89 protein-coding genes and 2 pseudogenes (2 of these 91 running past the window's edge) are annotated in these 115,343 nt (G+C 71.9%); 43 read left to right on the plus strand and 48 right to left on the minus strand.

Features of this window, described 5'->3' with window-relative positions; all coding sequences use genetic code 11:
- A protein-coding gene (locus IE217_RS13265; RefSeq protein WP_190178031.1) for an amino acid adenylation domain-containing protein crosses the window boundary here: on the plus strand, positions 1-1,248 show its 3' portion. Its footprint begins 711 nt before the window's first position; the window shows 1,248 of its 1,959 coding nt (coding positions 712-1,959); its start codon lies beyond the left edge, outside the window; it ends in the stop codon at positions 1,246-1,248.
- Positions 1,249-1,325: 77 nt separating this feature from the next.
- Here the strand turns inward: IE217_RS13265 and IE217_RS13270 are convergent, their stop codons facing one another.
- Positions 1,326-2,567 carry a cytochrome P450 gene (locus tag IE217_RS13270; RefSeq protein WP_190178032.1) on the minus strand — a complete coding sequence of 414 codons (1,242 nt, stop codon included), beginning with the start codon at positions 2,565-2,567 and terminating at the stop codon, positions 1,326-1,328.
- Between the two features lie 207 nt (positions 2,568-2,774).
- Here IE217_RS13270 and IE217_RS13275 point away from each other — a divergent pair, with 207 nt between their 5' ends.
- The 4 genes from IE217_RS13275 (at position 2,775) to IE217_RS13290 (ending at position 6,348) form a co-directional block, all read left to right on the plus strand.
- The gene (locus IE217_RS13275) at positions 2,775-3,563 is read left to right on the plus strand and encodes a thioesterase II family protein (protein WP_229865258.1); all 789 of its coding nucleotides are present in this window, start codon (positions 2,775-2,777) and stop codon (positions 3,561-3,563) included.
- Positions 3,560-4,318 (plus strand): SDR family NAD(P)-dependent oxidoreductase, encoded by a 759-nt coding sequence (locus IE217_RS13280; protein ID WP_190178033.1) that lies wholly within the window; start codon positions 3,560-3,562, stop codon positions 4,316-4,318. Before IE217_RS13275 ends, IE217_RS13280 begins: the two co-directional genes overlap by 4 nt.
- Positions 4,319-4,381: 63 nt before the next feature.
- Positions 4,382-5,632, plus strand: a complete 1,251-nt coding sequence (locus IE217_RS13285) for a pyridoxal phosphate-dependent aminotransferase (protein ID WP_229865259.1) — start codon at positions 4,382-4,384, stop codon at positions 5,630-5,632.
- Positions 5,629-6,348, plus strand: coding sequence for a tryptophan 2,3-dioxygenase family protein (locus IE217_RS13290; RefSeq protein ID WP_190178035.1), 720 nt, complete (start codon positions 5,629-5,631; stop codon positions 6,346-6,348). Before IE217_RS13285 ends, IE217_RS13290 begins: the two co-directional genes overlap by 4 nt.
- A gap of 78 nt (positions 6,349-6,426) precedes the next feature.
- Here IE217_RS13290 and IE217_RS13295 read toward each other — a convergent pair whose 3' ends face one another.
- A complete protein-coding gene (locus IE217_RS13295; RefSeq protein ID WP_229865260.1) occupies positions 6,427-6,936 on the minus strand; it encodes a helix-turn-helix domain-containing protein in 510 nt (169 codons plus the stop codon).
- A 362-nt stretch (positions 6,937-7,298) separates the two neighbouring features.
- Between IE217_RS13295 and IE217_RS13300 the strand changes: the two genes are divergently transcribed.
- The gene (locus tag IE217_RS13300; RefSeq protein ID WP_190178036.1) at positions 7,299-8,495 is read left to right on the plus strand and encodes an FAD-dependent oxidoreductase; all 1,197 of its coding nucleotides are present in this window, start codon (positions 7,299-7,301) and stop codon (positions 8,493-8,495) included.
- A gap of 75 nt (positions 8,496-8,570) precedes the next feature.
- On the opposite strand, the gene IE217_RS13305 is transcribed toward IE217_RS13300, so the two are convergent.
- Both IE217_RS13305 and IE217_RS13310 read right to left on the minus strand, forming a co-directional pair.
- A complete protein-coding gene (locus IE217_RS13305; RefSeq protein ID WP_229865261.1) occupies positions 8,571-8,951 on the minus strand; it encodes a VOC family protein in 381 nt (126 codons plus the stop codon).
- A 129-nt stretch (positions 8,952-9,080) separates the two neighbouring features.
- On the minus strand, positions 9,081-9,683 hold the full coding sequence (locus IE217_RS13310) for a DUF2269 domain-containing protein (RefSeq protein WP_190178037.1): 603 nt from the start codon (positions 9,681-9,683) through the stop codon (positions 9,081-9,083).
- A gap of 250 nt (positions 9,684-9,933) precedes the next feature.
- Between IE217_RS13310 and IE217_RS13315 the strand changes: the two genes are divergently transcribed.
- Positions 9,934-10,665, plus strand: a complete 732-nt coding sequence (locus IE217_RS13315; protein WP_190178038.1) for a hypothetical protein — start codon at positions 9,934-9,936, stop codon at positions 10,663-10,665.
- On the opposite strand, the gene IE217_RS35095 is transcribed toward IE217_RS13315, so the two are convergent.
- The 3 genes from IE217_RS35095 to IE217_RS13325 form a co-directional block, all read right to left on the minus strand.
- Entirely contained in the window at positions 10,631-10,765 is a 135-nt protein-coding gene (locus IE217_RS35095; RefSeq protein ID WP_268249144.1) for a hypothetical protein, read from the minus strand. The two genes, IE217_RS13315 and IE217_RS35095, sit on opposite strands and share 35 nt — an antisense overlap.
- Positions 10,766-10,821: 56 nt before the next feature.
- Positions 10,822-12,882 carry a restriction endonuclease gene (locus tag IE217_RS13320; protein WP_190178209.1) on the minus strand — a complete coding sequence of 687 codons (2,061 nt, stop codon included), beginning with the start codon at positions 12,880-12,882 and terminating at the stop codon, positions 10,822-10,824.
- A 110-nt stretch (positions 12,883-12,992) separates the two neighbouring features.
- Positions 12,993-13,583, minus strand: a complete 591-nt coding sequence (locus IE217_RS13325) for a TetR/AcrR family transcriptional regulator (RefSeq protein WP_190178039.1) — start codon at positions 13,581-13,583, stop codon at positions 12,993-12,995.
- Between the two features lie 114 nt (positions 13,584-13,697).
- On the opposite strand from IE217_RS13325, the gene IE217_RS13330 reads away from it, so the two are divergent.
- Together IE217_RS13330 and IE217_RS13335 are read left to right on the plus strand one after the other, a co-directional pair.
- Positions 13,698-15,167 carry an MFS transporter gene (locus IE217_RS13330; RefSeq protein ID WP_229865263.1) on the plus strand — a complete coding sequence of 490 codons (1,470 nt, stop codon included), beginning with the start codon at positions 13,698-13,700 and terminating at the stop codon, positions 15,165-15,167.
- Between the two features lie 61 nt (positions 15,168-15,228).
- Positions 15,229-15,819 (plus strand): dihydrofolate reductase family protein, encoded by a 591-nt coding sequence (locus tag IE217_RS13335; protein WP_190178041.1) that lies wholly within the window; start codon positions 15,229-15,231, stop codon positions 15,817-15,819.
- Here IE217_RS13335 and IE217_RS35580 read toward each other — a convergent pair.
- Positions 15,804-15,929, minus strand: a complete 126-nt coding sequence (locus IE217_RS35580; protein WP_229865264.1) for a DUF397 domain-containing protein — start codon at positions 15,927-15,929, stop codon at positions 15,804-15,806. The genes IE217_RS13335 and IE217_RS35580 overlap by 16 nt on opposite strands.
- On the opposite strand from IE217_RS35580, the pseudogene IE217_RS13340 reads away from it, so the two are divergent.
- Positions 15,904-16,212 (plus strand): annotated as a pseudogene (locus IE217_RS13340) (ATP-binding protein); the annotation flags it as partial. The gene IE217_RS35580 and the pseudogene IE217_RS13340 sit on opposite strands and share 26 nt — an antisense overlap.
- 41 nt (positions 16,213-16,253) lie before the next feature.
- Positions 16,254-16,904 (plus strand): phosphatase PAP2 family protein, encoded by a 651-nt coding sequence (locus IE217_RS13345; RefSeq protein WP_229865265.1) that lies wholly within the window; start codon positions 16,254-16,256, stop codon positions 16,902-16,904.
- Between the two features lie 12 nt (positions 16,905-16,916).
- On the opposite strand, the gene IE217_RS13350 is transcribed toward IE217_RS13345, so the two are convergent.
- The 21 genes from IE217_RS13350 to IE217_RS13450 all read right to left on the minus strand — a co-directional run bounded on the left by IE217_RS13350 (position 16,917) and on the right by IE217_RS13450 (position 44,626).
- Positions 16,917-18,269 carry a glutamate-1-semialdehyde 2,1-aminomutase gene (locus tag IE217_RS13350; protein ID WP_190178043.1) on the minus strand — a complete coding sequence of 451 codons (1,353 nt, stop codon included), beginning with the start codon at positions 18,267-18,269 and terminating at the stop codon, positions 16,917-16,919.
- On the minus strand, positions 18,266-18,829 hold the full coding sequence (locus IE217_RS13355; RefSeq protein WP_190178044.1) for a dTDP-4-dehydrorhamnose 3,5-epimerase family protein: 564 nt from the start codon (positions 18,827-18,829) through the stop codon (positions 18,266-18,268). The genes IE217_RS13350 and IE217_RS13355 overlap by 4 nt, the downstream gene beginning before the upstream one ends.
- The gene (locus tag IE217_RS13360; protein ID WP_190178045.1) at positions 18,826-20,118 is read right to left on the minus strand and encodes a polysaccharide pyruvyl transferase family protein; all 1,293 of its coding nucleotides are present in this window, start codon (positions 20,116-20,118) and stop codon (positions 18,826-18,828) included. Before IE217_RS13360 ends, IE217_RS13355 begins: the two co-directional genes overlap by 4 nt.
- Positions 20,115-21,062 (minus strand): glycosyltransferase family 2 protein, encoded by a 948-nt coding sequence (locus tag IE217_RS13365; protein WP_190178046.1) that lies wholly within the window; start codon positions 21,060-21,062, stop codon positions 20,115-20,117. Before IE217_RS13365 ends, IE217_RS13360 begins: the two co-directional genes overlap by 4 nt.
- A complete protein-coding gene (locus IE217_RS13370) occupies positions 21,059-22,384 on the minus strand; it encodes an MATE family efflux transporter (RefSeq protein ID WP_190178047.1) in 1,326 nt (441 codons plus the stop codon). Before IE217_RS13370 ends, IE217_RS13365 begins: the two co-directional genes overlap by 4 nt.
- A gap of 5 nt (positions 22,385-22,389) precedes the next feature.
- A complete protein-coding gene (locus IE217_RS13375; protein WP_190178211.1) occupies positions 22,390-23,682 on the minus strand; it encodes a DUF4910 domain-containing protein in 1,293 nt (430 codons plus the stop codon).
- 17 nt (positions 23,683-23,699) lie between these two features.
- Complete coding sequence (locus tag IE217_RS13380; protein ID WP_190178048.1) at positions 23,700-24,725, minus strand: NAD-dependent epimerase/dehydratase family protein; 1,026 nt, start codon at positions 24,723-24,725, stop codon at positions 23,700-23,702.
- A 3-nt stretch (positions 24,726-24,728) separates the two neighbouring features.
- Positions 24,729-25,376: a PIG-L deacetylase family protein gene (locus IE217_RS13385; RefSeq protein ID WP_190178049.1), complete on the minus strand. Its 648-nt coding sequence runs from the start codon at positions 25,374-25,376 to the stop codon at positions 24,729-24,731.
- A complete protein-coding gene (locus tag IE217_RS13390) occupies positions 25,373-26,167 on the minus strand; it encodes a sugar phosphate nucleotidyltransferase (RefSeq protein WP_190178050.1) in 795 nt (264 codons plus the stop codon). Before IE217_RS13390 ends, IE217_RS13385 begins: the two co-directional genes overlap by 4 nt.
- Positions 26,164-27,399, minus strand: coding sequence for a class I SAM-dependent methyltransferase (locus IE217_RS13395; protein WP_190178051.1), 1,236 nt, complete (start codon positions 27,397-27,399; stop codon positions 26,164-26,166). The genes IE217_RS13390 and IE217_RS13395 overlap by 4 nt, the downstream gene beginning before the upstream one ends.
- Positions 27,396-28,637: a glycosyltransferase gene (locus IE217_RS13400; RefSeq protein ID WP_190178212.1), complete on the minus strand. Its 1,242-nt coding sequence runs from the start codon at positions 28,635-28,637 to the stop codon at positions 27,396-27,398. Before IE217_RS13400 ends, IE217_RS13395 begins: the two co-directional genes overlap by 4 nt.
- Positions 28,638-28,639: 2 nt before the next feature.
- Complete coding sequence (locus IE217_RS13405) at positions 28,640-29,911, minus strand: O-antigen ligase domain-containing protein (protein ID WP_190178213.1); 1,272 nt, start codon at positions 29,909-29,911, stop codon at positions 28,640-28,642.
- A 1-nt stretch (position 29,912) separates the two neighbouring features.
- Positions 29,913-31,445: a right-handed parallel beta-helix repeat-containing protein gene (locus IE217_RS13410; protein WP_190178052.1), complete on the minus strand. Its 1,533-nt coding sequence runs from the start codon at positions 31,443-31,445 to the stop codon at positions 29,913-29,915.
- Positions 31,446-31,461: 16 nt separating this feature from the next.
- Complete coding sequence (locus tag IE217_RS13415) at positions 31,462-33,426, minus strand: heparinase II/III family protein (RefSeq protein ID WP_190178053.1); 1,965 nt, start codon at positions 33,424-33,426, stop codon at positions 31,462-31,464.
- Positions 33,423-35,615, minus strand: a complete 2,193-nt coding sequence (locus tag IE217_RS13420; RefSeq protein ID WP_190178054.1) for a bi-domain-containing oxidoreductase — start codon at positions 35,613-35,615, stop codon at positions 33,423-33,425. Before IE217_RS13420 ends, IE217_RS13415 begins: the two co-directional genes overlap by 4 nt.
- Before the next feature lie 30 nt (positions 35,616-35,645).
- Entirely contained in the window at positions 35,646-37,580 is a 1,935-nt protein-coding gene (gene asnB / locus IE217_RS13425) for an asparagine synthase (glutamine-hydrolyzing) (protein ID WP_190178055.1), read from the minus strand.
- 3 nt (positions 37,581-37,583) lie between these two features.
- Complete coding sequence (locus IE217_RS13430) at positions 37,584-39,119, minus strand: Wzz/FepE/Etk N-terminal domain-containing protein (protein ID WP_190178056.1); 1,536 nt, start codon at positions 39,117-39,119, stop codon at positions 37,584-37,586.
- Positions 39,116-40,513 (minus strand): Wzz/FepE/Etk N-terminal domain-containing protein, encoded by a 1,398-nt coding sequence (locus tag IE217_RS13435; protein WP_190178057.1) that lies wholly within the window; start codon positions 40,511-40,513, stop codon positions 39,116-39,118. The genes IE217_RS13430 and IE217_RS13435 overlap by 4 nt, the downstream gene beginning before the upstream one ends.
- Positions 40,503-41,774 carry a glycosyltransferase family 4 protein gene (locus IE217_RS13440; protein WP_190178058.1) on the minus strand — a complete coding sequence of 424 codons (1,272 nt, stop codon included), beginning with the start codon at positions 41,772-41,774 and terminating at the stop codon, positions 40,503-40,505. Before IE217_RS13440 ends, IE217_RS13435 begins: the two co-directional genes overlap by 11 nt.
- Positions 41,764-43,080 carry a nucleotide sugar dehydrogenase gene (locus tag IE217_RS13445; protein ID WP_190178059.1) on the minus strand — a complete coding sequence of 439 codons (1,317 nt, stop codon included), beginning with the start codon at positions 43,078-43,080 and terminating at the stop codon, positions 41,764-41,766. The genes IE217_RS13440 and IE217_RS13445 overlap by 11 nt, the downstream gene beginning before the upstream one ends.
- Before the next feature lie 70 nt (positions 43,081-43,150).
- Entirely contained in the window at positions 43,151-44,626 is a 1,476-nt protein-coding gene (locus IE217_RS13450) for a sugar transferase (protein ID WP_190178060.1), read from the minus strand.
- A 794-nt stretch (positions 44,627-45,420) separates the two neighbouring features.
- Between IE217_RS13450 and xynA the strand changes: the two genes are divergently transcribed.
- Both xynA and IE217_RS13460 read left to right on the plus strand, forming a co-directional pair.
- Positions 45,421-46,428, plus strand: coding sequence for an endo-1,4-beta-xylanase XynA (gene xynA, locus IE217_RS13455; RefSeq protein ID WP_190178061.1), 1,008 nt, complete (start codon positions 45,421-45,423; stop codon positions 46,426-46,428).
- A gap of 31 nt (positions 46,429-46,459) precedes the next feature.
- A pseudogene (locus IE217_RS13460) lies at positions 46,460-47,146 on the plus strand (polysaccharide deacetylase family protein); the annotation flags it as partial.
- Positions 47,147-47,271: 125 nt separating this feature from the next.
- Here the strand turns inward: IE217_RS13460 and IE217_RS13465 are convergent.
- The 3 genes from IE217_RS13465 to IE217_RS13475 all read right to left on the minus strand — a co-directional run bounded on the left by IE217_RS13465 (position 47,272) and on the right by IE217_RS13475 (position 54,818).
- Positions 47,272-50,115, minus strand: a complete 2,844-nt coding sequence (locus IE217_RS13465) for an ATP-binding protein (RefSeq protein WP_190178063.1) — start codon at positions 50,113-50,115, stop codon at positions 47,272-47,274.
- A 200-nt stretch (positions 50,116-50,315) separates the two neighbouring features.
- Complete coding sequence (locus tag IE217_RS13470; protein WP_190178064.1) at positions 50,316-52,172, minus strand: M1 family aminopeptidase; 1,857 nt, start codon at positions 52,170-52,172, stop codon at positions 50,316-50,318.
- A 129-nt stretch (positions 52,173-52,301) separates the two neighbouring features.
- Positions 52,302-54,818, minus strand: coding sequence for a M4 family metallopeptidase (locus tag IE217_RS13475; protein WP_190178065.1), 2,517 nt, complete (start codon positions 54,816-54,818; stop codon positions 52,302-52,304).
- Positions 54,819-55,170: 352 nt separating this feature from the next.
- Between IE217_RS13475 and IE217_RS13480 the strand changes: the two genes are divergently transcribed.
- The 4 genes from IE217_RS13480 (at position 55,171) to IE217_RS13495 (ending at position 57,940) form a co-directional block, all read left to right on the plus strand.
- Entirely contained in the window at positions 55,171-55,560 is a 390-nt protein-coding gene (locus tag IE217_RS13480; RefSeq protein ID WP_190178066.1) for a cell division protein SepF, read from the plus strand.
- 106 nt (positions 55,561-55,666) lie between these two features.
- Positions 55,667-56,896 (plus strand): AAA family ATPase, encoded by a 1,230-nt coding sequence (locus tag IE217_RS13485; protein WP_229865267.1) that lies wholly within the window; start codon positions 55,667-55,669, stop codon positions 56,894-56,896.
- Positions 56,897-56,966: 70 nt separating this feature from the next.
- Complete coding sequence (locus IE217_RS13490) at positions 56,967-57,302, plus strand: nucleotide pyrophosphohydrolase (protein ID WP_229865295.1); 336 nt, start codon at positions 56,967-56,969, stop codon at positions 57,300-57,302.
- 170 nt (positions 57,303-57,472) lie between these two features.
- The gene (locus IE217_RS13495; RefSeq protein ID WP_190178068.1) at positions 57,473-57,940 is read left to right on the plus strand and encodes a DUF6099 family protein; all 468 of its coding nucleotides are present in this window, start codon (positions 57,473-57,475) and stop codon (positions 57,938-57,940) included.
- Here IE217_RS13495 and IE217_RS13500 read toward each other — a convergent pair.
- Entirely contained in the window at positions 57,917-58,474 is a 558-nt protein-coding gene (locus IE217_RS13500; protein ID WP_229865268.1) for an NUDIX hydrolase, read from the minus strand. The genes IE217_RS13495 and IE217_RS13500 overlap by 24 nt on opposite strands.
- Before the next feature lie 227 nt (positions 58,475-58,701).
- On the opposite strand from IE217_RS13500, the gene IE217_RS13505 reads away from it, so the two are divergent.
- The 5 genes from IE217_RS13505 to IE217_RS13525 all read left to right on the plus strand — a co-directional run bounded on the left by IE217_RS13505 (position 58,702) and on the right by IE217_RS13525 (position 67,023).
- Positions 58,702-60,258: a 3' terminal RNA ribose 2'-O-methyltransferase Hen1 gene (locus IE217_RS13505; RefSeq protein ID WP_190178069.1), complete on the plus strand. Its 1,557-nt coding sequence runs from the start codon at positions 58,702-58,704 to the stop codon at positions 60,256-60,258.
- A complete protein-coding gene (locus IE217_RS13510; protein ID WP_190178070.1) occupies positions 60,255-62,810 on the plus strand; it encodes a polynucleotide kinase-phosphatase in 2,556 nt (851 codons plus the stop codon). The genes IE217_RS13505 and IE217_RS13510 overlap by 4 nt, the downstream gene beginning before the upstream one ends.
- A gap of 155 nt (positions 62,811-62,965) precedes the next feature.
- The gene (locus IE217_RS13515; RefSeq protein WP_190178071.1) at positions 62,966-64,195 is read left to right on the plus strand and encodes an arginine deiminase; all 1,230 of its coding nucleotides are present in this window, start codon (positions 62,966-62,968) and stop codon (positions 64,193-64,195) included.
- 156 nt (positions 64,196-64,351) lie between these two features.
- The gene (gene argF, locus IE217_RS13520; RefSeq protein ID WP_190178072.1) at positions 64,352-65,359 is read left to right on the plus strand and encodes an ornithine carbamoyltransferase; all 1,008 of its coding nucleotides are present in this window, start codon (positions 64,352-64,354) and stop codon (positions 65,357-65,359) included.
- A 116-nt stretch (positions 65,360-65,475) separates the two neighbouring features.
- Positions 65,476-67,023, plus strand: a complete 1,548-nt coding sequence (locus tag IE217_RS13525; protein WP_229865270.1) for an amino acid permease — start codon at positions 65,476-65,478, stop codon at positions 67,021-67,023.
- Here IE217_RS13525 and IE217_RS13530 read toward each other — a convergent pair.
- Positions 66,983-67,456: an ATP-binding protein gene (locus IE217_RS13530; protein WP_190178073.1), complete on the minus strand. Its 474-nt coding sequence runs from the start codon at positions 67,454-67,456 to the stop codon at positions 66,983-66,985. The two genes, IE217_RS13525 and IE217_RS13530, sit on opposite strands and share 41 nt — an antisense overlap.
- 355 nt (positions 67,457-67,811) lie before the next feature.
- Here IE217_RS13530 and IE217_RS13535 point away from each other — a divergent pair, with 355 nt between their 5' ends.
- The gene (locus IE217_RS13535) at positions 67,812-68,639 is read left to right on the plus strand and encodes an enoyl-CoA hydratase family protein (protein WP_190178074.1); all 828 of its coding nucleotides are present in this window, start codon (positions 67,812-67,814) and stop codon (positions 68,637-68,639) included.
- 7 nt (positions 68,640-68,646) lie between these two features.
- Positions 68,647-70,914 carry a bifunctional salicylyl-CoA 5-hydroxylase/oxidoreductase gene (locus IE217_RS13540; protein ID WP_190178075.1) on the plus strand — a complete coding sequence of 756 codons (2,268 nt, stop codon included), beginning with the start codon at positions 68,647-68,649 and terminating at the stop codon, positions 70,912-70,914.
- A 46-nt stretch (positions 70,915-70,960) separates the two neighbouring features.
- Here the strand turns inward: IE217_RS13540 and IE217_RS13545 are convergent, their stop codons facing one another.
- Both IE217_RS13545 and IE217_RS13550 read right to left on the minus strand, forming a co-directional pair.
- Positions 70,961-71,782, minus strand: coding sequence for a PaaX family transcriptional regulator (locus tag IE217_RS13545; protein ID WP_190178076.1), 822 nt, complete (start codon positions 71,780-71,782; stop codon positions 70,961-70,963).
- Between the two features lie 15 nt (positions 71,783-71,797).
- Positions 71,798-73,468 carry an AMP-binding protein gene (locus IE217_RS13550; protein WP_190178215.1) on the minus strand — a complete coding sequence of 557 codons (1,671 nt, stop codon included), beginning with the start codon at positions 73,466-73,468 and terminating at the stop codon, positions 71,798-71,800.
- Between the two features lie 149 nt (positions 73,469-73,617).
- On the opposite strand from IE217_RS13550, the gene IE217_RS13555 reads away from it, so the two are divergent.
- Positions 73,618-74,754 (plus strand): acyl-CoA dehydrogenase family protein, encoded by a 1,137-nt coding sequence (locus IE217_RS13555; protein WP_190178077.1) that lies wholly within the window; start codon positions 73,618-73,620, stop codon positions 74,752-74,754.
- A gap of 38 nt (positions 74,755-74,792) precedes the next feature.
- Complete coding sequence (locus tag IE217_RS13560; protein ID WP_190178078.1) at positions 74,793-75,191, plus strand: RidA family protein; 399 nt, start codon at positions 74,793-74,795, stop codon at positions 75,189-75,191.
- Between the two features lie 11 nt (positions 75,192-75,202).
- On the opposite strand, the gene IE217_RS13565 is transcribed toward IE217_RS13560, so the two are convergent.
- Positions 75,203-76,390, minus strand: coding sequence for a glycosyltransferase family 2 protein (locus tag IE217_RS13565; RefSeq protein ID WP_229865296.1), 1,188 nt, complete (start codon positions 76,388-76,390; stop codon positions 75,203-75,205).
- Between the two features lie 2 nt (positions 76,391-76,392).
- Positions 76,393-77,526 carry a polysaccharide biosynthesis protein gene (locus IE217_RS13570; RefSeq protein ID WP_190178080.1) on the minus strand — a complete coding sequence of 378 codons (1,134 nt, stop codon included), beginning with the start codon at positions 77,524-77,526 and terminating at the stop codon, positions 76,393-76,395.
- Positions 77,527-78,145: 619 nt separating this feature from the next.
- On the opposite strand from IE217_RS13570, the gene IE217_RS13575 reads away from it, so the two are divergent.
- Positions 78,146-78,583, plus strand: a complete 438-nt coding sequence (locus IE217_RS13575; protein ID WP_190178081.1) for a DUF6299 family protein — start codon at positions 78,146-78,148, stop codon at positions 78,581-78,583.
- A gap of 57 nt (positions 78,584-78,640) precedes the next feature.
- Here IE217_RS13575 and IE217_RS13580 read toward each other — a convergent pair whose 3' ends face one another.
- The gene (locus tag IE217_RS13580) at positions 78,641-79,108 is read right to left on the minus strand and encodes a hypothetical protein (protein ID WP_229865272.1); all 468 of its coding nucleotides are present in this window, start codon (positions 79,106-79,108) and stop codon (positions 78,641-78,643) included.
- 193 nt (positions 79,109-79,301) lie between these two features.
- Between IE217_RS13580 and IE217_RS13585 the strand changes: the two genes are divergently transcribed.
- On the plus strand, positions 79,302-80,318 hold the full coding sequence (locus IE217_RS13585) for an AraC-like ligand-binding domain-containing protein (RefSeq protein WP_229865273.1): 1,017 nt from the start codon (positions 79,302-79,304) through the stop codon (positions 80,316-80,318).
- 46 nt (positions 80,319-80,364) lie between these two features.
- On the opposite strand, the gene IE217_RS13590 is transcribed toward IE217_RS13585, so the two are convergent.
- Both IE217_RS13590 and IE217_RS13595 read right to left on the minus strand, forming a co-directional pair.
- Entirely contained in the window at positions 80,365-80,556 is a 192-nt protein-coding gene (locus tag IE217_RS13590; protein WP_190178083.1) for a DUF397 domain-containing protein, read from the minus strand.
- On the minus strand, positions 80,553-81,446 hold the full coding sequence (locus tag IE217_RS13595; RefSeq protein ID WP_190178084.1) for a helix-turn-helix domain-containing protein: 894 nt from the start codon (positions 81,444-81,446) through the stop codon (positions 80,553-80,555). Before IE217_RS13595 ends, IE217_RS13590 begins: the two co-directional genes overlap by 4 nt.
- A gap of 208 nt (positions 81,447-81,654) precedes the next feature.
- Between IE217_RS13595 and IE217_RS13600 the strand changes: the two genes are divergently transcribed.
- Positions 81,655-82,095 carry an ATP-binding protein gene (locus IE217_RS13600; protein WP_190178085.1) on the plus strand — a complete coding sequence of 147 codons (441 nt, stop codon included), beginning with the start codon at positions 81,655-81,657 and terminating at the stop codon, positions 82,093-82,095.
- A 397-nt stretch (positions 82,096-82,492) separates the two neighbouring features.
- Here IE217_RS13600 and IE217_RS13605 read toward each other — a convergent pair whose 3' ends face one another.
- Both IE217_RS13605 and IE217_RS13610 read right to left on the minus strand, forming a co-directional pair.
- Entirely contained in the window at positions 82,493-83,230 is a 738-nt protein-coding gene (locus IE217_RS13605) for an SIR2 family NAD-dependent protein deacylase (RefSeq protein ID WP_190178086.1), read from the minus strand.
- Positions 83,231-83,510: 280 nt separating this feature from the next.
- Positions 83,511-85,040, minus strand: a complete 1,530-nt coding sequence (locus tag IE217_RS13610) for a helix-turn-helix domain-containing protein (protein WP_190178087.1) — start codon at positions 85,038-85,040, stop codon at positions 83,511-83,513.
- Positions 85,041-85,547: 507 nt separating this feature from the next.
- Here IE217_RS13610 and acnA point away from each other — a divergent pair.
- Both acnA and IE217_RS13620 read left to right on the plus strand, forming a co-directional pair.
- Positions 85,548-88,271 (plus strand): aconitate hydratase AcnA, encoded by a 2,724-nt coding sequence (gene acnA / locus IE217_RS13615; protein WP_308432725.1) that lies wholly within the window; start codon positions 85,548-85,550, stop codon positions 88,269-88,271.
- A 283-nt stretch (positions 88,272-88,554) separates the two neighbouring features.
- A complete protein-coding gene (locus IE217_RS13620; RefSeq protein ID WP_268249145.1) occupies positions 88,555-88,752 on the plus strand; it encodes a DUF397 domain-containing protein in 198 nt (65 codons plus the stop codon).
- A gap of 264 nt (positions 88,753-89,016) precedes the next feature.
- Here IE217_RS13620 and IE217_RS13625 read toward each other — a convergent pair whose 3' ends face one another.
- Both IE217_RS13625 and IE217_RS13630 read right to left on the minus strand, forming a co-directional pair.
- A complete protein-coding gene (locus tag IE217_RS13625; protein ID WP_190178090.1) occupies positions 89,017-89,469 on the minus strand; it encodes a hypothetical protein in 453 nt (150 codons plus the stop codon).
- A gap of 44 nt (positions 89,470-89,513) precedes the next feature.
- Positions 89,514-90,374, minus strand: coding sequence for a helix-turn-helix domain-containing protein (locus IE217_RS13630; protein ID WP_190178091.1), 861 nt, complete (start codon positions 90,372-90,374; stop codon positions 89,514-89,516).
- An 878-nt stretch (positions 90,375-91,252) separates the two neighbouring features.
- Between IE217_RS13630 and IE217_RS13635 the strand changes: the two genes are divergently transcribed.
- Positions 91,253-94,540 carry a GH92 family glycosyl hydrolase gene (locus IE217_RS13635; RefSeq protein ID WP_190178092.1) on the plus strand — a complete coding sequence of 1,096 codons (3,288 nt, stop codon included), beginning with the start codon at positions 91,253-91,255 and terminating at the stop codon, positions 94,538-94,540.
- A 95-nt stretch (positions 94,541-94,635) separates the two neighbouring features.
- On the opposite strand, the gene IE217_RS13640 is transcribed toward IE217_RS13635, so the two are convergent.
- On the minus strand, positions 94,636-98,439 hold the full coding sequence (locus tag IE217_RS13640) for a GH92 family glycosyl hydrolase (RefSeq protein ID WP_229865275.1): 3,804 nt from the start codon (positions 98,437-98,439) through the stop codon (positions 94,636-94,638).
- Positions 98,440-98,904: 465 nt separating this feature from the next.
- Here IE217_RS13640 and ngcE point away from each other — a divergent pair, with 465 nt between their 5' ends.
- From ngcE to IE217_RS13685, 9 genes are all read left to right on the plus strand, one after another.
- Positions 98,905-100,368 (plus strand): N-acetylglucosamine/diacetylchitobiose ABC transporter substrate-binding protein, encoded by a 1,464-nt coding sequence (ngcE, locus tag IE217_RS13645; RefSeq protein WP_190178093.1) that lies wholly within the window; start codon positions 98,905-98,907, stop codon positions 100,366-100,368.
- A gap of 117 nt (positions 100,369-100,485) precedes the next feature.
- Complete coding sequence (locus tag IE217_RS13650; RefSeq protein ID WP_190178094.1) at positions 100,486-101,421, plus strand: carbohydrate ABC transporter permease; 936 nt, start codon at positions 100,486-100,488, stop codon at positions 101,419-101,421.
- A gap of 15 nt (positions 101,422-101,436) precedes the next feature.
- Complete coding sequence (locus tag IE217_RS13655) at positions 101,437-102,372, plus strand: carbohydrate ABC transporter permease (RefSeq protein ID WP_190178095.1); 936 nt, start codon at positions 101,437-101,439, stop codon at positions 102,370-102,372.
- A gap of 222 nt (positions 102,373-102,594) precedes the next feature.
- The gene (locus IE217_RS13660; RefSeq protein WP_190178096.1) at positions 102,595-103,794 is read left to right on the plus strand and encodes an ROK family transcriptional regulator; all 1,200 of its coding nucleotides are present in this window, start codon (positions 102,595-102,597) and stop codon (positions 103,792-103,794) included.
- A gap of 134 nt (positions 103,795-103,928) precedes the next feature.
- Positions 103,929-105,032, plus strand: coding sequence for a substrate-binding domain-containing protein (locus tag IE217_RS13665; RefSeq protein ID WP_190178097.1), 1,104 nt, complete (start codon positions 103,929-103,931; stop codon positions 105,030-105,032).
- Positions 105,033-105,231: 199 nt separating this feature from the next.
- Entirely contained in the window at positions 105,232-106,023 is a 792-nt protein-coding gene (locus tag IE217_RS13670) for an ATP-binding cassette domain-containing protein (RefSeq protein WP_189705111.1), read from the plus strand.
- Positions 106,020-107,312, plus strand: coding sequence for a sugar ABC transporter permease (locus IE217_RS13675; RefSeq protein ID WP_190178098.1), 1,293 nt, complete (start codon positions 106,020-106,022; stop codon positions 107,310-107,312). Before IE217_RS13670 ends, IE217_RS13675 begins: the two co-directional genes overlap by 4 nt.
- Before the next feature lie 285 nt (positions 107,313-107,597).
- Entirely contained in the window at positions 107,598-109,526 is a 1,929-nt protein-coding gene (gene dxs, locus IE217_RS13680) for a 1-deoxy-D-xylulose-5-phosphate synthase (protein WP_190178099.1), read from the plus strand.
- 179 nt (positions 109,527-109,705) lie between these two features.
- Positions 109,706-111,220: an amino acid permease gene (locus IE217_RS13685; protein WP_190178100.1), complete on the plus strand. Its 1,515-nt coding sequence runs from the start codon at positions 109,706-109,708 to the stop codon at positions 111,218-111,220.
- A 33-nt stretch (positions 111,221-111,253) separates the two neighbouring features.
- On the opposite strand, the gene IE217_RS13690 is transcribed toward IE217_RS13685, so the two are convergent.
- Both IE217_RS13690 and IE217_RS13695 read right to left on the minus strand, forming a co-directional pair.
- Positions 111,254-111,628, minus strand: coding sequence for a PIN domain-containing protein (locus tag IE217_RS13690; protein ID WP_190178101.1), 375 nt, complete (start codon positions 111,626-111,628; stop codon positions 111,254-111,256).
- Between the two features lie 41 nt (positions 111,629-111,669).
- Positions 111,670-112,632, minus strand: coding sequence for a hypothetical protein (locus IE217_RS13695; protein ID WP_229865276.1), 963 nt, complete (start codon positions 112,630-112,632; stop codon positions 111,670-111,672).
- Positions 112,633-112,652: 20 nt separating this feature from the next.
- Between IE217_RS13695 and IE217_RS13700 the strand changes: the two genes are divergently transcribed.
- Together IE217_RS13700 and IE217_RS13705 are read left to right on the plus strand one after the other, a co-directional pair.
- Positions 112,653-113,870 (plus strand): CapA family protein, encoded by a 1,218-nt coding sequence (locus tag IE217_RS13700; RefSeq protein ID WP_229865277.1) that lies wholly within the window; start codon positions 112,653-112,655, stop codon positions 113,868-113,870.
- 318 nt (positions 113,871-114,188) lie between these two features.
- Positions 114,189-115,343, plus strand: partial view of a HAMP domain-containing protein gene (locus IE217_RS13705; protein ID WP_190178102.1) — the 5' portion only. The gene runs 1,092 nt beyond the window's last position; only the first 1,155 of its 2,247 coding nucleotides appear in the window; it begins with the start codon at positions 114,189-114,191; its stop codon lies beyond the right edge, outside the window.

A 115,343-nucleotide genomic window follows, 5' to 3' on the forward strand; every position in this document is an offset into this window, starting at 1 on the left:
CCGCACGCGGGCATGGCGGCGCTCGCCGAGGCGCAGCGGCACTGGATCGGGCCCGGACCCGGCGACCGGGTGCTGCAGTGGGCCTCGTTCAACTTCGACGCCGGCTTCTGGGACCTGACGCTGGCCCTGCTGTCGGGCGCCACCCTGGTGCTCACCGACGACCGCGCGGTGCTGCCCGGCGAGGAACTGCGCCGCACCCTGATCGGCCGGCGGATCAGCCACGCGGTGCTGCCCCCGGTCGCGCTGACCGCCACCGACCCGGACGGCGTCCTGCCCGGCGGGGTGGTCCTCTCCACCGGTGACTCCTGCACCCAGGCGCTGGTGGCCAGGTGGGCGCCCGGAAGGCGCATGTTCAACGGGTACGGGCCCACCGAGATGACCGTGGGAGTGACCATGGCGGGCCCGGTGCGGCCGGGCGAGCCGGTCAGCATCGGCCAGCCGTGGCCGGGCAACGAGGTCCGGGTGCTCGACGTCGACCTCGAGCCCTGTCAGCCCGGCGAGGACGGAGAGCTCTACCTGGTCGGCGAGGGCGAGGCCCTCGGCTACCTGGGCCGGCCCGCCCTGACCGCGGAGCGCTTCGTCGCGGACCCGTACGGCCCACCCGGAAGCCGGATGTACCGCTCCGGCGACCTCGGCCACCGGGACAAGGACGGCACGCTCTACTTCACGGGCCGCGCCGACCGCCAGGTCAAGCTGCGCGGCTTCCGGGTCGAACTGGGCGAGGTCGAGGCGGCGTTGGAGTCCTGCGAGGGGGTCCGGCTCGCCGCGGTGGTCGTGGCCGGCGAGGTGGACTCGGCGCACCTCGTCGCCTTCGTGGTGCCCGGGGCGGACCCGGCCGACGACCTCGCGGGGGACCTGCGCGGGCGGCTCGCGGCGCGGCTGCCCGCGCACATGGTGCCCTCCCGCGTCGAGGTGCTGGTCTCCCTGCCGATGACCAGCAACGGGAAGATCGACCGGCGTGAGCTGGAGCGGCGGGCGGCCGTGACCGCCGCCACGCCACCCGCCGGGCCGGCCCCCACCGTCGACCCCTCCGACCCGGTGGCCGCGCTGTGCGCGCTGACCGCCCGGGTACTCGGGGTGGCCGCGGTCGGGCCGGACGACAACTTCTTCGACCGGGGCGGACATTCGGTCCTCGCGGTGCGCCTCGCCAAGGCCGTACGGGACGAGTGGGGGATGACCCTGCCGGTGCGGGCCGTCTTCGAGCGGTCCACCATGGCGGAGCTGGCCGGGCTGCTGACCGCGGACTGAACCAGCACGGAGCAGGGCTGAGGAAGGCGCGGCTTGCGTTCCGCGCGGGGGACGCCTGGAGGGGAGGCGGTCGCGGCTCAGTCGAGCCGCATCCGCAGGGCGCTGTGGCCGAACAGGAAGGTGGAGTAGACTCGCGGTGGTTCCGCCAGGATCTCGATCCGCTTCACCCGGCGCACCAGCGAGTCCAGTACGGCGGACAGTTCCAGTCGGCCGAGGAACGCGCCCAGGCAGAAGTGAGGGCCGTGCCCGAGGGCGAGGTGGGGGTTGTGCTCCCGGCCGACGTCGAAGGTGCGGGGCCGCGCGAAGACCTCGGGGTCGTTGTTGGCCGAGGTGTTCCACAGGGTGACGATGTCGCCCGCCGACACCTCGGCGTCCCCGATCCGCAGGTCGCAGGTGGCCGTACGGGCGAAGTGCATGGCCGGGGTCACCCAGCGCAGGACCTCCTCCACCGCCGGCCGCACCGCCACCTCACCGGTGCGCAGCCGGTGCCACTGCTCCTCGTGGGTGCCCAGGGCGTGCAGGGCCCCGATCGTGGTCACCCGCGTGGACTCGTCGCCCCCGAGGATCAGGCTGTAGCAGTTGAGGGCGAGATCGTCCTCCGCCATGGGCTCGCCCTCCACCCGGGCACCGGCGAGCATGCTGATCACGTCCTCGCCGGGGCGGCGCCGACGCTCGCGGACCACGTCGACGAAGTACGACAGGATCTCGTTGCGGGCCTCCAGCGCGTCGAAGGGGTCGTCCTCGGCGCTCTCGGACGACAGCGCGCGCTTGTTCCAGCCCAGCAGCGAGGGCCGGTCGGCGACGGGCAGCTCCAGCAGGTCGCACACGGTGTTGAGCGGCAGGTGCTCGGCGATGTCCCGGGCGGCGTCGGCCTCGCCCGTGCCGACCACGGCGGCCACCAGGGCGTCGGCCCGCTGCCGCACCGCCTGTTCGACGTGCCCCAGCACCCGTGGCGAGAAGGCACGCAGCATCGCCTGGCGCAGCTCGCGGTGGCGGGGCCGGTCCATCACCGCCAGCATCCGCCCGCCGGCCGAGTCGCCGCCGCTCAGCAGGACCTCCAGCACTGTTCCCCGGGCCGAGCTCAGCCGGGCCGCGTCCTTGTAACAGGCCTGGACGTCACGGTGCCGGGCCACCGCCCAGAACCCGGGGCGGCCGTCCGCGGGGGGATGCCAGCGCACCGGATCAGCGCGCCGCATCCGGTCCCAGTACGCGTACGGGTCGTGCTCGACGAACGCCGCCGGGTCGGTGAGGTCGAGAGCCGCACCGGAGGCGTCGTCGTCCGGGCCGTCGCCGACGGCGCCGCTGGGGGAGGAGAACACCGGGAGACTCCTTTCGGCCCGGGCACCGGGCCTGCGCCAAGGGCCCGGCGTGGCCACCGGGCCGCTACGGGCCGCTCGTTTTCCGGTCCCGATCCTGGCCCTTCGCCCCCGCGCCCCAGGCGGCGCTGAATGAATGATGAAGGTTTCCGCGGCGGCCTTGGGCGTGCGTGCGATTCTCACAACCGACGCAGCGAAGGGGGATCGGCCATGGGCGTGCACCGCGGATCCGTGCGCACGGTGGCGCACACGGAACGCCCCGGGCTCCGGCTGCTCGGGCTGCCGCACTCCGGCGGCCGCGCGGAGAACTTCGCCGGCTGGCGGGCCGCGCTCCCCGCCGCGTTTCCCGCGACCGCCGTCGAGCTGTGCGCCGCGCAGTACCCCGGGCACGGCGACCGGCTGGCGGAGCCGCCGCAGGAGGCCGTCGGCGCGATCGCCGAGGAGATCGTCGCCGACCTGACCCGGCTGCCACCGGCGGACCTGCTGCTCTTCGGCCACAGCTTCGGCTCGGCCGTCGCCTGCGAGGTGGCCCGCCGGTGCCCCGGAGCGGGCCTCGACGTCGTCCTTCTCGCCGTGTCCGGCGCCTGGGCCCCCGGGGACCCGGCCCGGACTCCTCGCGACGAACACCTGCTGCCCGACGAGGAGTTGTGGAAGCGCCTCGTCGCCCTCGGGGGCATCGACCCCGACATCGCGTCGCAGACCGAGCTGCGCGACCTGCTGCTCCCCGCGATGCGGGCGGACATCGCCACGCACGAGCGCTACCTCGCCTGCCAGGACCCGGTACGGCTCCACTGCGACGTCCACGTGTGCATCGCCCGGGGGGATCCCCTCGTGCCGCTCCGGGCCGGCCGCCACTGGGCCCGGCTCACCACCGGGAACACGAGCCTCGACATCGGACACGGAGGCCACTTCCACGTCTTCGACGACCCCGCTCCGCTGCTGGAGAACCTGGCGCGGCGGATTCCCGTTCACACGAAGAGGAGGCGGTTCGGCGCATGACGAGTCCCTGGGCAGGTCTGAAGCTGGTCGTCACCGGCGGCGGTTCGGGTATCGGCGCCGCCGTGGTCACGCGCGCGGCCGGGCTGGGCGCCGACGTCCTGGCGGTCGGCCGACGGGCCGGCCGGCTCGCGGAGGTGGCGGCGAAGGCACGGGCCGTAGGCGCGGGCACCGTGGTGCCGTACGCCGTGGACGTCACCGCCCTCGGTGCCGCCACGCGGATCGCGGAACGCGCCGGGGAGGTGCTCGGCGGCGTCGACGCCCTGGTCAACAACGCCGGGCACGCGGTCTTCGACCGCCTGGAGGACGCCGCCGAGGCGGACCTGCGCGAGATGATCGACACCAACCTGGTGGCTCCCGCCCTGCTGATCCGGGCGCTGCTGCCCCTGCTGCGCGCACGTCAGGGCTGTGTGGTCAACGTGTCCTCCGTCGGCGGCGTTCTCGCGATGCCGAACCGGTCGTTCTACGGGGCCAGCAAGGCCGCCCTGAACTCCCTGACCAGGTCGCTCGCCGTGGAACTGGCGCCCGAGGTCCGGGTGAACGCGGTGCTGCCCGGCCCGGTCGACACGGGCCTGTGGGACGTGGCGGCGGGCGAGGACGCGGACACCCTGCGCGAGAACATCGTCGCCGGCACCCCCCTGGGGCGTTTCGGCCTGGCGCCGGAGGTGGCGGCCTGGGTGTGCCACCTCGTCGACCCCGAGACCTCGTCCTGGGTCACCGGATCGCTGGTGTCCGTGGACGGCGGGCGCACGGCCTGAGCCACAGCCAGCAGCACCACCCGGCCTGCCCGATCCGGCCGGTCCTGCCCTCAGCGGAAAGGCATGAATCAGATGACGCAGACGGCTTCACCGTGGTTCGCCCCTGCCTCGGCGATCCCCTCCTCCTGGCTGTACGAGTCCTTCCGGATCGCCAACGAGCGCGAGCGGGAGCACCCCGGCCAGATCAAGCTGCACGTGGGCGAGCCCGCCTTCGGCCCACCGGACTCCGTCGCCAAGGAGTTCGCCGCCGCCGTCCAGGAGGGCCGGGCCCGCTACATAGACGTACAGGGGCTCCCGGAGCTTCGTGAGCGTCTCGCGGACAAGCTCGACACCGTCAACCGCGTCGACACCGAGCCCGCCCGGCTCTTCGTCACCCCCGGGTCCTGTCAGGGGCTCAGCGCCCTGATGCGCTGCCTCGCCGGCTCGGGCGCGGAGATCCTGATGCCGGAGATCCACTGGCCCGTTCACCTGCAACAGGCCCTCCTGGCCGGATTCCGTCCGGTGTTCTACAAGCTCGACGAGCACTTCGCGCCCGACCCCGAGTCGATCCGGCGGGCGGCCGGCCCCGCGACCCGGGTGCTGCTGCTCAACACCCCCGCCAATCCCACCGGCGCGGTCTCCGGCCTCCCGCTGCAGCAGACCCTGTACGAGATCGCCGACGAGCGGGGCTGGCAGATCATCAGCGACGAGGCCTACGAGGACTTCGCGTTCTCCGGCCCCCACCTGTCCATCGCCGCCCTGGAGCGCGACCGCCCCGCGTCGCAGCGCATCGTCAACAGCGTCTTCACCTTCTCCAAGGGGCCGGCGATGACCGGCTACCGGCTCGGCTACGTCGCGGTGTCGCGGCCGGAGACGGCCGCCGCCATGCGCAGCGTTCAGGAATCCTGCATCATTGCGCCCAACGCGCCCGTCCAGTACGCCGGACTGGCCGCCCTGGACGCCTCGGCAGCCCTCGCCCACAACCACGACTTCGTACGCGGGAACCGGGACGCCGCGCTCCCTTCGCTGGTCGACGAGGGGCTGCTGCCCGCCCTGCCCGGCGGCGGCTGGTACGCGATGGCCGACATCTCGTGCACCGGTATGACCGGCGAGGAGTTCAGCGCCGAACTCATGCTCCGTCACGACGTCGTGGTGGTCCCCGGCAGCGGGTTCTCCGCACGGCCGGAATTCGCCGCGGACGGCACGATGCGACCGCTGAAGCCCGGCGGCGTCGCGTCCGGCCTGGTCCGGATCGCGTTCTGCGTCGAGCGGGAGCAGCTCGTCACCGGAGTGGAACTTCTGGTCGCGCTCGTCCGTGAAAAGAGGCAGCGGTGACGCCCATCGAGGTGACCTACGCCTCCTACCTGAAGCTCGACGAACTGCTGGCCCTCCAGCAGCCGCGCACCCCCGACGGCGACGCGGACCTCGCCACACTGCTCTCCGAACAGTTCTTCATCGTCAGCCACCAGACCTGCGAGCTGTGGCTGAAACAGATCCTGGGCGACCTCGCCGCCGTGGAGGGCCACTTCCTGACGATGACCACCGCGGACCTGGAGCGGTCCGTCGACCTGCTCTACCGCTCCAGCGAGCTGCTGCGCCTGCTGCACGAGCAGCTCATGGCGCTCGAACGACTGCCGTTGGAGGACTTCGCCCAGTTCCGGCAGTACCTCGGCACGGCCAGCGGAGCCCAGTCCAGCCAGTCCCACCGGCTGGAACGGGTACTCGGCAGTGCCAGCCGGTCCGGCTCCCTGTTCCTCGCCTTCCGTTCCGGGCTGGAGCGGATCGGCGCCGACCTGGAGGAGATCGTCGCGGCGGGTGTCGAGGCGGGCTCGTTCCACCGGGTCGTCGAGGCGATGCTCAGGGTCGGCAACGGCTACTTCCAGTGGAAGATCGGGCACGTGGGCCTGGTCATGAAGATGCTCGGGGAACAGCCCGGTACCGCCGGCACCTCGGGGGCCGCGCACCTCATGGGCCGCGCCACGATGCCGTTCACCGAACTCCACGAGCTGCGCGGCAAAGTGCACGAGCGCGGGCGCCGGCAGGCGGGCTGACCGCGGCGGGCCGGGCCCCGGAACGCGCGGCGCGCGCGTTCCGGTGCCGGCCGGATCAGGTGGTGGCTGCCGGCCGGATCAGGTGGCGGCCTCCAGGATGTAACCCCGCCCCCACACGGTGCGCAGGCTCAGCCGGACGCCGTCCAGCCGCTGACGCAGCCGCATGATGTGCAGGTCCACCGCGTTGCTGGTGACCGTCTCGTTCCTGGTCCGGCCCAGGGCGTCCTTCAGCGTGTCCCGCCGGACGAGATGGCCGAAGTCGGCCAGGAAACACCGCATCATCTCGCTCTGTGCCTCGGACATGGGCACCGACTGCCCGCCGTAGTAGAGGACCCCGGTGGGATCCAGCGCGGGCACGAAGTCGGTTCCGGTGCGCCGCTGAAGCGTGTGGACGCGAGCCGCCAGGTCGAGGCGGTCGACCGGCGGGCGCACCCAGTCCTCGATGGGGGAAATATCGCTCGGCGGTGCTGTCTGGCCCTCCAGGACCAGCAGGCACGGCAGTCCCGCCTCGCGCAACTGGTCGCGTTCGTGGCTCTGCACCGGCCAGCGAAGGAACCTTACTTCCTTCTGGTGAGTGAGCGTGGCCATGGCCCTGTCCCCGTTCTCCCGTGACGAGTGACAACTCGTGGCCGAGGACCGGCGGCGTCGCCGGGCATGCGTGCGTGAGGTTGTGCTGGCTGGCTTCGACGCCGGACTTCCGCGTGACTTCGTCACCGGCCCCCGTGGGTCCGATCCTGCCGTGTCTCGATTCCAGGCCGATGCCGGGTGGATTCCGCCTCGGCGGGGACTGGATTCCGGCCCGGAGCGTGAGGCGCGCTCGACCGGGGCGGACGGCGGGGACGCCGAAAGAACCACGACACGTTCGCGTGGGACCGCCCGGTGATCGGCAGTCATGCCGGGGCGGCACCGGCCGCCTCGACCACTGACCACGGTCACGATCAGGAGCCACCATGACGAACGAGAAGACCCCTCCGATCCGCCGCGTCGCCGTCGTCGGCGCCGGCATCACCGGATCACTGCTGTCCCTGTGCCTGGCCAGACTGGGTTTCGAGGTGAACCTGTACGAGGCCTACGTACGCCGGGCGCAGGACGTCGGCTCGTTCCTCAACCTCGCCCCGAACGGGCGCGCCGTCCTGGAGCGTCTGGGGCTGGCCGACCGGATCCTCGAACAGGGCGTAGTGGCGACGTCCATCGACTTCACCAACCACAGGGGCCGGCAACTCGCCCGGAACCCGGAACGCACCACCAACATCATGCGCGGCGAACTCAGCGGCGCCCTGCGCGAGGCGGCCACCGACAACGGGGTGAAACTGCAGACCGGCAAGCGCCTCGTCGCCCTGGACGACGACGGCGACGGCCACCGGCGCATCGGCTTCGAGGACGGCACGCACGCCGAGGCCGACATCGTGCTGGGCTGCGACGGCGTGAACTCCGCCGTGCGCCGCCTGCTGCTCCCCGACGCGCCCCGGCCCGCCTACACCGAGGTGGTCGGCTCAGGGGGCAGGTCGGAGATCGGCGCCGCGGAACTGCCCGTGGACGGCCGGTTCCACATGGTCTTCGGCCTGCGCGGGTTCTTCGGGTACCAGGTGGTGTCGCCCGGTGTCGTGTGGTGGTTCGAGAACCACCAGGAGACCCGTGAACGCACCTTCGCCGAACTCGCCGAAATCGACGACGCGCGGTGGGTGGCCGGGCTGGCCGACCGGCACCGCCCCGACCCCGCCGTGATCCGGCGCATCCTGAACGCCTCCGCCGGACCGGTCGGCCGGTGGCCGGTCCACGAGGTGCCGCCCCTGGACACCTGGCACCGGGGGAGCGCCGCGGTGCTGGGGGACGCCGCGCACGCGGTGGCCCCGCACCTGGGGGCCGGAGCCGCGCTCGGCATGGAGGACGCCTACGAACTCGCCCTGGCGCTGCACGAACACCCGCGCGCGCCGCGGGCGTTCGCCGCGTTCGAGGAGTCCCGTCGGGACCGGGTCGCCGCGATGGCGAAGCAGGCCCGGCAGACGGGGGCGGTGATGACCCCGGACCGGTGGATCACCCGCGTGATACGCGACCTGATGCTGCCGATGGCCATCAAGCAAGGGGTGCGCAAGGGCACCGAGGCCTATTCCTACCGGCCTTCGCCGTGGCCCTTGCCGGTCGTCTGAGACCCCGCGGATCTCGGGACCTTCCGCCGGCCGGCTCCTCGCGGGGCGCGACCCCGCGAGGAGCCGGCCGGTGTCTCAGCGCAGGGGACCGGTGACGATCCACAGGTGGCCGAACGGGTCGCGCAGGCGTCCCTCCCGCTTGCCGTACGGCCGGTTCTCCACCGGTACGACGACGGTGCCGCCTCCGGCGACCATCCGTTCGGCGACCGCGTCCTGGTCCTGGAACTCCGCCTCCAGGAGCACCGGGGAGCCGCCGACGTCGTCGGGCGAGAGCCAGCCCCACTCGGACACGGCGGGGGACAGGGAGAGCGGGGAACCTCCGATCTGCAGGACGACGACCATCACGCGGCCGCTGTCGTCCTGGGCGCGGAAGACCTCCTTGGCTCCCATGGCCTCCTGGTAGTAGGTCGCGGCGGTGTCGGGGTCCGGGACGATCAACCGTGGCGTCAGACTCATGTGTTGACCCTATCCGCCCCTGTGGAGACCCGACGGGATTCGACGCGAACAGTTCACGCCACGTCCTGCGCCGGCGTACCCCTGTTGAACACGACGTGTCGGCTGGTCGAAGCGACACCGCTGTCCGCCTCAATCCCGGGAGACGGGCCGCCGGCCCCAGGGTTTGTAGACGGACAGGATGACGTTGGCGAGATACAACAGGAAGGCGACCGCCGGGACGATCACCATGTTGTAGCGGACGAATCCCAGATCCATGGCTGAGACGGGGCCCACCGGATGCCGGGCGACCGCGGCCGCCGCGTCGTGCAGTCTGGCGGTGAGGGCGAAGACCGAGGCCGCCGTCGCCGCCAGGGTCAGCCAGAACTTGGCGCTGACCCAGTAGTACCGAAACAGCCCCCACGACGTGCCGAAGGCCAGCACCACACCGCTGACCAAGGTGAGCAGGCTCAGCGGGAGGATCAGAACGTCACCCAGCATCTCCATCGCCCGGTAAGCCGTCCGCACGGTGTCGGCATCGTCCGTCACCAGTGCCGTCGCGCCCAGGGTGAGCAGGCAGAGCATCAGGGCCAGCCAGCTGACGGAGACGACCACATGCACGACGACCGCGCCCTTGTGGACCCGGTGAGGCAGCCGGCGGCCGGAATGCCGTCGCGTGCCGTCGCCGACGGGCGTCGTCACCGGCCACCATCCGGCGGAGAGGGGCATCAGAACCTCAATCAGGTCGTCGGGCACAGGTACCGGGCCAGGCTCTCCTGCCCGGCCGCCCGAGGCGTCCGCCCGCGGAAGTAACTCCCGCTGCGCCCAGGCGAGTACGGCCGGCGGTCCGAGCAGTGCAGCGGATGGGCTCGTACGTCACCAGGAGTACGCACACGGCCTTCCCGCGCGGGACGTCCGACGGCGTCCGCTCTGTGATCGTGAGGACACCGGGGCCGGAACTCCCCCGCTCCGTAGCCACCGACGTTCCTCGGGAGGAATCGCCTCCGTGACCACCGCCACGTTCGTCCGAACCAGCGCCCGCCGCCGTGACGTCGGCGCTCTGTCCGGCGTGCTGTACGCCCTGTTCTTCGTGGCCAGTCTCGTCGCCATCGCGACGCTGGGCCCGTCCGGCACCGTGACGCCGTACTCCAGCGACGCCGAAGTGCAGGCGTACCGGCTGAAGGACGCGGCGACGCTGGAGGATCTCTTCCGTCTGCTGGGCCTGCTCCAGGGGTTGTCGGCCCTCGCCCTGCTGGCCTTCGTCCCCTGGCTGACCGCGTTCGTCCGCAGGTACGGCAGCGACACCCGGGCCGACGCCGTCCGCGTGCTGGCCACCGTCGCCGGAACTCTGCTCCTGCTCTCGGCCGGTAGCAGCTGGGTCCTGGCCCAGATCGGCTCCAGGGCGCAGCTGTCCACGTATCGGGCCGTCTCGGATCTGTCCTTCATCACCGGGGCGGCCCCGGCCATGGCCACGCTCGGGGTGGCGGTCTTCCTGGTCGCCGCGACGGGACGCGCCGGCCACGCCCTGCCCGCCTGGATCGCCTGGAGCGGCATGGTGATCGGGGCGGCCGGCGTGCTGTCGATGAGCTCGCTCGTCGCCGAGGCCGGCTCGGTGTTCATCCCGCTCGGTCGCTTCCTCGGCTTCGCCTGGTTCGCCGCACTCAGCGTATTGCTGTGGAGGCGCGGCGGCCGAACGGAAGACCTCACCGGCTCCAGCACGACATCACGTGACCACTGACACGGACGAAGCGACGCACCTGCTCGACGCCGGCCGTGCCCAGCTCGGTGCCGTCGCCCGCGAGCAGGTCCTCCAGCCGCGAACGGGTGGCAGGGGTCATCAAACCGGGTTCGTGAACCCGTCCGGGGTGCCACGGCACGCGGACTCAAGGGCGGCCTACTCCACCTCGATGCCGTAGTCCTTGACGAGTTCCTCCAGGCCGCCCGTGTAGCCCTTGCCGCCGAGGACGAAGTCCCAGTCCCCGTTCGCCCTGCGGCGGAACGAGCCGAGTACCAAGGCGGTCTCGCGGGGTCGGCCGTCGGAGACCTCGAGTCTTCCGAGTTCGGTCATCCCGGGGTCGAGAAGCCGGATGCACGCGTCCGTGAAGCCCGAGAGGTCGGCGTCCGGGTCGACCTCCGGGTCGATGGCGGCCACGAGGACGAACCGGTCGGCCTCGTCCGGCAACGCGTCGAAGGAGACCCGGATCGCGGCCTTGTCGGGTGCGGTGGCGGGAAGGGCCCGCACGGTGCCGTCCGGCGTCTGCGGGTTGTTGAAGAAGACGAAGTGGTCGTCACTGAGGACCCGGTTCCCACGGCAGACGAGAGCGCACACGTCCAAGGCGACACTTCCGGTCCACGACATGCCCAGGACGTTGTAGTCGTCGGGCAGTCGAGTGTCCGGTACCGTCGGCGCCGGCTGAGCCGCGGATCGACGGGAACCGTCGCCCAGGCGTCCCCGCAGCCCATGACGATGCAGCAGGTCGACGAGTTCGGCTCCCGGGATCAGTTCCAGCGGCTTGCCGTTGGCGAAGGTGTGGGAGCCAGGGCCGAACCGTGACGTCGTCACGAGGACGCCCTTGTTGGCGCCGGCGTCCTGCACGGTCCCGTACAAGTCCCGCACAGCGGTGGGCGGCACCGTGTTGCGGTAGCGCTTCACCTGCACGACGATCTTGCCACCCCGGATCGGTGCCGGATCAAGAGCGTCGACGTCCACCCCGCCGTCGTTCGAGCGCTGGGTGGTGACCGCCTGCATCCCCATCGCCCGGAAGAGATCGGCAACGAGGTTCTCGAAGGCGATCGGATCCATCTCGTACAGGTCGGGATCCTCGTCGCTGCCATGCGTGACCACACGGTTCCCGACGTCCTGCGGCCGGCGACTCGGCCGCACCGGCGTGAGCTGGTCGGGACGGGCCGAGAGTTGCCCGCGCAGCGCGTCGGCCAGGCAGCTGCAGGCGTCCACCTGTGCCAAGTGCAGGTCGCGGAACACCGAGTGCGGGGCCATGACGGTTGCCAGGTAGATGCGGCCCGGCCGGCCCGTCGTGGGGTCATGCCCGTCCACGAACCCGTTCAAGGTCACCGACTCGAGCGCGCCCGGTTCATCCGCGGCGAAGAGTTCGTGCAGGACGAGCAGCATGCATTGCGCGAGAACCTCCCGGTAAAGAGCCCGGCGCTGAGTTACTGGCCGGGGACTCTCCTTGTGCTGGTCCGCCGCGTACATGTACCGAACGGATTTGGCCTCGGGGACGACGCTGCAAGAGGGCAGCTCCCAGTCCAGCACCAGCTGTCCCGCTGCCGAGTCGTAGGCCGCTGCCACCTGACGCGGGAAACCTTCCGGCCACGCGGTCGAGGCGTAGAGAGCGGCGGAGAAGTACTCGACCACGGCGTCGGGATCGCGGCGCCTGACTCCCTCGGTCAGCTCGGCGACGCCGGCGTTGTGTCGCCGTACCTCGGCCAGCTGGGCATCGGCCCACTGCTGGTACTCCCGCCGGTACGACGCCAACTGCTGCTGCCGCTGCGCCTCCGCCACCTGGGCCGCGTGCCAGTCCTGCTCGAAGCGTGCCCGGGCTTCGACCTGCGCCTGTGCTCGGCGACCGGCCGTCCATCCGCTCTGCGCCTGGTAATGGTCGAAGTTCGGCATGGGCACGGGCTGCGCCAGTGGTCCTGGGGCGAACGGCTGGACCTCTTCAGGACGCATGAGGGAGGAAGCCCTGAAAGCCGGGGCCTGACAACCCGACGCGAGGAGACCTTGCAGCGACGCAACCTGTGCGTCCAGTTCTTCAGTGCGACGTAGTGCCTCTGCCTGCATGTACTCGCGGTGACTCTGGGCAGCTCGCCGTTGGTGGGCGCGCGCTTGCTGCGCTTCCTGTCTCCGTCGCCTGGCGTCGGCCTCCACTTGGCGCTGCTGCTGCCTCTGCATCTCAGCCCAGACGCCGACCAAGCCATTAGAACGACGGCTCATGCGTTGCATGCCCTCCCCGAGGCGCTCTGGTTGTCCCCACAACCAGTTGTAACGGAACGACTCTATCCAGCGAGGACCGTCTCGCACATCCGTCCGCGAGCGGAACCTGCTCAGTCGCCTTCGGAGGCCGATGTCCACAGCAGTCGGTCGACCAGGCCGTCGATGTAGTCCGGGGTGAGGGGGACCATGCCGAACAGGACGCGGATGTACATCGGGGCCAGGATGTGGTCCAGCACGTCGGACGCGTCGAGTGCGGGCTCACCGCGGTCCCGGGCGCGGTCGAGCATGGACTGCAGTTGCCGGGTGCGTTCGGCGCGGAGGGAGGCGCCGGCCTCCAGGCCCCGCTGACCGCTGCCCGACAGGGCGACGGCCAGGTGCAGCACCGCCGGACCGTCGGGTCCGGTGATCTCGCGGGCCACTTGGGCCGCGTACGTGCGCAGGTCGCCGGCGAGGCTCCCGGTGTCGGGCATCGGCGACTGCGCGTTGAGGCGGGTGAGCGCCACGTCGGTGAGCAGGTTCTCCAGGCTGCCCCACCGGCGGTAGACGCTGCTGTCGGCCACGCCTGCGCGGGCCGCGACGTCGCCGACGGTGAAGTTGCCGTAACCGCGCTCACTGATCAGGCCGGTGACCGCCTGGTGCACCTGCGCGCCGACGCGCGCGCTGCGCCCGCCGGGCCGCCGGGCTGGCTGTCGCTCGTTCATGCCCCCCACCTTAACGCAGTTACCACTTGCGTTTGTGAGTCGACCCTCCCTATAGTCACCTAACGCAGTCGACGACTGCTTTAGTGCGCCTCAGGGGAACGATTGGGGAATCTCTTGGCTGCATCGCATGCGACCGTAGGTGGTCGATCGAACCGGGCCTTACTGCTCACGGTGACCTGCCTGGGCCAGTTCATGGTCCTGCTCGACAACACGATCGTCGGGGCGGCACTGCCCGACATGCAGAACCGGCTGCACACCCGACTGACCGGACTGCAATGGATCGTCGACGCCTACGTACTGCTGGTCGCCATGCTGCTGCTGTCCGGCGGTGTCTTCGCCGACCGGTTCGGCCGCAAACGGGTCTACCTGACCGGCGTGGCACTGTTCACCGCCGCGTCGCTGCTGTGCAGCCTCGCTCCCTCGCTCGGCTGGCTGGTCGCCGGCCGGGTCCTCCAGGGCATCGGGGCCGCGGCGCTGAGCCCTGCCTCGCTCGCCCTGCTCGCCGCCGCCCATCCCGTGCCGCAGGAACGGGTCAAGGCGATCGGGCTGTGGGCCGGACTCAGCGGAATCGGCCTGGCCGCGGGCCCCGTGGCCGGCGGCGTGCTGACACAGGCCTTCGGCTGGCCCGCCATCTTCCTGGTCAACCTGCCCATCGGCGTGGTCCTGCTGCTGGCCGGCCTGCGCCACCTCGGCGAGTCCCGCAACCCGGGCGCCCCCGCGATCGACGTCCCGGGCACGGTGCTGTCCGTTCTCGCGGTGGGGGTACTGACCTACGGGCTGATCGAGGGCGGTGCCCGCCGCTGGACCTCACCGGTCATCCTGGCAAGCTTCGCCGCCGCGGTGATCCTCCTCGCCGCCTTCGCCGCCGTCGAGGCCCGTCGTCGCGCCCCGATGCTGCCGCTGCGGCTGTTCCGGCAGCGCCTGTTCACCGTGTCCAACACCGCCATGGTCGTGGTGGGCTTCGCGCTCATGGGCTCGTCGTTCTTCTTCTCCCAGTTCTTCGTGCACGTCCAGGGCAGCTCGATCCTGCGCGCCGGCCTGCAGACCCTGCCGGTGTCCCTCGCCATGGTGATCGTCAGCCCGTACGCGGGCCGGCTCGCCGCCCGGTACGGCTTCCGCCTCGTCGTCACCACCGGCCTGGCCCTGGCCGGCCTGGGACTGCTGGCGCTCGGCACGGTGCACGCCGGCACCGGCTACGGGAACGTCTGGTGGCGGCTGGCACTCGCCGGCACCGGCTTCGCCCTGACCCTGTCCCCACTGACAGGCGCCGCCATCCAAGCCGTCAGCCCGCAGGAGGGCGGCCTCGCGTCAGGCATCAGCAGCACCACCCGGCAGATCGGCGCGGTACTCGGCGTCGCGGTGCTCGGAGCCGTCGTCCGCATCCGGCAGTCCGGCGGCGCCTCCTTCGAGACCGGCCTCGACAGCGCCTTCCTCGCCGCCGGCACCGTCACCTTGGCCACCGCCGTGTTCACCGGCCTGTGGCTGGCGAGGTCCAAGCCCGTGGAAGGCCCAGTGGCGCCGCAGGGCTCCGCCGTCGCGGATACGGTTACCACCTCGAACGAGGCACCCCTGAACAGCCGTTGACGATGACCACCGCCCCGGCCGGGAGAAGCGGCCACCACCACGCCATCGAAGGATGATCGCTGTGCGCACCCTGACCTACTACGTCGCCACCACCCTTGACGGGTACATCGCCGGCCCGGACGGGGGCGACCCGACCGGCCCCGACGGCTTCTTCACCGTCACCCCCGACTACCTGGAGCACATCGTCACGCACTACCCGGAGACACTGCCGGCCCCCGCCCGTGCGGCGTTGGGCGTGACCGCGTCCGGCACCCGCTTCGACACCGTCCTGGAGGGGCGCCGCTCCTACCAGCTCGGACTGGACGCCGGCATCACCGACGCCTACCCGCACCTGCGGCACTACGTGTTCTCCCGCACCCTGACCAAGAGCCCGGACGCGGCCGTCGAGGTGGTCTCCACCGACCCGCTGGAGAAGGCACGCGAACTCAAGGCCCAGGACGGCAAGGGGATATGGCTGGTCGGCGGCGCCGAACTGGCCGGGGCCCTCTACCCGGAGATCGACGAACTCGTCCTCAAGGTCAGCCCGGTCACCATCGGCGCGGGCATCCCGCTGTTCGCGGGGAAGTCCGGCACGAATCCGCGCGCGTTCACGATGACCGGGCACACGGTGCTGCCCGGCGGCGCCGCCTTCCTCACCTACACCCGCGCCTGACGGCCGCGTGAGCCGCCGACGAACCGCGCCCACGCCGGGCGTGACACCCGGATGACCGGACCGGCGGCGGCCTTGGAGCCGCGGATGTGTATGAGTGAGCTGACCGCCAACGCGGTGCGGCACGGCCGTGTCCCCGGCCGGGACTTCCATCTGCTGCTGCGCCTGAGCGCACCCGCCCGGACGGTCAGGATCGAGGTCACCGACGCCCGTACCGAACGCACACCGCCCGAACCGGGAGCGCTGTCCGCGCCCGGCGCCGAGGACGCCCGAGGCCGCGGGCTGCTGCTCGTGGCGGCGCTCGCCGCCCGCTGGGGCTGGTGCCTCCGGCCGGGCGGCGGTCCGGGCAAGACGGTGTGGGCGGAGTGCGGCTGGCCCGGCTCCGTTGTTGGCTAGGGTGGCGACCGGGGGACTGGTCTGGGGCGGGAGGCGGGGCCGTGGTGTTGCCGGGGGCGTTGCGGGCGGGGCTCGGGCTGGTCGCGGGGGTCGCCGCGCTGGTGGTGGGTGTGCTCGGCGGGATGTACGCCGGGCACGGCAGGCCCGGCAGGGTGGACGCGTGGGTGCAGCCGGCCGTGGAGGGGGCCGGGCCGACCCCGCGGCACTTCGCCCTGGCCCTGGACTTCCTCGGGGAGCCGCTGGGGTCGGTGCTGCTGGTCGGGGCCGTCGTGGCGGGCTGTCTGCTGCTGTGGGGGCCGCGTGCGGCCGTGTTCGTCGTGGCCTGCGTGGGCGTGGCCGTGGGAGTGGCGACGGTGCTCAAGTACGTGGTGGGGCGCACCATCCACGGTGCGGGCAACCTGTCGTACCCGAGCGGGCACACCGCCTTCCTCACCGCGCTCGCGTTCGCGCTGGCGCTGATCGTGACCGGCCGGCTCGGCCTCGGCGGGGCGGCCGGCACGGTCCTCGTGCTCGCCTCGGCGCTGGTCGCCGGGGCCGCCATGGGGTGGGCGCAGGTCGCCCTCGGCGCGCACTATCCGACGGACGTCGTCGGCGGCTGGTGCACCGCGCTGGCGGTGGTGCCGGCGACCGCGTGGCTGGTCGACCGGTCGGCCGGACGGGACGCCCGTTCCCGTCCGGCCGCGCGCCGCTGACCGGCCGTCACCTCACGCCAGGCGGCGGAACACCGGCTTCACCGGTCGCCCCTCCAGCCACGGAGTGGGGTCGCCCGCGTCCAGGGCCTTGCGGTACACCGCGCACGCCTGGCCCACCACGTCCACGGTGTGCTCGATGTCGGCGTCGGTCAGCGCGCTGCTCACCACGAACGACGGGGCCAGCACCCCGCCCGCCAGGAGCCGGCGCAGGAACAGGGTGCGGTACGGCTGCGAGGGCCGCAGGTCCTCGTCGAGGGTGGCGAAGACCAGGTTGCTGGCCCGGCCCCGGACGACGACGTGGTCGCCGACGCCCATGCTCGCCGCGGCCTCGCGGACACCGGCGGCCAGCCGCTCGCCGAGGGCGTGCAGCCGGGCGGTGACGCCCTCCTCGGTGTAGACGGCCTGCACGGCCATCGCGGCGGCCAGCGAGTGCGTCTCGGCGCCGTGCGTGGTGGACAGCAGGAACACCCGGTCGTGGGAGTGGCGCAGCCCGCCCCGCTCCATCAGGTCGCGGCGCCCGGCCAGCGCGGACACGGCGAACCCGTTGCCCAGCGCCTTGCCGAACGTGGAGAGGTCGGGGACCACTCCGTACAGGCCCTGGGCGCCCGCCTCCGACCAGCGGAAGCCGGTGATCATCTCGTCGAAGACCAGTACGCAGCCGTGCCGGTCGGCCAGCTCGCGCAGCCCGGCGAGGTAACCGGACGGCGGTTCGGTGAGGGTGGCGGGTTCGAGGATCAGGCAGGCGACCTCGCCCTCGTACCGGGTGAGCAGTGCCTCCGTGGCGGCCAGGTCCCCGTAGGGGAACGCCACGGTGAGTTCGGTGGTCGCCGCCGGGATGCCCGCGTTCATGGGCGTGGTGCCGATGAACCAGTCGTCGACGGAGTAGAAGGGGTGGTCGGCGCAGATGGCCACCCGCGGGCGCCCGGTGACGGCGCGGGCGAGGCGCACGGCGGCGGTGGTGGCGTCGGAGCCGTTCTTCGTGAACTTCACCATCTCGGCCGTCGGCACGGTCGCCAGGAAGCGTTCCGCGGCCTCGACCTCCACGATGGACGGCCGTACGAAGTTGCTGCCGCGGTCGAGTTGCCGCCGCACCGCCTCGGTCACGCGCGGGTGGGCGTGACCGAGGCTGACCGAGCGCAGCCCGGAGCCGTACTCGACGTAGCGGTTGCCGTCGACGTCCCACACGTGGGCGCCGCTGCCGTGGCTGATGACCGGGGCGAGGTCCTCGGGGTACTGGTCGTCGCCCTTGGCGTAGGTGTGCGCGCCCCCGGGGACCAGGGCGTGCAGCCGCTCGTTCGCCAGCCGGGACCGGGGCAGCCTGAACTCGTCGGAGGCCTCGGTGTCTTCGGTGGGTTCGGTGGTCACGGCAGCTTCGTCCTCTCCATGTGCTTCAGGGCCTCGGCGAGGCCGGGCGCCTCCCGGTCCCGCCGGGACACCGACGCGACCGGCAGCGGCCAGTCGATGGCGAGCTCCGGGGCGTCGAAGGCGATCGTCACGTCCTCGGCCGGGTCGTGCGGGCGGTCGATCCGGTACGACACGTCGGCGGGTTCGGTGAGCGCCTGGAAGCCGTGCGCGCACCCCGCCGGGACGTACAGGGTCGCCTGCGTCTCGCCGGACAGTTCGAAGTAGGCCCGGCCCAGGTAGGTGGGCGAGTCCGGGCGCAGGTCGACGACGACGTCGAAGACCTTCCCGTACGAGCACCGCACCAGCTTGGCCTCGCCGTCGCCGGAACGCAGGTGCAGGCCGCGCAGCACGCCCCGGGACGAGCGGGACAGGCTGTCCTGGACGAAGGCGTCCGGGTCCAGGCCCACCGAGCGGACCACGTCGGCGTCGAAGGTGCGGCAGAAGAAGCCGCGTTCGTCGGCGAACGGGGTCGGCTCGAACAGGTACGCGCCGGCGATCGCCGGGACTTCGGTCGCTCTCATGGGGTCTCCTGCCTGGCGTCGGCTCGGGCGTCGGGTCGGGCGTCGGATCTGATGTCGGTTCGGGCTTCCGGTCCGGTGCCGGCTCCGGCGTCGGGTCGGTCGTGACCGGCCGCCGCCGGGAACAGGGCCGCGGTCAACGCGGTGAACTGCGACTCGAGTTGCTCGACGGCGACCCGGTTCCGCTCGGCGAGGGTCCGCCGCAGCTCCGGCGCCCGCTTCTCCAGTTCCCGGAACTGCTCCAGCAGCCGTTCGGCGTCGACCTCGCGGGCCGGGTGGCAGTAGGCGCCGAGACCCATCCGGGCCATGAGCGCCTCGCTCTTGGTCGCATAGCTGAGCGCGAGCGTCGGTGTGCCGGTCTTCAGCGCGCAGATCAGGTTGTGGTACCGGGTCGCCACCACGGTGCCGGCGGCCGACGTCTCCCTCATCAGGTCGTCGAGCGAGGCCGGTTCGGCGGCGGTGACCAGCGGCGAGTCCACCGCGCCGAGGATCGCGGCGACCACCGGGGCGTCGCAGCCGTCGCCGGTGAGCAGCCTCACCGGCCTGCCCTCCTCGACCAGCGCGCGGACGAAGCGGATCACGCCGTCGAGGTAGCGCCGGTGGATCTCCTCGGCGCGGGCGCGGTCGTCGTCGCCGCCGTGGAAGTCCATGACACCGACGCAGACCTGGCCCGGAGCCCCCAGAGGGGCCCGTACCGTCGGCAGGGAGAAGGCGAGGTCCGGGCAGACCTCGTCGCGCGCGGTGTCCACGCCCATCGCCCGCATCGCCTCGCGGGACGGGCCGTCCCGGTAGGACCGGTACGCGGCCAGCCGCGCCGACCAGCGCACCAGCGTCCGGGTCGCCCGGTTGCCGATCGGGGCGGCGCCGACCCCGACCAGCGCGACGCGGGTGCCGAGCAGCCGGCCGCTCGCGCACAGCAGGAACAGCGAGTACGGGAAGCCCCAGGGCCGCAGCGGCAGCGTGGCCTCCAGGACGCCCATGCCCGGCACGATCACCACGTCCTGCCGGCGCACCCAGGCGGCCGTGCGGAAGACGTCGACGAGCTTGCCCAGCCCCTTGCCCGCGATCGCGCCCGCGCGGGACGCGGTCCGGTACTCCCCGCGGTACCAGTGCAGCCGCGTCGCGCGTATCCCGAACCGGGCCGTGACGGCCTCGGGTCCGCCGCACAGCGCCTCCACGACCGCCTGAGGATGATCGCGCCACAGGTAGGCGAGCACGGCCCCGAGCGAGCCGTCGTTGCCGAGGTTGCCCGAGCCGAGCAGGCCGAACACCCCGACGCGAGCGGCGCTCACGCCTGCCTCCCCTCACGGCCGGCGACGAGGGCGTCGACGGAGACGGCGAGCCGGGCCGGGTCGACGGGGGCGCGGTCCTCGACCCGCTCGCCCGCGCCCGGCCGGGCGCGGCTGGTCATCCACGCGGCGAGGTGGCCGTAGCAGGCGCGCCGGTCGGCCGCGGACAGCGGGGCCCGCCGGATCGCCGAGGCGAAGCCCCAGACGTACTCGGCGAGCAGCCGGGGCGTGGGGTGCAGCGGGCCCGCGCGGCGCGGGTCCAGGTTGACGCACCGGGCGCGCTTGGAGGGGTTGGCCCGCTCGGCCCGGGTGGGATGGTCCCGGCGGAAGTAGAGCAGTTCCGGCACCTGGTGGAAGGGCCCGTGCAGGGTGATCTCGGCGACGAACGTGCGGTCCGCGTGGTGGTAGCTGTCCATCGGCTTCACCCGGCGCAGCACGTCGGCCCGCATCACCCCGTAGAAGTCGTCGCCGCCCGGTTCGAACAGCAGGCTGCGGAAGCGCTCCGGGGCGCGCGGGGAGTCGGTGGCGAGCCCGTACTCGTAGGGGACCTTCACCCGGCCGTCGGCGTCGATGACCGCCTGGCCGCTGTGCGCCAGGATCACGTCGGGCCGCTCGTCCAGCGCCTCGACGCAGGCCCGCAGCAGGTCGCGTGCGTAGAGGTCGTCGTGCGAGGCCCACTTGAACAGTTCGCCGCGCGACTCGGCGAACACCCGGTTGTGGTTCGGCGTGGCGCCGATGTTCCGGGGCAGCCGCTGGTACCGGATGCGGGAGTCCTGTGCCGCGTACTTGCGGCAGATGTCCTGGGTCCCGTCGGTCGAGGCGTTGTCGGAGACGATCAGCTCGAAGTCCTCATAGGTCTGGCCGAGCAGGGCGTCGAGCGACTCCGCCAGGTACTCCTCGCCGTTGTAGACGGGCAGGCCGATGCTCAGCCTGGGTCGGTCGGTCATGAAGTCCTCACTTCGCGAAGGGTGTTGCGGCGGTGCTCGCGCAGGGCGGACCGCAGTTGCAGCCACCACACGGCCGAACTGCCGACGGTCGCCGCGGCGACGCCCCAGGCCGAGCCGACCGTGCCGGCGGCGGCCGCCCCGCCGAGCCCGCCGCCGACGTAGCAGGCGGAGGCGAACAGCTGGCAGCGCAGGCTGCGCCGGGCCGCGCCGAGCGCGCGCAGTCCGGCCGCGGCGCCGGTGCCGAGTCCCGCGCCGGCGACGCTGAGGGTGACCGGCACGATGAGCTGGGAGGCGGAGGGCCACACGCTGCCGAGCACCAGCTCGCCGAGCCGGTCCGGCATCAGCAGCAGCGCCGCGCCCCACAGCAGCGCGGCTCCCGCCTGGCCGCCGCCGAGCAGGAGGCAGAACTTCCCCAGCCGGTGCGGGGCCTGCCGCAGCACCCGCGCCGCCTCCGGGACGGTGACCAGCGACAGCCCCATCAGCAGCGCGAGGAACGGACCGAGCAGGAGCTCGGCGCCCCGCACCGCGCCCACCGCGCCGACCCCGACGATCGCGCCGAGCCCGTACGCCCGCAGCTGGCTCGCGCCGCTGAGGCTGACGTTCTCGACCAGGTACCGGTAGCCGAGGTCGCGCTGCTCGCGCAGCCAGCCGCGCGCACCGGTCATCCGGGGCCGGATGCCGCTCTGGAGGCAGCCGTAGGCGGCGGCCACCGCGGCGGAGGCGCCCCAGGCGAGCACGAAGGCGGCCACGCTGCCCACGCGGTCCGCCACGACCATGGCCGGGACGAGCGCCACGCACCACACGACGTCGTTGACGAACGCCTTGTGCCCGGCGCCGGCGGCGAAGAACGAGAACCGCCAGGCGTCCTGGAGCAGCAGCCCCGGCAGCACCACGCCGAGGACGGCGAACGCGGGCCCCACCCGTCCGCCGAGAGCCGGACCGGTCACCAGGCAGGCCGCGCCGATGACCGCCCCCACGCCGAGCGCGGTGCCCGCCGACCGGACCACCGCCGCGCGCCAGGTGGCCTCCGGCACCCCGCTGAAGCGCACCACGAGCGGGTCGGTGGCCAGCCCGCGCGAGACGTTGAGCACCACGCCGTAGGTCACCCAGGCCAGGCTGAACACGCCGAACGCGGACACGCCCAGCGAGCGGGCCACGTAGACGCCCACCGCGAAGTTGCTCAGGCTGGAGGCCGCCTGGTCGGCCAGCCCCCAGGACAGCCGGCCGAAGACGGCCCGCCTGGCGTTCCGCCCCGTGGCCGCCTGCCCGGCGGGCGCGGGCCGGTCCGCCGGGGCCGTCGTCTTCTCCTTCTCGGTGGTCATGGGCGTCACGCCTTGAGGAGCCCGGCGCCGTGCAGGGCGCCGGCCGCGTCGGCGACGGTGTCGAAGGGCAGGCCGGACCGCTCGGCCACGTCCAGCAGACTGTGCTCGCCGTCGGAGAGGCTGAGCACCCAGAGCATGGCCATCTGGGCCTGCTTGGTGTCGCTGCGGCCGCCGAGCGCGTCGTACAGCCCGCGCCGCCCCAGCTGGGGTTCGCCGTAGGGGCTGAGGTTGACGTACCGCCGGTTGCGGTCGAGCACGGCGAACGCCTCGCGGCACACGGCGAGGGTGTCCGCCATCGCGTCCGGCGAGACGAAGTCCAGGTCGTCCGCCGAGGTGTGGTACTCGGGATAACCGGCGTACGGGGTCCGGGTGAGCGAGCCCACGCCGAGGTCGAACCCGGGGGAGCAGTACTGCCGCTCGTCGTAGCCGTACGGGGTGAACTCGGTGACGCGGTGCGGCCGTCCGGAGGCGGTCAGCACGTGCCGCATCACCTGGTCGATCTCCGCGTCGCCCCGCCTGCTCCGCTTGTACGTCAGCTGCCCCGGGTCGCCCGCGCAGGCGAGCACCAGCCCGTGCCTCACCATTCCCCGAGCTCTCGGCTCCGCTCGAGCAGGGGATGCCCCATTCACCCGCTCCCTGTTGCGGGCCAGCCAGGTGATCGCGCCGATGGTGCCCGGCGCGAAGACGAACCGGTAGGTGTGGTACGGCGTCCGCTCGGCCAGCTCCCGGGCCAGGAAGACCGCGACCGCGATGCCGGCCAGGTTGTCGTTGGCCAGCGACGGGTGGCAGGTGTGGCAGGAGACGATCACCTCGTCCGGGACCTGCCCGGGGACCACGTGCTCGGCGTAGGTGAGGTGGCCGTCGGCGAGGGTGGAGTCGATGCGCACCTCGTACTCGCCGTCCGGCATCGCGTCCAGGGTCTCCTGGGCCAGGCAGAACCCCCACTCCGGCTGGTAGTAACTGGTGCGGTAGGGCACCCAGGACGGGTGGTCGGGCAGCGTGTGCAGGTGCGGGCGCAGCTCGGCCAGCGGCATGGTCGCCGACACCGGCACGCTGTAGCCGAGCACGTGCAGGCTGGACGCGGCGAAGTCGACGACCCGGCGGCCGGCGCCGTCGGCGATGTACGCGTCCCGGATGTTCCACTCCTGCGGCACCGTCCAGTCGAGCACCTGGGTCCCGGTCGGCACCTCGTGCACGTGCAGGGGGATGTACTCGTCGACGATCCGCAGGGTGGCGCGCACACCGTCGCCCGTGATGCTCCGGCACAGCGGGTAGAGCCGCTCCACCAGCGCGTACATCTCCTCCCCGGACTCGGTCACCGCCGCCACCGCAGGGTGTCGTCGACCGTGCCGGCGCCGGAGGCCGCGCGCAGCACGGCGAGGCGGGTGAAGCGCTGCTCGAAGTCCTCCCGGGTCAGGCCGAACTCCCTGTACGCGTCGGCGAGTTCGATCGCGCCCTGCTTCACCGTCCACTCGCAGTCGAAGCCGGGGATCGCGGCGCGGAACCGGGAGAAGTCCACCCGGTAGGAGCGCGGGTCGGCGCCGGTCTCCCCGGTGATCACCACCTTGGATCCGGGCACCGCCGCGGCGACCTGGTCGGCGATCTCGGCGACCGTGACGTTGTTGACCTCGCTGCCGATGTTGAACGCCCGGTCGTGCACCGCCTCCCGCGGCGCGGTCAGCGCGGCCGTGAAGGCGCGCGCGATGTCGGCGGCGTGCACCAGCGGGCGCCAGGGCGTGCCGTCGGACATCACCAGCACCTCGCCGGACAGCAGCGCGTGCCCGACCAGGTTGTTCAGCACGATGTCGGCGCGCAGCCGGGGCGAGAAGCCGAAGGCGGTGGCGTTGCGCATGAACACCGGGCTGAAGTCGCCGTCGGCGAGCTCGTGCAGGTCGTCCTCCACCCGCACCTTGGACTCGGCGTACGGCGTCACCGGGCGCAGGGGGGCGTCCTCGCCCACCAGTTCGCCGCCGCCGGCGGCGCCGTAGACCGAGCAGGTCGACGCGTACAGGAAGCGCCGCACCCCGGCCTCGCGGGCCAGGCGGGCCAGGCGCACGGACGCGTGGTGGTTGATGTCGTAGGTGAGTTGCGGCGCCAGCGATCCCAGGGGGTCGTTGGACAGCGCGGCCAGGTGGATCACGGCGTCCACCCCGGCCACGTCCTCGGCCGTGACGTCGCGCAGGTCCACCCGGCGCCCCGGCGGATCCGCGGGCGCGGGGCCCAGCAGGCAGTCGGCGAACAGGCCGGCGTCCAGGCCGGTGACCTCGTGTCCGGCGGCCGTGAGGACCGGGGCCATCACGGTGCCCAGGTAGCCCTGGTGTCCGGTGAGCAGTACGCGCAAGGTTCAACCCCCCAGGTTGAGAGTGAGTTTGGTGACGGCGAACGCCTCGGCGTAGCGCTCGTGGCATTCGATGCCGCGGATGCGGGCCAGCCCGAGGAAGGCCTCCCGGTCGTACCAGGGCCGGTGCCGCTGCGAGGGGTAGTGGTCCAGCAGGAGGCGCACCTTCCGCTCGGCGGTCTGAGCCGGCAGCGGCTGGTACGCCACCGGGCGGCCGAGGTCGCCGTCCCACTTGGCGATCTCGTAGCCGAGCACGAGGTGGTCGCGGAACGCGGTGGACATCAGCTGCGCCAGGCCGCGGTGGTCCTGGTGCGCGTCCTCGGTGCGCGGGGCCAGCACGACGTCCGGCTCGCTGCGCCCGCGCAGCTCCTCGACGGCGCGCTTGGCCTCCTCCCAGTACGCGGGCAGCCGCCCGTCCGGCAGCTTGAGCACGGTCAGCCGCAGGTCGGCGCCCGGGCAGAAGGCGGCGAGCGCGGCCCGCTCCTCCTGCTCCCGCTCGCCGCCACCGCCGGTGAGCACGAGCGCGTCGACGCGGACGCCCGGCCGCGCCGAGCACAGCGTCAGCAGGGCGCCGCCGGCGCCGATGGCGATGTCGTCGCAGTGCGCGCCCACCGCGACGATCCTCTCCAGGGGACCGGCCCCGAGCCGGATCACGCGCCCACCCCCGCGCCGTCCCGCTCCCACACGGCCCACGGACGGTCGCCCCGTGCGTAGGCGGCATCCAGCGCGGCCCGCTCCTTCACCGTGTCCGTCGGCTTCCAGAAGCCGCGGTGCTGGTGCGCCACCAGCCGTCCCCGCTTGGCCAGTTGGGCACACCCGTCGGCCACCAGGTCACCGTTCTCCGGGATGTGGTCGAAGACCTCCTGGCGGAGCACGAAGTAGCCGCCGTTCTCCCACAGCGGCAGTTCGCTCACCGCGGTGATGCCCCCCACCAGACCGTCCTCGCCCAGTTCCACGCAGTGGAAGGAGGACTGCGGCGGCACCACCATCATCGACGCGCCGGCGTCGCGCCGGGCGAAGTTGTCGATCATCTCGGGCAGCGGGGCGTCGGTGAGCACGTCGGCGTAGTTGGCGAGGAACATCTCGTCGCCGTCCAGGTGGTGGCGCACCCGGCGCAGCCGCTCCCCGATCGGCGACTCGATGCCGGTCTGCGCGAACGTGATCGTCCAGTCCGAGATGTCGGTGGACAGCAGCTCGGTCCTGCCGCCGCGCAGCACGAAGTCGTTGGACGTCGTCTCCTCGTAGTTGAGGAAGAAGTCCTTGATGTGGTGGGCGCCGTAGCCGAGGCACAGGATGAACTCGCGGTGCCCGAAGTGCGCGTAGTAGCGCATGACGTGCCAGATGAGGGGCCGGGGACCGACCATCGCCATGGGTTTGGGCACGTCGTCGGAGGACCCGCTGCGCATGCGCATCCCGTAACCGCCGCAGAACAGTACGACCTTCATGCCCCGACCTCGACAATGCTCAGTTCCGGTATGGGGAAGACCAGCCGGCCGCCCCATTCGCCCACGAAGGACAACTGCTCGGTCAGCTCGGCCCGCAGGTTCCACGGGAGGACGAGCACGTAGTCCGGCCTGTCGGCGGCGATCCGCTCGGGCGGCAGGATCGGGACGCGCGTGCCCGGGGTGAACCTGCCGTGCTTGTACGGGTTGCGGTCGACGGTGTACGGGAGCAGGTCGGGCCGGATGCCGCAGTGGTTGAGCAGGGTGTTGCCCTTGCCGGGGGCGCCGTAGCCGACCACCGTCTCACCGCGCTCGGCCGCCTCGATGAGGAACTTCAGCAGGTCCCGGCGCACCTTGGCCACCCGGGCGGAGAACTCGGTGTACCCGGACAGCTCCTGGAGTCCGGCGGCCTTCTCCCGGTCCAGCACCTCGGCCACCCGCGCGGACGGCTCGCCCGCGGCCTCGGACGGCCGGGCCCACAGCCGGATGGAGCCGCCGTGCGTGGGCAGCAACTCGACGTCCACGAGGGTGAGTCCGCCGCTCGCCAGCGCCCTGATCGCCGAGGCGACCGTGTAGTACTGGAAGTGCTCGTGGTAGATCGTGTCGTACTGGTTCTCCTCGATCAGGGTCAGCAGGTGCTGCACCTCGATGGAGACCCAGCCGTCGTCGGCGACCAGGGCGCGCAGCCCCTTCGTGAACCCGACCACGTCGGGGATGTGCGCGTACACGTTGTTGGCCACGACCAGGTTGGCCGGGCCGTGCTCCGCGCGCACCCGCGAGCCGGTGTCGGGGTCCAGGAACTCGGTGAGCGTGGGCACGCCCGCCTCCCGCGCGGCGGCGCCGACGTTCACCGACGGCTCGACGCCCAGGCAGCGGATGCCCCGCTCCACCAGGTGCTTGAGCAGGTACCCGTCGTTGCTGGCGACCTCGACCACGAAGGCGTCGGCGCCGAGGTCCAGCCGTTCGACGGCGTCCGCGACGAAGGCGCGCGCGTGCTCCACCCAGGAGGTCGAGTAGGAGGAGAAGTAGGCGTACTCCTTGAAGGTCTCCTCCGGGGTGATCAGCGGCGGGATCTGCGCGAGCCAGCAGTCGGTGCAGACCCGCAGGTGCAGCGGGTACGCCGGTTCCGGCAGGTCCAGTTGATCGGCGGCGAGGAAGCTCTCGCACGGCGGCGTGGCCCCGAGATCGACCACGCTCGCCATCGCTTCCGAGCCGCACAGTCGGCATCGTGTCATCGGCTGTTCCCATCCCCCCTGCCCGCGCGGGTGTCCCCGCCGCGAGCCAGTGCCGACCGCCCCGCGATCGCGGTGCGGTACTCCTCCAGCAGGCGCTCAAGGCCGACGGCCGGACTGAAGTCCCGCTCGTAGCGGCGCCGGGCCGCCTGCCCCATCTCCCGGCCGAGGCCGGGAGAGGCCGTGATCCGGCGCAGGCAGGACGCGAGCGAGGCCGCGTCGCCCGGCCGGTGCAGCAGCCCGGTCACCGCGTCCTCGACGAGTTCGGTGAAGGCGCCGTGACCGGCGGCGACGGCCGGGACTCCCGCCGCCATCGCCTCCACGGCCACCAGGCCGAACGCCTCCAGCCACGTCGAGGGCGCCACCACGGCCACCGCCTCCGCGACGGCCCGCCGGCACTGCTCCTGGTCGTACAGGCCGGCGTAGCGCACGTCGTCCCGGCCCGCCGCCCAGGCGCTCACCTCCCGCTCCAGCGGCCCCGTCCCGGCGATGACGAGCGGCACGCCCACACCGCCGCCGGCGGCGATCTCGTCCCACGCGGCCATCAGCAGCCGTACGCCCTTGGCCTCGGCGAGCCGGCCCAGGTAGAGCAGATGCCGGCCCGGGCCCGGGCGGCGCACGCCCGGGTCGGGCACGAAGTTGTGCTTCACCGCAAGCCGCTGGGCCGGCATGCCGGACCGCACCAGGACCTCGCGCTGCGCGGCGGAGATGCACAGGAACCGCTCCACGCCGGTCCACCAGCGCCGCCGGTTGACCGACAGGCTGACCGCCAGCGGCACCGTCGCCAGCCGGGAGTCGCGGTAGCAGCCGTGCCGGACGGCGGGCAGCGGCGTCCCCCCGACGCAGTCCGTGCACGGCCGGCCGCCCCGCTGGAGCGTGCCGGGCGGGCAGACCTGGGTGTAGTTGTGCAGGGTGGCGACGGCGGGCACGTCCGCGTCGGCGCAGGCGGCCAGCACCGCAGGCGAGATCAGCGGGAAGACGTTGTGGATGTGCACCACGTCCGGCCGCTCGGCGCGCAGGCGGGCGGCGAGCTGCGAGCGGACCGCCGGGTTCCACGGCACGAGCAGCGGCAGCGCGGCCTTGCCGAGCAGGGAGCGGGAGGCGATGTCGTCGCTGCGCCGCTCGAACAGCTCCACCTGGTGGCCGCCCGAGCGCAGCAGCTCGACCTCCTGGTCGACGACCTTGTTCTCCCCGCTGGGCTGCGCCGAGGCGTAGCGGTTGTGCACCACGAGGACGCGCATGCTCATGAAACCTCCGGTCTGCGGGCCCATCGCGGGACACGTCGTCGAGGGGCGCCGGGCGTGGTGAGCGCGGTCGCGTGCGCCGGCGGCGCGGCCGGTTCGGGCGCCGGCGCCGGCGCCGCCAGCAGCGACACGGCCACGGCCAGGTGCAGCAGATACGGCGAGGCGTCGCCGAGCCCCGCCTCGGTGTACGAGGCGATCGCGCAGTAGCTGATGAGGAAGATCGCGCAGGCCCGCTGGAGCGACGGCGGCCGCAGCAGCGCGACGCCGCCCAGGACGACGAGGACCGCCGCGACCAGACCGACGCCGATCAGGCCCTGCTCGTTGTAGACGGCCAGCCAGCTGTTGTCGATCGGCAGTCCGCCGAAGGACTTGTCGCCCAGGCCCACGCCGAACCACTCCTGCGCGGTCGTCCGGGGCGCCGCCAGCAGGGCGTCCCAGACCTTGGCCCGGCCGGTGAGGCTGCTGAAGTTCTCCTGGCTCTGCCCGCGCAGGAACCACGTCTGGAGCGCCGAGGCGAAGCCGACGGCGGCCACCGCCGCGCACAGCACCGCCCAGCCGAAGAAGCGGCGGGCGGCGGCGCTGGTCAGGAAGAGCGAGCCGATCGCCAGGGCCAGCCCGAGGAGCAGGCCGAGCGTGGCCGTCCGGGTGTGGGTCAGGGCGAGCAGGACGAGCGACGGCACGATGATCACCGCCGCGCTCCTGCGGTCGGTGCGGCGGCCCAGCAGGAGCAGCGCGGTGAGCCCGATGATCACCGCCGCGTACTGGCCGATCTGCGGCGGGGTGAGCGGCCACAGCGCGCCGACCAGCCGCCCGCCGTAGAGGTCGGGCATGGCCGCGCCGGGGGAGACGGCCAGGCCCGCGGCGACCGACCCGAGCACCGCGAAGTACATCCGGATGTGATGCCGCACGAACGTCAGGCCGCCGTCCCACCAGCGGCTGAGCAGCCACAGCGTGCTGACGAAGAGGGACAGCCGGAAGCAGCGGAACAGCGCGCCGAACCCGGACTCCAGGTTCACGCTGGCGATCACGCTCGTCACCAGCAGCAGGGTCAGCAGGGACACGTAGGCGCTGGGCCGGATCCGCAGCCGGGGGTTGAGCGCGAGCGCCAGCGCGAACGCGGCGACCAGCGAGCCCATGGTGACCAGCTGGATGAGCGAGCGGGGCAGCGGGACGATGGTCTTCGCCCCGGCGGAGCCGAGGGTGTTGAGGACCAGCAGACCCCACACGACGGCGACGGCCCTCGGTGTGCCGTGTTCCGGCTCCTCGTGCATCTCAGCCACCGGTCCCCAGGTCGAGGGTGCTGCCCGTGTCCTGCCGGTAGGGGGCGCTCTGCCACTGCATGAAGTCGAGCACCCGGCTCGGGTCGTGGACGACGAACTTCCACGGCCCGACGTAGACGTTGTCGTGCCAGCGGTTCTGCTGCCTGAGGGTGATCGCGTCTGCCACCCGGTCGCCCTGGTACGGCGACCAGTCCGGATAGGTGCCGTAGTTGGCCAGCACCGCCATCCGGTCGCACTTCACCGTGCACTTGACGACCGACTCGTCCAGCAGGAAGCGGTTGTTGTGGATGTCCACCCGCTGCGTCTTCCAGCGGCAGTCGGCGAAGAGCGGCGCGGTGGTGATCGCCGGGCGCGCGCAGCGGGCGGAGCGCTTCACCAGCAGGGTGCAGTCACCGGAGGAGGTGTTGGCCGGGCTGTTGCAGAACCGGTCGGCGTTCTCCCACAGGGTGATCCCGGACCAGTTGTCCTCCAGTACGTTCCCGTAGATGTCGATCTTGTCCGTGCGGGCCTTGATCCGCGGTTCGCCGCCGGACTCGGACAGGTAGACCGTCGCGAAGGGGAAGCTGTCGCCGCGGTCGGCGTAACGGCGGCCCTCGGTCCAGTTGTTGCGCCGGATCGTGTTGTCGCGGATGACCGCGTTGTAGCTGGCCTCGTAGATCAGGGCGGCGCCGTCGTTGGCCTCCAGGACGTTGTCCTCGATGCGGAAGTCGTTGTTGTTGGTGTCGGCCCACAGCCCGGTCCCGCGGTTGTCGTGCACCCAGTTCCCGCGTACGTCGGCGCCGTCGACGGCCCAGAACTTGACGCCTCCGGTGCAGCCGCAGCCCGGCTGCCGCCGCTCCCAGTCGCCGGTGTTGTTGCCCGTGATCTCGTTGCCCTCCAGGACCAGGCCGCTGATCGGCCCGCCGCCCTTGTAGGCGTTCATGCCGTACTGCCCGTTGCCGCGCAGGCAGTTGGCCCGGACCTGCTGGTGGGCGCCGGCCATCAGTCCGGCACCCGAGTTGTGCTGGATCGTCGTGTGCTCGATCACCCAGCCGTCGGCCGAGTCGTGGTTGACCACGCCCTCGTTCTGCGGTGCGACGAAGCCCTGCACGGTCAGGTAGCCGATGGTGACGTCGCGGGCGGTGCCGGCGAACGCGTACTGGTTGGTCCTGCGCCCGTCGAGCACCGCGCCCGGCGCGCCGAGGTAGCGGTCCCCGGTCTTGGGGACGACCTGCGCGTAGCGGTCCGGATCGAGGCGGTGCGCGCCCGGCTTGAGCCAGAACGTCGTGTGCGCGGGACTGCTCTTCGTCTTGGCGGCCAGGTCGCCGACCACCGCCGGGTCCACGGTCACCGCGCCCGCCGGCGCCTTGGCGGGACCGGCCGGGGGCTTGGCGCACACGCGGGCCGCGGACCGGGCCGCGGACGGGGACGGCTTGGCGGCCGGCTTCGCCTCGGGGGCGCCGGAGGTGCTCACGCAGCCGGTCGCCAGCAGGGCCAGCGCCAGCGGTGCCGCCGGCAGTGCCCACTTCCGCCACTTCATCCCCACGCGTCCTTCCTCCTTCCTAGCCGTGGAACCCGAGCACGGTGGTCAGTTCACGTCCGCCGTCGGTGAAGCCGGTGCCGATCAGGGTGGTCGACGGCTCCTTGCGTCCGAAGCCCGCGGAGTACCAGCCCAGCGGCGGCCCGGTCTCCCCGCGGTGCGCCCGCCAGCTCAGCCGCCCGGGCAGGTCCAGTACCGCGGAGCGTTCCTCGCCGTCCCGGGACCAGGTGAGCCGGGCGCGGTTTCCCGCGAGGTCCGCGGTGACGGCGGGGCCGAGGTGGAACGCCAGGCGCACGGCCCGGCGCGGGCCGCCGCGCACCTCGTCGACGATCCTCAACTCGCTCGTCTCGGGGGACAGTTCCACCTGGCGGCGGTGCACGGAGGGACCGTAGCCGTCGTGCTCGGCGCTCCAGCGCGATACGCCCTCGTCGGACGCGTCCGCCACCAGGACGCGGCTGCCGGCGTGCCGGGTCCACAGGAACGGGCCGCCGGAGACGGACTGGTCCGTGCCGTCCAGCTCCAGGGTGTTGTGGCCGAGGGTCGAGCGGAAGTACCGCCGCCACTCGGGCTGCCCGTGGTAGCAGTACGTCCCCGGATCGGCGAGCACGTCGACCCCGTCGTGCCGTACCTCCACGGACAGCGCGTCCGCGTGGGCGTGGGCCGCGATGGAGAGGAAGCCGTGCGGACCGCCGTCGCAGCGGCACCAGATCCCGCCCGGAGCGCGCAGCACCGTGAGCCCCGCGTCGGCGAAGTGGGCCGGGCGGCTCGCCGGGCGCGTGACGGCCGGGGCGGCCGCGTCCTTCGCGTACGGCCGGACCAGCGCGGCCAGCAGCGGGGTGCGCACGTCGGTGCCGGTCACCTCCGGCCACCAGGCGAGGGAGCCGAACACGGCGTCCCCGGTGGCCAGCAGCGAGCCCCAGCGGTCGGTGCCCGCGCCGTCCACGACCAGGCCGTGCCCGTCGTCCGCGTCGCCCTGGCGCGGCGGCCGCAGCCGGTCGTCCACGACGGCCGCGAGCGCGTCGGTCATCCGCAGCAGCACCAGCCGCACCGTCGCGGGGACCGGCACGGCGGCGGCGTCCGCCTCGGCCAGCGCGGCCAGCCCCAGCTCCAGTACGAGCCCGTGGTACTCGGTGGCCAGCTCCCGGTTGAGGCCGGAGAGGAAGGTGTTGCCGCGCAGATGCCGCTCCAGCGACCGCAGCGCGCCGGCCCGCCAGCGCGCCGAGGCGGGGAACCAGCCGAACGCGCAGGACGCGGCGAACTGCCCGGCGGCCTCGGCGACGACGTGGTTGTTCGCCGAGGAACCCCGGCTGGGGAAGGCGGCCAGCCAGCGCTGGTGGTGCCAGATCTGGCGCAGGGCCACCGGGTTGTCCTCGAACAGGGCGGCCGCGCCCGGCCAGCCGTCGAGCAGCCGGCGCGTCCACACCCACGACAGCAGCCGGATGCCCAGCTCGATGCCGCTGGTCCAGTGCACCCCGCGCAGCGGCGGGTTGGCCGCCCACCAGGAGCGCAGGTGCGCGTCCACGCGCTCGGCGTACCGCTCGTCCCCGGTGAGCGCGTAGGCGGCGGCGAGCCGCGTGAGGTACTGGTGCCGGGACGGCTCCCAGATCTGCTTGATGTCCCCGACCGTGTCCTCGTCCCGGTACGGCACGTCGAAGGCGTAGCCGCCCGGCGCCCGGCGCCCGGTCTTCGGGTCGTACCACCAGTCCGGGTCGGCCATGTCGTCGCGCGCCACGCCGAAGAATTCGGCGTGCCCGGACATCAGCCGGTCCGCCTCGGCGACGAGGCGCTTGGCGGCGTCCGGCGGCACCGCGGCGAGGGCGCCGGCGGGCAGCACGGCGGTGAAGCGGGCGCCGGTCACGCGCGGCCCGTCGGGCGGAGGCGCCGACCGCCACCGCCGCCTGCGCACCGCGTCGCCCACCCGGCCGCCGACCTCCCGCGGCCCCATGCGGGACAGCCGCCGCAGGTACCAGCCCGCGCTCATGGTCATCGCGCCGCCGCCAGCGTCACCGGCGCGCCGGCCGCCAGGCCGTCCCGCACCGCGAGGGTGGCCGCCGTGGTGGCGACCAGCGACTCCAGCGGAACCGGCATGGGCCCGCCGGTCCGGACGGCCCTGACGAACGAGGCGAGTTCGGCGGACTGGCCCTTGTCCCGGGCCTTGGGCAGCCGCGAACTGACCCACCGCTTGCGGCCGTAGACCGAGGCGCGGACGAAGTCGTCGAGCTGGAGCACCTTTCCGTCCGCCAGCAGGTCCAGGGACTCCTTGGGGAACGCGGCGGAGCCGGTGGTGACGTAGCTGATGGTGGCGGTGGACCCGTCCGGGTAGCCCAGTACGACCTGGAGGTCCTCGTTGCCGGGGGCGGCGACCGCGTACACCGAGACCGGGTCGGCGTCGAGCAGCCAGCTCGCCGTGTCGATGAAGTGGCCGCCCTCGCCCGCGAACCGCGAGCCCTCGGTGCCCTGCTGGAGGTACCAGCTGCCGTGGTCGAGGCGGCCCGCGTTGACCAGGTAGCGCAGGCTCGCCGGACCGGTGCGGGCGCCGAACCGCCGCTTGGCCTCCCGCAGCAGCGGCGCGAACCGGCGGTTGAAGCCCACCTGGATCCGGTCGTTGCCGGACTCCTCCACCGCCGCGAGCACCTTGGCCAGCTCGTCCCCGGTGAGGGCCAGCGGCTTCTCGACGAACACCGCCTTGCCGGCCAGCAGCGCCTTGCGGGTCAGCTCGGCGTGCGAGCTGTGCCGGGTCACCACGAACACCGCGTCCACGGACTTGTCGCCGAGCACGGCGTCCAGATCGGTGGTCGCCTCCGCGAAGCCGAACTTGCGCTGCGCGTTGGCCGCGGACAGCGCGGTCGTGGTGACGACGGTCGACAGCTCGACTCCGTCGCGCTGCGCCAGGTGCGGCAGCAGCATCGACGTCGCGTAGTTGCCCGCGCCGACGAACGCGAGCCGCACCGGCCTCCCGGCGGCCCTGGCCGGGGCGGGCGCGGCACCGCCGCGCCGCACCTTCGGCACGGCCACCGAAGGGGCCTCGGCCGGCCCCTGGTCCCCGGCCGCCTGACCGGGGTAGCGGAACAGCACCGCCAGCGCCTTCAGTTCACCCTCCTTCAGGCGCCGGTAGGTGTCCACGGCGTCCTCGAAGTCGGCGATGTGCGAGATCAGCGGCTCCACGTCGACGCGGCCGCCGGAGAGCAGGTCGAGGAAGCACGCCAGGTTGCGCCGCTCGGTCCAGCGCACGTAGCCGATCGGGTAGTCCCGCCCCTCCAGCTCGTACTCCGGGTCGTAGCGCCCGGGGCCGTAGCTGCGGGAGAAGCGGACGTCGAGCTCCTTCTCGTAGTACGCGTTCCACGGCAGGTCCAGGCGGCACTTGCCGATGTCGACGATCCGGCCGCGGTCCCGGCTCAGCCTGGCGGCCAGCTCCACGGGCTGGTTGCTGCCACCGCCGGCGGCCAGGTACACCTGGTCGACGCCGTGTCCGCCGGTGAGTTCGGCGACGGCGGCCTCCACGGCCGCGGAGGCCGGATCGCCGCAGGCCGCCGCGCCCAGGCGCTCGGCCAGCTCGCAGCGCACCGGGTCGGGGTCGGCGCCGACGACGCGGACCCCGGAGGCGGCGAGGAGCTGCACCACCAGTTGCCCGATCAGCCCCAGGCCGACGACCAGGGCCACCTCGCCTAGCCTCGACTCGCCCTGCCGCACGCCCTGCAACGCGATCGAGCCGACGGTGCCGAAGGCCGCGTGCCGGGGCGCGAGGCCGTCCGGCACCGGGGTGTAGAGGTTCTTCGGCACCCAGTTCAGCTCGGCGTGCAGCGCGTGCTCGTTGCCGGCGCAGGCCACGAGGTCGCCGGCCTTCACGTCGTCGACGCCGGCGCCGACCTGCTCGACCACCCCGCACAGCGAGTAGCCCAGCGGAGTGTAGGAGTCCAGCTTGCCCATCACCTTGCGGTACGTGGCCGGGACCCCGTTGGTGGCCACGCTCTGCATGACCTTGGCGACCTGGTCGGGACGCGAGCGGGCCTTGCCCAGCATCGACATGCCGGCCTCGGACACCTTCATGAGCTCGGTCCCGGTGGAGATCAACGAGTAGGCGCTGCGGACCAGCACGCCACCCGGCTTGCAGCCCGGCACCGGCACGTCCAGGAGGGCCAGTTCGCCGCTCTTGTAGTTCTGCACTACTTGTTTCACCGAAGTCCTCTTCGTCTCTCTGCCGGGGCTCTAGGCCGTCAAGGAAGGGGCCCGGCCGGCCCCGGAGGTCGCGTCGCGGTACCAGTACTCGAGGGTCAGCACGTGCCACAGATGCTTGGAGAAGTCCCGCTGCCCGGCAGCGTCCTCGGCGACCAGCCGCTGGAGCGCCTCGCGCCGCAGCAGCCCGGACCGCACCAGCTCACCGTCGTGCACCACCTCGCGCACCAGCGGCGCCAGGTCGCGGCTCATCCAGGCCCGCAACGGGGCGCTGAACAGGCCCTTGGGCCGGTACACGATCTCCCGGGGCAGGACCGAGGCGGCCGCCTCCTTGAGCACGGCCTTGCCCTGCCGTCCGACGATCTTGCGGTCGCCGGGCACGGCGAACGCCGCCCTGACCACCTCGACGTCCACGTACGGCACCCGCACCTCGGTCGACGCGGCCATGCTGGAGCGGTCCGTGTAGGCGAGGTTCAGGCCCGGCAGGAACATCCGGGCGTCGCCCAGGCACATGCGGTTGACGAAGTCGTCCAGGTCGTTGTCCCGGTAGACGTCCGCGTGCTCGGCCAGCACGTCGTCGACCGTCCCCGCCAGGTCCGGATGGACCAGGCCGAGCAGCTCGTCGCGGTCGTACATGGTGTAGCTGCGCCGGAACGCGGTCTCCTCCGGCAGATCCGCGAAGGACAGGAACCGCTTCGCGAACCGCACCGACCGGAACCCGCGCCGCGAGGTGGCGACCGGCAGCCGGTCCACGGCCGCCGACAGCCCCCGCCGCAGGGGACGCGGGACGCGCTGGTAGCGCAGCGCGAGCAGGTTGGCCACGTGCTTGCGGTAGCCGGCGAACAACTCGTCGGCGCCCATCCCCGAGAGCATCACCTTGACCCCGGCCTCCCGGGCGGCCGAGCAGATCAGGAACGTGTTGATCGCGGCCGGGTCGCCGATCGGCTCGTCCAGGTGGTACGTCATCCGCGGCAGCAGGTCGAGCACGTCGGGGGCGATCTCTATCTCGTGCAGGTCGACGCCGAACCGCTCGGCCACCTGCCGGGCGTAGCGCAGGTCGTCCGGCATCGCCTCGAACCGGGCGTCCTCGGCGCGGAACCCGATCGTGTAGGCGGAGATCCCGGGCCGGTGCCGGGCCGCCAGCGCGGTCAGGTAGCTGGAGTCGAGGCCCCCGGACAGGAACGCGGCCACGGGCACGTCGGAGAGCAGGTGGCGCCGGGTCGACTCCTCGACGACGGCGGCCAGGTCCGGCCGCTCCCCGCCCAGGGCACGCTCCCGGCCCTCGGCGGCGACCTCCCTCAGGTTCCAGTACCGGCCGCGCCGCACCACGCCGTCGGGCCGGAAGCTGATCCAGCTCCCCGGCGGCAGCTTCTCCGCCCCGCGCAGCGCGCAGCGCGAGTCCGGCACCCAGTAGTACAGCAGCGAGGCCACCAGGGCGCCCTGGTCCACCTCGAGCGAGTCGCCGGTGACCGCGGCGAGCGCCTTGAGCTCGGAGGCGAACACCACACCCTCGCCGCGCCGCAGCAGGAACAGCGGCTTGATGCCCAGCTGGTCGCGGACGAGGACCAGTTCACCGGTGCGCTCGTCGAAGATCCCGAACGCGAACATGCCGCGCAGCCGGGGCAGGCAGTCCGTGCCCCAGCGCCGCCACGCCTCCAGCAGCACCTCGGTGTCGGACGTACCGCGAAAGCGCACCCCGGCGGCCGTCAACTCGGCCCGCAGCTCGGGCGCGTTGTACAGCTCGCCGTTGTACGTCAGGGCGAGGCCGTCGGAGACCATCGGCTGCGCGCCGGTCTCCGACAGGTCGATGATGGCCAGCCGGCGGTGCCCGAGGTGCACTTCGCCGTCGCCGGCCGGGTGGCCGTAGTGGCCGGCCCCGTCCGGGCCGCGGTGGGCGAGGACGCCGGTGAGCCGGTCGGTCACGGCCTTGCCGTCCGGCCACCGGTACGTGCCTGCGATGCCACACATGATCTACCGCGCCTCCTGGTCGCTGTCCGGGACCCGAGCGGCCGGGGCCGGGGCCGGCGGCCGCTCGGTCCGCGGCCTGTCCGTGCCGTTGCGCCGGGCCGGCCGCTCCTGGCGGCCGCGCAGCGCGGTGTGCAGCCCGTCCCACAGCGTGCCGTCGGTCCGGTCGCGCGGATCGGGGTCGACCAGCACCACACCGATCACCGGGACGCGCTGGTCGGCGAGTTGCCGCGCCACGGTGTGCAGCCACGCCGCGCTGCCGTGCCCGGCCCGCACCACCAGCACGGTCTGGGTGCCGAGGTGGCGCAGGTCGGTCCAGGCGGTGCCGGGCGCGACCGAGCCGACGCCGAGCCGCCGCGTCCGGTGCGGCAGCGCCGCGACGGCCTCGGCGTCGACCACGGCCGGATCATCCGGCTCGCGGCGGATCCCGGACAGTTCGGTGCCGGGCAGGCCGTCGACGACGGCCACCGGGCCGTCCGCCGCCAGCGCCCTCGCGAGGTCCAGGGCGATCACGCCGGTGGTGCGCGCACAGCCCAGTTCCAGCAGCGACACCGGTTCCGCCGAGCCGCGCACCGCGCGGGCCAGCGTCCCGGTGAGCCGTTCGCCCGCCGCCCTGGCCTTCCGGCCGCGCCGCGGCAGGACCGTCCGGCGGGGCGTGCGGCGCAGCTCGGCGACGACGGATGCGCCCAGGTTCGCCGCGATGTCCCGGCGCAGCACGGGACGGTCCGCGACCACCACGCCGACCGCCGCCACGGCCAGCCCGAGCACGAGCCCGAGGACGAGTCCGATGCCCGCGTCGGTGGCCGCGGCCTTGGGCAGGGAGTGCGGCACCAGGCGCGGGTCGTCCACGATCTGCGTGCCGGCGGCGACCTTGGGCGTGCCGGTGCGCGCCTCCGCCGCACGCTGGTCGAAGTCGGCGATACGGGAGTTGAGTTCGGCCCGGCGCGCGAAGAGCGTCTCGATGGCCGCCGACGCCTTGGGATCGCCGTCCGGCGCCCGGTTCCCGATCGCCTTGTTCACCTGGGCGAGTTCGTCCCGCATGCGGTCGCGCTGGTCGATCAGGGCCTGCGCCTCGGCCTTGGCCTGCGCCAGCATCCGCTCCACGTGGTCCGCGACGAACGCGTCGGCCAGCGCCTTGGCCCGGGCCACCGCGTCGGCGTCGCTGTCGCCCGTCACCTCGATCTGCAGCACGTTGTTGGTCAGACCGGTCCCGCGGTACTTCTGGAGGAAGTCCTCGGGTTTCTCGGTGGACTTGAGGGTCTTCAGGGCCCGGGCCGCGATCCGTGTGGTGCCCAGCACCTGGACGTCGGTGCGGATCAGCGTGCCGGTGTCGTTGGGCTGGTCCTCCTGATGGGCGACCAGCACCTTGGTCACCGCGGTCGGCGGCGTGGGCAGCAGGACGGCCACGGCCGCGCCGAGGAGCAGGCCCAGCAGGGCCATGGAGGTCCACAGCCGGCGGCGCCTGCGCACCGCGACCACCAGCGACTGCAGGTCCAGCAGGGGAGCGGCGGCCGGTGACTGGGGAGTGCTGTTCGTCGTCACACCGGACCTCCGCTCGCGTGTGCGTGACCCGCGAGCGCCGCGGTGGCGTCCTGCTCGGGTGTCCCGGCCGGCCGCGCCGGGCGGGCCCGTACCGCGCCGGCGACGACGACGCCGACGACGTCGTGCCCGCCGTCCGCGCAGGCCTCGGCGATGCCGGCGAGCTCGGCGGCGGTCCGGCTGCCGGCGCTGAGCACGACCAGGACGCCGGACTCGGCGCCGCGGTCCGGCACCGTCGGCCGGGACGCCGAGACCTCCACCACCCGCAGCACGGGGTAGCCCTTGCTCGAAGAGCTCGGGGCGGGACTCCTGTCGGCCTCGGCGGCGAGCTGCGCGGCGGCCCGGCGGGCGATGTCGTCGCCGTCCGCCACGACGACCAGCAGCCGCCGGGGAGGGGGCAGTTGGTCCCGCAGGCGCGCGCACACCCGCCGGTAGCGGATCCGCCGTCCGGCCTCGTCGCCGGACGTGCGCGCGGCGGGTACGTCCCACCGGGTGTCGACGCCCAGCAGCCGCCGGAACCGGGCCCGCGCACCGCGGCCCTCCGTCCGGGGCGCGTGCCGTTCGACGGGTACGTCGACGGTGCCCAGGACCGCCGAGCCCAGCGCCGCGGCGATCTCCGCCTCGGTGCGCGGCCTGCGGTTCGCCCGCGCGGCGACGAGATGGCCGACGACCCCGGCCAGGAGGAACAGCAGCGCCCCTGCGGCGATGAGCTGCGTCCTCGTCGGCGGCGCCTCGCCGGTCGGCCGGGCCGCCGGGCCCATCACGACCATGCCGCCCTTGTTGGTCACCGGGTCTGCCTCGTCCAGCTTCTTCATGGCGTCCTGGAGCGCGGTGCGCAGCTTCTCGAGCTCGGTGCGGGCCTGCACGCTCTCCACGGTCCGCCCCGGATCGGCCGCGCCGGCCAGGTCGCTGATGCTGCGGTTGGTCTGCTCCACCTGCTGCCGCAGCGCCTCGGGCCCCGCCGAGGTGTCCGACTCGGTGCTGCTGCCGGCGATCTGCGCGGCGAACGACACGAACTGCTGGGCCACCTGGTCGGAGAGCCGCTGCGCGCGCTCCGGGGAGTCCGCCGTGCCCGAGACCTTGATGATGTTGCCGTCGGTGGCAGCGGCGCTCACCTGGCCGTGCAGCTCGCTGGCGCTGACGCCGCTCCAGCGCAGGGTGGCGGCCGCGCGGTCGACCACCGTCGAACTGCTCGCGATCTCCGCCTGCGTCAGCAGCTCGCGCTGCTCCCACTGCCCGGGCAGCAGTACGGACGTCGTGGCGGTGTAGCGCGGCGGGAGCAGCACGGAGGTGCCGTAGCCGGCGAGCGCGCCCAGCAGGGTGAGGATCGCGAGGATCCGCCGGCGCCGGCGGAACATCCGTCCGATCGTGACCAGGCGTATCGTGTCATCGCTCAATGGTGCTGTCGCCTCCTGTCCGGGCGGGGCCGTCCGCCGGCGCCGCGGCGCGGTCACCGCAGGCGGCGGCGTAGGCGGCGAGCAGTTGCTTCTGCGAGTTGCGCCAGGAGAGCCGCCCGGTGATCCGCTCCTGGCCGGTCCTGCCCATCCGGGCCCGCTGGTCCGGGTCGTCCAGCAGCAGCGCGATCAGCTTGGCGAAGGCGGCCTCGTCGTTGGCGGGCGCGTAGACGGCGGCGTCACCGGCGGAGACGCGCGCCTCCTTCAGGTCGAAGGAGACGATCGGCCGGCCCATCGCCATGTACTCCAGGACCTTGTTCATGGTCGACACGTCGTTGAGCGGATTGCGCGGGTCGGGGGAGAGGCACACGTCCGCGGTGGACAGGTAGCGCACCAGGTCGGCGTCCGGGACGCGCCCGGTGAACCGCACCTGGTCGCCGAGCCCGAGCCGCCCGGACAGCTCCACCATCGCGTCGAAGGCGTCGCCGGCGCCGACGAACACCGCGTGCCAGTCGGTGCGTCCGAGCTCGTCGCGCAGTTTCGCCAGCGCCCGCAGCGCGTAGTCGACGCCGTCCTGGGGGCCCATGACGCCGAGGTAGCACAGCAGATGGGGCTTGCCCTGCTTCAACTCCGGCTCCGGCGGCACCGGCTGGAACCGGTCGGTCTGCGGTGCGCTGCGCACCACGAACACGTCCTCGGGGCGCCGGCCGCCACGGCGTACCGCGACGTCCCTGTAGCTCTCGTTCGTGGCGAGCACGACGTCCGCGGCCCGGTACGTCATCCGCTCCAGCGCGCACACCGCGCGGTAGAGCAGGTCCTCGCCGCGGCCGAACCGGGACAGGTACAGCTCGGGCACCAGGTCGTGCTGGTCGAAGACGAACCGCGCGCCGCGCCGCTTCAGCCACAGGGCCGGCAGGAACAGCAGGTCGGGCGGGTTGCAGGCGTGCACCACGTCGACCGGGCCGACCCTGCGGGCCAGCCGCGCCGTGTGCCACAGCGCCGATCCGTACTCCCGCAGATAGCCGGCCGGTCCTCCGGTCGCCGCGCGCAGCGGGTAGCGGTGGATCCGCACCCCGTCGATCTCGGCTTCCGGCTCCGTGTCCCGCTTGCTGCCCTGCGGGCAGATGACGTGCACCGTCCAGCCCGCGTCGCGCAGCGTCGTGCACTCCTGCCAGACCCGCCGGTCGAAGGGCACCGACAGGTTCTCCACGAGGATCAGCGCGCGCCGTCCGCGCCCGTCACCCCTGATCGTGTCACCAGGCAAGGCCCACGTACCCCGGTTCGGTCCGGCGCGCGTCGGCGTCGGGAAGGCGGACGAGATCGATGAGGAGGGGGCCGTCGCCATGGGGCAGCGCCGACAGCACCTCCGGGTCCTTGGTCCCCACCAGGCACACCTCGGCGTGCTCCAGCACCTCGCCGACGGAGTCCGCGAGGAGTTGCGCGAGGTGCGGCAGCCGGGTCTCGATGTACTCGCGGTTCGCGCCGAGCAGCCTCGACAGGCTCACGTTGGCGTCGTGGATCCGCAGGTCGTACCCCTTGCCGTGGAGCCTTTCGGCCAGTTCGACGAGCGGGCTCTCGCGCAGGTCGTCGGTGCCGGGTTTGAAGGACAGCCCGAACAGGCCCACCCGGCGCTTCCCGGTGCGCTCGACCAGTTCCACCGCGCGTTGCAGATGGTCGGCGTTGGAGGGCAGGACGTGGGAGAGGATGGGCACCGAGACGTCGGCCCGCTGCGCGGCGTGGACCAGGCTGCGCAGGTCCTTGGGCAGGCAGGAACCGCCGAAGGCGAAGCCGGGCCGCAGATAGGCGGGGCTGACGTTCAGCTTGCGGTCGGCCAGGAACACGTCCATCACCTGGTGCGAGTCCACCCCGAGCGCCTGGCAGACCGCGCCCAGCTCGTTCGCGAACCCGATCTTGAGGCCGTGGAAGGCGTTGTCCGCGTACTTGATCGCCTCGGCCGTCGGGACGGGCACCCGGAACACCTCGCCGGGCAGCCCCTCGTAGAGCGCCGCCACCATGTCGCCGCTGGCCGCGTCGAGTTCGCCGATGACGGTCTTGGGCGGGTCGAAGAAGTCCCGCACGCTGGTGCCCTCGCGCAGGAACTCCGGGTTGACCGCGACCCCGAAGTCCACCCCGGCCGTGCCGCCGACGAACTTCTCCAGGATCGGCACCAGCAGGTTCAGGCAGGTGCCCGGGAGCATGGTGCTGCGGTACACGACCGTCTGCCGGCCGCCCCGCTCGGCGAGCACCGCGCCGATCTGCTCGGTGACCCGCTCCAAGTACGTCGTGCACAGGCTCCCGTTGGGCTCCGAGGGCGTGCCCACGCAGATGAGCGACACGTCGCTGCCCATGACCGCCTCGCGGACGTCGCCGGTGGCGCGCAGCGCCCCGGTTCGCACGACCTCGGCGATGAGCCCCCCGATGCGCTCCTCGACCACCGGGGCCTTGCCGTCGTTGACCAGGTCGACCTTCACCTGGTTGACGTCCACGCCGATGACCTCGTGACCGAGGCTGGCCAGGCACGCGGCCGACACGCAGCCCACGTAGCCGAGCCCGAAGACGCTGACTCTCATGACCCGTTCCTCCCCCCAGGCAGGCCCCTGCGGCCTGCGGTTCGCGCGCCGGCGCGACGGTTCCCGCACATCAGTAGGCCCCCTGCCCGTAGAGCACCGCGCGCAGCGTCTTCCACAAGATCACCGTGTCCAGGGCGAGCGACCAGTCCTCGACGTACCGCAGGTCGAGGCGGACCGCCTCCTCCCACGGCAGGTCGCTGCGTCCGCTTATCTGCCACAGGCCGGTGAGCCCGGGCTTGACCAGCAGCCGCCGCCGGATGTCCGGGCCGTAGGCGGCGCACTCCTCCGGCAGCGGGGGCCGCGGACCGACGAGCGACATCGATCCGGTCAGTACGTTGAACAGCTGCGGGAGTTCGTCGACCGAGTACCGGCGCAGCACCGACCCCACCCGGGTCACCCGGGGGTCCCGGCGGAGCTTGAACAGCAGGCCCGCGCCCTCGTTGCGGTCGGCCAGCGCGTCACGCGCCCGGTCGGCGCCGGCGACCATGGTGCGGAACTTCCAGATGGTGAACTCGCGGCCGTCCTTGCCGACCCGGCGCTGGCGGTAGAGCGCACCGCCCGGGCTCTCCGCCACGACGAGAGTTGCGACGACCAGCATCAGCGGCGCGAACAGCACCAGCAGGACCGCCGCGCCCAGCCGGTCGACGACCGCCTTGATGGCTCTGCGGCCGCCGGTGAAGGCCGGCATGCTGACCCGCAGCAGCGGTATCCCGAGCACCGCGTCGACGTGCAGCCGAGGTCCGGCCACTTCCATCAGCACGGGGGCGACGACCATCTCGGCGTCGCTGCCCTCGAGGTTCCAGGCCAGCCGCTGGAGCCGGGCCGGCGACCAGTGCGGGTCCGGTGTGACCGCGACGACCCGGTAGGCGTCGCGGCGGACGTGGCCGGCGACGTCCGCCAGCCGGCCGACGACCGGCACTCCGTCCACCTGGACACCGCCGGGCACGGCATCGTCCGTGCACACGGCGTCCACCCGCCAGCCGAGGTGCGGGAATCTTCGGGTACGGGTGATCAGGTCGCGTACCGTGTCCAGACTTCCGGCGGCGAGCACCGGTCTCAGACACCGTCCCTCTTTCCGCTGTTTGTGCAGCCAGAGGCGCAGCAGATACCGCGCCGTCATGGTGACGAGCGCGATCGCGGGAATGGCGACGAAGATCCAGAGTTTGATGTTGCGTGAGGTCAGGGCTATTCCGCCGAGCGCCAGCACGACGGTCGCCGCGAACAGCGCGCGGCCGAGCCGCCGGAATTCCTCGGCGCCCTGGCCGAGAACCGCCGGCGCCCATGAGCGGCTCACCGCGAGTGCGCCCAGTACCAGGATCTCGGTGCCGAATGCGAGAATTCCCCATTTCTCGTGCCAGTTGGCCGCGTCCCGCGCCCCGAAGAAACCGCCGATCATCGTCACCACCAGGGCGGTGGCCACGGTGTCGCCGGTGATCACGATATGGCGGTACCGCTGCTCCCAGGCGCTCGCGGGCCCGCTGACGGACCCGTTCGCCAGACTCTCACGCGCCGGCGGAAACGGGCTTACTAGTCCCTCCTGCCGCACGGAACCCCCCCGGTCCCCTGTGATTCGACGTGTTTGACCAACACGGTTCCACCCCCCTCGGGAGGCCCCCGCCTCCCGCACAGTTCCTTCTTCGGGAGGCCCCCGCCTCCCGCGCCGCGCTGTTCCTCAGGTGGAAGGCCCCCGCCTCCCGCTCATGACGTCCGGCTCCGTCGCCGCTGCTCGAACAACCCACCCCGGCGGCAGCGGACCCGCCTTTCCTGAACGACTTCCGTGGCATACGGAAACCGCTGACATCCCGGGCGCTCCCCCGCACCCAAGGCCCACGTGAAGATCGTTTGACTGATCGCCCCGCGCTCGAACAGCTGAAGCACGGTCAATCTAGACCATCGGAGCGCGTGTGAAGAGAGGATGTGTGGAATTCGTGCGCATACTTTGAGCCGTGATTCGCCGGTCGAAGATCAACAATGGCCGCCCTGACACGGAAATGTGTTACAGGAGTGAACAACGGTCAACAAGATCCGGCTGTCGCATTCCCGCTCGCGTTCGCGTTCGCCCGAGCCTCGCCCGTCCGGTGTGCGTGGCGCGCGTCGAAAGTTTCGCGGTCTGAGTCCACAGTGCCGATTCGGGTGCTCCACGTCGGTCGTGGGGAGATTGACTTGAAACCGTGCATGCGTCTTGTGGACTGCGGAAATGTCAACGGCAGTTGAACGTGAAGGCGGCCGAAGCTTTCGAAACAATTACCGAAACCGTTGACAGCGGTCAGGGGCACGCCAACACTGAGCGCCGTTCACAGCCCCGTTCCCTCATCACCCCCACGAGGAGGAAGCACGGACATGAACGCGCTCACTCACCCCCACGGCCGCGCCGGCGACCGGCTCAGGTGGTTCGTCAGAAGTGTCTGGGCCGCCGCGCTGATCGCACTGGCCGCCTTCGCGCTGCCCGGTACCGCCGACGCCGACACCGTGATCACCACCAACCAGACCGGCACCGACAACGGCTACTACTACTCGTTCTGGACCGACGGCGGCGGCTCCGTCTCCATGAACCTCGGCTCCGGGAGCAGTTACGGCACCTCCTGGAGCAACGTCGGCAACTTCGTCGCCGGCAAGGGCTGGAGCACCGGCGGCCGCAGGAGCGTGACCTACTCGGGCAGCTTCAACCCGTCAGGCAACGCCTACCTGTCGCTCTACGGCTGGACCACCAACCCGCTCGTGGAGTACTACATCGTCGACAACTGGGGCACCTACCGGCCCACCGGAACGTACAAGGGCACGGTCACCAGCGACGGCGGGACCTACGACATCTACGAGACGACCCGGGTCAACGCCCCGTCCATCGAGGGCACGCGCACCTTCAACCAGTACTGGAGCGTGCGGCAGTCGAAGCGGACCGGCGGCACCATCACCACCGGCAACCACTTCGACGCCTGGGCCCGCGACGGCATGAACCTCGGCACCTTCAACTACATGATCCTCGCCACCGAGGGCTACCAGAGCAGCGGCAACTCCAGCATCACCCTGGGCGATTCGGGATCCGGCGGTGGTGGCGGCACCGGTGGCGGAGGCGGCTCGGGCGGCGGTTGCACGGCGACTCTGTCGGCGGGGCAGCAGTGGAGTGACCGGTACAACCTGAACGTGTCGGTGAGCGGTTCGAGCAACTGGACCGTGACGATGAACGTGCCCTCGCCGGAGAAGGTCCTGTCCACCTGGAACGTCAGCGCCAGTTACCCGAGCGCGCAGGTGCTGACCGCCAAACCCAACGGCAGCGGCAACAACTGGGGCTTGACGATCCAGACCAACGGCACCTGGACCTGGCCCACCGTCACCTGCACCGCGAGCTGACCCCCCACCGGCACGAGGAAGGCACATCCACATGCGCAACAGACCACGTCCGCCGTCGCGTTCGCTGGTGAGTGGCCTGGCGGTGACCGCGCTCGCCCTGACGGGAGCCGTCACCACCGGCCAGGCACCCGCCCGCGCCGCCACCTGCGGCGGCTACGTCGGACTCACCTTCGACGACGGCCCCTCCAACGACCACACCCCGGCCCTGCTCAACGCGCTCAGGCAGAACGGCCTGCGGGCCACGATGTTCAACGAGGGCCGGTACGCGGCCGCCTACCCCGCCCAGGTGCGGGCCGAGATCGACGCGGGCATGTGGGTCGGCAACCACAGCTACACCCACCCGCACCTGACCCAGCAGAGCCAGTCGCAGATCGACTCGGAACTCTCCCGCACCCAGCAGGCGATCGCCGCGGCGGGCGGCGGCACGCCGAGACTGTTCCGGCCGCCCTACGGCGAGACCGACTCGGCCCTGAGGTCGGTCGAGGCCAAGTACGGGCTGACCGAGATCATCTGGGACGTCGACTCGCAGGACTGGAACGGCGCGAGCACCGACGCGATCGTGCAGGCGGTCTCCCGGCTCGGCAACGGGCAGATCATCCTCATGCACGAATGGCCCGCCAGCACCCTCGCCGCGATCCCGCGCATCGCGCGGACCCTGTCCGCCAAGGGCCTGTGCGCCGGCAGGATCTCCCCGCAGACCGGCCGCGCGGTGGCCCCCGGCAGCCCGTAGGAGCCCGGCGAAGGCCCGTATCGGCCCGGCGGAGGTTCGTACGAGCAGGGCGGAGGCCCGTAACGAGAAGGAGGTGTCCGGCCTGGGAAGCGGCGGTGCTCGTGGCCGTCGCTTCACAGGCGCTTGGCGCCCGCCGCCAGCACGGCCCTCGTCAGGTCCACCCGGGAGCGGACGCCGAGTTTGCGGTAGGCGCGGGTCAGCGCGGCCTCCACCGTCTTGACGCTCACCACCAGTTCGGCGGCGACCTCGCGGTTGCTCGCGCCCTGCGCGACGCGCCTCGCGACCCTGCGCTCGGCCTCGGTGAGGGAACCCACGGCGGCCAGGGACGCGGAGGCGGGGGCGTCGGCCGCCGTCTGCCGCTCCTGCGCGGCCCGCACCTGCGCCAGCCAGGGACGCGCCTGCGCCTGCTCGAACAGCCGGTGCGCGGCGGCCAGTTCACGGCGGGCGGCCTCCGCGTCGCACCGCCGCAGGTGCAGCTGACCGAGGGCGAGCCGTGCGCGGCCCTCCTCGAGCGGGTAGCGCAGCGCCTGGTGCTGGTCCGCGGTCCGGCGCAGCACGCGTACGGCCGCGTCCGGGTCCCCGTCGGCCTCCAGCAGCAGCGCCCGCGGCCGGCCCAGAGCGGCCATCACGCTCCGCCGGCCCAGCCGCGCCGCCTGCTTCCAGGTCCGCCCGACCACCTCGGCCGCCTCGTCCAGCAGCCCCTCGCCGATCAGCGCCTCGGCGAGATCGCTCTGCCAGCGGCGCATCGCCGGATCGCCCTGCCCCTGGGCGAGTTCGAGGTCCCGCACCCGGCGCAGAAGGCGCACCGCCGCCCTCGGCTCGCCGCCGATCAGCCGGATGTGACCCTCCGCGTACAGGGCGCGGGGCAGGAACAGCCGGTCGTCGTCGTCCTCGCTGTGCCGGCGCGCCTGCTCGGCCGCCGAGAGGGCGTCACCGAGGTCACCGCCCGCCGCCCGCGCGATCGCCACCGCGTGCCAGGCGGGCCCCTGGCTGATCCCGGCGTCCTGGGCGACCCGCAGGCCCTGCCGGGACAGGTCCAGGGCGCGGGCGCAGCGGCCGCGGTGCACCTCGATGAGGGCGAGACAGCCCAGGCACTGGCTCAGGGTCTCCGGGCTGCCGCGCCTGCGGACCGCGTAGACGAGGGCGCGCATCTCGGTGTACGCGTCGTCCAGCCGGTCGTGCAGCAGGTGGCGGCGGTGGCGCAGGTAGGCGGGGCCGTTGTGGTCGTAGAGCACGCGCTGGTCCGCCGGTGACGCCAGCGCCGCGTCCAGCGTCTCCTCCGCCTCGGGCCGGCCGAGGTAGAACTCCAGCGCGGACTGGAGAGTCAGGCTCAGCTGGTGGGTACGGGGGTCGCCGGCCCGCCCGGACAGCCGGGCCGCGCGTACGGCGTGCGGGTGCGCCCTGACCGCGGAGCCCTCCGCCAGCCAGGACCGCCAGGCGAGCCGGTAGTGCACCTGGGCCAGCAGGCCCGGCTCGCCCTCGGCGTCCCGCAGCGCGTGCCGGAACACGTCGGACACCTCGGCCACGGCCTGCCCGCTGGAGTCGATGACCGCCATCCAGGCGCGCACCCGGTCCGCCGGGGTGCGGCAGTCGCGCAGCGCGCGGTGCGCGAGCCGCCGTACGAGCGGGTAGTCGCCCGCGGCCAGCGCGTCCTCGGCCGCCGTGAGGCGCAGATCCACGGCGCCGGCGCCGGGACCGCGGCCCCCGCCCGGACTCCCGCCACCCGCACCGTCCTCGGGCGTGTGGTCCGCCGCGCGCAGGAGCAGCCGGGCCGCGCCCGCCGGGTCGCCGCGCCGGCGGGCGAGCGCGGCGGCCTCGCAGAGCAGTGCGGCCAGTGCCGGGTCCTTGCCCCGGGACAGCGAGGCGAGCTGGTGGGCCCTCTCCACCGGGTCGGTCGCGGCGTCGGCCAGCGCCCGGTGGATCCGCGCCCGCTCCTTGGGCGTGGCCTCCTCGTACAGCAGGGCCGCGGTGAGCGGCTGGGTGAACCGGACCGGCCCCTGCGCCACCGGTTCCACCAGGCCGAGCCGCGCGGCCTCGCGCAGGTCGGCGGCGGCGCCCTCGAACCCGGCCGCCAGCAGCAGTTCGGGCGTGGGCCGTGCGGCGGTGCCCGCGGCCAGCAGCGTGCGGCGGGCGGAGGGGCCGAGCGCCGCGAGCCACCTTCCGAAGAAGGCGCGCAGGGTCTCGGGCAGCGGCCGCACGGTGGTGGGCGTCGGCGGCTCGTCCCAGACCGGGCCGCCGTCCTCGCCGCAGGCCCGGGCCAGTTCCAGTGCGAAGCGCGGGTTGCCGCCGCTCGCGCGCCGGATCCTCGAGGCCCGCTGCTTGGGCCACGCCATGCCGTGTTCCGCGAGCAGCGCGGCGGTCTCCGGCTCGGTCATCGGGGGCACGGGCAGCGTCGTCACCGGCTGCGGGCACAGCCGTACCGCCCGGACGACCGGGTCGTCGCCGCCGACCGGCCCGGTGCGCACCGCGGCCGCCACCGCGAGCCCGGTGCCCGCGCTGCGGTGGGCTACGAAGGACAGGGCGTCGGCGCTGGGCGCGTCCAGCCACTGCGCGTCGTCGACGACCAGCAGGAGCGGCCGGCCGTCGGCCAGTTCGGTGAGCGTCCTCAGCAACGCCATACGGAGCGTGAGCAGTTGCCCGCCCCCGGCTGGTGCGGTCGCGCCCGTCACCCTGCGCAGCACCCCGCCCAGCAGGGCGTGTTCGGCGTCCGGCAGACGGCCCAGCTCCTCGTCTGCCACCTCTGCCAGAAGGTCGATGAGACCGAGATACGGCAGCTCCTGGTCGGCGCGGGCGGGCCGGCACCGCAGCACCCGGTGACCGCCGGAGGTGAACCGGTCGGCGAGCGACGACAGGAGGGTCGACCGTCCGGCCCCCGGATGGCCCGTCAGCACCAGTCCGCCACCCCCGTCCAGGGCGGCTTGGGCACGGTCCAGGACGGTGGCGCGTTCCACGCTCATCGTGCCAGTCCCTTCGCGTCCTCCGAGGTGTGCGGCCAGAGGGCATGGTGAACCCCGGGAGTTGGAAGGTGAACCACGAGACGGACGCGAAAACACCAAGAGTGCGCCAAGGCGGGGACGGCGGGGCGGGCCCGGCGAGCGGGAGGGGCGGCCGCCGGCCTCGGGCGGCCGCCCCGGGAGGCGCTGGTGACGATGCGGGCTCAGTCCAGGATGCGGTGCTGCGTCCAGAACGACGTCAGGTCCGTGCTGGTCGCCGCCTGCGCCGCCGCCTTGAACTCGGCGGTGGTGGAGACGCCGTACCAGTGCGACTGGGCGTAGTCGTGCAGCAGTTGCTCCATCGCGCTGTCCCCGATCACGCGCCGCAGGTCGTGCAGGGCGCACTTGCCGTAGCCGTAGACGACGGTGGAGTACCGCGAGGAGTGGGCGTCCCAGTACGCCATCGAGTCGGTGATCGCCTCGTCCGGGGAGGCCCAGGACACGTTGTTCCAGCAGCCGGCGCCGTCCTTGCCGAGGGCGAGGTCGGTGGCGTAGTCGGTGAACGCCTCGTCCAGCCACGGGCGGTTGTACTCGTCGTCGCCGACGATGCCGTAGAACCACTGGTGGGCGAGCTCGTGCGTGAGCGCCGTGCGGTCGACCAGGTCGAGCACGAAGCCGGGGTACTCCATCCCGCCGAACCAGAAGTTGTTGTCGAGGACCGCGTCGACCTCGCCGTACGGGTAGGCGCCGAAGCGCTGCGCGTGGGCGTCGATCGCCGACTCGGCCACGTCCAGCATGTTCTGGGTGTCGGAGGAGCCGATGCCGTCCACGGCGTAGACGTTGACCTTGGTGCCGCCCGGTGACGTACCCGAGACCTTGCTGAACGGGCCCGCCGCCCAGGCGAAGTCGCGCACCGAACGCGCGGTGGCGCGGGTGACGGTGCGGCCGGCGGAGCCGGCGCTGTCCTGGGAGGTGCCGGTGGCCGGGACGGACAGCGCGGAGGGGTGGTCCAGGGTCACGTCGAAGTCGGCGGCCAGGGAGTAGAAGGACTCGCCGTTGTTGGTGTACGGATCCAGGTGCCAGCCGTCCGCGTCACGGATCGCCAGCACGGGCAGCGCGTTGCCGAGGAAGGCGAACTGCCCGTCGTGGCCGAAGCGGTCGGCGCCGCTGGGCACGTCGATGGCGAGGCCGAAGCCGACGGTGCCGCTCTGTCCCTGGGCGAGCGGGCCGGGCAGCGTCACCTTCAGGGCCGTGCAGTTCACCGACAGGGCGTCGGGCGTGCCGCCGGTCACGTTGGTCACGGTGATCGGCGTGGTGGGGCAGTTGCCGTGGGCGTTGTCCCACAGCCGCAGGTACACCTCGCTCAGCGGGGTGGCCGAGGCGTTGGTGAAGGACACGCTCTCGTGGCCGCTCCAGTGGGTGCCCGCGGAGTCGCTGCTGAGCGAGACGGTGTACGCGGGTTTCGCCGGCGTACGCGTGGAGTCGGAGGGCGGCGGTGGGGGCGGGGGCGTGGTGCCGCCGCCCGAGACGTCCAGGGCGACGTCGTCGAGGACGAAACTGGTCTGGGCGCCGGAGTCCTCGGTGCCGGTGAAGGACACGGTGACGGTCTGCCCGGCGAAGGCGGAGAGGTCGAAGGTCTTCTTCGTGTAGCCGGAGGCCGCGTCCAGGTTGGAGTACGTGGCGAGGGTGGTCGGACCGGCCTTGGCGGTGAGCTTGTCGTAGGCCGTGGACGAGGTGGTCTCGTCCGTGTCGATGTGCAGGTAGAAGCTCAGCGAGGCGCTGGTGCAGCCGGCCGGGACGGTGACGCTCTGGGAGAGGGTGTCGGTGTGCGTGGAGCCGTAGCCGTCGAGCCAGGCGTAGTGGCTGCCGCTGTGGGCGCTCTGCGAGGCGGAGGAAGTGATGACTCCGTTGCTCTGGGACCAGGGCGAAGTGCCGTTCTCGAAACCGCCGTTGGAGATCAGCTGACCGGCGGCGCAGTCGGCGGCGGCCCGGGCGGGGGTGGGTGCGGCGACGGTGGCGAGGCCACCGGCGCCGACGATCAGGCAGGCGCCCGTCGTCCATGTCAGAAGTCTGCGTCTCATGATGTGTTCCGGTCCTCTCGGGACAGGGTGGGGGGACGGGCGGGTGCCCTGTGCCGGCCGTGGAGGCCGGACCGGAGGACACCCGCCCGGATCAGGAGCGGCGCTGGACCGTGAGGTGGTGGGGGAGGTTCAGGACGCGTTCAGGGACACGTCGTCCACGGTGAAGCTGGTCTGCGCGCTGGAGTCCTCGGTGCCGGTGAAGGTCAGGGTGACCGTCTGCCCGGCGAAGGCGGAGACGTCGAAGGACTTCTGCGTGTACCCGGAGCCCGCGTCCAGGTTCGAGTAGGTCGCCAGGGTGGTGTTGCCCAGCTTCACCGACAGCTTGTCGTAGACGGTGGACGAGGTGGTCTCCGCGGTGTCGACGTGCAGCCACAGGGTCAGCCGGCCCTTGCAGCCCGCGGGGACGGTCACCGACTGCAAGGCCGTGTCGGTGTGCGTGGAGCCGTAGCCGTCCAGGTAGGCGTAGTAGGTGCCGGAGTGCGGGCTCTCACCGGCGCTGGAGGTGGAGATCACGCCGGAGGAGGTGCTCCAGGGCGAAGTGCCGTTCTCGAAGCCGCCGTTGGCGACCTTCTCACCGGTGCTGGTGCAGCCGCCGCCACCGGCGGGGTTGACCGTCCAGGTGAAGGTGGCGGAACCGGACGCGTTGTCGGTGTTGGTCGCCGTCACGGTCACCGTGGAGGTGCCGGCCGTGGTGGGCGTGCCGGAGATCAGGCCGGTGGAGGAGTTGATCGACAGTCCGGCGGGCAGGCCCGTGGCGCTGTACGTCAGCGTCTTGTTGTTCGGGTCGGTCGCGTGGATCTGCACACTGGCCGCGGTGCCCACGGTGCCGGTCTGGTTGCCGGGCGAGGTCACGGCCGGCTGGCCGCCCTGCCCGGGGCAGGTGCCGGGTACGGGGTCGGAGCCGGTGACGCTGACGGCGGCCCAGGCCGCGTCGATCGTGTTGTACTCGGTGCAGTGGGTGCCGTACAGGTCCGCGGCGGCCTTCAGGGAGTCGATGCGGGCCTGGGCGTAGTCCTCGTGGCTGTTGGCGTAGGAGGCCAGCGCCTTGTACCAGATCTTGCCGGCCTTGTCGTTGCCGATGCCGGTGACCGTGGAGTTGTTGCAGGTGGGGCTGTTGCCGTAGCCGTGGTCGCCGCTGCCGACGGCCGCCAGGAAGAACCAGTGGTTCAGCGGGCCCATCGAGTAGTGCGGGTCGAGGTTGCCGTTGTTGCTGTCGTAGCAGTCGGGCGACTGGCCGTCGAGCGAGGGCTGGTACATGTAGCGCAGCGGCTTGCCGTCACCGTTGATGTTGATGAGCTCGCCCATGGTGTAGTCGGGCGTGTCCACGGGGTTGTTGGCGTAGAACTCGACCATGGTGCCGAAGATGTCGCTGGTGCCCTCGTTCATGCCGCCGGTCTCGCCGGTCTCGTCCCAGCCGGTGAGGGCGCCGCTGACACCGTGGCTCATCTCGTGGCCCGCCACGTCGATCTCGACGAGCGGACGGGCGTCGTTCTGGCCGTCGCCGTACGTCATCTGGGTGCCGTCCCAGAAGGCGTTGACGTAGGCGTTGCCGTAGTGGGTGCGCGAGGGTACGCCCTTGCCGTCGCCGAAGATGCCGTTGCGGCCCTGGACGTTCTTGTAGTAGTCGAACGTCTCCGCCGCGCCGTAGTGCGCGTCCACACCGGCGGAGGCGGGGTCGTTGTTGGTGCCGTCGCCGAAGGTGCCGGTGGAGTTGGAGAAGACCGTACCGGTGCCGCTGGTGGCGTGGTTGAGGTCGGTCGTGTAGCCGTTGCCGTGCGACGGGTCCGTCATGGACCAGGTGCCGCCGGACTGGGTCAGGTCGATGGAGACCTGGCCGCTGTAGATGGAGTTGCCGTTGCCGGCGGTGAGCGGCGAGACATCGGCGCCGGCCTTGCTCCTGGCCTTGGCCCTGGCGCGGACCTTGGCCGCGCGAGCGGCCTGCTCCGGGGAGAGGAACGCGGAGATCTCGTCCCGGGTCTCGACGACCTGCCCCTTGCGGGCGTCGACGAGGACGTGCAGCCGGCTCGGCGTCCCGTCGGCGCGACGGCCGACGACCACGGTCTCCCACACCAGGGTCGCCGAACGCCCCTTCATCCACACCGCCCGGTGCGGCGTGGACACCGACGTGACGGTGCCGCGCAGTTGCCCGCGGGAGACCGAGGCGGCCCTGGCGGGCGAGACGCGGGGAGTGACGGAGAGGGCGGCGGAGTTCTGCGGCACCCAGGACGCGGTGGTGAGGCCCTTGTACGACCCGTCGGCCTTCAGATGCACGACGACGTCCCCGCCGTACACCGGCAGTCCCTGGTACGTACGGTCGTAGCGGACGTCGGCCGAGCCGTCCCGGTCGACGACGACGGAGCGCTGGGTGAAGGCGTCGCCCTTCACCACGTGCGCCGCCCCGGTGTGCGCGGCGATGGCCCGCTGCCCCTGCTCGACCACACGCTTGCGGACGGACGGGGAGGGGTCCGTGGTGAACGGCGCGGCTCTGAACGCCGAGGGCCCGGCCGTGTGACCGGAGCCGGCGTGGCCGGTGGCGGCGTGCTGGGCGGGGGGCTCGGGTTGAGCCGCGGCCGCCGGCGCCGCGAGCGCGGCGGCCATGGTGACCAGCGCGGCGGTCGACGCCAGGGCGGATATTCGGTTCCGCATGGGAACGGACTTCCTTTCGCCTTGTGGGCGCAGGGGATTGTGGGGGCGACGCCGCACCCGGAGGCACGGCGCCAGAAGGAGTGTGGGAACCCCGCCCCGCCCACGGAAGAACCGCACGGGGGCGGTAGGGATATCCCTACGACCCCGCCCCGGACATCCCGCCCACCAGGACCGCGTGACGGACGTACCGCCCCGTCGACGTCGCCCCGCGGCCTCCGCGCCTCTCTTTCCGCCCCATCCGTCTCTTTCCGTCCTGTCCGTCGCCGCCGTGTCGCAGTTGGGCCGAACGGGTGAGGTCGGTTAAGAATTGGCTGATGCAGTCGATGAGTGCGAGTCAGGTCGGGGGGAGCCGGTGAACAGCCACGACGTCACCGATGAACAGTGGGAAGGGCTCGCCCAGGTCGTTCCGTTGCGGGGCCGGGACGCCTGGCCGTCCGCGGTGGACCACCGCGCGCTGCCCGACGCGGAGACCGAGACCCGGCGCCGGTTCGTCGTCCTCCGGGTCAACGTGTTCGCGGACGCCCGCGACGTCGCGGAGACGGTGATGGCGGGCGCGCCCGTCCTGCTCGACCTCACGGGCGCCGAGAACGAGGTCGCCAAGAGAGTCCTGGACTTCGCCACCGGCGTCGTCTTCGGCCTGGGCAGCGGCATGCACCGGGTGGACCGCAACGTCTTCCTGCTGACGCCGCCCGGCACCGAGGTCAGCGGGCTCATGGAGGGCGCGGCCGTCACCGGGGCGTGAAACCCGCGGCGGGTGCCGGGGGAGTGACCCCGGTGCTCCCCCCGATCGTAGGAAGGCCGCGCGGGCGTAACGGTTCGGCCGCGCGGCCGCGTCCTACCGTCCTGACATGCCCGCCTCCCGCATCCTCGCCAACGCCGCCCAGCCCGGGCCGCACGCCCCCGGCCACCCCGAGCGCCCCGACGGCCCGGGCCGTCCCGGCAACCCCGTCCGCCCCGACCGGGCCCGCCTCACCGAGTTGCGGCTGTCCGCCTTCGCCGGGCACCGCCGCACGCGCGTCCCGCTCGGGCCGCTCACCCTCCTCACCGGGCCGAGCGGCTGCGGCAAGACCAGTGCGCTGCGCGCGTACGAGGCGCTCGCCCGGCTCGGCGGCGGGGCAGCCCTCGGCGAGGTCTTCCCCGACCCGGCCGGCTGCGTGCCCGAGCGCGCCCGGCCGGACGCCCAGCACCGCCGCGGCTTCCGCATCGGCTGTACGGCGGACGGTCCCGAGGGCCCGGTGAGCCTCGACGTGGCCGTACAGGCCGAGCCGGAACTCCGGGTCGTGGGGGAGCGGCTGGCGGCCGGGCGGCTGGTCCTGCTGGAGACCGCGCTGCGCGATCCCGGGCGCCGGGCCGTCCAGGCGGCCTGGCACAACGGCGGCTCCTCGCCGGTCACCCGGGCGCCCCTGCCCGACGACCGGCTCGGCACGCCGCTGCTGCCCCTGCGGGTCGCGGGGAAGACCGACGGGCAGCGGCGGGTCCTCGCCGCCGCCGAGCAGATGGTGGTCGCCCTGCGGTCGGTGTTCGCGTGCGATCCGCGCCCCGGCAGCATGCGGGTGCCCACACCGGCCGGTACGGGACGGCTGCTGCGCGGCTGCGACAACCTCGCCGACGTCCTGTCGCGCACCCGCACCGAGTGCGGGCGGCGGCACGGGCTGCTCGTCGAAGCGGTGCGCGCCGGATGCGCGGGTCCCGTGGGGGACGTGCTCGCGGAGCCGGTGGGCGAGGGCAGGCTGCGGGCGGTGCTGGACCGCGGGGACGGCACGCGCACCGGCTTCGAGCGGCTGGGCGACGGCGAGTTGCGCTACACCGCGCTGGCCCTGGTACTGCTGACCGGGCCCGGAGTCCTTGAGGTCGACCCGGCGGGAGAGGTGCCGGCGGCCCTCCAGACGCTGACGGTGCTCGCGGACGGCCTCGACCGGGGCCTGGACCCGTGCCAGCGCGCCGGGCTGCTGCGGCTGGCGGCGCGCATGTGCGAACGCGGGCACATCCGGCTCACGGCGGCGGTCAGCGACGCCTCCTGGGCGGGCGAGGTGCCCGAGGCGCGGGTGGTAGACCTGTGCGGTGACCGAACGCCCTGAACGCTCCGACAACGTCGCGACCGACCGCCCTGGACGCCCCGACCGCCCGGCTTCCGGCGCTCACCCCGACCTGAACTCCCTCCGGCGCCGCCTCGCCGAGTTCGCCGCCGCGCGGAACTGGGAGCCGTACCACACCCCCAAGAACCTGGTCTCCGCGCTCAGCGTGGAGGCGTCCGAACTGCTGGAGATCTTCCAGTGGCTGACCCCCGAGCAGTCGGCCCGCGTCATGGCCGACCCGGAGACCGCCCACCGCGTACGCGACGAGGTCGCGGACGTCCTCGCGTACCTCCTCCAGCTCTGCGACGTACTAGGCGTCGACCCGCTCGCGGCGCTCGCCGCGAAGATCGAGCGCAACGAGCACAGGTTCCCCGCACCCGGTAACCGCCCGGCGCCCGAGGGGAACTGAGCGCTCCGTTATCACTCTGCGGAGCCATCCAGTGGGACGAAACCGATTTGTTGTCCGCTAATTTCCGTCTTCCTCTGGCTTTTCGTCTCAGGCAGCTTCACTCTGGGTAGTGGACTAGTGGAGTGCGGGCGGACGTGCGGTGAGCACGTCGGGACGGACGGGGGCAACGCATGGACGCGGTGCGGCTCATCCTGGCGAGCAGGCGTGCCCTGGCGGGGAGCGGCGAGGCCCCCGCCATCCTGGCGGAGGTGTGGCAGGCGCAGGCGCTGTCCCAGGCGATCGGCAGCCGCCTCGCCGTCTCCGGGCCGCCCGAACTGCGCGGCGAGGCACTGGGGTTGACCGAGCTGGCGGGCCGGGGCTGCGGGGTGCTGGACGCCCCCGACCTCGACCCGGGCGACTTACTGGCGGCCCAGCTCACCGAGCTCGACGACGCCCACCACGCCCTGCTGTGCCTGCACGCACTGCTCGGCGAGGTGGGCATCGCCCTTCTCGGCATCGCCAGCACCGCCGGCGACACCACGTACTGGCAGTGCATGGAGGCGATCGACGCGGCGGACGAGTCCCGGGACCGGGTCCGCGAGATGCTGCGCAAACTCGCGGCCCGTGACGAGGCGTTACCGGAGGCCGAGCTGGGCTGACCCGGGCCGCCGCGCCGGGTCCCCGTCACCCCACGGCACACCCTCCCGCAGGCACACCACCGTGCCGCTCACGGCAGCCGTGTGCAGGGCGGTGAGCGTGGGCAGCGGGGCGGCGAGCCGGGTGCCGGACAGCTCGGTGAGCGCGAACCAGCCGTAGCGGTCGTGCTCGGGACTCAGCCGTACGGCCGGACGCGTGCCCGCGGCCAGCGTGCCGCCGTGGAAGAAGCAGTCGAGGACCGGCCCGGTGCCCAGCACGTCCACACGGTGGTCGACGCCGATCAGCCGTGGCAGCGGCCCGAGTTCGATGCCGGTCTCCTCACGCATCTCCCGCCGGGCCGCCGTCCACGGGTCCTCGCCGTGGTCGAGCATCCCGCCGGGCAGCCACCACTGGCCGGTGCCCGGCTGCCCGGGCCCGTACCGCAGCAGCAGCACACGGCCCGCGCCGTCCAGCATCACCACGCACGCGGCGAGCAGCGCCTGCGGCTGTGTCCTCACCCACTCCTCGCGCGGCAACCACTCGGCACTCTCCACCACTCACGCCTCCCTGAGAACCGGTCTTCCTCGCCTTCTGTGCCCTGACAACGACGAACCGCCCCACCCGGGACACGCAAAGGATCCCGGACAGCGGCGGAACGCACCGCGGAACGGACAGCGGAACGGACAGCGGAGCGCACAGCGGAATAAAGAAAGGCGCCGCTCGCGGCCGTATGCCAAGGTGAGCGGCACCGCATCGACCGACCGCCGGCCGGAGAGGCCCCCGCATGTTCCTGACCATCACCACCACCGGCACGCCCGAACGCCCCGCCACAGACCTCGGCTTCCTGCTGCACAAGCACCCCGACAAGGCGCAGGCGTTCTCCACCTCCCACGGCCGCGCGCACGTGCTGTACCCCGAGGCGGCCACCGACCGCTGCACGGCCGCGCTGCTCCTGGAGGTCGACGCGGTGGCGCTGGTCCGGCGGGGCAAGGGCAAGGGCCGCGCCGGCGCCCCCGACGCGACCCTCGCGCAGTACGTCAACGACCGCCCCTACGCGGCCTCCTCCCTCCTCGCGGTCGCCCTCGGCAACGTGTTCTCCAGCGCCATGCGCGGGGTGTGCGCCGCGCGCCCCGAACTTCCCTCGCGGGTGCGCCCGTTGCGCATCGAGGTGCCCGCGCTGCCGGCCCGCGGCGGCCCCGCCCTGGTACACCGTCTCTTCGAGCCGCTCGGCTGGCGCGTCACCGCGGAACCGATCGCGCTGGACGGCGAGTTCCCCGAGTGGGGCGATTCGCGGTACGTACGCCTGGTGCTGGAGTCGGAGTCGGTGACCCTCGCGCAGGCCCTGCGCCACCTCTACGTCCTGCTCCCCGTCCTCGACGACGCCAAGCACTACTGGGTCTCCTCCGACGAGGTCGACAAGCTGCTGCGGGCGGGCGAGGGCTGGCTGCCCGAGCACCCGGAGCAGAAGCTGATCACCAGCCGCTACCTCTCGCGCCGCTGGTCGCTCACGCGGCAGGCGCTGGAGCGGCTGGAACTGGTGCGGCTGGCCGAGGCCGACGACAGCGAGGTCGAGGAGATCGACAACGCGGTCCCGGCCGAGACGGAGACCGGGACGGACGCCGAGACCGGAACCGAGACCGGCCCCGGCACCGAAACCGGGACGGAGGCCGGCACCGGGACGGAGACCGAGGCCGACGAGAAGCCGACTCCGCTCGCCGTACAGCGCAGGGACGCGATCCTCGCCGCTCTCCAGGAGGCCGGTGCGGCCCGCGTGCTCGACCTCGGCTGCGGGCAGGGCCAGTTGGTGCAGGCGCTGCTGAAGGACGTGCGCTTCACCGAGATCGTCGGCGTCGACGTGTCGGTGCGCGCCCTCACCATCGCCTCCCGGCGGCTCAGGCTGGACCGCATGGGGGAGCGGCAGGCCGCCCGCGTCGAACTCCGGCAGGGCTCGCTCGTCTACACCGACAAGCGGCTCAAGGGCTACGACGCCGCCGTGCTCAGCGAGGTCGTCGAGCACGTGGACCTGCCCCGGCTGCCCGCCCTGGAGTACGCGGTCTTCGGCGCCGCCCACCCGCGCACGGTCGTCGTCACGACCCCGAACGTCGAGTACAACGTGCGCTGGGAGAGCCTGCCGGCCGGCCATGTCCGGCACGGCGACCACCGTTTCGAGTGGACCCGCGAGGAGTTCCGCGCCTGGGCCGGGGCGGTGGCCGAACGGCACGGCTACGGCGTGCGGTTCGAAGCCGTCGGCCCCGAGGACCCGGAGGTGGGAGCGCCCACCCAGATGGCCGTGTTCACGGCCGTGACCACCACGACAGCGAAGGAGGCGAAGGCCGCGTGACCACCACCCACGAGACCGCGCAGCCCCAGGGCCGCGTGCTCTCCGTCACCGACCTCTCCCTCGTGGTCCTGGTCGGGGCCTCCGGTTCGGGCAAGTCCACCTTCGCCCGGCGCCACTTCAAGCCGACCGAGGTCCTCTCCTCCGACTTCTGCCGCGGCCTGGTCAGCGACGACGAGAACGACCAGAGCGCCACGCGCGACGCCTTCGACGTCCTGCACTACATCGCCGGCAAGCGGCTCGCGGCCGGCCGCCGCACGGTCGTGGACGCCACCAGCGTGCAGCAGGACGCCCGCAGGCAGCTGATCGACCTGGCGAGGAAGCACGACGTGCTGCCGATAGCCGTCGTGCTCGACGTGCCCGAGGAGGTGTGCGCCGAGCGCAACGCGGCCCGCACCGACCGGGCCGACATGCCGCGCCGGGTGATCCAGCGGCACATCCGCGAACTGCGCCGCTCCCTGCGCCACTTGGAACGCGAGGGCTTCCGCAAGGTGCACGTCCTGCGCGGCGTCGAGGAGATCGACGGCGCCACGGTCGTCACCGAGAAGCGCTTCAACGACCTCACCCACCTCACCGGCCCGTTCGACATCATCGGCGACGTCCACGGCTGCGCCGCCGAACTGGAGGCGCTGCTCGGCAAGCTGGGCTACACCGACGGCGTCCACCCCGAGGGCCGTACGGCGGTCTTCGTCGGCGACCTGGTCGACCGGGGCCCGGACAGCCCGGGCGTGCTGCGCCGCGTGATGGGCATGGTCAGGTCGGGGCACGCGCTGTGCGTGCCGGGCAACCACGAGAACAAGTACGGCCGCCACCTCAAGGGCCGCAAGGTCCGGCTCACCCACGGACTGGCCGAGACCGTCGCGCAGATGGAGGGCGAGAGCGAGGACTTCCGGCGCGAGGTGGGGGAGTTCATCGACGGGCTGGTCAGCCACTACGTCCTCGACGGCGGCCGGCTGGTCGTTTGCCACGCGGGCCTGCCGGAGAAGTACCACGGCCGCACCTCCGGACGGGTGCGCTCGCACGCGCTCTACGGCGACACCACCGGGGAGACGGACGAGTTCGGCCTGCCGGTGCGCTACCCGTGGGCCGAGGACTACCGCGGCCGGGCGGCCGTGGTCTACGGGCACACCCCGGTGCCGGAGGCCGCCTGGCTCAACAACACCATCTGCCTGGACACCGGCGCGGTGTTCGGCGGCAAGCTGACCGCGCTGCGCTGGCCGGAGCGCGAACTGGTCGACGTACCGGCCCAGAAGGTCTGGTACGAGCCGGCCAGGCCGCTGCGCACCGAGGCGCCCGGCGGGCACGACGGCCGCCCGCTGGACCTCGGTGACGTGCACGGCCGCAGAGTGGTGGAGACCCGGCACGCCGGCCGGGTGGCGGTGCGCGAGGAGAACGCGGCCGCGGCCCTCGAGGTCATGAGCCGCTTCGCCGTCGACCCGCGCCTGCTGCCGTACCTGCCGCCGACGATGGCGCCGGCCGCGACCTCGGAGATCGAGGGCTACCTGGAGCACCCGGAGGAGGCGTTCGCGCAGTACCGCGAGGACGGCGTCGCGCGGGTGGTGTGCGAGGAGAAGCACATGGGCTCGCGGGCGGTGGCCCTGGTGTGCCGGGACGCGGAGGCGGCGCGCGCACGCTTCGGCGTCGACGGCCCCACCGGCTCCCTCTGCACCCGTACCGGCCGCCCCTTCTTCGACGACCCGGCGGTCACGGAGGAGATCCTCGCCCGGCTGCGCACGGCCGTCGGCGAGGCCGGGCTGTGGACGGAGTTCGGCACCGACTGGCTGCTGCTGGACGCCGAGTTGATGCCCTGGTCGCTGAAGGCCGGCGGGCTGCTGCGGTCGCAGTACGCGGCGGTCGGCGCCGCCTCCGGGGCGGTGTTCCCCGGCGCGCTGGCCGCGCTGGAGGGCGCCGCCGCCCGCGGCGTCGACGTCGGCGGCCTGCTGGAGCGCCAGCGTGAACGCGCCTTCGACGCCGCCGCGTTCACGGCCGCGTACCGCCGCTACTGCTGGACCACCGAGGGCCTGGACGGGGTGCGCCTCGCGCCGTTCCAGATCCTGGCGGTGCAGGGCCGCAGCCTGGCCGCCCTGCCCCACGACGAGCAACTCGCGCTGCTCGACCGCCTCGTGGAGCACGACGCGACCGGACTGCTGCAGACCACACGCCGGCTGTACGTCGACACCGCCGACCCCGAGTCGGTGCGCGCCGGCGTTGACTGGTGGCTGGAGATGACCGGCCGCGGCGGCGGGGGCATGGTCGTCAAGCCGCTGGGGGCCCTGGTCCGCGGCGAGCAGGGCAGGCTGGTCCAGCCGGGGATCAAGTGCCGCGGCCGCGAGTACCTGCGGATCATCTACGGCCCCGAGTACACCCGCCCGGACAACCTCGCCCGCCTGCGCCGGCGCTTCCTGAACCACAAGCGCTCCCTGGCGATCCGCGAGTACGCCCTGGGCCTGGAGGCCCTCGACCGGCTGGCCGACGGCGAACCGCTGTGGCGGGTCCACGAGGCGGTCTTCGCCGTCCTGGCCCTGGAATCGGAACCGGTGGACCCGCGGTTGTGAACCGCCGGGCCCGCGGCGCCGCCTCCGGTGCCGCGGGCCCGGCCGGGGGCGGGGGGCACGGCCCCGTCCCCTTGTCGTCAAGAGGACGAAAACAAGAAAGGGCGGAAACGAACAAGCGGAGGGTGAAGACGGTCCGCGATGGTCAGGATGGAGACATGGGATTCCATGTCGACTCCGAGGCCGGGCGGCTGCGCCGCGTCATCCTGCACCGGCCCGATCTCGAGCTCAAAAGGCTCACCCCCAGCAACAAGGACGCCCTCCTGTTCGACGACGTGCTGTGGGTGCGCCGGGCGCGCGCCGAGCACGACGGGTTCGCCGACGTGCTGCGCGACCGCGGGGTCGCCGTGCACCTCTTCGGCGACCTGCTGACCGAGACGATGGAGATCCCGTCGGCGCGGTCCCTCGTCCTGGACCGCGTCTTCGACGAGAAGGAGTACGGCCCGCTCGCCACCGACCACCTCCGTGCCGCCTTCGAGACCCTGAGCGCGGCCGACCTGGCCGAGGCCCTGGTCGGCGGCATGACCAAGCGCGAGTTCCTCCAGGGGTACGCCGAGCCCACGTCCGTGCGCTTCCACGTCATGGACCTCGACGACTTCCTGCTCGGCCCGCTGCCCAACCACCTCTTCACCCGCGACACCTCCGCCTGGATATACGACGGGGTCTCCATCAACGCGATGCGCTGGCCCGCGCGGCAGCGCGAGACCGTGCACTTCGAGGCCATCTACCGCTACCACCCGCTCTTCCGCGGCCAGGGCTTCCACGTCTGGTCCGAGGGCCAGGCCGACTACCCCTCCACCATCGAGGGCGGCGACGTGCTGGTCATCGGCAACGGCGCGGTGCTCATCGGCATGAGCGAGCGCACCACCCCCCAGGCCGTCGAGATGCTCGCCCACAAGCTGTTCGCCGCCGGTTCGGCGCGCACGATCGTCGCGCTCGACATGCCGAAGCGGCGCGCGTTCATGCACCTCGACACCGTGATGACCATGGTCGACGGCGACACCTTCACCCAGTACGCCGGGCTCGGCATGCTCCGCTCCTACACCATCGAACCCGGCGGGGGCGACAAGGAGCTCAAGGTCACCGACCACCCGCCGGAGCACATGCACCGCGCGATCGCCGCCGCCCTGGGCCTGGACGAGATCCGCGTGCTGACCGCCACCCAGGACGTGCACGCGGCCGAGCGCGAGCAGTGGGACGACGGCTGCAACGTCCTCGCCGTCGAGCCGGGCGTCGTCGTCGCCTACGAGCGCAACTCCACCACCAACACCCACCTGCGCAAACAGGGCATCGAGGTGATCGAGATCCCCGGCAGCGAACTGGGCCGCGGCAGGGGCGGCCCCCGCTGCATGAGCTGCCCGGTGGAGCGGGACGCCGTAGGGCGGTGAGCCGGTGGCTCCGGGGCGGCGCACCGGGGGGCGAACCGGTGGCTCCCGGGCGGTGCGCCGCGGACCGAACCGGCGATCGCATACTAATTCTAGGAGTCGTATAGAATTCCAACGTCACCGAGTCCCAGTCCGTCCCCCGACCGTTGGAGCGCCCTCATGGCGACAGTCCCGACCGCCCTCGCCGGCCGCCACTTCCTCAAGGAGCTGGACTTCACCGAGGAGGAGTTCCGCGGGCTGGTCGAGCTGGCCGCCGAGCTGAAGGCCGCCAAGAAGGCCGGGACCGAGACGCGGTACCTGACCGGCAGGAACATCGCGCTGATCTTCGAGAAGACCTCGACCCGCACCCGCTGCGCGTTCGAGGTCGCCGCCGCCGACCAGGGCGCCTCGACGACGTACCTCGACCCCTCGGGCTCGCAGATCGGGCACAAGGAGTCGGTGCGGGACACCGCCCGCGTGCTGGGCCGCATGTTCGACGCGATCGAGTACCGGGGCGACAGCCAGGCCGCCGTCGAGGAGCTGGCCGCGCACGCCGGCGTCCCCGTCTACAACGGCCTGACCGACGACTGGCACCCCACCCAGATGCTCGCCGACGTGCTCACCATGACCGAGCACGGCGACAGGCCGCTGAACGAGACCGCCTTCGCCTACCTCGGCGACGCCCGCTTCAACATGGGCAACTCCTACCTCGTCACCGGCGCCCTGCTCGGCATGGACGTGCGCCTGGTCGCGCCCAAGACCTACTGGCCCGCCCAGGAGATCGTCGACCGGGCGCGCGAGCTCGCCGCCGCGAGCGGCGCGCGCGTCACCCTCACCGAGTCCCTCGAGGAGGGCGTGCGCGGCGCCGGCTTCGTCGCCACCGACGTCTGGGTCTCCATGGGCGAGCCCAAGGAGGTGTGGGACGAGCGCATCGACGCCCTCGCCCCGTACGCCGTGACCATGGACGTGCTGCGCGCCACCGGCAACCCGGACGTGAAGTTCCTGCACTGCCTGCCGGCCTTCCACGACCTCGGCACCAAGGTCGGCCGCGAGATCCTCGAACGGCACGGCCTGACCTCCCTGGAGGTGACCGACGAGGTCTTCGAGTCGGAGCACTCGGTCGTCTTCGACGAGGCCGAGAACCGGCTGCACACCATCAAGGCGATCATGGTCGCCACGCTCGCCTGACTCCGTACCCCTCCACCGCGTATCCTGGCCGACGGCCCCGGAACCACCCATTCCGCCGCCGTCTCGCGACCCACCCCGTCGCAACCGCACCACCCGAGAAACGAGCACCACCCCGCATGCCCGCTCCCCGCATCAAGTCCCCACGCCTGCTGCTGGCCGAATCCGGCGCCGACCGCGCGGGCCACGGCCTCAAGCGCACGATGGGCCTGTTCCAGCTGGTCTGCTTCGGCGTCGGCGCGATCGTCGGCACTGGCATCTTCGTCGGACTGTCCGACTCGGTCGCCCAGGCCGGCCCGGCCGTCGTCGTCTCCTTCGTACTCGCCGCGATCACCTGCGTGCTCACCGCCTTCGCCTTCGCGGAGCTGGGGGGCGCGATACCGGTCTCCGGCTCCTCGTACTCCTTCGCCTACGCCGGGCTCGGCGAGACCACGGCCTTCCTGGTCGGCTGGTGCCTGCTGCTGGAGTACGGCGTGTCCGTCTCGGCGGTCGCGGTCGGCTGGAGCCAGTACGTCAACGAACTGCTGCACAGTCTCACCGGCCTCCAGCTCCCGGCCGCCCTGTCCGCGGGCCCCGGCGACGGCGGGATGGTCAACCTCCCCGCCGTCGTCGTCATCGCCCTGGCCTCGCTGCTGCTGGTGCGCGGGGTGCGCGAGAGCGCCCGCGCGACGGCCGCGATGGCGGTTCTCAAGCTCGCCGTCCTCGTGGCCTTCTGCGCCATCGGCTTCACCGCCTTCAAGCACGGCCACCTCACGCCGTTCTCCCCGGCCGGCCTCGGCGGCATCGGCGCGGGCACCACGGCCGCGTTCTTCTCCTACATCGGCTTCGACGCGATCACCACCGCCGGCGAGGAGGCGAAGAACCCGCGCCGGGACATCCCCGTGGCCATCCTCGTCTGCATCGGCCTGGTCACCCTGCTGTACTGCGCGGTCGCGCTCGCCGCGATCGGCGCCATCGGCGGCAAGGAGGTCGCGGGCCGGCCCGCCGCGCTGTCCTACGTCGTCAACGCGGTGACCGGCTCCTCCGTCGGCGGCGCGGTCATCGCCTTCGGCGCGGTCGTCGCCATCGCGTCCGTGGTGCTCGCCGTGATGTACGGCCAGACCCGCATCCTGATGTCGATGTCCCGCGACGGGCTCGTCCCGCGCGTCTTCGAGAAGGTCTCCCCGAAGACCTCGACGCCGGTCGCGGGCACCCTGATCGTCGGCGCCGTCTTCGCGCTCCCCGCGGCCTTCGCCTCGCTGGACGCCGTGGTCAACCTGTGCACCATCGGCACGCTGGCCACCATGGCCGCCGTCAACGTCGCCGTGATCGCCCTGCGCCGCCGCGAGCCCGGCCTCGGCCGCAGCTTCCGGGTGCCGCTGTACCCGCTGGTCCCGCTGCTCGGCGTCGCCTGCTGCCTGTACCTGATGTACGAGACGGGCCGGCAGACCTGGATCCAGTTCGCGGCCTTCCTCGCGGCCGGCCTGCTGCTCTACGTCCTCTACGGGCGCCGCAACTCCCGCCTCGCGGCCCGCGCCGGCGCGGTCACCGAGGCCGCCGGGCCCACCGCGTCCGTCGCGGTCACCGAGGCAGCCGGGTCCACCGCGCCCGTCGCGGTCACCGTGCCGGGCCTGGCCGGGGAGCCGCTCACGCCGGATGCAGCCGGGGCGCGACCGCCGACAGCCTGAACCACACCGCCTTGCCCGACTCGGTCGGGCGGTGCCCGCAGGAGGAGCTGAGGGCGCGGATCAGCAGCAGCCCGCGCCCGTGCTCCTGCCAGGGGTCCGGGGCGGTCAGCCCCGGCCGGGTCAGCGCGCCGGGCGCGAAGGGGTCGGGATCGTGCACCTCGACCTGGCAGCCGCCCGGCAGCAGCTGCACGACCAGCTCTATCGGCCCCGCGTCCGCGGTGTGCTCCACCGCGTTGGCCACCAGCTCCGCCGTGAGCAGCTCGGCCGTGTCACTGTCGGCCGGGTGCTCAAGGCCGGCCAGCGCCGTACGCACCAGGGCGCGGGCCACCGGCACGGCGGCCGCCGTGTGCGGCAGCGCGACGCGCCAGGAGGCGGAGGGGGCTTCGTGCAAGGTGTGTCCGTTCATGGCGCAGGGCGTCCCAGTGGTGGCCATCAGGCTGTCCTGCTTTCGGTCTCAGGAATGGTACGGGTGCCGTTCCCCGAGGGATTCGGCGGCCTCCGCCCGCGGCCACCCGGGCCCCGGCGGGGGAGGGTCTACCCGGGGAAACGGCGCCTTTCCCCTGTCCGCTCCGCTCGTTACGGCGCTATTGACGAGCCGTGACGAAGCGACGGGCACCGGCGGGTACCGGCCACATTGTCACGACCGCTATCGCGTACTCATGACGACAGTCACGAACAGGTGATAGCTTCGGAAGCAGTGCAGTGCACTGCAGAGTCGGCCGACGGGTCGGAGCCCGGCGGGCCGGCGAGGCACCGGCAGAGGCAGTCCCCCGAGGAGGCCGTACGTCATGAGTCCCTTCACCGGCTCCGCCGCCCGCACCTCCCCCTGGCGGCACCTGCGCGTCGACCTCGACGACGGTGTCGCCACCGTCACCCTCGCCCGGCCCGACAAGCTCAACGCGCTCACCTTCGGCGCCTACGCCGACCTGCGCGACCTGCTCGCCGAGCTGTCCCGCGAACGGGCCGTGCGCGCGCTGGTGCTGGCCGGCGAGGGCCGCGGCTTCTGCTCGGGCGGCGACGTCGACGAGATCATCGGCGCCACCCTGGGCATGGACACCGCCGAGCTGCTGGACTTCAACCGGATGACCGGCCAGGTCGTCAGGGCCGTACGCGAGTGCCCCTTCCCGGTGATCGCCGCGGTGCACGGGGTGGCCGCGGGCGCCGGGGCCGTGCTCGCGCTCGCCGCCGACTTCCGGGTGGCGGACCCCAGCGCCCGCTTCGCGTTCCTCTTCACCCGGGTCGGCCTGTCCGGCGGCGACATGGGCGCCGCCTATCTGCTGCCCCGGGTGGTCGGCCTCGGCCACGCCACCCGGCTGCTGATGCTGGGCGAGCCGGTGCGCGCGCCCGAGGCCGAGCGGATCGGCCTGATCAGCGTGCTCACCGACGAGGGCCGCGCCGACGAGGCCGCCCGGGACCTGGCCCGCCGCCTGGCCGACGGCCCAGCCCTCGCGCACGCCCAGACCAAGGCCCTGCTCACCGCCGAGCTGGACATGCCCCTGTCCGCGGCCGTCGAACTCGACGCCGCCACACAGGCGTTGCTGATGAACGGCGCGGACTACGCCGAGTTCCACGCGGCCTTCACCGAGAAGCGCCCGCCGAAGTGGCAGGGGAGGTGACCTCCCGATGCGCGTGGCGATCATAGGCGGCGGCCCCGGCGGCCTGTACGCGGCCGCCCTGCTCAAACGGCTCGATCCGGCCCGCGAGATCACCGTCTTCGAGCGCAACGCACCCGACGACACCTTCGGGTTCGGCGTGGTGCTCTCCGACGAGACGCTAGGCGGGATCGAGCACGCCGACCCCGTCGTCCACGAGGCCATGCAACGGGAGTTCGTGCGCTGGGACGACATCGACATCGTGCACCGCGGCACCCGGCACACCTCCGGCGGCCACGGGTTCGCCGCCCTCGGCCGGCGCAGGCTCCTGGAGATCCTGCACGAGCGCTGCCGCTCGCTCGGCGTCGAGCTCCGCTTCCGCACCCGGGCGCCGGACACCGCCGCGCTCACCGGCGCGTACGACCTCGTCGTCGCGGCCGACGGAGTGCACAGCACCACCCGCGAGGCGTACGCCCACGCCTTCGGCCCCCACGTGACCGGCCACCGCTGCCGCTACATCTGGCTCGCCGCCGATTTCCCCTTCGACGCCTTCCGCTTCGAGATCGCCGAGACCGAGCACGGCGTGATGCAGCTGCACGGCTACCCGTACGCGGCCGACGCCTCCACCGTCATCGTCGAGATGCGCGAGGAGGTGTGGCGGTCGGCCGGCTTCGCGGAGATGGACGAGCAGGAGTCCGTGGAGCGCTGCGCCAAGATCTTCGCGGACGCGCTCGGCGGCCGCCCGCTGAAGTCCAACAAGTCCGCCTGGACGACCTTCCGCACGGTCGTCAACGAGCACTGGTCGCACGGCAATCTGGTCCTGCTCGGCGACGCGGCCCACACCGCCCACTTCTCCATCGGCTCCGGCACCAAGCTCGCCGTCGAGGACGCCCTCGCGCTCGCCGCCTGCCTGGAGGAGCGGCCCACGCTCCCAGAGGCCCTCGCCGCCTACGAGTCGGAGCGCAAACCGGTCGTCGCCTCCACCCAGCGGGCCGCCCGCGCCAGCCTGGAGTGGTTCGAGAACCTCGGCCTCTACCTCGACCAGCCGCCCCGCCAGTTCGCCTTCAACCTGCTCACCCGCAGCCGCCGCGTCACCCACGGCAACCTGCGGCTGCGCGACGCCCGCTTCACCGAGGCCGTGGAGCGCGAGTTCGGCTGCCCGCCCGGCACGCCCCCGATGTTCACCCCGTTCCGGCTGCGCGGACTGACCCTGCGCAACCGGGTCGTCGTCTCACCGATGGACATGTACTCCGCCGTCGACGGCGTCCCCGGCGACTTCCACCTCGTCCACCTCGGCGCCCGCGCCCTCGGCGGCGCCGGCCTGGTGATGACGGAGATGGTGTGCGTCAGCCCCGAGGGCCGCATCACCCCCGGCTGCGCCGGCCTGTGGACCGCGGGACAGGCCGAGGCATGGCGGCGGATCACCGGCTTCGTGCACCGGCAGGCGCCCGGCACCGCCATCGGCGTCCAGCTCGGGCACAGCGGCCGCAAGGGCTCGACGAAGCTGATGTGGGAGGGCATGGACGAGCCGCTGCCCGAGGGCAACTGGCCGCTGGTGGCCGCCTCCCCGCTGCCGTACCGCCCGGACAGCCAGGTCCCGCGGCAGCTCTCCCGGTCCCAGCTCACCGACATCCGTGAGCAGTTCGCCGCCGCCGCCGTGCGCGCCGCCCGGGCCGGCTTCGACCTGCTCGAACTGCACTGCGCCCACGGCTACCTGCTCTCCGGTTTCCTCTCCCCGCTGACCAACCGGCGCACCGACGCCTACGGCGGGTCGCTGGACAGGCGGCTGCGCTACCCGCTGGAGGTCTTCGACGCGGTGCGCGCGGTGTGGCCGCAGGAACGGCCCATGACGGTGAGGATCTCCGCCACCGACTGGGCCGAGGGCGGCACCACGGACGAGGAGGCCGTCGCCATCGCCCGCGCCTTCGCCGCGCACGGCGCCGACGCCGTCGACGTCTCCACCGGGCAGGTGGTGGCGGGGGAGCGGCCCGAGTTCGGGCGGTCGTACCAGACGCCGTTCGCCGACCGGATCCGGCACGAGGTGGACGTCCCGGTGATCGCGGTCGGCGCGATCTCCTCCTGGGACGACGTCAACTCCCTGATCCTGGCCGGGCGTGCGGACCTGTGCGCCCTGGCCCGCCCGCACCTGTACGACCCGCACTGGACGCTGCACGCGGCGGCCGAGCAGGGTTACGCGGGTGAGGCCGCCGTGTGGCCCGCGCCCTACCGCGCGGGCAGCCGCCGCCCCCAGACCGGCCGCACCGACGGACCCAAGCCCCGGCTGAGCCTGGGCAGTTGACACCCTCTTCGGGGTGGCGCGGCGGGCGCGCGGGCCCGGCGGGCGGTCAGAGCCCGGCGAACTCCGCGCCCGCGTCCCGCAGTCGCGCGTGCAGTCCCCTGAAGACGGCGGCCGAACGGGCCCCGGGCCAGTCGGCGGGCAGCAGCCGCGCGGGCAGTCCGGGGTCGGTGTACGGCAGGTGCCGCCAGGAGTCCAGCGCGAGCAGGTAGTCCCGGTAGGCCTCCTCGGGCGGGGTCCCGGCGCGCTGCTCCCAGGCGTGCAGCACGGGCGCGTGCCGGTCCAGGAACGCCTCGTGCTCCTTGGCGATGGCCGCCAGGTCCCACCAGCGCCCGACCGCCTCCGCCGTCGCCGAGAACCCCAGGTGCTCGCCGGCGAAGAAGTCCACGTACGGGTCCAGGCCCAGCCGCCGCAGCGTGTGCCGGGTCTCCTCGTACAGCCGGGCCGGGGCGATCCACACGCCGGGCGCCGCCGTGCCGAAGCCCAGCCCGGCCAGCCGGGAGCGCAGCACGTGCCGCTTGTTGCGCTCCGACTCCGGCACCGAGAACACGGCGAGCACCCAGCCCTCGTCCTCGGGCGGCGCCGCGGCGTAGATGCGGCGGTCGCCGTCCTCCAGCAACTGCCTTGCCTCCTCGCTGAGTTCGTAGCCCGCCGCGCCCTGTGCGGTGCGCGCCGGCACCAGCAGCCCGCGCCGTTTGAGCCGGGACACCGAGGAGCGCACCGAGGGCGCGTCCACCCCGGCCGCGGCCAGCAGTCTGATCAGCTCGGCCACGGGCAGCGGGCCCGGCACGAAGCGGCCGTACGCTCCGTAGAGCGTGACGATGAGGGACCTCGGGGCGTGTTGCGCGTGCTGCTCGGACACGTTGATCATTTTAGGTCGTCGGTGTCACTGCCGGTCGCCGTCGTCCGGTGCGCCGTCGTCCGGTGCGCCCTCGTCGCGCAGCCGGAACCGCTGGAGCTTGCCGGTCGCCGTGCGCGGCAGCGCGTCCAGGAAGACGATCTCGCGCGGGCACTTGTACGGCGCCAGCTCGGCCTTCACATGCGCGCGCAGCGCCTCCGCGTCCCGCGCCGCGCCCTCCCTGAGCACCACGTGCGCGACCACGACCTGACCGCGCGCCTCGTCGGGCCGCCCGACGACGGCCGCCTCCACCACGTCCGGGTGGCGCAGCAGCGCGTCCTCGACCTCGGGACCCGCGATGTTGTACCCGGCCGAGATGATCATGTCGTCCGCGCGGGCCACGTACCGGAAGTAGCCGTCGGGCTCGCGGACGTAGGTGTCCCCGGTGACGTTCCAGCCGTCGCGGACGTAGACGCGCTGGCGCGGGTCGGCGAGATAGCGGCAGCCGACGGGACCCTGCACCGCGAGCAGCCCAGGCTCCCCGTCGGGGACGGGCTCGCCCCGCTCGTCCTGCACGCGCGCCCGCCACCCGGGCACGGGCACTCCGGTCGTGCCGGGCCGGATGTCCTCGTCCGCCGCCGAGATGAAGATGTGCAGCAACTCGGTGGCGCCTATGCCGTTGACGATGCGCAGGCCGGTCCGCTCCCGCCAGGCCCGCCAGGTGGCCGCGGGCAGGTTCTCCCCGGCGGACACGCACCGTCTCAGCGAGGAGATGTCGTGGTGGTCCAGCTCGCCGAGCATCGCGCGGTAGGCGGTCGGCGCGGTGAACAGCACGGACACCCGGTGCTCCTCGACCGCGGCCAGCAACTGCCGAGGGTGGGCCTCCTCCAGCAGCAGGGCGCTCGCCCCCACCCGCAGGGGGAAGACCACCAGGCCGCCGAGGCCGAAGGTGAAGCCGAGCGGCGGACTGCCCGCGAAGACGTCGTCCGCGCACGGCTTGAGCACGTGCCGCGAGAAGGTATCCGCTGTCGCGAGGACGTCCCGGTGGAAGTGCACACAGCCCTTGGGCCGCCCGGTGGTGCCCGAGGTGAAGGCGATCAGCGCCACGTCGTCGGCCGCGGTGTCCACGGCCCGGTACGGGGCGCCGGACGCGGGGCGGCGCAGCAGGTCGTCGGGGGCGTCACCGCCGTACGTCGTGATGGCGAGCCCGGGGACCTCGGCCTTGGCGAGGTCGTCCACGGAGCGGATGTCGCACAGCGCGTGCGAGACCCGGGCGATCTCGCAGATCGTCCTCAGCTCGTGCGGGCGCTGCTGGGCCAGCACGGTGACGGCGATCGCGCCCGCCTTCAGCACGGCCAGCCAGCAGGCCGCGAGCCACGGCGTGGTGGGCCCGCGCAGCAGCACGCGGTTGCCGGGCACCACACCCAGTTCGCCGGTCAGCAGGTGCGCGATCCGGTCGACGCGGGCGCGCAGCTCGCCGTACGTCCACACCTCACCGGCGGCGGTACGGAAGGCGGGCCTCGCGGGGCCGGCGCCGGCGGTGGCGTCCAGGAGCTCGGCGGCGCAGTTCAGCCGGTCCGGGTAGCGCAGCTCGGGCAGGTCGAAGCGGAGCTCGGGCCACTGGTCCGGGGGCGGGAGGTGGTCGCGCGCGAAGGTGTCGACGTGGGCCGAGGCGGTGCGCGGCCGGGCGTCGGCCCCGGGGCCCGTGGTGCGGTCCATGGGGTTCACGGAGTCCATGGCGGTTCGCCCCCTTGTCGTGGTGGGCTCGCACAGGGAGCGTATCGTGTTGGTGACGACAGTCAATGGAGCGCGATACGGTGGAGCCGAACCCGCGGACCCCGGCACCCCGGGGGAGGGAGGACCGGCGAATGACCGCATTCTCGCTCGAACCGGAACGTCTGGCCTGGTGCGCGGAACTGCGCGCCCTGGCCACCGACCGGCTGCGCCCGCTCGCGGAGAAGGGCGAGCCCGGCCGCGTCAACCGCGCGCTCCTCGCGGAACTGGGCCGGCTCGGCCTGCTGGAGCGGCTGTTCACCTCCGGCGCCCTCGACCTGTGCCTGATGCGGGAGTCGCTGGCACAGGCCTGCACCGAGGCCGAGACCGCCCTGGCCGTCCAGGGCCTGGGCGCCCACCCGGTCCACGCCCACGGCACGCCGGCGCAGCGGGAGCGGTGGCTGCCGGCCGTGACGGACGGCACCGCGGTCGCCGCCTTCGCGCTGAGCGAGCCGGGCGCGGGCTCGGACGCGGCGGCGCTGGAACTCGCGGCCCGCCCCGACGGCCCCTCCCGCTGGCGGCTGACCGGCGAGAAGTGCTGGATCTCCAACGCCCCCGAGGCCGACCTCCACACCGTCTTCGCGCGCACCACCCCCGGCGCCGGCTCCCGCGGCGTGACCGCCTTCCTGGTCCCCGCCGACCGCCCCGGCCTCACCGGCAGCCCGCTGGAGATGCTCTCCCCGCACCCCATCGGCACCCTCGTCTTCGACGACGTCCCGGTCACCGCGGACGACGTGCTCGGCGAGGTCGACCGCGGCTTCCGGGTCGCCATGGGCACCCTCAACCTGTTCCGCCCCAGCGTCGGCGCCTTCGCCGTCGGCATGGCCCAGGCGGCCCTGGAGGCGACCCTCGCCCACACCGCGCGCCGTGACGCCTTCGGTGGCAAGCTGAGCGACCTCCAGACCGTCGCCCACCAGGTCGCCGAGATGGCCCTGCGCACGGAGGCGGCCCGCCTCATGGTCTACGCGGCGGCGACGGCGTACGACTGTGGGGCCCCCGACGTGCCCCGGCGCGCGGCCATGGCCAAGCTGCTCGCCACCGAGACCGCGCAGTACGTCGTCGACACGGCCGTCCAGCTGCACGGCGCCCGCGCCCTGCGCCGCGGCCACCTCCTCGAACACCTCTACCGCGAGGTCCGCGCACCCCGCATCTACGAGGGCGCGAGCGAGGTGCAGCGGGGCATCATCGCCAAGGAGCTGTACGCGCGGCAGCCGGCCGGGCAGGCCGAGTGAGCACCGACGGCCCGCCGCGTCCCCCCGAAGGAGGCCCCGTGACCGCCGAGCGAGTCAACCCGCCCGAACTGTCCCCGCCCACCGGCTTCTCCCACGCCGTGGTGGCCACCGGCTCACGGCTGGTGTTCCTGGCCGGACAGACGGCCCTCGACACCGACGGCAAGCTGGTCGGCGACACCCTCCCGGAACAGTTCGAACGCGCCCTGACCAACCTCCTCGGGGCCCTGCACGCCGCCGGCGGCACCCCCGCGGCCCTGACCCGCGTCACGGTCTACGCCACGGACATCGCCGACTACCGCCGCCACGCCCCCGAACTGGGCCGCATCTGGCGCGACTTGGCAGGCCGCGACTACCCCGCGATGGCGGTCGTACAGGTGACCCGCCTCTGGGACGAGACAGCCCTGGTGGAACTGGACGGCTTCGCGGTACTGCCGTAGGCGCCGTTTGCTCAGCGCGTGCTGCGGGCCAGTTCCCTCGCCTTGTGCCGGCGCCGTGGGCGGATGATTCCGGCGTTCCGGTCGGCGCGGGCCATCTTGACGTACCAGAAGATTCCGAGCGGGGAGATCAGCAGGCTGGAGACGGCTCCGTAGAGCGGCATGAGCCAGATCACCGAGTCCTTGAAGTTCCAGTGGACGTAGAAGGCGAGCACGAGGTACGCCAGCATCACCACGGCGAGGACGACAGTGGACATGGTGCATCCGAGGTCGTCGACCAGTTGCACGGCGGTGATCCACCGCAGTGGTGCCAGCAGGAACGTGGCGGCGCCGTAGGCCCAGACCAGCGGGTACCTGCGGGCGAAGGGGAAGTTCACGATGTACAGACGGACTTCGCCCCCGGCCCAGGCCAGACGCTGCCGCCACCAGGGCCTGAACTTGTCCGGGACGATGGTGGGCACCTCGAACGGCACATGGCCGACCCGGTAGCCCAGGGCGTTGGCGAGGATGCCGAGTTCGACGTCATTGCCCTGGAAGAACAGGGAGTGGCGCCTCATGATCTGGCGGTGTGCCTCTGTGCGCGCCGCGTGGCAGGCGCCGGACACCAGCCAGGGGACGACCCTGCGCAACTGCATGGCGAGTCGGTACTCGTGCGCCTGGATGCGGCCGAGGAGCCGGCGGGTGTTCATCGGGACCAGGCGTATCGAGGCCAGGTCGAGCTTGCGGACCGCCAGGGCCCCCACCAGTTCGCTGAGGGGGCGGACGGTGGTGGTGTCGGCGTCCAGGCACACCACCCACTCGGCGCGGACCCACTCGAGTGCGTCACGGACGACGCGGTCCCGGATCGTGCCGCCCGTCTGCCTCTTGCCCGAACGGCCCTCGCTCGGGCGGGAGACCTCGCCCCTGAAGACGCGGAAGCCGTTGGCCCGGGCGATGGCGTCCAGCTCCCGGTTGAATTCGTCCGTCTCTGTCGTGGTGGTGCACAGGAGTACGCGGCTGCCGTAGGTGCGCAGGAACTCCACGTTCTCCAGGTAGCGAACGCTTCCGTAGATGGGGACCAGGACTTCGAAGTCCTCCACCGGTGTGGGCGGCGCGTAGTCGGCGCGGGCGTTCCTGGCCCGCACGCTGCCGACCATGTCGACCAGGGTGAACAGGAGCGGCAGGGCCAGGACGGAAATGGCCAGGCCTATCCAGGGGTTCATGCTCACGCTCGGGGCTCCAGCGAGGACGCGTCCTCGGACTCGGCGTCGGGCAGGAGATTGCTCATGGCGGCCACGAGGAGTTCGTCCTCCACCGTGCCCACCAGCCCCCGCAGTTCCTCCACCCGCCGTAGCAGATCCGGGCGGACTGCCGCGCGCGGCCGGACACACCAGATGCGGGGGTCGGCGGTCAGCTCCCGCCGTTCGGTCTTCTCGTCCAGCAGCTCCTCGTGCAGCTTCTCGCCTTCGCGCAGACCCGTGTAGGTGACCTCGACGCCGGGAGCCTGAACGGCGGTGACATAGCGGTCGACAAGGTCGGCGATGCGCACCGGCTGCCCCATGTCGAGGATGTAGGTCTCGCCCGCGGTGGCCATCGTCGCGGCCTCGATGACCAGGCTGGAGGCCTGCGGGATGGTCATGAAGTAGCGGGTGACGTCGGGGCTGGTCAAAGTGACGGGCCTGCCGTGGCCGACCTGCCAGGCCAGGCTGTGCAGGAACGATCCACGGCTGCCGAGGACGTTTCCGAAACGGACAGAGCCCACACGCATGGATCCGCCTGCGTACGCCTGGACGATGACCTCCCCAAGACGCTTGGTCAGGCCCAGGACGGAGGTGGGGCGTGCGGCCTTGTCCGTGGAGACGAAGACGAACCGGTCGACCCCCGCTTCCGCCGCGGCTCTGACAACGTTGGCCGTGCCGATGACGTTGCTGAGGACACCCTGCGAGGGGTAACGCTGCAGCAGCGGAAGGTGCTTGTGGGCGGCGGCGTGGAAGACGATGTGGGGCCGGACCCGGGCCATGAGTTCCCGCATGGCGTCCGCCTGGCGTATGTCGCCCAGGACGATCGTCTCGTCGTCCAGCAGCCCGTGGCCGTGGAGGTCCAGCTGGACCGCGTGCAGGGCGGACTCGTCGTGATCGACCAGGTGGATGCTCTCCGGGGACAGCTGCCAGAGCTGGCGGACGAGCTCGCTCCCGATCGATCCGCCGGCGCCGGTCACCAGGATCCGTCGTGCGCCTACGAGCAGCCTGGCCTCACGGCTGTGCACGACGTCCGGCCTTCCGCCGAGCAGGTCGCCGGCGTTCACCGGCGGGAGCTGCTGAATCGTTCCTTCGGAATTCCGTGGCGCTGCCGCGGTCATGGACGCTCCCCTTCTGGACCGGCACGCCGTGGGCGGCGGCTGGTGGCAATCGATACTCCGGGCGCGCAGGGCCGTCCGCAGGAGCCCCCACGGACGGCAGATGGTGCGCGGTCGACGAAGGGAGTCGGCGGGCGACCCGTACGTGACCGCGGCGGACGCCGTTGTCCAGCACCGTCCGGTGATGAGCACCTGACGCGATCAAGAGAAATACATGAGTGACGCACACACTGCAAGAGGATCATGGAGAGATAGTGATGAAACTGTGCGCAGGAGATGCACGTGACGGGCCCATATGGGTCTCAACTCGGGCATACGAAGTTCCAGTTGTGTTCGAATTGTGTTGAGCCGACCGCGGCTTGGGCGAGTCGAAGCGCACATGCCGAACCATCAGCACTTCCGCGCGAGTGGGGGGGGGCATCCAGGCGGGCGATGGCTGAGCCATGGGCAGGGCGGCCGGCCGCACGCGGGCTCGTCCACGATGGTGTGCCGGGACTCGTGCCGGACCGTTCGTCGACGCGTGGCGCGGACTCGCCACCGAAGGAGTGAGGATGACGGGCGTCGGCGTGGCCGCCGGGTACGAGTGGAAGCCCTCATTCCAGTCTTCCGGGAGGTCTCTTCCATGTCCGTACGTCCCGTGCTCGGCACCCTCGGCGTGGCCGCCGCCACCCTGCTCCTCGCGGCCCCGGCCGTCCCGGCGGCCGCAGCCACGGCCGCGGGCGAAACGGTGACCGTCGACCCCACGGCCCGCATGGCCGAGGACGGCACCGTCACCCTCACCGGCACCTACCGCTGCTCCGGGGCCACGGGCGCCGTCTTCGTCGGCTCCACCCTCGGGCAGAACGCCTCCTCCACCCGCTACGGCATCGGCGGCAGCCGGGCCCTGTGCGACGGCAAGGAGCACCGCTGGGTCAACAGCGGCAAGCCGTCGAGCACCCTCGAGCCCGGCGCGGCCCACGTGGAGGCCACCGTCATGGAACTGGCCCCGCAGGACGGCCTGCCCCTGATGCCCCGTCTGCACGCCACCGTGCAGCAGGACATCACCTTGGCCAAGAGCTGAACGGGGGAGGGGCAGGACCCGTCGGGTCCTGCCCCCCTCAGCGCCCTCCGGGACCGGTCAGCGGATGCGCTTGGTGGTCCAGCCGCTCCACTTCCCGTTGCTGTACCGGTGGTCGTAGTAGCGCTTGCCGTTGAGGCCGATGCAGGTGACGTTGAATTTCCAGCCGTTGACGTCCCAGACGTCCATCGAGTGGTGTCCCGGCTTGGTGCAGTAGCCGTTGTCCAGGTGCTTCCAGCCGCTCAGCCCCGAGCGCGACTGCCACTGGGTGTAGGCGCCCTTGTTGGTGCCGATGACGAAGGCCTGCCAGTAGCCGTTCGGCAGCTTGATCTTGACGTTGCTGTTGCAGTAGAACGTGCCGCCCCAGGGCTTGGCGTAGTGGCACCAGCCGCTGGCGGAGACCGTCTTCCCGGTGGGGCCGCCGCTGCCGGGCGCGGCCGCGACGGGGGAAGAGGCCAGCAGCGGGGTCATGACCACCGCGAGACCACCGGCGAGCAGCGCCGACCGGCGCAGCTTGGGCGAGGACATCACACGTGCTCCCTTTCGGTTTTCGGGTTTCGCGTGCTTCACGTCGCACGATGCTCCCGGCGCGGGCGCGCGCTGTCGTTGGCCGCCGGCGCACAGTTGTTGGCGCTGAGCGCACTGTTGCCCCGCGGGGGTGCGGGGGCAGAATGCATCCGGATCGATTCAGTATGGATTCAGTGCAATCGGGGGATTTGACGTGGATCTGGTCTTCGACACCAGCGCTTTACCCGTGGGCGACCGCGCCGAGGCGTGGCGGGAGAGCACCGCGCGGGCGCTCGTCCCGACCGAACTCACGCTGCGCGACGCGGCCCGCTTCGAAGCGCGCATCCACACGACGGCGCTGGGCGCCACCCGCCTCAGCGCCATGTCCTACGGCCCGCTGCTGTCCCTGCGGACACCCCGGCTGATCCGGCGCTCCGACCCGGAGCACTACCAGGTGGCGCTCATCCTCGGCGGCCGCCAGGGCGTGGAACAGGCGGGCAACAACGCGGTACTGCGCCCGGGGGACTTGGTCTTCTACGACAGCTCGCGCTCGTTCACCGCATGGGCGGAGCAGGAGGACGGCGGCCCGGCCGCCCAGTCGCTGCTGCTGCAGTTCCCGCGCCGCCTGATGCCGCTCGCGGAGTCACGGCTGGCCCGGCTGTCGGCGGTTCCCCTGTCCGGGAGCGAGGGCGTCGGACGCGTGATGCGCGGATTCCTCGAGGCCCTGGCGGCCGAACGGTCCCGGTGCGGCCCGTACGACGCCGCCCGCCTCGGCGCCACCGCGATCGACCTGGCGGCCGCCCTGCTCGCCCACCACCTGGGCGACGAACGGGCCGCGGCGCCGTCCCGCTCACCGCGCGAGGTGCTGTTCCTGCGGATCACCGCCTTCGTCGACCAGCACCTGCACGAGGCGGACCTCACCCCGTCCGCGATCGCGGACGCCCACGGCATCTCGCTGCGCTACCTGCACCGCATCTTCCAGCAGCACGGCACGTCGGTCGCGGCCCACCTGCGCGACCGCCGCATGGCCCGCTGCCGCCGCGACCTCGCCGACCCGGCCCTGCGCCGCCTCCCCGTACACGCGGTGGGCGCCCGCTGGGGCTACCCGACCCCCTCCCACTTCAACCGGACCTTCCGCGCCATCACCGGACTGTCCCCGGGCCGCTACCGCGAACTGGCCCACGAACATCCGGACGACGACGACCCGGGGGACGCCTTGGACGCCGAGTAGTCGGAGAGGTTGGTGGGGCGGCGACGCGAGCTGCCCCACCGGAAGTTCAGACGTGCGAGTCGGACGCCAGCGTCGTGAACGCCGACCAGGCGTCGCGAGAGACGGCCAGGGACTGCCTTTCGGTGTCTTTCGAGTCCCGGACGAGAACGACGCCGGGGGGCAGTGCAACCTCGATGCAGTTGTCACCGCCACCACCGCTGTAGCTGCTCTTGAACCAGGCCAGCTCGCTGGTGCTCATAGCGCTCCTCGCATCTGCTCCAGCAGGCTCGCGGTGGCTTGATGACTCAGAGCCTGCGAGCGCATCTTGCCATAGCGCTGAAGCATGTGACTTACCGATTTCGGGTCGCTGATGAGCATGCTGGTGCCGTGGCCCTCAACGTAACCGACCCAGCTGTGATCAGCCCTCTCGGCGAGGTACATCTCGCCCTCGAAGCCAGAGTGTTCCTCTTGGAGCAAGGGCATGATCTGAAGCTCTACATTGCGGTGCCGGCCGGCTGTGATGAGGTGGTCGAGAAGAGACTTCGTCACGGCGCCCCCCGCCATGCGACGCTCCAGCAGCGCCTGTTCGATGACGAAGCTGAACGTCGTGTGGGGACGATCAACGAGAAGTTGCTGCCTGGCCAGACGTGCCACCACCTGCCGTTCGGCCTGTTCCTCGGTGAGAGGAGGGAGGTACCGGTCGAAGAGAGCCCGAATGTAGGGCTCGGGCTGCAACAAACCTGGTACGACGCGGCTTTCGTAGGCGTACAGGGAAAGGGCCTCCTCTTCGATCGTGGCCCACTGCAAGAACCACGATGCCAACCCCGCCTTCCGAGTAAGGCTCTTCGCCGCCGCCCTCAACACCCGCCCAGCGACCGCTCCCAGTACCTCATCCGACCGCTCCAGCAGGTCCCGTGGCGGGAACCGCTTCCCCTGCTCGATCTTGGCGATGTACGCGACCGAGTACCGCACCAGCGGCGCGAACTGCTCCTGTGTCAGACGGGCCTCCTCGCGCAGGGCCTTGAGGACCGCGCCGAAGGTCTTCAGACTCTCGGGGAGCTCCGGCTCGCAGTTGCCGCCCCCGTTCCCGGCACCGCCTCCGCCCTGCCCGGCGCTCCCGTCCACCCCGCCGCCCTTGCCCGTCGTCATCGCAGCCGCCTTCCCCTGTGCCGCCGGTCCGCACCCGTGCCGGGGCCCGGACGCTCGCCGTACCGTCTGCCGCACGCGCTGCGCCACGCTCGGCACACGTATCGTCACGTACGGCGAACGACCCGGTCCAGCGAGTCGACCAGTACAACCCGGTCTGTATCGGCCCCGGACCTGCCGACGGGCCGTCACTTTCCGCAGAGTGGCCGCCATGCCAGTCCCCCGTACCCAGAGCCCTGCCCCGGCCCGTACGTTCACCCAGCGCTTCTCCGCCACCCGCCGAGGCGCTCGCCTCGCCCGGCTGCTCGCCGCGCACCAGCTCACCGGGTGGGGCCACCCGCACGGCACCGAGGCGCACGACACCGTCGTCCTCGTCGTCGCCGAACTCGCCGCGAACGCCGTCCTCCACGGCCACGTCCCCGGACGGGACTTCGCCCTGTCCCTGTTCCACGACGAGAGCCGGGGCGTCGTCCGGATCGAGGTGACCGACACCCACCCCGCCCAGCCGGCACAGCGGACCCCCGGTACGGACGAGAGCGGCGGTCGCGGCCTGCTCCTCGTCGACGCGCTCGCCGCCGACTGGGGCGTACGCGACCGCCTCGGCCCCGGCAAGACGGTCTGGGCCGAGTGCGCTCTGGCTCGTCACGCGTAGCCTGGGCTCAGGCATTCAGCAGTGCACCTGCGGAGGGGCGTCCAGCCAGACAGGCTGGACGCTGACCCGGGGCTTGACGTTCGGGTAAGGCTTGCACCACTCGTCCCGCAGGTCTTCCTCGACACGTCCGACGTCAGGAACGCGCGCGCCCTGCCGCCCACGTCGACTCAGCCGCCCATGACCCACCGCACCATCGCGACCACTCCGAGCATCAGGGCCGGTCCTACCCACCACCACCCCATGACCCGACGTACCGGCGGCAGTACCCACAACGCCGTCGCCGCACCGGCCGCTCCGATGGTGAGGACGCACGACAGCACGATGCCTGCGTACGCGTCGCCGTCCCAAGGCCCGCGTCGCAGGGTCGCGCGGGCGGAACCGCCTGAATCGGCGGTTGTCAGTGGTCGCTTCCGGTGTTCAGGCGGTGCAGCAGCGCGGGCAGGGCCGTGCCGATGGGTTCGCGGATCACTTTGTCGGCGAGGTCGTCGTACGGGGTCGGTTCGGCGTTGACGATGACCAGGTGTGCGCCGTGGTCGGCGGCGACGCCGGCGAGGCCGGCGGCGGGCTGGACCTGGAGGCTGGTGCCGACGGCGACGAACACCTGGCAGGCCTTGGCGATCTCGACCGCCTCGCCGAGCACCTGCGGGTCGAGGCGTTCGCCGAACATCACGGTGGCCGACTTCAGGATGCCGCCGCAGTCCCGGCACGGCGGGTCCTCCTCGCCGGCCTCGACCCGGGCGAGGGCGTCCTCCATCGGGCCGCGCGCCCCGCACCGCGTGCACACCACGCCGCGCACGCTGCCGTGCAGTTCGAGGACCTTGCGGGCGGGCATCCCGGCGAGCTGGTGCAGGCCGTCGACGTTCTGCGTGATCACTCGGACCGGGACCCCCGAGCGCTCCAGCTCGGCCACGGCCCGGTGCGCGGCGTTCGGCTCGGCCTGCAGGGTGCGGTTCTTGCGGCGCATCTGCCAGGACCGCCGCCGGATGTCCGGGTCGCTCATGTAGTAGCCGTACGTCACGAGCTTCTCGGCCTCGGGATCCTTCCGCCACAGCCCGTTCGGACCGCGATAATCGGGGATTCCGGAATCAGTGGAGATGCCCGCGCCACTGAGAATTGCGACGAGTGGCCTGCTCATGTGTCGAGAGTAGGACGCCTGCCCGCTCGGGGCGAACGGATATCCGGGACGCCCGCCCGGCGACGCCGTGACGAGCCCCTCGCGGACGAATCACGACTTCTGCCGGGGGAGCCGCACTGCCGGCAGTACCTGTCGGGAATCAAAGAGCCCGGCCCCATCGGCCATGGTGCCGTCGGGCGCGCGATGCCACGGCCGTCGGAGTTCGAAGGGCGCCGCCATCTGCGTCACTTCGCTTTTGCGCAGGTCGGCAGGGGCGTGGCGGCGCCTCTTCTCGAAACTCTCAGATGTCCCGGAACGTCTCGATCTGTGCCCCGATGGAGTTGAGGCGCTCGGCGAGGTCCTCGTAACCGCGGTTGATGACGTACACGTTGCGCAGGACCGAGGTGCCCTCGGCGGCCATCATGGCCAGGAGGACGACCACCGCCGGGCGCAGGGCCGGCGGGCACATCATCTCGGCGGCGCGCCAGCGGGTCGGGCCCTCGACCAGGACGCGGTGCGGGTCGAGCAACTGCAGGCGGCCGCCCAGGCGGTTGAGGTCGGTGAGGTAGATCGCGCGGTTGTCGTAGACCCAGTCGTGGATCAGGGTCTTGCCTTGTGCGGAGGCGGCGATCGCGGCGAAGAACGGGACGTTGTCGATGTTCAGGCCGGGGAACGGCATCGGGTGGATCTTGTCGATCGGCGCCTCCAGCTTGGAGGGCCGCACGGTGAGGTCCACCAGCCGGGTGCGGCCGTTGTCCGCGAAGTACTCGGGGCTGCGGTCGTGGTCCAGCCCCATCTCCTCCAGCACGGCCAACTCGATCTCCAGGAACTCGATCGGCACCCGCCGCACCGTCAGCTCCGACTCGGTGACGACCGCCGCCGCCACCAGGCTCATCGCCTCCACCGGGTCCTCGGAGGGCGAGTAGTCCACGTCGGCGTCGATGACCGGCACGCCGTGCACGGTCAGCGTGGTCGTGCCGATGCCCTCGACCCGTACCCCCAGCGCCTCCAGGAAGAAGCACAGGTCCTGGACCATGTAGTTGGAGGAGGCGTTGCGGATGACGGTCACGCCGTCGTGCCGGGCGGCGGCCAGCAGCGCGTTCTCGGTCACGGTGTCGCCGCGCTCGGTCAGCACGATCGGGCGGTCCGGCCGCACCGAGCGGTCCACCACGGCGTGGTACTGCCCCTCGGTCGCCGCCACGTCCAGGCCGAACCGGCGCAGCGCGATCATGTGCGGCTCGATGGTGCGCGTGCCCAGGTCGCAGCCGCCGGCGTACGGCAGCTTGAAGCGGTCCATGCGGTGCAGCAGCGGGCCGAGGAACATGATGATGGAGCGGGTTCGTACGGCGGCCTCGGCGTCGATCGCCTCCAGGTCCAGGCCGGCCGGCGGCACGATCTCCAGGTCCACCCCGTCGTTGATCCACCGGGTGCGCACGCCGATCGAGCTCAGCACCTCCAGAAGGCGGTACACCTCCTCGATCCGGGCGACCCGGCGCAGTACCGTGCGCCCCTTGTTGAGCAGCGACGCGCACAGCAGCGCCACGCACGCGTTCTTGCTGGTCTTGACGTCGATGGCGCCGGACAGCCGGCGGCCGCCGACCACCCGCAGATGCATCGGGCCGGCGTAGCCCAGCGACACGATCTCGCTGTCCAGGGCCTCACTGATTCGGGCGATCATCTCAAGGCTGATGTTCTGGTTGCCGCGCTCGATGCGATTGACGGCGCTCTGGCTGGTGCCGAGCGCCTCGGCGAGCTGGGCCTGCGTCCAGCCGCGGTGCTGCCGGGCGTCACGGATGAGCTTGCCGATGCGTACGAGGTAGTCGTCTGCCATGGGGTTGAGGCTATCTCAGATATGAGATGGTGCCTCTTGGGGGGTCCGTTCGGGTGAAGGGTCGTCAGCGCTGCCTATGTAATGCCCCGTTGTGCCGGTTTTGCACCATCTGGAGCGTGGTGCCGGGGGCCTGCATGTGCATTGCCCGCCCGTCCCCCGGGCGACCGCCCGCCCCCGGCCCACCCACCGCCCACCGTCCGCCGCCCGCGGCCCGTCGTCCGGCGACCGCCCACCCACCAGCCATCCGCCCGCCCCGGAAGCCGAATCTCCTCCGTCGCCCCGATGTCGTCCCCCGGGCCGGGGGTACTCGCTGCCGTGCGGCCGGGGCCGCACATGACCATCCGGCCCCCATGTACTAGAGTTATCTCGACATCGAGATATCTGCCGAGGCGCCCCGCAGCCCCGCTCGGTAAGGGCTACCTAACTTAGCCTTACCTCAGCGGATCGGCCGAGCCGTCGTGGCGGCAGGATTGCGGTGGTACGCGCACATCAATGAAGGAGACTGTCGTGTCGGCGAACAGCTTCGACGCCCGCAGCACGCTGCAGGTGGGCGACGAGTCGTACGAGATCTTCCGGCTGGACAAGGTCGAGGGCTCCGCGCGCCTTCCCTACAGCCTGAAGGTGCTGCTGGAGAACCTGCTCCGCACCGAGGACGGCGCGAACATCACCGCCGACCACATCCGTGCCCTCGGCGGCTGGGACTCCCAGGCCCAGCCGTCGCAGGAGATCCAGTTCACGCCGGCCCGCGTGATCATGCAGGACTTCACCGGCGTACCCTGCGTCGTCGACCTGGCCACCATGCGCGAGGCCGTCAAGGAACTCGGCGGCGACCCGGCGAAGATCAACCCGCTCGCCCCCGCCGAGCTGGTCATCGACCACTCCGTGATCGCCGACAAGTTCGGCACCCCGGACTCCTTCAAGCAGAACGTCGAGCTGGAGTACGGCCGCAACAAGGAGCGCTACCAGTTCCTGCGCTGGGGCCAGACCGCCTTCGACGAGTTCAAGGTCGTCCCGCCGGGCACCGGCATCGTCCACCAGGTCAACATCGAGCACCTGGCCCGCGTCGTGATGGTCCGCGAGGGCAAGGCGTACCCCGACACCCTGGTCGGCACCGACTCGCACACCACCATGGTCAACGGCCTCGGCGTCCTCGGCTGGGGTGTGGGCGGCATCGAGGCCGAGGCCGCCATGCTCGGCCAGCCGGTCTCCATGCTGATCCCGCGCGTCGTCGGCTTCAAGCTCACCGGCGAGCTGCCCACCGGCACCACCGCCACCGACCTGGTGCTGACCATCACCGAGATGCTGCGCAAGCACGGCGTGGTCGGCAAGTTCGTCGAGTTCTACGGCGAGGGCGTGGCCGCCACCAGCCTCGCCAACCGCGCCACCATCGGCAACATGTCGCCGGAGTTCGGCTCCACCGCCGCGATCTTCCCGATCGACGACGAGACCATCAACTACATGCGCCTGACCGGCCGCCCCGAGCAGCAGCTCGCGCTCGTCGAGGCGTACGCCAAGGAGCAGGGCCTCTGGCTGGACCCGGACGCCGAGCCGGACTACTCCGAGAAGCTCGAGCTGGACCTGTCCACCGTCGTGCCGTCCATCGCCGGCCCCAAGCGCCCGCAGGACCGCATCGTCCTCGCCGACGCCAAGACGCAGTTCGCGCAGGACGTGCGCGCCTACGTCAGGGACGGCGGCGACGTCGACGAGGCCAGCAAGGAGTCCTTCCCCGCCTCCGACGCCCCGGCCATCTCCAACGGCGCCCCCTCCCACCCGGTCTCCGTCACCGCCCCCGACGGCACCACCTACGAGCTGGACCACGGCGCGGTCACCGTCGCGGCCATCACCTCGTGCACCAACACCTCCAACCCCTACGTCATGGTCGCCGCCGCGCTGGTGGCCAAGAAGGCGGTGGAGAAGGGCCTGACCCGCAAGCCGTGGGTCAAGACCACGCTGGCGCCGGGCTCCAAGGTGGTCATGGACTACTACGACAAGGCCGGCCTGACCCCGTACCTGGACAAGCTGGGCTTCAACCTCGTCGGCTACGGCTGCACCACCTGCATCGGCAACTCCGGCCCGCTGCCGGAGGAGGTCTCCCAGGCCGTCAACGAGCACGACCTCGCCGTCACCTCGGTGCTGTCCGGCAACCGCAACTTCGAGGGCCGGATCAACCCCGACGTCAAGATGAACTACCTGGCGTCCCCGCCGCTGGTCGTCGCCTACGCCATCGCCGGCTCCATGAAGGTGGACATCACCAAGGACGCCCTCGGCGTGGACCAGGACGGCAACGCGGTCCACCTCGCAGACATCTGGCCGACCGAGGCCGAGGTCAACGACGTCGTCGCCAACGCCATCGGCGAGGACATGTTCTCCAAGTCCTACGCCGACGTCTTCGCCGGCGACGCCCAGTGGCAGTCGCTGCCGATCCCGACCGGCAACACCTTCGAGTGGGACCCGGAGTCCACCTACGTCCGCAAGCCCCCGTACTTCGAGGGCATGGGCCAGGAGCCGGAGCCGGTCGAGGACATCACCGGCGCCCGGGTGCTCGCCAAGCTGGGCGACTCGGTCACCACCGACCACATCTCCCCGGCCGGCGCCATCAAGGCCGACACCCCGGCGGGCCAGTACCTCACCGAGCACGGCGTCCAGCGCCGCGACTTCAACAGCTACGGCTCGCGCCGCGGCAACCACGAGGTCATGATCCGCGGCACGTTCGCCAACATCCGCCTGCGCAACCAGATCGCGCCGGGCACCGAGGGCGGCTACACCCGCGACTTCACCCAGGACGGCGGCCCGGTCTCCTTCATCTACGACGCCTCGCGCAACTACATCGAGCAGGGCGTCCCGCTGGTCGTCCTGGCCGGCAAGGAGTACGGCTCCGGCTCGTCCCGCGACTGGGCGGCCAAGGGCACGGCCCTGCTCGGCGTCAAGGCCGTCATCGCCGAGTCCTACGAGCGCATCCACCGTTCCAACCTGATCGGCATGGGCGTCCTGCCGCTGCAGTTCCCGGAGGGCCACACCGCCTCCACCCTCGGCCTGACCGGCGAGGAGACCTTCTCCATCACCGGCGTCACCGAGCTCAACGAGGGCACCACCCCGCGCACGGTGAAGGTGGCCACCGACACCGGCATCGAGTTCGACGCGGTCGTCCGCATCGACACCCCCGGTGAGGCGGACTACTACCGCAACGGCGGCATCATGCAGTACGTGCTGCGCAGCCTGATCCGCAAGTAACGGGCCACCAAGTAACGCAGCAAGCACGGCAGTTGGGCCGCATCCCCGCAACGGGGGTGCGGCCCCCGCCGTCATGGGCGTACGGCATGTCGACCGGTTCCCGTATGGCAGCCGACGGCGGCGGCCCCTAACCTGGAGGTGGGTAGCCGAAAGTAGTCCTTCGGGTGCCATCGGTGTTTCCGGACCCCGGCGATCGGGGTACTTGCCTGCGGTGGTGCACAACCGTCCACTAGGCTGATTGGGCGCCATCGGGCACATCGGGGGAAGCAGGGGGGCTGAGGTGGTGCGGGAGGGGGGACCCTTGTGGCGCAGGAGCAGCATGTGCGGCAACGAGAGCGAGTGCCTCGAGGTCGCCGTGGGACACGGCGGCGTCATGGCGCGTGACTCCAAGACGCCTCGTCGCACGCCCGTGCGCTTCACCGCCCCCGCCTGGAGGGAGTTCCTGCACGCGGTGACGCGAGGGGAGTTGGCCGGCTCATGACGTCGTTGTCAAGCCATCGCCAGGAGGTAGGGGGCCTTATGAACGCCGGTGCATCCGCGGCGCGGCAGTCCGGCAGGAGGACGTCCCGGGGGCCCGCGGTCGCGGGCGCGGTCACCTTCGCCCTGGGCGCCGGCGCCGTGGCGACACTCGCCGCCGCCCTCGCCTCCCTGGCCGTGGAGGGGGCGCTCGCCAAGAGGATCGTCTGGGTCGTCGTGGCCGTGGCGGTCGCCGTCGCCGCCGGGGTGTGGCGGGCCGGCCGTACCGCTACGCCGTCCCCACCTGATCCGGTTCCCCTTCCGCACGGTTCTCGGACGGGTTCGCCTCGGTAGCGGTCCCGCCTTTGCGGCGGTTCCAGAGGCGTTTGCCGCCCCACACTGCTCCGGTGGCGCCGGACGCACCCAGGACCGACAGGACGACGCTGCGTATCGGGGACCAGGGCAACTTCAGTCCCTTGACCATGTGGATGGCCGCGAGCATCGCCGCGAGTATCAGCAGCACGACCGCCAGGACGAACACCCCGGCCACAGCCATCGTCTTCATCTTCACGGCGCCACGCGCCTTCTCTATCGCGATGAGGTTCCGCGTCTGCCCCTCGTCCTGGATGGCCTGCGCCTTGAGTTCCTCGTCGGTCAGCCCGGAGGCCGGCGGCTCCTCGCCCCCGAGCACGCAGGACCGGACCCACTGCCGCAGGTCCTGCCATGTCGACCTGAAGACCACGTCGGTCCTCCCCCGCTCCGTGAAAGCCGTGAGCCCTCTAGTGCCTAGCGGGTCCCGAGGTCCTGCCTGATGTGACCGATGAGGTCGAGCGACTCGGCCTCGCCGAGCGCAAGTTCCGTGATCGTCTGGAAGCACTCCTGGTAACGGGCCAGCAGTTCGAGGTCCTCGCCGCCCGTCATGCTGCCCGCGGCGTGCTCCAGGTAGAGCAGGTCGTCGTCGTCCGGAAAGCCCAGGAGCACGAAGCTGCCCAGCGTGCTGTAGTGCGCCCCCGCCCCAAAGGGCAGCACGCGGATCGACACGCCGTCCCGCGCACCGAACTCGAGCAGCTGCCGCAACTGCTCGCCGAGCACCTCCGGGCCACCGATCTGCCGGCGCACCGCGGCCTCGTCCAGCACGAACGTGGCCGCGGGCCGCCCGGACCCGTCGAACATCCGGCTCTGCCGCTCCATCCTCAAGTCCACCACCCGGTCCGCCCGTTCGGCGCTCAGGCCGCGCGGGGCGAGCAGGGCGTGCGCGTAGCCGGGGGTCTGGAGGTGGCCGGGGACGACGATCGGGTGGTAGGTGCTCAGCGAGGTCGCGGCGCTCTCGTAGCCCAGGTACTGGGCGAACTGCGGAGTGACCACGTCGTGGTACTTGGACCACCAGCTCGGTCCCTTGCTCCCGCGTGCCGCCTCCTCGAGCTCGTGCACCTGGCCGGGGTCCGTGATGTCGTACAAGGACAGCAGGGCGCGCAGATCGCTCACGGACACGCTGACCGTGCCCGTCTCCACGCGGATGAGTTTGGACTGGGACCACTCGACCCGCTCGGCGGCCTCTCGCTGGCTCAGTCCTGCCCGCTCCCGGGCGTGTCGTAGGGCAAGGCGCAGTTTGCGCCGGTTCAGGCTTGGATCCACTGGGGGTGTCATCGCCGCTCCTTCGACCGTGCGCGTACCCCGCACTCGGTCAGCCATGCACGGAAAGTTCCTAGCATTCAGCCGCTGTCATTATGCATCGGGCCATCAGCCTAGAGCTGAATGCAATTGCACGGCACGGCGACGAAATCCCGCGCTGGTAGCGCGCGGGGGGCGTGGACCCGGCGCACTGCGCCCCCGTCCCGGTTCGTCCCGTACGGCTCAACGCGCGAGCGGCTCCTCCTGCTCCCGGCGCGGCTGTCACCGCCCCAGGAGTGGGTGTGCGCGGCGCGATCGGCGCGTGAAATGCCCTGGGGGCGCGCGCACTTGCGCCCCGCGCGCGAAACGGCGCACCAACGGCGCACCAACTGTGCGCCAAGCGCCGCCCACGCCCGCCGCCCACCCGTTTACAGGCCCACTGCTCCCGCGCTACCCTCCCCGCAGGGGATGTGGGAGCGCTCCCATAGGTGGACCGGAACCTGCCGACGAGGGCGCTCCCGCCTCGCGCCGGCCGCACGCGGGCCCTGCTCCCGTGAGCCAGGGCGACGGGCACTCCGGGCGGACCCGGTGGCCGAGCCGTTGGCCACCGGGTCCGCGAGCGGGCAGGCGAAGGGGGGAAGGTGCCTGCCCGGGTGATGCTGGCTTGGTGCCGGCTTGTTGCGCCCACCTGGTGCGACAACGTTGTCGTAATGGGCTGCGCACGACTGTACCGCCCCAACCGACAACGATGTCAAGGAACTTGGCCGGGAACCACCCGTGTGAGGGGCGCGGCCCCTACGCGGACCGGATGCCCGCGTACGCGGTCTTCCCCGCCGCCACCGGCGCACGTTACTGTCCCTGCGGCTTGTGCGACCCCTGGTGCGCGACCCGTCCTGAGGAGGAGGGGCCGCGTCATGCGTTTCCGTCCCATGTCCCTGCTGCTGGCCGCGGTGCTCACGGCCGGCGGCGCCACCCCCGCCCTCGCGGCGACCGCCGCACCACCCGACCCCGGGTCCGCCGCGCTGGTCAAGGACCCGACCGCCTACGTCGATCCGCTGATCGGCACCAGGAACGGCGGCAACGTCTTCCCCGGCGCCGTCACGCCCTTCGGCATGTTCTCCTTCAGCCCGGAGAACACCCGGGGCGACGCCACCAGAACCGCCGCCCCCGGCGGCTACCAGTACGACGCCACGCGCATCCGCGGCTTCAGCCTCACCCACATGTCCGGCACCGGCTGCGCCGGCGGCAGCGGCGACATACCCCTCTTCCCGTACGCGGGGGAGGTCACCACCTCGCCCGCCGCCGACACCAAGGACGCCGTCTACGCCGCCGACTTCAAACACGCCGACGAGCAGGCCGGACCCGGCCACTACAAGGTGGGCCTCGCCTCCGGGGTCACCGCCGACCTCACCGCGACCGCCCGCACCGGCTCGGCGCGCTTCACCTACCCGGCGGACAAACCGGCCTCCCTGCTCATCCGCACCGCCAACTCCGAGGTGGGCTCGGCCGATTCGTCGGTCACCATCGACCCGGCCGGGCGGACCGTCTCCGGCTCGGTCACCTCGGGGAACTTCTGCGGCTACCTGGACCCCGAGGGCCGGCGCTCCTACTACACGCTGTACTTCACCGCCCGCTTCGACCGCGCCTTCAAGGCGACGGGCACCTGGCAGGACGGCAAGCTGAGCCCGGGGTCCACCTCGGCGACCGGCGGCACCGGCGGTTTCGCGAACGGCGGCCGGCCGGTGCCCGGCAAGGGCGCGGGCGGCTACGTCGAGTTCGCCCCCGGCACCGGACCGGTCGGTGTCAAGATCGGCATCTCCTACGTCAGCAAGGCCGGCGCCGAGGCCAACCTGGCCGCGGAGAACCCCCCGAAGCGCTCCTTCGACGCGGTCGCGGACGCGGCAGGCCGCGCCTGGCGCGACCGGCTGGCCGCGATCCGGGTCGGCGGCGGCACCGACGAGGAGCGCACCACCTTCTACACCGCGCTCTACCACGCCCTGCTGCACCCCAACGTCATCAGCGACACCGACCGCCGCTACCGCGGCCCCGACGGCAGGACCCACACCGTCGCCCGCGGCCACCAGGCGCAGTACGGGACCTTCTCCGGCTGGGACGTCTACCGCGACCAGGTGCAGCTGCTGACCCTGCTCAGCCCCCGCACCGGCTCCGACATCGCCCAGTCGCTGTACGAACTGGCCCGCGAGAACGGCGGCGTCTGGGACCGCTGGCTGCACGGCGCGAGTGGCACCCACGTGATGAACGGCGACCCCTCGCCCACCGCGCTCGCCGGTATCCGCGCCTTCGGCGGCACCTCCTTCGACCTCAAGGGCGCCCTCGCCTCCCTGGTGAAGGCGGCCACCGTCCCCACCGAGCAGGACCTGTCGGCAGCGGGCAAGCCGGTGCTGTCGGTGGGCCAGCGCCCCTCCCTGGACAAGTACCTGAAGCTGCACTACATGCCGTCCGTCTCCAACGCCTGGGGAGGCGCGGCCGAGACCCTGGAGATGTCCACCGCCGACTTCTCCCTCTCCCAGCTCGCCGCGGCGGCGGGGAAGAAGGACACCGCCGCCGCCTTCGCCGACCGCGCCCAGTGGTGGCAGAACAACTTCAACATCGCCGCCGACCCCACCGGCGGCTACATCGCCAACCGCAAGGCCGACGGCAGCTGGGTCACCGGCTTCACCCCCGACACCGGCAACGGCTTCGTCGAGGGCTCCGCGGCCCAGTACACCTGGATGGTCCAGCACAACCCGGCCGGCCTGTTCGCCGCGATGGGCGGCCGGGACAAGGCCCTCGCCCGCCTGGACTCCTTCTTCCACGACGCCGACGGCACCTGGGCGTTCACCGGCAGCGGCGGGGCCAAGTCCGAACTCGACAACGAGCCCTCGATCAACGTCCCTTACCTCTACGACTACGCGGGCGCGCCCTACAAGACCCAGGAGACCGTCCGCGCCGCCATGCGGCAGCTGTGGTCCACACAGCCGGGCGGCATCCCCGGCAACGACGACCTCGGCGCCATGTCCGCCTGGTACGTCTTCTCCGCCCTCGGCATGTACCCGCAGGTGCCCTCGCGCGCCGAACTCGTCCTCGCCTCACCGCTGTTCGAGCGCGCCGAGATCCACCGCCCGGGCGGCGGCGACATCTCGGTCCGGGCCAGGGGAGCGGCGGCGGACGCGCCGTACGTGCGGTCGCTGAAGGTGAACGGCCGTACCAGCGACCGCCCGTGGCTGCCCGCGTCCTTCGTCCGTGACGGCGGCCGCCTCGACTACACCCTCTCCGGCACCCCGGACCGCACCTGGGGCGCCGCCCCGTCCGCCGCGCCGCCCTCCTTCCGGCAGGGCGAACAGCCGTACCAGATCGGCGTGGGCCCCACCACCGCGACCCTCGCACCGGGCGAGAGCACGAGGATCGGCATCCGCGCCCTGTCCCTGAGCGGCGGCACCGGCCCCGAAGTGCGCTTCACGGTGCGGACCCCCGCCGGTGTCACGGCGACCCCGGCCGAGGGCACGGTCACCGGCGGCTCCCAGCAGATCACCCTCACCGCCGCCAAGGACGCCGCGCAGGGCTTCTACGACGCGAAGGTCACCGTCACCTCCGGCGGCCAGTCCTACGAGCAGCCGGTGGCCCTCACGGTCGCCGCCCCCGGCACCCTGCTCGCCGCCTACGACAACACCGGGATCTCCGACGACAACGGCGACCACGACGAGGCCGACTACGACGGCGGCGGCTGGAGCTACTCCCGCCAGGCCCTCGCGGCGGCCGGGCTCACCCCCGGAGGGCAGGGCACGGTCGACGGCCTCTCCTTCACCTGGCCGAACTCGCCGGCCGGCCGCCCCGACAACGCCTCCGCGTCCGGTCAGAGCATCCAACTGACGGCCCCGGCGGCCGAGTTGTCCTTCGTGGGCAGCGCGGTCAACGGCGACCAGCAGGCCAAGGCCACCGTCACCTACACCGACGGCACCGCCGACAGCGTCGACCTCTCCTTCACCGACTGGACCGTCGGCGGGGGCGGCGGCAGCGTCCAGTACGGCAACGAGGTGGTCGCCAGGACCGCGTACCGCAATGTCGCGGGCGCCGACAAGGACCCGGTGGCGACCTACGTCTTCGCCACCAAGCCCTTCCAGGCCCCGGCGGGCAAGCGGATCACGTCGGTGAAGCTGCCCGGCGACAGCGACCTGCACGTCTTCGCCCTCGCCACGAAGTAGCCCCACCGGTACGGCCGTACCGGACAGCCGGAAGGGGCGGGCCGCGGGGCCCGCCCCTTCCTCATGCGCCCGGCGCGCTCGGCGCGCCGGCTGCCTCAGCCCAGCAGCTCCACCTCCGCGAGCGTGGCCGCGCCGTCCAGGACCAGCCGGTACTTCTGGTACGTCCCCGGCGAGGCGATGGTGAACGGCCGGGTCTGCCTGTCCCAGGCGAAGGACTCACCGGACCGCTTGTCCACCGTCTTCCAGGTCGTGCCGTCGGCGGAGGCCTGGAGCGTCCAGCCGGCCGGCGCCCTGGTGTGGTCGCCCGACGAGGTCAGGGTGTACTGGACGGCCTTGGCGGCGCCGGAGACCGGCAGGTCCACCGTGGTCACCGTGGCGTCCGTCGAGGAGGTGTCGTCGAACAGCGGACCGTCGCCCTTGAGCAGGTCGGCCCTCGGCGCCGGCACCTTGTCGCCGGTCGTGACCGACACCGGCGCCGCGTCCTTCGCGGTGCCCCACGACGACGGCCGCGGGCCCATGTCGAACCGGAGCACCCCGCCCTTGGACAGCATCGAGTGCGGCAGGCTGGTCGAGTTCCAGGCGCGGCCGTTGAACCGCACGCCCTGCACGTAGACGTTCTTCGCGCTGTTGCGGGGCGCCTCGACGACCAGGTCGCGGCCGTTCTCCAGGTGCACGGTCGCCTTGGTGAACAGCGGGGAGCCGATGGTGTACTCGCCGCTGCCCATCACCAGCGGGTAGAAGCCGAGCGCGGAGAAGACGTACCAGGCCGACTGCTCGCCGTTGTCCTCGTCGCCGTGGTAGCCCTGGCCGATCTCGCTGCCGACGTACAGCCGCGACAGCACCTCGCGGACCTTCGCCTGCGCCTCCCACGGCCGGCCGGCCGCGTCGTACATGTAGATGACGTGGTGCGCGACCTGGTTGGAGTGGCCGTACTGGCCCATCCGCACGTCCCGTGCCTCGGTCATCTCGTGGATGACACCGCCGTAGGAGCCGACGAACTCCGGGGAGGCCGTCTCGGGGGTGGCGAAGAACTGGTCGAGCTTGTCACCGAGGCCCTTGCGGCCGCCGTACAGGTTGGCCAGGCCGCGGCTGTCCTGCGGGGCGGTGAAGGCGTAGCCCCAGCCGTCGGTCTCCGTGTAGTCGTAGCCCCACACGCGCGGGTCGTACTTGGACGAGTCCACGCGCCAGTTGCCCTGGGCGTCGCGGCCCTGGAAGAAGCCCGCCTTGGGGTCGAACAGCTTGACGTAGTCCTGGGCGCGGTTGAGGAAGTACTGCGCCTCCTCCTTGTAGTGCTTCTCGCCGGTCTTCTTGTAGAGCGCCTGGCCCATCCGCGCGATGCCGTAGTCGTTGACGTAGCCCTCCATCGCCCACGACAGGCCCTCGCCGGTGGCGGTGCTGGTGTAGCCGAGGAAGGGGGAGGTGCTCATGCCCTTGCGGCCGACGCCGGAGGACGGCGGCACCACCGTCGCGTTCTTCAGGGCCGCCTCGTACGCCGCCTTGGCGTCCATGTGCACGCCCTTGACGTACGCGTCGGCGAACGCCACGTCCGAGGACGTGCCGGTCATCAGGTCGGCGTAGCCGGGGGAGGACCAGCGCGAGGTCCAGCCGCCGTCCTTGTACTGCTGCACGAACCCGTCGACCATCTCGCCGGCCTGGGACGGGGTCAGCAGCGAGTACGCCGGCCAGGTGGTGCGGTAGGTGTCCCAGAAGCCGTTGTTCACGTACACCTTGCCGTCGACGATCTTGGCGCCGGTGTGCGTCGGGGTGTCCTGGCTCGGCATCGGCGAGAACGGCGAGGCGTACTGGTACCGGCCGCCCACCTTCTCGAAGCCCGAGTTCGGGTACAGGTACAGCCGGTAGAGGCTGGAGTAGAGCGTGGTCAGCTGGTCCGGGGTGGCGCCCTGGACCTCGACCTTGCCGAGGAGCTTGTCCCAGGTGCGCTGGGCGCGGGCCTTGACGGTGTCGAAGGAGGTGCCGTCCGGGATCTCCTGCGCCAGGTTGTCCTTGGCCTGGTCGACGCTGATGAGGGACGTGGCCAGGCGCAGGGTGACGGTGCGGTCCTGGCCGGCGTCGAAGCGCAGGTAGCCCTTGACGCCGCTCGCGGAGCCGTCCTTGACCGGCTTGTCGAAGACGCCGTAGACGAACAGCCGGGTCGCGCCGGTCGACAGACCGGACTTCACGTCCGAGTAGCCGGTGACGGTCCCGTGCTCCTTGTCCAGGGTCAGGCCCGCCTGCTCGGTGACGTTGTCGAAGAGCACGCTCGCGTCGTCGCCCGGGTAGGTGAAGCGCAGCGCGGCCGCGTGGTCGGTCGGTGTCATCTCGGCCTTGAGTCCGTTCTCGAACCTCACCCCGTAGTAGTAGGGGCGGGCGGTCTCGTTCTCGTGCCGGAAGGCCAGCGCGCGGGCGGTGCGGCCGGTGTCCGGGGTGCCGGACGCGGCCGACGGCATGAGCTGGAAGGTCTGCCGGTCGCCCATCCACGGGCTCGGCTCGTGGCTCGCGCTGAACGCCTGGATGGTGGGCAGGTTGTCGGCGTTGTTGGCCCGCGCGTACTCGTACAGCCAGCTCAGCGAGGACGCGTTGGTCACCGGGGTCCAGAAGTTGAAGCCGTGCGGCATGGCGGTCGCGGGGAAGTTGTTGCCGCGCGAGAAGCTGCCGCTGGAGTTGGTGCCGCGGGTGGTCAGCGCGTAGTCGGACAGGTGCGCCCTGGGCCGCTCGGGCGCCACCTGCTTGATCGACACGTCGTCGAGCCAGCCGCGGAACTTCGCCGGTCCCGAGGGGGAGTCGTAGCCGAGGATCACGCGGTCCACGGTCTTGCCGGCCGCGACCGACCCGATCCGGGACACCACGTTGTTCCACTGGTTGACGTACAGCGTCTTGGCCGCGCCCTGCGCCTGCGGGCTCAGCCCGAAGCCGTGCTGGTCGGTGGCGCCCAGCCGGCTGAGGTAGGTGCCGTCGGTGAACACGAGGTCCACGGCGACGTTGGTGGCGTCGTAGTCCCGGTCGCCGTCCGCCATGGACGGGTAGAGGCGGTACGACAGCTGGGTGTCGCGGGTGACCCTGACGTCGACGTCGAAGATCTTGTTGTACGAGTACGCCCGCCCCTTCGCGGTGTGCCGGCCGGCGTAGCGCAGCGCGCGCCTGCCGGTGAACCCGGCGCCCGCCTTGGCGGTCGGCGAGCCGCTCGGGCCACGGTCGACGAGGGAGAGCATGTCCTGCGGCACCGTGCCGCCGCCGTCGCCGGTGGAGAACTGGACGTCGGCGAGCTGGAGTATGTTCGAGGCGCCGTTGTTCTTGGTGACCTCGAGCCGGAAGTGCTGGTACTCGGCGGGCGCGGACAGGTCGTAGGTCTTGGTCTGGAACCGCTCGGAGAAGTTCTCGCCCGCGCGGGAGTCGACGTCCTTCCAGTCCTTGCCGTCGGTGGATCCCTTCAGGGTCCAGTCCTTCGGGTCCCGCTCGTCGTAGTCGTTGGCCGAGGTGAGCGCGTATCGGGTGATCTTCACGGGCTTGTCGAAGTCGAACTCGACCCAGCCGGTGGGCTCGAAGGTCAGCCACTTGGTGCCCGACTCGCCGTCGACGAGGTTCTCCTTGACCTCGCCGGCGCCCGTGTTCTCGCCGCTGGCCCGCAGGTCTATGACGTGGTCGTCCACGTTGCCGGGGATGCCGGTGCTGTAGCCGCCGTCCACGCCAGAGGCGCGCTTGGTGCCGTCCGGCGCGGTGTCGACGGTGTTCAGCCAGTTTGGCGCCGGATCGCCGGACTCGAACGAGGACGTGAACTCCCGGTCGGCCGCGGGGGCCTTGCCGGGCAGGGCGACCGCCGCGCCCTGCGAGCCGACAGCCATGACAAAGGCGGCCGTGAGGACGACCGCCGGACCCCATCTGTGCCGTACTCTGCGCTGCATACGAGGGCACCCTCCCTGGTTATCCGCTGCGCCGGACAACGTTGTCAACTACGGCGCAAGGACCAGTAGGGAGTCAAGTGGCCAGTGATGTCAAGGGTGTTGAGCGTGGCATTCGGGCGCAAAGCCACGGATATTTCCGTCAAGGAACCCACAGGCGGCTCATATTTCCGCGAGGTCTCAACTCGGAAAAGACCGACAGTGAACCTTGCATTCGATCTTGCTCCGCTGGCGGGAAGTGGACTATACCTGTCGGCACCCGCTGGGCCGTTCGACCGGTCGGCGGCGGGCCCGGGGGGAGCCGGAAAGGGTGGTTTGACGTGCGAAACGCGCCAGCCTCCTTGTTTTGCGACTGATCCCGGTAGATGACGCACGAAGTACTTCCTGCACGACCAAGCTCGACCTGACCGCGGTGCCGGGGAGGATCCGGTTCACCGCCTGAGTCCTGGAGAAGGCGAGGACTTGAGCATGGGATCCACTTCCGCCGAGAACCGCGGTTCCGGCACCACCGGCACGTCGGGCGTCGGACGCCGCGATCTGATCAAGCGGTCCGCGGCGCTCGGACTGATCTCCGTACCCGCGATGAGTTTCCTGTCGGCCTGCGCCAGCGGTGGCGGCGGCGACAGCTCGGGTGACAACAACACCCAGGGCAAGACCTCCAAGAGCAACCCCTTCGGCGCGCAGAAGGGCAGCAAGCTCGACGTCGTCGTCTTCAAGGGCGGTTACGGCGACGACTACGCCAAGGCGTGGGAGGCCGACTTCGGCAAGAAGCTGGGCATCACCTCCACCCACACCGGCACGCAGGAGATCACCGGCAAACTCCAGCCCCGCTTCAACGCGGGCAATCCGCCGGACATCGTCGACGACTCCGGCGCCCAGCAGATCAAGATCGACGTCCTCTACAAGAACGGCGCGCTGCTGGACCTCGGCGAAGTCCTCGACGCCCCCGCGGTGGACGACCCGAGCAAGAAGGTCCGCGACCTCCTCATCCCCGGCACCCTCGACCCGGGCGTCCAGGAGGGCAAGGTCGTCGCCCTCAACTACATCTACACGGTGTGGGGCCTTTGGTACTCCGGCAAGCTCTTCAAGGAGAAGGGCTGGACCCCGCCGAAGACCTGGGACGACTTCCTCGCCATCTGCCAGGACGCCAAGAAGCAGGGCATCGGCGGCCTCGCCCACCAGGGCAAGTACCCGTACTACATCAACGTCGCCATCATGGACCTGATCGCCAAGAAGGGCGGCATCGACGCGGTCAAGGCGATCGACAACCTCGACCCCAAGGCGTTCGTCGGCTCCGACGCGGCCCAGGCGGGCGTCGAGGCGATCTACGAGGTGGTGGAGAAGGGCCTGCTGATGCCCGGCACCAACGGCCTGACCCACACCGAGTCCCAGACCCGCTGGAACCAGTACAAGGCCGCCTTCATCACCTGCGGTTCCTGGCTGGAGAACGAGCAGCTCAAGCAGACCCCGGCCGATTTCGACATGAAGTTCCTGCCGATGCCGCTGCTGGCCGGCTCCAAGATGCCCTTCGAGGCGATCCGGGCCGGCTCCGGCGAACCGTTCATCATCCCGGCGAAGGCCAAGAACCTGCCCGGCGCCAAGGAGTTCATGCGGCACATGCTCTCCAAGGAGTGGTCGACGCTGTTCGCCAAGGAGGCCAACTCGCTGACCATCCTCAAGGACGGCGTCGACCCGAGCGTCAAGCTGCGCCCCGGCACCCAGTCCACGGTCGAGGCGTCCAAGGCGGCGGGCTCCAACACCTTCCGCTACCTCTACCCCGACTGGTACAGCGAGATGGACACCGCCCTGCAGAACGCGTCCAATGAACTCATGGCCAAGCGGATTCAGCCGAAGGAGTGGCTGAAGAGGTGTCAGGCGGCCGTGGACAAGCAGGCGAAGGACCCGGCGAGCAAGAAGAACCACCACGACTAGTTTCGCCGTGCGCCGCGGGGGCGCGGGGCTTTCGCGCCGGTGAGAGGTACGTTGTCGCCGGTCGCGCAGTTCCTCGCGCCCCTTTTCGGGGCTCTTGAACAACAGGGGCAGGACGCCATGCGCAAAGGGCAGTACCGGTTCGTCGCGGGATTTCTCCTCGTCCCCGTGGCGCTCTATCTGATCTTCGTGATCTGGCCGTACATCCAGACGTTCGGCTATTCGCTGACCGACTGGAAGGGCCAGTCGCAGACCTTCAAGTTCGTCGGCCTGGACAACTACCGGGCGCTGTTCCAGGACGACGTCTTCCTGGAGGCCATCTGGCACAACATCCTGTTCCTGGTGTTCATCCCGGTGATCACCATTCTGCTCGCCCTGTTCTTCGCCTTCATGGTGAACGCGGGCGGGCGCAGCCGCGCCGGCGGAGTGCAGGGCGTCGCCGGATCGAAGTTCTACAAAATCGTCTACTTCTTTCCCCAGGTGCTCTCACTGGCCATTCTCGCGGTGCTGTTCAACGCGGTGTACCGCAGTGACGGCGGCGGCCTGCTCAACGGCTTCCTGATCAAACTCGGCCTGGTCGACGCCGAGAACCCGGTGGAATGGCTGAACGAGCCGAGCATCGTGCTGTGGGCGCTGATGGTGGTGGTCATCTGGAACAGCGTCGGCTTCTACCTGGTGCTGTTCTCGGCCGCCATGCAGTCCATTCCGCGTGACGTCTACGAGGCCGCCCTGATCGACGGCGCCGGGCGCGCCCAGTCCTTCTTCCGCATCACCCTGCCCCTGCTGTGGGACACCGTGCAGACCGCCTGGGTCTACCTGGGCATCGTCGCCATGGACATGTTCGTGCTGGTCTCCTCGATGACCCAGAACATGGGCGCCTACGGCGGCGGCCCCGACCATCACAGCGACGTGATGTCGACGGTGATGATGCGCAACTTCCTCTACTACGGCAAAAGCGGCTACGCCTGTGCGATGGGCGTGGTCATGCTGCTGCTCACCCTGATCCTGTCCGTGGTCACGCTGCGCGCCACCCGCCGTGAGCGCATCGAGTTCTGAGCGGGAGTAACGACGATGAGCGCACCCCTCAAGGAGACCGCCCCCACCGGCGGACCCGCCCCGGCCGGACCGCCGGTGAGCAAGAGCGCCGCCCGCGCCGGCGAGCGGCGCGGCGAAGGCGTGGTCCTGAACGTCTTCTCGCACGGCTTCCTCGCCCTGTGGGCCCTGCTGATCGTGCTGCCGCTGCTGTGGCTGGTGATCAGCTCCTTCAAGACCGACGCCCAGATCGGCGGCTCCGCCTTCGGCTGGCCGCACAACTGGTCCTTCGGCGTCTTCAGCCGCGCCTGGAACAAGGGCATCGGCGACTACTTCCTGAACACCGTGATCGTGCTGGTGTTCTCCGTGCCGCTGACCATGCTGTTCGGCTCCATGGCGGCGTACGTGCTGGCCCGCTACCAGTTCTGGGGCAACCGGCTGCTGTACTACTTCTTCGTCGCGGGCGCGATGTTCCCGGTGTTCCTGGCGCTGGTGCCGCTGTTCTTCATGGTCAAGCGGCTGGACATGCTGAACACCTACCAGGGTCTGATCCTGGTCTACATCGCGTACTCGATGCCGTTCACGGTGTTCTTCATGCACGCCTTCTTCCGCACCCTGCCCACGGCGGTCTTCGAGGCGGCGATCCTGGACGGCGCCTCGCACACCCGGACGTTCTTCCAGGTGATGATGCCGATGGCGAAGCCGGGTCTGATCAGCGTCGGCATCTTCAACACGCTCGGGCAGTGGAACCAGTTCATCCTGCCCACGGTGCTCATGCAGCCGCAGAGCGGCTCCGACCCCGAGCGCTACGTCCTCACCCAGGGTCTGATCCAGCTCCAGCAGCAGCAGGGATACGCCTCCGACCTGCCCGTTCTCTTCGCGGGTGTGACGATCGCGATGATCCCGATGCTGGTCGTCTACCTGTCCTTCCAGCGCCAGGTGCAGGCGGGCCTGACCTCGGCGACGCTGAAGTAGCGCACCCGCCGCCGGGGCGTCCCCGGCGGTCCCACGCCGCCTCCGAAGCCGCTTTCCGGGGGCGGCGCTCGCGTGCGCGTAGCACGGTGTGTGATGTGTGTCCAAGTACCCGGAAACGGTTCAACCTCTTGACGGGAGGCAACCCGAACGGCTCAGCTTAGAGTTCACTAGTTGGACATAGACGGGGCCTCGCCGAAGCGGCCCCGCGCTCAGGAGGTCGTCGTGGAGACTCCAGGGTCGCAGTCGTCACTGCACCGAGCCAACCTGGAGCGGGTGGTACGTGCCGTGCGCCTGGCCGGATCCCTCACGCAGGCGGAGATCGCGAGGACCACGGGGCTGTCCGCGGCGACGGTCTCCAACATCGTGCGGGAGCTCAAGGACGGCGGAACCGTCCAGGTCACGCCCACTTCGGCGGGCGGCCGCCGGGCCCGGAGCGTCTCCCTGAGCGGGGACGCCGGCATCGTGATCGGCGTCGACTTCGGGCACACCCATTTGCGGGTCGCGATCGGGAACCTCGCCCACCAGGTGCTGGCCGAGGAGGCCGAGCCGCTGGACGTGGACGCCTCCTCGACGCAGGGCTTCGACAGGGCGGAGGAGCTGGTCAACCGGCTGATCGAGGCCACCGGGGTGGACCGCTCGAAGATCGCCGGCGTGGGGCTCGGCGTGCCGGGCCCGATCGACGTGGAGTCCGGCACGCTGGGCTCCACCGCGATCCTGCCGGGCTGGACCGGCATCAAGCCCGCCGAGGAGCTGCGGGGGCGGCTCGGCGTGCCGGTGCACGTGGACAACGACGCCAACCTCGGCGCCCTCGGCGAGCTGGTCTGGGGCAGCGGGCGCGGGGTCAGGGACCTGGCGTACATCAAGATCGCCAGCGGTGTGGGCGCGGGCCTGGTCATCAACGGCAAGATCTACCGCGGCCCCGGCGGCACGGCGGGCGAAATCGGGCATATTACACTCGACGAATCGGGCCCGGTCTGCCGCTGCGGGAACCGCGGCTGCCTGGAGACCTTCGCGGCCGCGCGCTACGTGCTGCCGCTGCTCCAGTCCAGTCACGGCACCGACCTGACCATGGAAGGCGTGGTGCGGCTGGCCCGGGACGGTGATCCGGGCTGCCGTCGGGTGATCGCCGACGTCGGCCGCCATGTCGGCAGCGGAGTGGCCAATCTCTGCAATCTGCTCAACCCGAGCCGGGTCGTCCTCGGCGGTGATCTCGCGGAGGCCGGAGAGCTGGTTCTGGGGCCCATCAGGGAGTCCGTGGGGCGCTATGCCATCCCCAGCGCCGCCCGCAGGCTCTCGATCCTCCCAGGGGCCTTGGGAGGCCGCGCGGAGGTGCTCGGGGCGCTTGCCCTCGCGCTCAGCGAGATGGGCGATTCGACCCTTTTGGACGGGACTCTGGCCGCGGCCGCCCCTGCCTTCACTTAGAAAACGGATGGCACCGTTGCCATCTCGTTAAGGATTTACTTCTTGACGTCGCACGTGTGGCCGAGTTGACTTCCAGCCACCTCGGCCGCAACGACGCGGCCTCGTCAGGGAGGTTTGAAGAAGTGAACACGCGTATGCGTCGTGCGGCCTTCGCCGTTGCAGCTGGTGCCATGGCCGTCTCGCTCGCTGCCTGTGGCAGCGCCAAGGAGTCCAGTGGTGGCTCCTCCAAGTCGTCCGGCAGCTCGAAGAAGGGCGACGCGATCACCGTCGGTCTGCTCCTGCCGGAGAACCAGACCGCTCGTTACGAGAAGTTCGACCGCCCGCTGATCGAGAAGAAGGTCGCGGAGCTGACGAACAACAAGGGCAAGGTCGTCTACGCCAACGCCAAGCAGGACGCCAGCCAGCAGAACCAGCAGGTCGACACCATGATCACCAACAAGGTGGACGTGCTGATCGTCGACGCCGTGGACGCCGCCGCCATCAAGAACTCGGTGCAGAAGGCCAAGGACGCCGGCATCCCGGTCGTCGCCTACGACCGACTGGCGCAGGGTCCCATCGACGCCTACACCTCGTTCGACAACGAGACCGTCGGCAAGACCCAGGGCGAGGCCCTGCTGAAGGCCCTGGGCTCCAAGGCCAAGTCCGGCAAGATCGTCATGATGAACGGCTCCTCCACCGACCCGAACGCCGCGCAGTTCAAGAAGGGCGCCCACGAGGTGCTCGACGGCAAGGTGAACATCGGCAAGGAGTACGACACCAAGGAGTGGAAGCCGGAGAACGCCAACTCCAACATGGAGGGCGCCATCTCCGCGCTGGGCAAGAAGAACATCGTCGGCGTCTACTCCGCCAACGACGGCATGGCCGGCGGTATCATCACCGCCCTCAAGGCCGCCGGCATCTCCAACATCCCGGTCACCGGCCAGGACGCGGAGCTCGCGGGTGTGCAGCGCATCGTCGCCGGTGAGCAGTACATGAGCGTCTACAAGCCGTACGCCCCCGAGGCCGCCGCGGCCGCCGAGATGGCCGTCGACCTGGCCCAGGGCAAGTCGCTCGACTCCGTCGCCAAGGACAAGGTCGACAGCCCCACCACCAAGGGCGTCCCCTCGGTCCTGGTGCCGGTCACCGCGCTGACCAAGGACAACATCAAGGACACCGTCATCAAGGACGGCGTCTACACGGTGTCCGACATCTGCACCTCGCAGTACAAGGCCGCCTGCGACAAGATCGGTCTGAAGTAGACGGTCTGAAGCAAGCGACGGACAGCGCCTTCCCAACCAGGGGAATTCACACTTGAATTCCCCTGGCGGGACACAGGCGCACAAGGCTTCCGCCGGCGCCCCGCGCATCACACAGCCCCGCAAGCTCGAGGCGGGGCGCCGGTCGGAACATCCCCCCAAACTTCTGCACAACCTCCCGCCGGGTCAGGCGGCGAAGGAGATGGTTCACGTGTCCGCTACGCCCGTGCTGGCGTTGCGCGGGGTCTCCAAGCGGTTCGGTGCCGTCCAGGCGCTCACCGACGTAGAGCTTGAGGTCCACGCCGGTGAGGTGGTCGCCCTGGTGGGCGACAACGGCGCCGGAAAGTCCACGCTGGTCAAGACGATCGCCGGCGTGCACCCCATCGATGAGGGCGTCATCGAATGGGAAGGCAAGGCCGTTCAGGTCAACAAGCCGCACGACGCCCAGAACCTGGGCATCGCGACCGTCTACCAGGACCTCGCGCTGTGCGACAACATCGACGTGGTGGGCAACCTCTACCTGGGCCGCGAGGTCCGGCGCCGCGGCGTCCTGGACGAGGTCGAGATGGAGCGGCGCTCCCGTGAGCTGCTGGACCAGCTCTCGATCCGCATCCCCAGCGTCCGCATCCCGATCGCCTCGCTCTCCGGCGGCCAGCGCCAGACCGTGGCCATCGCCCGTTCCATGCTCGGCGAGCCCAAGCTGGTGATCCTCGACGAGCCCACCGCCGCGCTCGGCGTCGAGCAGACCGCGCAGGTCCTCGACCTGGTGGAGCGGCTGCGGGAGCGCGGTCACGCCGTGATCCTCATCAGCCACAACATGGCCGACGTGAAGGCGGTCGCCGACAAGGTGGCCGTACTGCGTCTGGGTCGCAACAACGGCGTCTTCGAGGTCAAGTCGACCTCGCAGGAAGAGATCATCTCCGCCATCACCGGCGCCACGGACAATGCCGTGACCCGTCGTGCGGCGCGCACCAATGGGGAGATCAAGAAGTGAGCATCGACAAGACCTCCACGCCCCCCGAGGACAACGTCGTGGAGAACCCCGAGGCGGCCCGCGGCTCCGACGTCGCCGTCGACCCCCGGCTGCTGGTGCGCGAGCAGGGCCTCGCGGGCTACGTGACCGAGTTCAAGCGGAAGATCAAGGCGGGCGACCTCGGCTCCATGCCGGTCGTCATCGGCCTGGTGATCATCTGGATCATCTTCCAGAGCCTGAACTCCAACTTCCTCACCGCGGGCAACCTCTCCGACATCTCCGTCGCCATGGTCGGCACGGGCATGATCGCCGTCGGCATCGTGTTCGTCCTGCTGCTCGGCGAGATCGACCTGTCGGTCGGCTCCCTCTCCGGCGTCGCGGGCGCCACCTTCGCCGTACTGAACATCACCCACGGCATGAACGAGGTGCTGGCCTTCGTGCTGGCCATCCTCACCGGCACGGTCGCCGGCGCCATCCAGGGCTTCTTCTTCGCGAAGATCGGTGTGCCGGCCTTCGCCGTCACCCTGGCGGGCCTGCTGTTCTGGAACGGCTTCATGCTCAAGATCCTGGGCGACAACGGCACGATCAACCTCAACAGCGACGGCCTGGTCGCCAAGCTGACGAGCTACTACTTCTCCGACGTGGCCGCCGCCTACGGGCTCGCCGTCGCCGTCACCGTGCTGTACTTCCTCAGCGCCTTCTTCGGCAACAAGCGCCGTGAGGCCGCCGGGGTGCCGTCCAAGCCGCTGAGCGAGACCATCCTGCGCACCGTGCTGCTGGCCATCGTCTCCTTCGCCGTGGCGATCGTCTTCAACCAGTACAAGGGCCTGCCGCTGGCGGTCGTGATCTTCGTCGGCGTGCTGGTGATCACCGACTTCGTGCTCCGCCGCACCGCCTACGGCCGCAAGATCTTCGCGCTCGGCGGCAGCGTCGAGGCCTCCCGCCGCGCCGGCATCAACGTGGACATGGTCCGGATCTCGGTCTTCGCGATCTCCGGCACCTTCGCCGCGATCGGCGGTCTGTTCATCGCCTCCAAGATCGCCTCCGCCAACCAGGGCGCCGGCGGCGGCGACCTGCTGATGAACGCCATCGCGGCGGCCGTCATCGGCGGTACGTCCCTCTTCGGCGGCCGCGGCCGCACCTGGAACGCGCTCCTCGGCGTGCTGGTGATCGTCTCGATCCAGTACGGCCTCGCCCTGGAGGGCATCGCCTCCCCGGTCCAGTACATGATCACCGGTGGCGTCCTGCTGGCGACCGTCGTCATCGACGCGGTCACCCGCAAGACCCAGAAGACGGCGGGACGCGCCTAACCGTCCTGTTCCGCGCACCGTGCCCGGCACCTCATGGCGGTGCCGGGCACGGGCGTGTCCGGACGCGGGCGTCATCCGGACACGGGCGTCTGCGGACACGGGCGTCTGCGGACACGGGCGTCTGCGGACGCGGGAGCGGTCCGGTCTGTCATGACCCCGGCCATATCGGGGTACGGCCGTTCGCGTGACCCACGACGCACCGCCCGGACACCGGCCGCCACAGCGGAACATTAGACTCGACAAGCCCGGCAACAGCTCGATCAGCTCTACTGCAAGGAGGCACGGGTGCCGCTGCTGACCCGCATCAGGGGACCGCGCGATCTGGACCGGCTCAGCCTGGAGGAGCTGGACCGGCTGGCAGAGGAGATCCGGACCTTCCTCGTCGACGCGGTCTCCAAGACCGGCGGCCACCTCGGCCCCAACCTCGGTGTGGTGGAGCTGACCATCGCCCTGCACCGCGTCTTCCACTCCCCGAAGGACAAGGTCCTGTGGGACACCGGCCACCAGTCCTACGTGCACAAGCTGCTGACCGGCCGCCAGGACTTCTCCAGGCTGAAGATGAAGGGCGGCCTGTCGGGCTACCCCTCGCAGGCCGAGTCCGAGCACGACGTGATCGAGAACAGCCACGCCTCCACCGTGCTGGGCTGGGCGGACGGCATCGCCAAGGCCAACCAGCTGCTCGAGCGCGACAGCCACGTCGTCGCGGTCATCGGTGACGGCGCCCTGACCGGCGGCATGGCCTGGGAGGCGCTGAACAACATCGCGGACGCCAAGGACCGCCCCCTCGTCATCGTCGTCAACGACAACGAGCGCTCCTACGCGCCCACCATCGGCGGCCTCGCCAACCACCTCGCCACCCTGCGCACCACCGACGGCTACGAGCGCTTCCTCGCCCGCACCAGGGAGGTCCTGGAGCGCACCCCGGTGGTCGGCAAACCGCTCTACGAGACGCTGCACGGCGCCAAGAAGGGGCTGAAGGACTTCATCGCCCCGCAGGGCATGTTCGAGGACCTGGGCCTGAAGTACGTCGGCCCGATCGACGGCCACGACATCGAGGCCCTGGAGTCCGCGCTGGCCCGCGCCAAGCGCTTCGGCGGCCCCGTCATCGTGCACTGCCTCACCGAGAAGGGCCGCGGCTACCAGCCCGCTCTCCAGGACGAGGCCGACCGCTTCCACGCCGTCGGCAAGATCCACCCCGACACGGGCCTGCCGATCGCCACCTCCGGCGCCGACTGGACGTCCGTCTTCGGCGACGAGATGGTCAAGCTCGGCAAGGAGCGCAAGGACGTCGTCGCCATCACCGCGGCCATGCTCCAGCCGGTCGGCCTGGACAAGTTCGCCAAGGCCTTCCCCGACCGGGTCTACGACGTCGGCATCGCCGAGCAGCACGGCGCGGTCTCCGCGGCCGGCCTCGCCCACGCCGGGGTCCACCCAGTCTTCGCCGTCTACGCCACCTTCCTCAACCGCGCCTTCGACCAGGTGCTGATGGACGTGGCCCTGCACAAGTGCGGCGTCACCTTCGTCCTGGACCGGGCCGGCATCACCGGCACCGACGGCGCCTCCCACAACGGCATGTGGGACATGTCGATCCTCCAGGTCGTCCCCGGGCTGCGGCTGGCCGCCCCGCGCGACGCCGACCAGGTCCGCGCCCAGCTGCGCGAGGCCGTCGAGGTCGACGACGCCCCCACCGTGGTCCGCTTCTCCAAGGGCGCGGTCGGCCCGGCCGTGCCCGCCGTGGGCCGCGTCGGCGGCATGGACGTACTGCGCGAGCCCGGCACCGACCGCCCGGACGTGCTGCTGGTCTCGGTGGGCGCCCTCGCGCCGATGTGCCTGGAGATCGCCACGCTGCTCGACAAGCAGGGCATCTCCACCACCGTCGTCGACCCCCGCTGGGTCAAGCCCGTCGACGAGGCCATGGCCCCGCTCGCCGAGCGCCACCGCGTGGTCGTCACCGTCGAGGACAACTCCCGCGTCGGCGGCGTCGGCTCCGCCGTCGCCCAGGCGCTCAGGGACGCGGGCGTGGACGTGCCGCTGCGCGACTTCGGCATCCCGCCGCGCTTCCTCGACCACGCCTCCCGCGCGGAGGTCATGGCGGAGATCGGGCTGACCGCGCCCGACATCGCCCGCCAGGTCACCGGGCTCGTCTCCCGGCTCGACGGCCGGTTCGAGCGCGCGGCCGGCGAGGTCGACTCGGTCCAGCCCGCGCGCGACTGAGGCCCGCCCGGAGCACCGGCGGCCCGCGCGCCTCACGTCCCTCACCGACCTCATTGGGCCGGTTCCGTCCCGCACAGGTGGCGGAACCGGCCCGGTTGCGTGAACCTGCCAGTGCCGGGGCATACGCATCCCCAGCCCTCTCGATCATGTCGAGGACGACAAGCAGGGGAGGTAGGCCCGTGAGCAGCACGCTCTTCAGGACGAAGAACGTAGAGCAGTCGATCCAGGACACCGAGGAACCCGAACACGCGCTCCGGAAGTCGCTGTCCGCGCTGGACCTGACGGTCTTCGGCGTCGGAGTGATCATCGGTACCGGCATCTTCGTGCTGACCGGCACGGCGGCGAAGAACACCGCCGGACCCGCCGTGTCGCTGTCCTTCGTCGTGGCCGGTGTGGTCTGCGCGCTCGCCGCGCTGTGCTACGCCGAGTTCGCCTCGACCGTCCCGGTCGCCGGATCGGCCTACACCTTCTCCTACGCCTCGCTCGGCGAGTTCCCCGCCTGGATCATCGGCTGGGACCTGGTGCTGGAGCTCGCGCTCGGCACGGCGGTGGTCGCCGTCGGCTGGTCGGGCTACATCCACTCGCTGCTCGACAACGCGGGCTGGCACCTGCCCCAGTACCTCAGCGGCCGGGACGCGGCCTCCGGGTTCGGCTTCGACATCCTCGCCGCCGCCCTCGTCCTCGTGCTCACCGCCATCCTCGTCCTCGGCATGAAACTGTCGGCGCGGGTCACCTCGATCGTGGTCGCCATCAAGGTGGCGGTCGTGCTCGTCGTGATCATCGCGGGCGCCTTCTTCATCCACGGTGCCAACTACCAGCCGTTCGTGCCGAAGTCGCAGCCGGTGCCGGCGGGCGGCGACCTCAAGGCGCCGCTCATCCAGCTGATGTTCGGCTGGGCGCCGTCCAACTTCGGCGTCATGGGCATCTTCACCGCGGCCTCCGTCGTCTTCTTCGCGTTCATCGGCTTCGACGTCGTCGCCACCGCCGCCGAGGAGACCCGCAACCCGCAGCGGGACGTGCCGCGCGGCATTATCGGCTCGCTCATCATCTGCACCGCGCTGTACGTGGCGGTGTCGATCGTGGTGACCGGCATGCAGAAGTACAGCGCGCTGTCCGTGGACGCGCCGCTCGCCGACGCCTTCAAGAGCACCGGGCACCCGTGGTTCGCGGGCCTGATCAGCTTCGGCGCCGCGATCGGACTGACCACGGTGTGCATGATCCTGCTCCTGGGCCAGGCCCGGGTCTTCTTCGCGATGAGCCGCGACGGCCTGCTGCCCCGCTTCTTCTCGCACACCCACCCGCGGTTCCGCACGCCCTACCGGCCGACGATCCTCCTCGGCGTGATCATCGCCATCGTGGCGGGCTTCACGAGCCTGAGCCAGCTGGCCGAGCTGGTGAACATCGGCACGCTCTTCGCGTTCGTCGTCGTCGCGATCAGCGTGATCATCCTGCGCAGGACCCGCCCCGACCTGGAGCGCTCCTTCCGGACCCCGCTGGTCCCCTGGGTCCCGATCCTGTCGGTCGGGGCCTCGCTGTGGCTGATGCTCAACCTCCCGGCCGAGACCTGGCTCCGCTTCGCCATCTGGATGGCCATCGGCTTCGTCGTCTACTTCCTCTACGGCCGCTCCCACAGCCGCCTGGCACAGCGCGAACGAGCGGCCGCCGCGGGCTCCGGCCCGGCGTCCACGCCCTGACCCTCCCGGGGCAGGCCCCCGGCGGGCGGTCGCTCAGGGGGTGCGGATCGTGCTGGGGCCGGTCACGTCGGCGCCCAGGTGCCGGACCCGCCGGCGCAGTTCGCGGTCGGCCGTGACGACGAGGACGGGGCGGCCGGCGGCGTGGGCGGCCAGGTCGACGATGTGGTCGTCGCCGCTGCCGGGGGCCGACTCGACGCGTACGCCCGGTACCGACTCCACCCCCCGGGCCGCGCCCTCGACGACCAGGACGACGTCCACCGGGCCGGCGTGGCCCGGCAGGCCGTTCGCGGCCAGCCGGTCGCGCAGCCGCTCGGCCGCCCCGCGCCGGTCCCGCCACCAGCCGTCGGGCACCGACCCGACGACGTTCGCGCCGTCGACGATCACGAGCAGGCGAGTGTCCTGGTCCATGCGCCCAGGGTCCCACGCCCCGTGGCGGGGGCCCGTACCGCTCAGGCCGCCGCCCAGCGCGCGGTGACCGTGTTCACGGCCGTCACCGCCCCCGCCATGCGCGCCTCGTCGTCACGGACCGCGTGGGCGAACTCCACGTGCAGGAAGGCGAGTCCCTCGCTGTCGGCCCGGCGGCCCTGCACGTTCTCCGTGCCCTCCAGGGGGCACGACCGCGCCCAGGCGCGGCAGACGTCGTACCCCTTCCGCCGCAGCGCGTCGGCCAGCCGGCGCCCGTCCTCGCGGCCGGTGGTGCCCTTGCCGGTGGAGGCGATCACGTCGTAGCCGGGCGCGGAACCGTCGGCGAAGCCGTGCACCTGGATGCCGGGCAGCCGCCGCCGGGCCAGCTCGTCGCAGACCGCGTCGAACACGGTGTCCCGCCGGTGCGCCACGTCGGCGGAATCCCCGCGCCCGGCTTTGCGATGTGCACCCGCAATCACGAGGACCCCGCCCGGCGTGCCCCGCAGCACACCCACGCCCAGCCGCTCCGTACCCTGGTCGGCGACCGGGTGCGGGACCTGCACCGACCAGCGCGCCGGGTGCCCGAGGTCGACGTAGACCCGTCCCCAGCCGCGCGGCGCCACCGCGTCGTCGCTGCGGTCGGCGATCTCGGCGAACGAGCGCCCCGAGACCCGGTCGACGAGCGTGCGCAGCGTGAAGTCGAGCTGGGAGAGCCGCTGTTGGGCCTGGTCGCGATGGCCGTCCAGGAGCAGGCCGACCGCCTCGGCGACACCCTCGCGGTCCGCCTTGCGGGGCGGCCGGTAGCCGTGGCCGGGCCCGAACCGGCTGGTGTAGTCGGCGACGACCTGCTCCAGGTCGACACCGCCCGCGCGGCCGTCCGTACGGTCGCCACCGGACTCCGACGCCCCTCCGGTGGAGCGCAGCACGGCCGTCAGCGCACCGGCGAGACCGGCGATGACCAGCAGAATTGTTGCGATCGTTATGAATCGCGAGCGGTTGGCTCTCATGGTTGTATCAAGATATCCCGGTGACAAGACGCCGTAGCCGTACCCTGACCCTGCTGATCCCGCTCTCGCTCGTCGCCGCCGTCGCGGGCTGCGGCCTCGTCTCCGGCGAGGCCGACGACAAGGGCGGCGGACGCTCCTTCACCGTCGCCGCGGCCGGGGACATTCTGATGCACCCCGAACTCGTCGACCAGGCCCGCAAGGACGCCAAGGCGACCGGCGACGGCGTGGCCGGGCTGGACTTCGGGCCGATGATGGCCGGCATCAAGCCGGTGATCAGCAAGGCGGACCTGGCGATCTGTCACTACGAGCCGGTGATGGGCAAGCCGAACGGCCCCTTCGAGGGCTTCCCCGACTTCGAGGTGCCGCCGCAGACCGCCAAGACCGTCAAGGACCTCGGCTACGACACCTGCTCCACCGCCTCCAACCACACCCTCGACCACGGGTACGCGGGCGTGAGGCGCACCCTGGACGCGCTGGACGCCGCCGGGGTGAAGCACACCGGTTCCTTCCGCACCGAGAAGGAGTCGCTCACTCCGCTGATCATGGACGTCAAGGGCGTCAAGGTGGCGCAGATGTCGTACGCCTACGGCTTCAACGAGCCGCACCGGCTGCCCAAGGACAAGCCCTGGCTCGCCAACCAGTACTCCCTCGCCCGCATCAAGTCCGCCGAGGAGAGCGCCCGCAAGGCCGGCGCCGAGGTCGTGATCCTGTCCATCCACTGGGGCCGCGAGCACTACCCGAACCCCTCCGCCGAGCAGCTCGCCTTCGCCCGCCGCATCGCCCGGGAGACCGGCGTCAACCTGGTCATCGGCCACCACGCGCACGTCGTGCAGCCCATGGAGAAGGTCGACGGCACCTGGATCGCCTACGGCCTCGGCAACCAGATCGCCCGCCACGAGGTGCCCACCGGCCTCACCGAGGAGGGCGTGATCGCCTGGTTCACCTTCACCGAGCACGGCAAGGGCGACTGGCGGGTCCAGCCCCGCTTCGAGCCGACGCTGCTCCAGATCCCGCCGGACGCCGAGAGCACCGCGGACGGCGGCACCGCCCCCGTCACCGACGACGACGCCCGGGACTACCGCCTGCTCGACGTGCCCGCCGCGCTGAAGGACGACAAGGAGCTCACGGACCGCCAGCGCGCCCGGCTGCGCCTGGCCTTCGAGCGCACCGAGGGCACCCTGCTGAACCGCGGTGCCGGCCAGGACGGCCTCAAGCCGCTGACGGTGCTGCCCGAATGACGTGATTTTGGTGAAAGGCCCTCTTGGGGCACCCTTACCCGGGTGCCCTTTTGTCCGAAAGGCAGCGGCGTTTGCCCCGGCTTGACCGGATGAAACGCGAGTGTTGCGCAGATCACGTCCGACTTACCGCAACTTAACCCGGTCCTTACTTGTCTCGGTTCCGGGTGCGCCCGTACCGGTGCGCACCCGGAACGCATTCATGCCCGAGCAGCACTCCTGCCTGACCGTGCGGGACCGAGCTCGCACGAGCCCTGAGAGGACCGTCCCTTGGCGTCTCCGCCCCCGGCGCGGCAGCACCGAGCCCGCCGTCGAGCCGACATGTCGCTGATCGGCGGGATCCGACCGCCGATCGCGGTGCTGTCGGTGCTCCTGCTGTCACTCGCCGGCATCACCGCACTGGTGCTGGGCCGTGTGGACAACGCCGGAGTGCCGAAGGCGGTGATGACCTCCCAGCAGCACTTCGCCGAGGACGGAGCCATCGCGCTGCGGGCCTCCATCGACGAGTCGGTCACCGACCTGACCCGCTCCGCCGCGCTGTTCAGCGCGGGCGAGCCGGTCTCCGGGGACGCCGTCCTCGACAAGCTCGGCAGCACCTACCAGAAGTGGGTGGGCACCGCCGTCGTCGAGGTGCGCAGCGGCAAGCTGGTCGCCGCCCGCGGCGAGACCGTCCCGCTGACATCGCTGAACTCCTCCGCGCTCGGCGACGAGGGCGGCCTCGCGCCCCGCATGGTCACGCTGAAGAACGGCGAGGTGCGGCTGCTGTCGCTGGCCCTGCTGTCCTGGCCGGGCAAACCGCAACTGCTGCTCGCCGCCTCCAGCACCCTGAAGTTCCCCGGCATCAGCATCGGTCAGTTCCGGTCCATCGCGGTCGTGGACGGTCGCGGCGCCATCCTGAGCAGCGACGGCATCGAACAGCCCGAGCAGGTGCGCACCAGCCTCGACCGCAAGGAGATCGCCGCCTCCAACAAGCAGCTGGCGGACTTCGCGCGGCGCGCGGCCCGGGCCGCCGAGCAGGACCCCCGCAGCAGCAAGGAGCCCGGCGCCGGCGGCTACCAGGGCGTCAGCGGCAGCCTGGTCGGCGGCCGCCTGCTGAGCGACCGGTCCGTCGCCGGATACGCCACGCTCGCCGCGGCCCAGCCCGGCGAGGCCACCACCGCGACCGGCCTGGGCCTGTCCGTGGTGTCCATGGTCAAGATCGCCGACGACCCCACGCGTACCACCTCACCCGTCTTCGGCCTGCTCGCCGGCAGCGCCCTGCTGCTGATCGGCGGCGTCGCGGTGGCGGTGCTGCTCGGCACCGTGCAGCGGCCGCTGATCCGGCTCTTCCTGGAGTCCCGCCGCCTCACCCGCGGCGACCTGACCCGGCCCGTCACCGTCCCCCGCTACGGCGAGGCGCACCGCATCGGCCACGCCCTGGAGCGCCTGCGCCGCCAGCTGCTCGGCGAGCCGGCCGACGCCACCGGCTCCCCGGCG

The organism is Streptomyces naganishii JCM 4654 (genome assembly GCF_014650575.1).
In the GTDB taxonomy this organism is placed as follows: Bacteria; Actinomycetota; Actinomycetes; order Streptomycetales; family Streptomycetaceae; genus Streptomyces; species Streptomyces naganishii.

Excerpts from the sequence above, each read along its gene's own strand:
- IE217_RS13545 (WP_190178076.1), bottom strand. The coding sequence starts at position 71,782 with ATGATCAACGTGTCCGAGCAGCACGCGCAACACGCCCCGAGGTCCCTC.
- IE217_RS13600 (WP_190178085.1), top strand. The coding sequence starts at position 81,655 with ATGCCAGTCCCCCGTACCCAGAGCCCTGCCCCGGCCCGTACGTTCACC.
- IE217_RS13280 (WP_190178033.1), top strand. The coding sequence starts at position 3,560 with ATGACGAGTCCCTGGGCAGGTCTGAAGCTGGTCGTCACCGGCGGCGGT.
- ngcE (WP_190178093.1), top strand. The coding sequence starts at position 98,905 with ATGGGATCCACTTCCGCCGAGAACCGCGGTTCCGGCACCACCGGCACG.
- IE217_RS13305 (WP_229865261.1), bottom strand. The coding sequence starts at position 8,951 with ATGAGTCTGACGCCACGGTTGATCGTCCCGGACCCCGACACCGCCGCG.
- argF (WP_190178072.1), top strand. The coding sequence starts at position 64,352 with ATGGCGACAGTCCCGACCGCCCTCGCCGGCCGCCACTTCCTCAAGGAG.
- IE217_RS13285 (WP_229865259.1), top strand. The coding sequence starts at position 4,382 with ATGAATCAGATGACGCAGACGGCTTCACCGTGGTTCGCCCCTGCCTCG.
- IE217_RS13540 (WP_190178075.1), top strand. The coding sequence starts at position 68,647 with ATGCGCGTGGCGATCATAGGCGGCGGCCCCGGCGGCCTGTACGCGGCC.
- IE217_RS13300 (WP_190178036.1), top strand. The coding sequence starts at position 7,299 with ATGACGAACGAGAAGACCCCTCCGATCCGCCGCGTCGCCGTCGTCGGC.
- IE217_RS13505 (WP_190178069.1), top strand. The coding sequence starts at position 58,702 with ATGTTCCTGACCATCACCACCACCGGCACGCCCGAACGCCCCGCCACA.
- IE217_RS13575 (WP_190178081.1), top strand. The coding sequence starts at position 78,146 with ATGTCCGTACGTCCCGTGCTCGGCACCCTCGGCGTGGCCGCCGCCACC.
- IE217_RS13465 (WP_190178063.1), bottom strand. The coding sequence starts at position 50,115 with ATGAGCGTGGAACGCGCCACCGTCCTGGACCGTGCCCAAGCCGCCCTG.
- asnB (WP_190178055.1), bottom strand. The coding sequence starts at position 37,580 with ATGTGTGGCATCGCAGGCACGTACCGGTGGCCGGACGGCAAGGCCGTG.
- IE217_RS13555 (WP_190178077.1), top strand. The coding sequence starts at position 73,618 with ATGACCGCATTCTCGCTCGAACCGGAACGTCTGGCCTGGTGCGCGGAA.
- IE217_RS13325 (WP_190178039.1), bottom strand. The coding sequence starts at position 13,583 with ATGAACGAGCGACAGCCAGCCCGGCGGCCCGGCGGGCGCAGCGCGCGC.
- IE217_RS35095 (WP_268249144.1), bottom strand. The coding sequence starts at position 10,765 with ATGACCCCTGCCACCCGTTCGCGGCTGGAGGACCTGCTCGCGGGCGAC.
- IE217_RS13395 (WP_190178051.1), bottom strand. The coding sequence starts at position 27,399 with ATGACACGATGCCGACTGTGCGGCTCGGAAGCGATGGCGAGCGTGGTC.
- IE217_RS13650 (WP_190178094.1), top strand. The coding sequence starts at position 100,486 with ATGCGCAAAGGGCAGTACCGGTTCGTCGCGGGATTTCTCCTCGTCCCC.
- IE217_RS13595 (WP_190178084.1), bottom strand. The coding sequence starts at position 81,446 with ATGACGACGGGCAAGGGCGGCGGGGTGGACGGGAGCGCCGGGCAGGGC.
- IE217_RS13470 (WP_190178064.1), bottom strand. The coding sequence starts at position 52,172 with ATGAGACGCAGACTTCTGACATGGACGACGGGCGCCTGCCTGATCGTC.
- xynA (WP_190178061.1), top strand. The coding sequence starts at position 45,421 with ATGAACGCGCTCACTCACCCCCACGGCCGCGCCGGCGACCGGCTCAGG.
- IE217_RS13655 (WP_190178095.1), top strand. The coding sequence starts at position 101,437 with ATGAGCGCACCCCTCAAGGAGACCGCCCCCACCGGCGGACCCGCCCCG.
- IE217_RS13405 (WP_190178213.1), bottom strand. The coding sequence starts at position 29,911 with ATGCACGAGGAGCCGGAACACGGCACACCGAGGGCCGTCGCCGTCGTG.
- IE217_RS13695 (WP_229865276.1), bottom strand. The coding sequence starts at position 112,632 with ATGAGAGCCAACCGCTCGCGATTCATAACGATCGCAACAATTCTGCTG.
- IE217_RS13630 (WP_190178091.1), bottom strand. The coding sequence starts at position 90,374 with ATGACACCCCCAGTGGATCCAAGCCTGAACCGGCGCAAACTGCGCCTT.
- IE217_RS13375 (WP_190178211.1), bottom strand. The coding sequence starts at position 23,682 with ATGTACGCGCTGGTGGAGCGGCTCTACCCGCTGTGCCGGAGCATCACG.
- IE217_RS13580 (WP_229865272.1), bottom strand. The coding sequence starts at position 79,108 with ATGTCCTCGCCCAAGCTGCGCCGGTCGGCGCTGCTCGCCGGTGGTCTC.
- IE217_RS13550 (WP_190178215.1), bottom strand. The coding sequence starts at position 73,468 with ATGGACCGCACCACGGGCCCCGGGGCCGACGCCCGGCCGCGCACCGCC.
- IE217_RS13495 (WP_190178068.1), top strand. The coding sequence starts at position 57,473 with ATGGACGCGGTGCGGCTCATCCTGGCGAGCAGGCGTGCCCTGGCGGGG.
- IE217_RS13590 (WP_190178083.1), bottom strand. The coding sequence starts at position 80,556 with ATGAGCACCAGCGAGCTGGCCTGGTTCAAGAGCAGCTACAGCGGTGGT.
- IE217_RS13565 (WP_229865296.1), bottom strand. The coding sequence starts at position 76,390 with ATGAACCCCTGGATAGGCCTGGCCATTTCCGTCCTGGCCCTGCCGCTC.
- IE217_RS13570 (WP_190178080.1), bottom strand. The coding sequence starts at position 77,526 with ATGACCGCGGCAGCGCCACGGAATTCCGAAGGAACGATTCAGCAGCTC.
- IE217_RS13665 (WP_190178097.1), top strand. The coding sequence starts at position 103,929 with ATGCGTCGTGCGGCCTTCGCCGTTGCAGCTGGTGCCATGGCCGTCTCG.
- IE217_RS13355 (WP_190178044.1), bottom strand. The coding sequence starts at position 18,829 with ATGAGAGCGACCGAAGTCCCGGCGATCGCCGGCGCGTACCTGTTCGAG.
- IE217_RS13445 (WP_190178059.1), bottom strand. The coding sequence starts at position 43,080 with ATGAGAGTCAGCGTCTTCGGGCTCGGCTACGTGGGCTGCGTGTCGGCC.
- IE217_RS13485 (WP_229865267.1), top strand. The coding sequence starts at position 55,667 with ATGCCCGCCTCCCGCATCCTCGCCAACGCCGCCCAGCCCGGGCCGCAC.
- IE217_RS13390 (WP_190178050.1), bottom strand. The coding sequence starts at position 26,167 with ATGAAGGTCGTACTGTTCTGCGGCGGTTACGGGATGCGCATGCGCAGC.
- IE217_RS13515 (WP_190178071.1), top strand. The coding sequence starts at position 62,966 with ATGGGATTCCATGTCGACTCCGAGGCCGGGCGGCTGCGCCGCGTCATC.
- IE217_RS13610 (WP_190178087.1), bottom strand. The coding sequence starts at position 85,040 with ATGGCAGACGACTACCTCGTACGCATCGGCAAGCTCATCCGTGACGCC.
- IE217_RS13635 (WP_190178092.1), top strand. The coding sequence starts at position 91,253 with ATGCGTTTCCGTCCCATGTCCCTGCTGCTGGCCGCGGTGCTCACGGCC.
- IE217_RS13415 (WP_190178053.1), bottom strand. The coding sequence starts at position 33,426 with ATGACCATGAGCGCGGGCTGGTACCTGCGGCGGCTGTCCCGCATGGGG.
- IE217_RS13530 (WP_190178073.1), bottom strand. The coding sequence starts at position 67,456 with ATGGCCACCACTGGGACGCCCTGCGCCATGAACGGACACACCTTGCAC.
- IE217_RS13670 (WP_189705111.1), top strand. The coding sequence starts at position 105,232 with ATGGTTCACGTGTCCGCTACGCCCGTGCTGGCGTTGCGCGGGGTCTCC.
- IE217_RS13370 (WP_190178047.1), bottom strand. The coding sequence starts at position 22,384 with ATGACCACCGAGAAGGAGAAGACGACGGCCCCGGCGGACCGGCCCGCG.
- IE217_RS13275 (WP_229865258.1), top strand. The coding sequence starts at position 2,775 with ATGGGCGTGCACCGCGGATCCGTGCGCACGGTGGCGCACACGGAACGC.
- IE217_RS13320 (WP_190178209.1), bottom strand. The coding sequence starts at position 12,882 with ATGAGCCGTCGTTCTAATGGCTTGGTCGGCGTCTGGGCTGAGATGCAG.
- IE217_RS13295 (WP_229865260.1), bottom strand. The coding sequence starts at position 6,936 with ATGGCCACGCTCACTCACCAGAAGGAAGTAAGGTTCCTTCGCTGGCCG.
- IE217_RS13400 (WP_190178212.1), bottom strand. The coding sequence starts at position 28,637 with ATGCGCGTCCTCGTGGTGCACAACCGCTACGCCTCGGCGCAGCCCAGC.
- IE217_RS13525 (WP_229865270.1), top strand. The coding sequence starts at position 65,476 with ATGCCCGCTCCCCGCATCAAGTCCCCACGCCTGCTGCTGGCCGAATCC.
- IE217_RS13365 (WP_190178046.1), bottom strand. The coding sequence starts at position 21,062 with ATGACCGACCGACCCAGGCTGAGCATCGGCCTGCCCGTCTACAACGGC.
- IE217_RS13535 (WP_190178074.1), top strand. The coding sequence starts at position 67,812 with ATGAGTCCCTTCACCGGCTCCGCCGCCCGCACCTCCCCCTGGCGGCAC.
- IE217_RS13690 (WP_190178101.1), bottom strand. The coding sequence starts at position 111,628 with ATGGACCAGGACACTCGCCTGCTCGTGATCGTCGACGGCGCGAACGTC.
- IE217_RS13640 (WP_229865275.1), bottom strand. The coding sequence starts at position 98,439 with ATGCAGCGCAGAGTACGGCACAGATGGGGTCCGGCGGTCGTCCTCACG.
- IE217_RS13475 (WP_190178065.1), bottom strand. The coding sequence starts at position 54,818 with ATGCGGAACCGAATATCCGCCCTGGCGTCGACCGCCGCGCTGGTCACC.
- IE217_RS13605 (WP_190178086.1), bottom strand. The coding sequence starts at position 83,230 with ATGAGCAGGCCACTCGTCGCAATTCTCAGTGGCGCGGGCATCTCCACT.